Source organism: Dermacoccus sp. BD5 (assembly GCF_044878485.1).
In the GTDB taxonomy this organism is placed as follows: domain Bacteria; phylum Actinomycetota; class Actinomycetes; order Actinomycetales; family Dermatophilaceae; genus Dermacoccus; species Dermacoccus nishinomiyaensis.
Genome location: NZ_JANJER010000007.1, coordinates 1 through 115343, shown reverse-complemented (window position 1 = coordinate 115343; position 115343 = coordinate 1). Strand labels below are relative to the sequence as shown.

Annotated in this window: 100 protein-coding genes, 5 tRNA genes, 1 pseudogene and 2 riboswitches (1 of these 108 running past the window's edge); of the genes and pseudogenes, 66 read left to right on the top strand and 40 right to left on the bottom strand. The window is 70.1% G+C overall.

What is annotated here, in order from left to right; genetic code table 11:
• Positions 1–294 carry the 3' portion of a sugar ABC transporter permease gene (locus NQ706_RS07320; protein WP_038569307.1) on the top strand. The gene continues 651 nt to the left of window position 1, outside the view, so 294 of the gene's 945 nt are visible here — the last part of the coding sequence; its start codon lies off the left edge, out of view; its stop codon occupies positions 292–294.
• A 34-nt stretch (positions 295–328) separates the two neighbouring features.
• Complete coding sequence (locus NQ706_RS07315; RefSeq protein WP_051806132.1) at positions 329–1384, top strand: LacI family DNA-binding transcriptional regulator; 1056 nt, start codon at positions 329–331, stop codon at positions 1382–1384.
• Here NQ706_RS07315 and otsB read toward each other — a convergent pair.
• Positions 1359–2249 (bottom strand): trehalose-phosphatase, encoded by an 891-nt coding sequence (gene otsB / locus NQ706_RS07310; protein WP_051806131.1) that lies wholly within the window; start codon positions 2247–2249, stop codon positions 1359–1361. The two genes, NQ706_RS07315 and otsB, sit on opposite strands and share 26 nt — an antisense overlap.
• Complete coding sequence (locus NQ706_RS07305; RefSeq protein WP_038569306.1) at positions 2246–3661, bottom strand: trehalose-6-phosphate synthase; 1416 nt, start codon at positions 3659–3661, stop codon at positions 2246–2248. Before NQ706_RS07305 ends, otsB begins: the two co-directional genes overlap by 4 nt.
• 174 nt (positions 3662–3835) lie before the next feature.
• Between NQ706_RS07305 and NQ706_RS07300 the strand changes: the two genes are divergently transcribed.
• The 3 genes from NQ706_RS07300 (at position 3836) to NQ706_RS07290 (ending at position 8409) form a co-directional block, all read left to right on the top strand.
• Positions 3836–5707, top strand: a complete 1872-nt coding sequence (locus NQ706_RS07300; RefSeq protein ID WP_288756713.1) for a serine/threonine-protein kinase — start codon at positions 3836–3838, stop codon at positions 5705–5707.
• Between the two features lie 70 nt (positions 5708–5777).
• Positions 5778–7325: a threonine/serine exporter ThrE family protein gene (locus NQ706_RS07295; RefSeq protein WP_038569302.1), complete on the top strand. Its 1548-nt coding sequence runs from the start codon at positions 5778–5780 to the stop codon at positions 7323–7325.
• A 177-nt stretch (positions 7326–7502) separates the two neighbouring features.
• Positions 7503–7656: riboswitch (cyclic di-AMP (ydaO/yuaA leader) on the top strand.
• A gap of 6 nt (positions 7657–7662) precedes the next feature.
• Positions 7663–8409, top strand: coding sequence for a transglycosylase family protein (locus tag NQ706_RS07290; protein ID WP_006943724.1), 747 nt, complete (start codon positions 7663–7665; stop codon positions 8407–8409).
• A 96-nt stretch (positions 8410–8505) separates the two neighbouring features.
• On the opposite strand, the gene NQ706_RS07285 is transcribed toward NQ706_RS07290, so the two are convergent.
• Positions 8506–8578 (bottom strand) — tRNA-Thr (locus NQ706_RS07285).
• 85 nt (positions 8579–8663) lie between these two features.
• Here NQ706_RS07285 and NQ706_RS07280 point away from each other — a divergent pair.
• Positions 8664–8978, top strand: a complete 315-nt coding sequence (locus NQ706_RS07280; protein WP_038569300.1) for a hypothetical protein — start codon at positions 8664–8666, stop codon at positions 8976–8978.
• Positions 8979–9068: 90 nt separating this feature from the next.
• Positions 9069–9950 carry a phosphatase PAP2 family protein gene (locus tag NQ706_RS07275; RefSeq protein WP_404360653.1) on the top strand — a complete coding sequence of 294 codons (882 nt, stop codon included), beginning with the start codon at positions 9069–9071 and terminating at the stop codon, positions 9948–9950.
• Here the strand turns inward: NQ706_RS07275 and NQ706_RS07270 are convergent.
• From NQ706_RS07270 to NQ706_RS07245, 6 genes are all read right to left on the bottom strand, one after another.
• Positions 9910–10701 (bottom strand): SDR family NAD(P)-dependent oxidoreductase, encoded by a 792-nt coding sequence (locus NQ706_RS07270; protein ID WP_038569298.1) that lies wholly within the window; start codon positions 10699–10701, stop codon positions 9910–9912. The two genes, NQ706_RS07275 and NQ706_RS07270, sit on opposite strands and share 41 nt — an antisense overlap.
• A gap of 221 nt (positions 10702–10922) precedes the next feature.
• Positions 10923–12032, bottom strand: coding sequence for an ABC transporter ATP-binding protein (locus NQ706_RS07265; protein WP_081873730.1), 1110 nt, complete (start codon positions 12030–12032; stop codon positions 10923–10925).
• The gene (modB, locus tag NQ706_RS07260) at positions 12029–12853 is read right to left on the bottom strand and encodes a molybdate ABC transporter permease subunit (protein WP_235181943.1); all 825 of its coding nucleotides are present in this window, start codon (positions 12851–12853) and stop codon (positions 12029–12031) included. Before modB ends, NQ706_RS07265 begins: the two co-directional genes overlap by 4 nt.
• A 1-nt stretch (position 12854) precedes the next feature.
• Positions 12855–13655, bottom strand: a complete 801-nt coding sequence (gene modA, locus NQ706_RS07255; protein ID WP_038569296.1) for a molybdate ABC transporter substrate-binding protein — start codon at positions 13653–13655, stop codon at positions 12855–12857.
• Between the two features lie 67 nt (positions 13656–13722).
• Positions 13723–14598: an SGNH/GDSL hydrolase family protein gene (locus NQ706_RS07250; protein ID WP_038569294.1), complete on the bottom strand. Its 876-nt coding sequence runs from the start codon at positions 14596–14598 to the stop codon at positions 13723–13725.
• Entirely contained in the window at positions 14595–15269 is a 675-nt protein-coding gene (locus tag NQ706_RS07245) for a uracil-DNA glycosylase (protein ID WP_038569292.1), read from the bottom strand. The genes NQ706_RS07250 and NQ706_RS07245 overlap by 4 nt, the downstream gene beginning before the upstream one ends.
• Positions 15270–15349: 80 nt before the next feature.
• Here NQ706_RS07245 and NQ706_RS07240 point away from each other — a divergent pair, with 80 nt between their 5' ends.
• The 4 genes from NQ706_RS07240 (at position 15350) to NQ706_RS07225 (ending at position 20735) form a co-directional block, all read left to right on the top strand.
• Complete coding sequence (locus NQ706_RS07240) at positions 15350–15628, top strand: DUF3263 domain-containing protein (protein WP_006943707.1); 279 nt, start codon at positions 15350–15352, stop codon at positions 15626–15628.
• Between the two features lie 312 nt (positions 15629–15940).
• Positions 15941–17578: a chaperonin GroEL gene (gene groL / locus NQ706_RS07235; protein WP_006943711.1), complete on the top strand. Its 1638-nt coding sequence runs from the start codon at positions 15941–15943 to the stop codon at positions 17576–17578.
• A gap of 285 nt (positions 17579–17863) precedes the next feature.
• Complete coding sequence (locus tag NQ706_RS07230; protein WP_081873729.1) at positions 17864–18541, top strand: PadR family transcriptional regulator; 678 nt, start codon at positions 17864–17866, stop codon at positions 18539–18541.
• A 49-nt stretch (positions 18542–18590) separates the two neighbouring features.
• Positions 18591–20735, top strand: a complete 2145-nt coding sequence (locus tag NQ706_RS07225) for an NADPH-dependent 2,4-dienoyl-CoA reductase (RefSeq protein ID WP_038569290.1) — start codon at positions 18591–18593, stop codon at positions 20733–20735.
• A gap of 53 nt (positions 20736–20788) precedes the next feature.
• Here NQ706_RS07225 and NQ706_RS07220 read toward each other — a convergent pair whose 3' ends face one another.
• Positions 20789–21085 carry a WXG100 family type VII secretion target gene (locus NQ706_RS07220; RefSeq protein ID WP_006943722.1) on the bottom strand — a complete coding sequence of 99 codons (297 nt, stop codon included), beginning with the start codon at positions 21083–21085 and terminating at the stop codon, positions 20789–20791.
• Positions 21086–21266: 181 nt separating this feature from the next.
• On the opposite strand from NQ706_RS07220, the gene NQ706_RS07215 reads away from it, so the two are divergent.
• Together NQ706_RS07215 and NQ706_RS07210 are read left to right on the top strand one after the other, a co-directional pair.
• Positions 21267–22013: an ABC transporter ATP-binding protein gene (locus NQ706_RS07215; RefSeq protein ID WP_200874216.1), complete on the top strand. Its 747-nt coding sequence runs from the start codon at positions 21267–21269 to the stop codon at positions 22011–22013.
• Between the two features lies 1 nt (position 22014).
• Positions 22015–24558 carry an ABC transporter permease gene (locus NQ706_RS07210; protein WP_038569289.1) on the top strand — a complete coding sequence of 848 codons (2544 nt, stop codon included), beginning with the start codon at positions 22015–22017 and terminating at the stop codon, positions 24556–24558.
• 11 nt (positions 24559–24569) lie between these two features.
• On the opposite strand, the gene NQ706_RS07205 is transcribed toward NQ706_RS07210, so the two are convergent.
• From NQ706_RS07205 to NQ706_RS07190, 4 genes are all read right to left on the bottom strand, one after another.
• Positions 24570–26684, bottom strand: a complete 2115-nt coding sequence (locus NQ706_RS07205) for a HelD family protein (RefSeq protein WP_404360647.1) — start codon at positions 26682–26684, stop codon at positions 24570–24572.
• Between the two features lie 69 nt (positions 26685–26753).
• A complete protein-coding gene (locus NQ706_RS07200) occupies positions 26754–28214 on the bottom strand; it encodes a trypsin-like peptidase domain-containing protein (RefSeq protein WP_235181942.1) in 1461 nt (486 codons plus the stop codon).
• Positions 28215–28308: 94 nt separating this feature from the next.
• The gene (locus NQ706_RS07195; protein ID WP_051806125.1) at positions 28309–29745 is read right to left on the bottom strand and encodes a HAMP domain-containing sensor histidine kinase; all 1437 of its coding nucleotides are present in this window, start codon (positions 29743–29745) and stop codon (positions 28309–28311) included.
• 134 nt (positions 29746–29879) lie between these two features.
• Positions 29880–30584: a response regulator transcription factor gene (locus tag NQ706_RS07190; RefSeq protein WP_038569284.1), complete on the bottom strand. Its 705-nt coding sequence runs from the start codon at positions 30582–30584 to the stop codon at positions 29880–29882.
• A 110-nt stretch (positions 30585–30694) separates the two neighbouring features.
• Between NQ706_RS07190 and NQ706_RS07185 the strand changes: the two genes are divergently transcribed.
• Together NQ706_RS07185 and NQ706_RS07180 are read left to right on the top strand one after the other, a co-directional pair.
• On the top strand, positions 30695–31372 hold the full coding sequence (locus NQ706_RS07185) for a hypothetical protein (RefSeq protein WP_038569281.1): 678 nt from the start codon (positions 30695–30697) through the stop codon (positions 31370–31372).
• A 52-nt stretch (positions 31373–31424) separates the two neighbouring features.
• The gene (locus NQ706_RS07180; protein ID WP_038569279.1) at positions 31425–32708 is read left to right on the top strand and encodes an MFS transporter; all 1284 of its coding nucleotides are present in this window, start codon (positions 31425–31427) and stop codon (positions 32706–32708) included.
• A 107-nt stretch (positions 32709–32815) separates the two neighbouring features.
• Here the strand turns inward: NQ706_RS07180 and pepN are convergent, their stop codons facing one another.
• Both pepN and serC read right to left on the bottom strand, forming a co-directional pair.
• Positions 32816–35389 (bottom strand): aminopeptidase N, encoded by a 2574-nt coding sequence (gene pepN, locus NQ706_RS07175; RefSeq protein WP_038569277.1) that lies wholly within the window; start codon positions 35387–35389, stop codon positions 32816–32818.
• Positions 35390–35431: 42 nt separating this feature from the next.
• Positions 35432–36571, bottom strand: coding sequence for a phosphoserine transaminase (gene serC, locus NQ706_RS07170; protein ID WP_038569270.1), 1140 nt, complete (start codon positions 36569–36571; stop codon positions 35432–35434).
• A 206-nt stretch (positions 36572–36777) separates the two neighbouring features.
• On the opposite strand from serC, the gene pdxH reads away from it, so the two are divergent.
• From pdxH to NQ706_RS07140, 6 genes are all read left to right on the top strand, one after another.
• Positions 36778–37455, top strand: a complete 678-nt coding sequence (gene pdxH / locus NQ706_RS07165; RefSeq protein WP_038571517.1) for a pyridoxamine 5'-phosphate oxidase — start codon at positions 36778–36780, stop codon at positions 37453–37455.
• A 244-nt stretch (positions 37456–37699) separates the two neighbouring features.
• Positions 37700–39301 (top strand): serine hydrolase, encoded by a 1602-nt coding sequence (locus tag NQ706_RS07160; RefSeq protein WP_081873727.1) that lies wholly within the window; start codon positions 37700–37702, stop codon positions 39299–39301.
• Positions 39302–39713: 412 nt separating this feature from the next.
• The gene (locus NQ706_RS07155; RefSeq protein WP_038569267.1) at positions 39714–40421 is read left to right on the top strand and encodes a metal-dependent transcriptional regulator; all 708 of its coding nucleotides are present in this window, start codon (positions 39714–39716) and stop codon (positions 40419–40421) included.
• A 185-nt stretch (positions 40422–40606) separates the two neighbouring features.
• A riboswitch (cyclic di-AMP (ydaO/yuaA leader) is annotated at positions 40607–40819 on the top strand.
• Between the two features lie 3 nt (positions 40820–40822).
• Positions 40823–42151 carry an NlpC/P60 family protein gene (locus tag NQ706_RS07150; RefSeq protein ID WP_404360643.1) on the top strand — a complete coding sequence of 443 codons (1329 nt, stop codon included), beginning with the start codon at positions 40823–40825 and terminating at the stop codon, positions 42149–42151.
• A 148-nt stretch (positions 42152–42299) separates the two neighbouring features.
• The gene (locus NQ706_RS07145; RefSeq protein ID WP_038569264.1) at positions 42300–42830 is read left to right on the top strand and encodes a hypothetical protein; all 531 of its coding nucleotides are present in this window, start codon (positions 42300–42302) and stop codon (positions 42828–42830) included.
• 632 nt (positions 42831–43462) lie between these two features.
• Entirely contained in the window at positions 43463–44038 is a 576-nt protein-coding gene (locus NQ706_RS07140; protein ID WP_038569261.1) for a hypothetical protein, read from the top strand.
• A gap of 30 nt (positions 44039–44068) precedes the next feature.
• Here the strand turns inward: NQ706_RS07140 and NQ706_RS07135 are convergent, their stop codons facing one another.
• Together NQ706_RS07135 and NQ706_RS07130 are read right to left on the bottom strand one after the other, a co-directional pair.
• Positions 44069–45310 carry an MFS transporter gene (locus tag NQ706_RS07135; RefSeq protein ID WP_200874215.1) on the bottom strand — a complete coding sequence of 414 codons (1242 nt, stop codon included), beginning with the start codon at positions 45308–45310 and terminating at the stop codon, positions 44069–44071.
• A gap of 138 nt (positions 45311–45448) precedes the next feature.
• Positions 45449–45724 (bottom strand): hypothetical protein, encoded by a 276-nt coding sequence (locus NQ706_RS07130; protein ID WP_404360672.1) that lies wholly within the window; start codon positions 45722–45724, stop codon positions 45449–45451.
• Between the two features lie 377 nt (positions 45725–46101).
• On the opposite strand from NQ706_RS07130, the gene ald reads away from it, so the two are divergent.
• Positions 46102–47220 carry an alanine dehydrogenase gene (ald, locus tag NQ706_RS07125; protein WP_038571509.1) on the top strand — a complete coding sequence of 373 codons (1119 nt, stop codon included), beginning with the start codon at positions 46102–46104 and terminating at the stop codon, positions 47218–47220.
• Between the two features lie 84 nt (positions 47221–47304).
• Here the strand turns inward: ald and NQ706_RS07120 are convergent, their stop codons facing one another.
• On the bottom strand, positions 47305–48474 hold the full coding sequence (locus NQ706_RS07120; protein ID WP_051806119.1) for a magnesium and cobalt transport protein CorA: 1170 nt from the start codon (positions 48472–48474) through the stop codon (positions 47305–47307).
• An 85-nt stretch (positions 48475–48559) separates the two neighbouring features.
• Here NQ706_RS07120 and NQ706_RS07115 point away from each other — a divergent pair.
• Both NQ706_RS07115 and NQ706_RS07110 read left to right on the top strand, forming a co-directional pair.
• A tRNA-Arg gene (locus NQ706_RS07115) sits at positions 48560–48635 on the top strand.
• A gap of 145 nt (positions 48636–48780) precedes the next feature.
• Entirely contained in the window at positions 48781–49632 is an 852-nt protein-coding gene (locus tag NQ706_RS07110; RefSeq protein ID WP_051806117.1) for a hypothetical protein, read from the top strand.
• Between the two features lie 391 nt (positions 49633–50023).
• Here the strand turns inward: NQ706_RS07110 and NQ706_RS07105 are convergent, their stop codons facing one another.
• Complete coding sequence (locus NQ706_RS07105) at positions 50024–50665, bottom strand: DsbA family protein (protein WP_038569243.1); 642 nt, start codon at positions 50663–50665, stop codon at positions 50024–50026.
• A gap of 269 nt (positions 50666–50934) precedes the next feature.
• Between NQ706_RS07105 and NQ706_RS07100 the strand changes: the two genes are divergently transcribed.
• The 9 genes from NQ706_RS07100 (at position 50935) to NQ706_RS07060 (ending at position 62816) form a co-directional block, all read left to right on the top strand.
• Complete coding sequence (locus NQ706_RS07100) at positions 50935–51957, top strand: glutathione S-transferase family protein (protein ID WP_038571506.1); 1023 nt, start codon at positions 50935–50937, stop codon at positions 51955–51957.
• 66 nt (positions 51958–52023) lie between these two features.
• Complete coding sequence (locus NQ706_RS07095; RefSeq protein WP_235181941.1) at positions 52024–52845, top strand: histidine phosphatase family protein; 822 nt, start codon at positions 52024–52026, stop codon at positions 52843–52845.
• Complete coding sequence (locus NQ706_RS07090; RefSeq protein WP_081873725.1) at positions 52842–53768, top strand: ADP/ATP-dependent (S)-NAD(P)H-hydrate dehydratase; 927 nt, start codon at positions 52842–52844, stop codon at positions 53766–53768. The genes NQ706_RS07095 and NQ706_RS07090 overlap by 4 nt, the downstream gene beginning before the upstream one ends.
• The gene (locus NQ706_RS07085) at positions 53761–54396 is read left to right on the top strand and encodes a hypothetical protein (RefSeq protein ID WP_038569240.1); all 636 of its coding nucleotides are present in this window, start codon (positions 53761–53763) and stop codon (positions 54394–54396) included. The genes NQ706_RS07090 and NQ706_RS07085 overlap by 8 nt, the downstream gene beginning before the upstream one ends.
• Positions 54397–54631: 235 nt before the next feature.
• A complete protein-coding gene (locus NQ706_RS07080; protein ID WP_038569237.1) occupies positions 54632–56194 on the top strand; it encodes a cytosine permease in 1563 nt (520 codons plus the stop codon).
• Positions 56191–56733 (top strand): isochorismatase family protein, encoded by a 543-nt coding sequence (locus NQ706_RS07075; protein ID WP_038569234.1) that lies wholly within the window; start codon positions 56191–56193, stop codon positions 56731–56733. The genes NQ706_RS07080 and NQ706_RS07075 overlap by 4 nt, the downstream gene beginning before the upstream one ends.
• A 34-nt stretch (positions 56734–56767) precedes the next feature.
• A complete protein-coding gene (locus tag NQ706_RS07070) occupies positions 56768–58561 on the top strand; it encodes a VWA domain-containing protein (RefSeq protein WP_150112785.1) in 1794 nt (597 codons plus the stop codon).
• 51 nt (positions 58562–58612) lie between these two features.
• The gene (locus tag NQ706_RS07065; RefSeq protein ID WP_150112784.1) at positions 58613–62578 is read left to right on the top strand and encodes an AAA domain-containing protein; all 3966 of its coding nucleotides are present in this window, start codon (positions 58613–58615) and stop codon (positions 62576–62578) included.
• Positions 62565–62816 (top strand): hypothetical protein, encoded by a 252-nt coding sequence (locus NQ706_RS07060; protein WP_147286955.1) that lies wholly within the window; start codon positions 62565–62567, stop codon positions 62814–62816. Before NQ706_RS07065 ends, NQ706_RS07060 begins: the two co-directional genes overlap by 14 nt.
• A 111-nt stretch (positions 62817–62927) precedes the next feature.
• On the opposite strand, the gene NQ706_RS07055 is transcribed toward NQ706_RS07060, so the two are convergent.
• The 5 genes from NQ706_RS07055 to NQ706_RS07035 all read right to left on the bottom strand — a co-directional run bounded on the left by NQ706_RS07055 (position 62928) and on the right by NQ706_RS07035 (position 66564).
• Positions 62928–63287, bottom strand: a complete 360-nt coding sequence (locus tag NQ706_RS07055) for an MscL family protein (RefSeq protein ID WP_038569229.1) — start codon at positions 63285–63287, stop codon at positions 62928–62930.
• Positions 63288–63409: 122 nt separating this feature from the next.
• Positions 63410–63895, bottom strand: coding sequence for a hypothetical protein (locus NQ706_RS07050; RefSeq protein ID WP_038569227.1), 486 nt, complete (start codon positions 63893–63895; stop codon positions 63410–63412).
• Positions 63896–63989: 94 nt separating this feature from the next.
• Entirely contained in the window at positions 63990–64232 is a 243-nt protein-coding gene (locus NQ706_RS07045; protein ID WP_038571495.1) for an FmdB family zinc ribbon protein, read from the bottom strand.
• An 87-nt stretch (positions 64233–64319) separates the two neighbouring features.
• Entirely contained in the window at positions 64320–65855 is a 1536-nt protein-coding gene (locus NQ706_RS07040) for a potassium/proton antiporter (protein ID WP_038569220.1), read from the bottom strand.
• 70 nt (positions 65856–65925) lie between these two features.
• A complete protein-coding gene (locus NQ706_RS07035; protein ID WP_051806113.1) occupies positions 65926–66564 on the bottom strand; it encodes a 5-formyltetrahydrofolate cyclo-ligase in 639 nt (212 codons plus the stop codon).
• Between the two features lie 18 nt (positions 66565–66582).
• Between NQ706_RS07035 and galU the strand changes: the two genes are divergently transcribed.
• The 7 genes from galU (at position 66583) to NQ706_RS07000 (ending at position 72278) form a co-directional block, all read left to right on the top strand.
• Positions 66583–67539, top strand: coding sequence for a UTP--glucose-1-phosphate uridylyltransferase GalU (gene galU / locus NQ706_RS07030; RefSeq protein WP_038569218.1), 957 nt, complete (start codon positions 66583–66585; stop codon positions 67537–67539).
• Positions 67540–67627: 88 nt separating this feature from the next.
• Positions 67628–68917 carry a gephyrin-like molybdotransferase Glp gene (gene glp, locus NQ706_RS07025; RefSeq protein WP_051806111.1) on the top strand — a complete coding sequence of 430 codons (1290 nt, stop codon included), beginning with the start codon at positions 67628–67630 and terminating at the stop codon, positions 68915–68917.
• A 1-nt stretch (position 68918) separates the two neighbouring features.
• Positions 68919–69386, top strand: coding sequence for a cyclic pyranopterin monophosphate synthase MoaC (gene moaC / locus NQ706_RS07020; RefSeq protein ID WP_006943919.1), 468 nt, complete (start codon positions 68919–68921; stop codon positions 69384–69386).
• A complete protein-coding gene (locus tag NQ706_RS07015) occupies positions 69379–69867 on the top strand; it encodes a molybdenum cofactor biosynthesis protein B (protein WP_038569216.1) in 489 nt (162 codons plus the stop codon). The genes moaC and NQ706_RS07015 overlap by 8 nt, the downstream gene beginning before the upstream one ends.
• Complete coding sequence (locus NQ706_RS07010; protein WP_038569215.1) at positions 69867–70472, top strand: GNAT family N-acetyltransferase; 606 nt, start codon at positions 69867–69869, stop codon at positions 70470–70472. Before NQ706_RS07015 ends, NQ706_RS07010 begins: the two co-directional genes overlap by 1 nt.
• 462 nt (positions 70473–70934) lie before the next feature.
• A complete protein-coding gene (locus NQ706_RS07005; RefSeq protein ID WP_038569214.1) occupies positions 70935–71942 on the top strand; it encodes a hypothetical protein in 1008 nt (335 codons plus the stop codon).
• A 263-nt stretch (positions 71943–72205) separates the two neighbouring features.
• A tRNA-Ala gene (locus NQ706_RS07000) sits at positions 72206–72278 on the top strand.
• 208 nt (positions 72279–72486) lie between these two features.
• On the opposite strand, the gene NQ706_RS06995 is transcribed toward NQ706_RS07000, so the two are convergent.
• The 4 genes from NQ706_RS06995 to NQ706_RS06980 all read right to left on the bottom strand — a co-directional run bounded on the left by NQ706_RS06995 (position 72487) and on the right by NQ706_RS06980 (position 77624).
• Positions 72487–72858, bottom strand: a complete 372-nt coding sequence (locus NQ706_RS06995) for a hypothetical protein (RefSeq protein ID WP_038569213.1) — start codon at positions 72856–72858, stop codon at positions 72487–72489.
• Between the two features lie 250 nt (positions 72859–73108).
• A complete protein-coding gene (locus NQ706_RS06990) occupies positions 73109–74203 on the bottom strand; it encodes an SPFH domain-containing protein (RefSeq protein WP_051806109.1) in 1095 nt (364 codons plus the stop codon).
• 95 nt (positions 74204–74298) lie between these two features.
• Positions 74299–75753: an amino acid permease gene (locus NQ706_RS06985; RefSeq protein ID WP_038569212.1), complete on the bottom strand. Its 1455-nt coding sequence runs from the start codon at positions 75751–75753 to the stop codon at positions 74299–74301.
• 194 nt (positions 75754–75947) lie between these two features.
• Positions 75948–77624 (bottom strand): dolichyl-phosphate-mannose--protein mannosyltransferase, encoded by a 1677-nt coding sequence (locus tag NQ706_RS06980; protein WP_038569208.1) that lies wholly within the window; start codon positions 77622–77624, stop codon positions 75948–75950.
• A gap of 169 nt (positions 77625–77793) precedes the next feature.
• Between NQ706_RS06980 and rsmI the strand changes: the two genes are divergently transcribed.
• On the top strand, positions 77794–78636 hold the full coding sequence (rsmI, locus tag NQ706_RS06975; protein WP_288756697.1) for a 16S rRNA (cytidine(1402)-2'-O)-methyltransferase: 843 nt from the start codon (positions 77794–77796) through the stop codon (positions 78634–78636).
• 35 nt (positions 78637–78671) lie between these two features.
• On the opposite strand, the gene NQ706_RS06970 is transcribed toward rsmI, so the two are convergent.
• Both NQ706_RS06970 and NQ706_RS06965 read right to left on the bottom strand, forming a co-directional pair.
• On the bottom strand, positions 78672–79076 hold the full coding sequence (locus NQ706_RS06970; protein WP_144708431.1) for a hypothetical protein: 405 nt from the start codon (positions 79074–79076) through the stop codon (positions 78672–78674).
• Positions 79077–79089: 13 nt separating this feature from the next.
• The gene (locus NQ706_RS06965; RefSeq protein WP_006946758.1) at positions 79090–79686 is read right to left on the bottom strand and encodes a DUF4126 domain-containing protein; all 597 of its coding nucleotides are present in this window, start codon (positions 79684–79686) and stop codon (positions 79090–79092) included.
• Positions 79687–79898: 212 nt separating this feature from the next.
• On the opposite strand from NQ706_RS06965, the gene NQ706_RS06960 reads away from it, so the two are divergent.
• The 8 genes from NQ706_RS06960 to NQ706_RS06925 all read left to right on the top strand — a co-directional run bounded on the left by NQ706_RS06960 (position 79899) and on the right by NQ706_RS06925 (position 90032).
• Positions 79899–80882, top strand: coding sequence for a cation diffusion facilitator family transporter (locus NQ706_RS06960; RefSeq protein ID WP_038569204.1), 984 nt, complete (start codon positions 79899–79901; stop codon positions 80880–80882).
• A gap of 103 nt (positions 80883–80985) precedes the next feature.
• A complete protein-coding gene (gene metG / locus NQ706_RS06955; RefSeq protein ID WP_038569200.1) occupies positions 80986–82947 on the top strand; it encodes a methionine--tRNA ligase in 1962 nt (653 codons plus the stop codon).
• Entirely contained in the window at positions 82944–83795 is an 852-nt protein-coding gene (locus tag NQ706_RS06950) for a TatD family hydrolase (RefSeq protein ID WP_038569197.1), read from the top strand. The genes metG and NQ706_RS06950 overlap by 4 nt, the downstream gene beginning before the upstream one ends.
• Before the next feature lie 323 nt (positions 83796–84118).
• The gene (locus tag NQ706_RS06945; protein WP_051806106.1) at positions 84119–85090 is read left to right on the top strand and encodes a resuscitation-promoting factor; all 972 of its coding nucleotides are present in this window, start codon (positions 84119–84121) and stop codon (positions 85088–85090) included.
• 98 nt (positions 85091–85188) lie between these two features.
• On the top strand, positions 85189–86082 hold the full coding sequence (gene rsmA, locus NQ706_RS06940; RefSeq protein ID WP_038569195.1) for a 16S rRNA (adenine(1518)-N(6)/adenine(1519)-N(6))-dimethyltransferase RsmA: 894 nt from the start codon (positions 85189–85191) through the stop codon (positions 86080–86082).
• A 98-nt stretch (positions 86083–86180) separates the two neighbouring features.
• Positions 86181–87107: a 4-(cytidine 5'-diphospho)-2-C-methyl-D-erythritol kinase gene (locus NQ706_RS06935; protein ID WP_038569193.1), complete on the top strand. Its 927-nt coding sequence runs from the start codon at positions 86181–86183 to the stop codon at positions 87105–87107.
• 221 nt (positions 87108–87328) lie between these two features.
• Positions 87329–89164, top strand: coding sequence for an ABC-F family ATP-binding cassette domain-containing protein (locus NQ706_RS06930; RefSeq protein ID WP_038569186.1), 1836 nt, complete (start codon positions 87329–87331; stop codon positions 89162–89164).
• Positions 89165–89303: 139 nt separating this feature from the next.
• Positions 89304–90032 carry a TetR/AcrR family transcriptional regulator gene (locus NQ706_RS06925; RefSeq protein ID WP_038569184.1) on the top strand — a complete coding sequence of 243 codons (729 nt, stop codon included), beginning with the start codon at positions 89304–89306 and terminating at the stop codon, positions 90030–90032.
• Positions 90033–90044: 12 nt separating this feature from the next.
• Here NQ706_RS06925 and NQ706_RS06920 read toward each other — a convergent pair whose 3' ends face one another.
• Both NQ706_RS06920 and NQ706_RS06915 read right to left on the bottom strand, forming a co-directional pair.
• Entirely contained in the window at positions 90045–90641 is a 597-nt protein-coding gene (locus tag NQ706_RS06920) for a MarR family winged helix-turn-helix transcriptional regulator (RefSeq protein WP_081873724.1), read from the bottom strand.
• A 72-nt stretch (positions 90642–90713) separates the two neighbouring features.
• Complete coding sequence (locus tag NQ706_RS06915; protein WP_038569182.1) at positions 90714–91433, bottom strand: TetR/AcrR family transcriptional regulator; 720 nt, start codon at positions 91431–91433, stop codon at positions 90714–90716.
• Between the two features lie 168 nt (positions 91434–91601).
• Between NQ706_RS06915 and NQ706_RS06910 the strand changes: the two genes are divergently transcribed.
• Positions 91602–91680: transfer RNA gene (locus NQ706_RS06910), tRNA-Gln, on the top strand.
• An 83-nt stretch (positions 91681–91763) separates the two neighbouring features.
• On the opposite strand, the gene NQ706_RS06905 is transcribed toward NQ706_RS06910, so the two are convergent.
• Together NQ706_RS06905 and NQ706_RS06900 are read right to left on the bottom strand one after the other, a co-directional pair.
• Positions 91764–92201 carry a hypothetical protein gene (locus tag NQ706_RS06905; protein ID WP_038569180.1) on the bottom strand — a complete coding sequence of 146 codons (438 nt, stop codon included), beginning with the start codon at positions 92199–92201 and terminating at the stop codon, positions 91764–91766.
• A gap of 18 nt (positions 92202–92219) precedes the next feature.
• Entirely contained in the window at positions 92220–92408 is a 189-nt protein-coding gene (locus tag NQ706_RS06900) for a hypothetical protein (RefSeq protein ID WP_038569178.1), read from the bottom strand.
• 222 nt (positions 92409–92630) lie between these two features.
• Here NQ706_RS06900 and NQ706_RS06895 point away from each other — a divergent pair, with 222 nt between their 5' ends.
• Positions 92631–93239, top strand: coding sequence for a hypothetical protein (locus tag NQ706_RS06895; RefSeq protein WP_051806104.1), 609 nt, complete (start codon positions 92631–92633; stop codon positions 93237–93239).
• Positions 93240–93407: 168 nt separating this feature from the next.
• On the opposite strand, the gene NQ706_RS06890 is transcribed toward NQ706_RS06895, so the two are convergent.
• Complete coding sequence (locus NQ706_RS06890; RefSeq protein WP_167539857.1) at positions 93408–93578, bottom strand: hypothetical protein; 171 nt, start codon at positions 93576–93578, stop codon at positions 93408–93410.
• 109 nt (positions 93579–93687) lie between these two features.
• On the opposite strand from NQ706_RS06890, the gene NQ706_RS06885 reads away from it, so the two are divergent.
• The gene (locus tag NQ706_RS06885; protein WP_081873723.1) at positions 93688–94923 is read left to right on the top strand and encodes a helix-turn-helix transcriptional regulator; all 1236 of its coding nucleotides are present in this window, start codon (positions 93688–93690) and stop codon (positions 94921–94923) included.
• A 2-nt stretch (positions 94924–94925) separates the two neighbouring features.
• Here the strand turns inward: NQ706_RS06885 and NQ706_RS06880 are convergent, their stop codons facing one another.
• The 3 genes and pseudogenes from NQ706_RS06880 to NQ706_RS06870 all read right to left on the bottom strand — a co-directional run bounded on the left by NQ706_RS06880 (position 94926) and on the right by NQ706_RS06870 (position 97088).
• Complete coding sequence (locus tag NQ706_RS06880) at positions 94926–95963, bottom strand: alpha/beta fold hydrolase (RefSeq protein ID WP_167539856.1); 1038 nt, start codon at positions 95961–95963, stop codon at positions 94926–94928.
• A gap of 7 nt (positions 95964–95970) precedes the next feature.
• Complete coding sequence (locus NQ706_RS06875) at positions 95971–96444, bottom strand: hypothetical protein (protein ID WP_051806102.1); 474 nt, start codon at positions 96442–96444, stop codon at positions 95971–95973.
• A gap of 17 nt (positions 96445–96461) precedes the next feature.
• A pseudogene (locus NQ706_RS06870) lies at positions 96462–97088 on the bottom strand (low temperature requirement protein A).
• 160 nt (positions 97089–97248) lie between these two features.
• Here NQ706_RS06870 and glmU point away from each other — a divergent pair.
• The 14 genes from glmU (at position 97249) to NQ706_RS06800 (ending at position 113384) form a co-directional block, all read left to right on the top strand.
• Complete coding sequence (gene glmU / locus NQ706_RS06865; RefSeq protein WP_038569170.1) at positions 97249–98787, top strand: bifunctional UDP-N-acetylglucosamine diphosphorylase/glucosamine-1-phosphate N-acetyltransferase GlmU; 1539 nt, start codon at positions 97249–97251, stop codon at positions 98785–98787.
• An 8-nt stretch (positions 98788–98795) separates the two neighbouring features.
• A complete protein-coding gene (locus tag NQ706_RS06860) occupies positions 98796–99767 on the top strand; it encodes a ribose-phosphate diphosphokinase (RefSeq protein ID WP_038569168.1) in 972 nt (323 codons plus the stop codon).
• A 318-nt stretch (positions 99768–100085) separates the two neighbouring features.
• Entirely contained in the window at positions 100086–100763 is a 678-nt protein-coding gene (locus NQ706_RS06855) for a 50S ribosomal protein L25/general stress protein Ctc (protein ID WP_038571472.1), read from the top strand.
• Between the two features lie 175 nt (positions 100764–100938).
• Positions 100939–101571, top strand: a complete 633-nt coding sequence (gene pth, locus NQ706_RS06850) for an aminoacyl-tRNA hydrolase (RefSeq protein ID WP_051806098.1) — start codon at positions 100939–100941, stop codon at positions 101569–101571.
• Positions 101561–103129, top strand: coding sequence for a hypothetical protein (locus tag NQ706_RS06845; RefSeq protein ID WP_038569167.1), 1569 nt, complete (start codon positions 101561–101563; stop codon positions 103127–103129). Before pth ends, NQ706_RS06845 begins: the two co-directional genes overlap by 11 nt.
• Positions 103130–103313: 184 nt before the next feature.
• Positions 103314–106943, top strand: a complete 3630-nt coding sequence (gene mfd, locus NQ706_RS06840) for a transcription-repair coupling factor (protein WP_051806096.1) — start codon at positions 103314–103316, stop codon at positions 106941–106943.
• The gene (locus NQ706_RS06835; RefSeq protein ID WP_038569165.1) at positions 106940–107992 is read left to right on the top strand and encodes a MazG family protein; all 1053 of its coding nucleotides are present in this window, start codon (positions 106940–106942) and stop codon (positions 107990–107992) included. Before mfd ends, NQ706_RS06835 begins: the two co-directional genes overlap by 4 nt.
• A 126-nt stretch (positions 107993–108118) precedes the next feature.
• Positions 108119–109402 (top strand): phosphopyruvate hydratase, encoded by a 1284-nt coding sequence (gene eno / locus NQ706_RS06830; protein WP_038569163.1) that lies wholly within the window; start codon positions 108119–108121, stop codon positions 109400–109402.
• A gap of 8 nt (positions 109403–109410) precedes the next feature.
• A complete protein-coding gene (locus NQ706_RS06825; RefSeq protein ID WP_150112783.1) occupies positions 109411–109989 on the top strand; it encodes a septum formation initiator family protein in 579 nt (192 codons plus the stop codon).
• Positions 109990–109994: 5 nt separating this feature from the next.
• Positions 109995–110528 carry a DUF501 domain-containing protein gene (locus NQ706_RS06820; RefSeq protein WP_051806453.1) on the top strand — a complete coding sequence of 178 codons (534 nt, stop codon included), beginning with the start codon at positions 109995–109997 and terminating at the stop codon, positions 110526–110528.
• The gene (locus NQ706_RS06815) at positions 110521–111468 is read left to right on the top strand and encodes an exopolyphosphatase (RefSeq protein WP_038569161.1); all 948 of its coding nucleotides are present in this window, start codon (positions 110521–110523) and stop codon (positions 111466–111468) included. The genes NQ706_RS06820 and NQ706_RS06815 overlap by 8 nt, the downstream gene beginning before the upstream one ends.
• A gap of 118 nt (positions 111469–111586) precedes the next feature.
• Positions 111587–111662, top strand: a tRNA-Leu gene (locus NQ706_RS06810).
• Positions 111663–111687: 25 nt separating this feature from the next.
• Positions 111688–112533 (top strand): Bax inhibitor-1/YccA family protein, encoded by an 846-nt coding sequence (locus NQ706_RS06805; protein ID WP_038569159.1) that lies wholly within the window; start codon positions 111688–111690, stop codon positions 112531–112533.
• 428 nt (positions 112534–112961) lie between these two features.
• Positions 112962–113384, top strand: coding sequence for a VOC family protein (locus NQ706_RS06800; RefSeq protein ID WP_038569155.1), 423 nt, complete (start codon positions 112962–112964; stop codon positions 113382–113384).
• A gap of 253 nt (positions 113385–113637) precedes the next feature.
• Here the strand turns inward: NQ706_RS06800 and NQ706_RS06795 are convergent, their stop codons facing one another.
• Positions 113638–114861: an acetyl-CoA C-acetyltransferase gene (locus NQ706_RS06795; RefSeq protein WP_038569154.1), complete on the bottom strand. Its 1224-nt coding sequence runs from the start codon at positions 114859–114861 to the stop codon at positions 113638–113640.
• Positions 114862–115343 lie beyond the last annotated feature (482 nt).

Here is a 115343-nt window from a genome sequence, read left to right as displayed (position 1 = left end):
CGCGTGTTCTTCAGCCTGACGCTGCCGCTCGTGCGCCCGATCCTCGTCACGGTGTTCATGGTGTCGTTCGTCAGCCTGTTCGGCGAGTTCATGCTCGCGAGCATCTTCCTCACCGACGTCGACAAGCAGACCCTCGGCGTCGGCCTCTACGGCATGACGGTCGGCAACGACCGCAACGCCCTGTTCGGCCAGTTCTCGGCTGGTGCGCTGCTCAGCTCGATCCCGATCATGGCGCTGTACCTGGCCTTCCAGAAGCAGCTCATCGGTGGTCTCACCACCGGCTCGGTGAAGTGAACTCGGACCGCGGCGGCGCGACGGGAGCGGGCGCGTGAGCGCCACCGAGGACGCGGCGCTCAGGCGTGGCGGCGACGAATCGCCGCCGCGCCTGCAGCAGATCGCTGCTGCTGCGGGGGTCTCGCAGGCGACCGTCTCGCGCGTGCTCAACAACAAGGCCGGCGTCGCCGAGGCCACGCGCCGCAGTGTCCTCACCGCCGTCGACGTCCTCGGCTACGAACGCCCCGTGAGCCTGCGCCGCGCGGGGGCTGGCGCCATCGGCCTCGTCGTGCCCGAACTCGACAACCCGATCTTCCCCGCGCTCGCACAGGCCGTCACGACGCGGCTCGCGGCAGCGGGGTACACCGCCGTCCTGTGCCCGACGAGCGCCGGCGGGGTGCAGGAGGATGAGTACCTGTCGATGCTGCTGGAACGCGGCATCGCCGGGCTCATCCACGTCTCGGGGCGCCACGCCGACACGACGGCGTCGATCGCGCGCCATCAGGAACTCGTCGCGCAGGGCCTGCCCGTCGTCCTCGTCAACGGCCACCGCGACGACCTCGCCGTCACGTCGTTGTCGACGGACGACCGCGTCGCGGTGCGCCTCGCCGTCAGCCACCTGCTGAGTCTGGGGCACCGCCGGCTCGGTCTGGCCGTCGGGCCGGCACGCTACACCCCGTCGATCCGCAAGCTGACGGCGTTCCGCGACGCCGCGGCCGAGTTCGGGTTCGAGGCGCTCGTCGAACACACGTGGTTCAGCGTCGAGGGCGGCGAACTCGCGGGAACGCAGCTCACCACGCGGGGCGCGAGCGGCATCATCTGCGGCTCTGACCTCATGGCGCTCGGCGTCATCCGCGGAGCGCGCCACGCGGGCTTGGACGTGCCGAGGGATCTCTCCGTCGTCGGATTCGACGGCTCGGCGATGACGGAGCACACCTCGCCGCCGCTGACGACGGTGCGCCAGAACGTCCCCGCGCTCGCCGACGGCGCCGTCGACACGCTGCTCGACCAGATCCGTGGGCTCGCAGCGGCCGCGCCGTGCGCCCGTGAGCTGGTGCTCGCGCCCGACCTCGTCGTGCGCGCCTCTACCGGCCCGCCTCCGGTGCGCTGACGGCGCCCTCCCCGGCGTCGGCGTCGGCGTCGTCTCGGACGTCGGCGTCGTCTCGTGGCGCGTTGCGCCGCGCCTTCGTCAGCGCGCCGAGCAGAGCGTCGAGCAGCGGTGGGACGTCGGTGCAGCCGGGGACGCGGTGCGCTGCGGCGGTGTCGCCGTCGCCGACCTTGACGCCGATGTCGCTTCCCGCGCGCAGCGTCGTGAACACCGTCTCGTCGGTGACGTCGTCGCCCAGGTAAACCGTCGCACGCAGGTTGCGCTCGGCGGCGAGGGCCGCGAGTGCCGCGCCCTTCGACACGTCGAGCACCGACAGTTCGACGACGGCCTTGCCGCGCATCGCGTGGACGCCCGGGACATCCTTCGGGACGGCGAGCGCCGCGCAGGTCGCGCGCTCAGCCTCGTCCTCGTCCATGCCGCGGGTGTGCAGGACGACGCCGGCCGGCTTGTACTCGACGCGTGTCGCGGGCAGTCGTTCGGCGATCGTCTCGAGCGCGTGGGTGGCGCCGTCGAGGGCGGCGCGCTCGACGTCGCTCAGCGCGCTGGCGCCCGAGGCGGCGGAGCCGAGGGGGGGCGAGATCTCTGCGCCGTGGCTGCCGATGAGGACAATGGGGGAGGACTCGTCGATCCCCGTCAGCGCGCGCAGGGTGGCGAGGTCCCGACCCGATGCGAGCGCGACGCTCACGCCCGGTAGCGCCGCCATCGCACTGAGTGCCTCGATCGTGCCCGGTTGCGGGCGGGCGCTCGCGGGGTCGAGGACGATCGGGGCGAGCACCCCGTCGAAGTCGGAGGCGACAAGCACGTCACCGCGGCGCGCGAAAGCACCCAGCTCCTCGCGTGACGGCGGCCGCAGCGGCGTCGCGGTCACGATGCGGCCTGCGTCGACGGCGCCTTCGGGGCGGCCTCGAGGCTCGCGAGGTAGTTCTTCGCCCACTGCTGCACCGAGTTCTCGCTCACGAGGGCACGCATCGAGTCCATCCGCTGACGACGCTGGGGCGCCGGCGCGTCGACGGCCTTCATGATCTGCTGCTTGAGACCCGCGATGTCGTGCGGGTTGCACAGGTAGGCGTCGCTCAGCTCCGTCGCGGCGCCGGTGAACTCGGACAGCACGAGCGCCCCGTCGTCGGCGCAGCACGTCACGTACTCCTTCGCGACGAGGTTCATGCCGTCGCGCAGCGGCGTGACGAGCATGATGTCGGCGGCCGCGAACATCGCCGCCATCTCCTCGCGGTCGAACGAGCGGTGCAGGTACGTGAGCGCCGTCGCGCCTATGCTCGAGAAGTCACCGTTGATACGCCCGACCGTCAGCTCGATCTGGTCGCGCAGATCCATGTACGCCTTGACGCGCTCGCGGCTCGGCGTCGCGACCTGGATGAGTTTGTGCTTGCTCGGGTCGAGCCGCTCGTCGGCGAGCAGTTCGCCGAACGCCTTGAGGCGGTGACGGATGCCCTTCGTGTAGTCGAGGCGATCGACGCCCAGCAGGATCTTCTCCGGGTTGCCGAGCTGCTCGCGGATCTCACGCGCCCGCGCCTGCACCGAATCCGACTCGACGATCTCGCGCAGCCCCTCGACGTCGATCGAGATCGGCACCGCGGCTGCGCGCACCTGACGTTCGCCGAGGTCGACGACGTCGCCCGTCACGTCGAGGTCGAGGTACTGACGCACCGCGCGCAGGAAGTTGCCCGCGTCCTCGGTGCGCTGGAAACCCAGGAAGTCGGCGCCGAGCAGCCCCTCGAGGATCTCCTCGCGCCCGGGCAGCTGCGCGAACAGCTCGACGGCGGGGAAGGGGATGTGGTTGAACCAGCCGATGCGCAGGTCGGGGCGCATCTCGCGCAGCATCTCCGGCACGAGCTGCAGCTGATAGTCGTGCACCCACACCGTCGCGCCCTGCGCGGCGACCTCGGCGCAGGCGTTCGCGAAGCGACGGTTGACGCGGCGATACACCGAACGCCAGCTGCGACGGAACGTCGGCGTGATGATGACGTCGTGGTAGACGGGCCACAATGTGTCGTTGCTGTGGCCCTCGTAATAGTCGGCGACCTCCTGCTCCGACAGCGCGACCGGGTGCAGGTGCATGCCGCCGTCGTCGAACGGCTCGGGCGCCTCACCTGGGTCGCCCGCCCAGCCGACCCAGGCGCCGTCACGCCCACGCATGACGGCGTCCATCGCGGTGACGAGGCCGCCGGGGGAGCGGCGCCACTGCGACTCGCCGTCCGGCGTCGTCACGCGGTCGACGGGCAGCCGGTTGGCCGCGACGACGAAGTCGTAGGTCTCGCTCATCGGAAAGTTCCTTCGCTCATCGGTGCGCGGGACGAACAGGTGCGGCGTGCGCTCGAATTCGGCGGGGCGCCGGGGCCGTTCGCGTCTTCGTCACGAGCCTATCGCGGGGCGGCGGGGGCGTGCCGGGCCGCGTCGATCCAGCACTTTGTCATGTGCGCGGCCTACCGTGGAGCCATGACGTCACCGGAGCCTCCCGAGCCGACACGCGCCGGACACCGTCTGCCGCGGCGCACCCACCCGACGCCGTCGCCGGCAACCGAGCGTCACGACGACGCGACACAGGTGGCGCCGCAAGGCACGCGGACGCGGCAGGGCTCGGGCGCTCACGCGGCCACCCCGGCCGACGGTGGGGACATCGTCGGCCACTTTCGCATCCTCGACAAGATCGGCGAGGGCGGCATGGGCGTCGTCTACCGCGCGCTCGACACCCGACGCTCGGACGGGCGGGAGGTCGCCGTCAAGGTGCTGCGCCCGCACATCGCCTACGACCCCGACGCGCGCACCCGCCTCGCGCGGGAGGTCGCGACGCTGGAACGCGTCCACACACCCGGCGTCGCCGCCGTCATCGCCGCGGAACCGTACGGCGAGCGCCCGTACATCGCCACCGAGTACGTGCCCGGCATCCCCCTCGACGAGGTCGTCAAGCGCCGCGGGCCGTTCGAGCCCGACGCGCTGGCGCGCCTCGGGCGCGACCTGGCCGTCGCCATCCAGGCCATCCATGACGCCGGCGTCGTCCACCGCGACCTCAAGCCGGGCAACGTGCTCATGGTCGACGGGCGCCCCGTCGTCATCGACTTCGGCATCGCCCACATCGCCGACGATGCGCGCCTGACGTCGACCGGTCTCGTCATGGGCACCCCCGGCTACCTCTCGCCCGAGCTCGTCGAGGGTGCGCCCGTGTCGACGTCGACCGACTGGTGGGGCTGGGCCGCGACGCTCGCCTTCGCCGCGCAGGGCGAGCCGCCGTTCGGGCGCGGCCCGATGCCGGCGGTGCTCGACCGCGTGACGCGTGGTCAGGCGAACCTCGACGGCGTCGACGCGCGGCTGCGGCCCCTGCTCGCCGCCGCGCTCAGCCCGGTGCCGGAGGAGCGACCGTCGGCCCAGCAGGTCATCGAACAGATGGAGCGGTACGCGCGCGGCGAACCGACGACGTACGTGCCGGTGCGACGCACGGCCGATGCGCGCGCCGCTCGCCCCGAACGGCAGCGACCCCGCCCCGACGCGACGGCCGTGCTCGGCCGTCCGGACGCCACGCGCGTCGCGCCGGTGACGCCGCCACCGGTGAGTGCGGGGCCGACGGACGCCGAGCGTGCCCAGCAGGGCGCGCCGGTGCGTCAGGGCGCCCAGGGGTATGCCAACCCGAGCCCGTACGGCTCCGCGCCCGTTCCGCCCGCGCCGAAACCGCAGTCGCGCCCGGGCGAACACGACCCGCGCATCAACCTGCCGCATCGATCGGGAACGCTGCAGGCGATCTTCGTCCTGTGGTTGGGCGTGACGGCGCTCGTGCCCGTCGTCGGGCTCGTGCTGCTCGTCGTGTGGAACCTCGCCGCGCGCTTCAGCGACTCCACGATCACCCAGACCGTCCTGCGACGCTACGAGGCCGGACGACGACGCAGCGACGGCGCGGTCGCCGTCGCGAGTGCGCCGTGGCACGCGTTGCGCGCGACGCTGTCGACGCTGTTCGCCCTCATCCTGCCGACCGTCGTCTTCGCCTGCGTCGCGGCGCTCGTCGGCATCGGCTGGGTGGCCGTGCGCGGCGGCGTGCCGCGCGTGTGGTGGGCGCTGCCGCTCGTGCTCGGCGCAGGCGCCGCGCAGCTCTCGCTGTGGCGAGGCGCCGGTTCGGTCGGCTACCGGCGCGGTTCGCGCTCGCTCGTGCGCGGCCTCGTGCCGCAGAACGCGACGCGCATCGTCGCGGGCATCGCCGTCGGCCTCGGCCTGTTCATGCTGGTCGGCTCGTTCCTGCAGCAGGGCGACATCTCGTGGTTCCCGTTGACGGGCGGCATCGACGACCCGCTGGCGCGGTACGCGCCGAGCGTGCATCGCTGAGTCGATGCACCACAGCGCGTCCACAGCGCGCGCCGAGGGATCGTCACGTTCGGCGTCCTAGGATCACAGAATGGGTCAGTACGGACGAGAGCACGGCACGACGGGGCCCAACCCGATCTCCGAGAACACGCAGCCGGTCCTGGCGCCGCGGATGCGGTTCCTGCGCAGCGAACCGGTCACCGAGCCGCTGCCCATCGCCGATGCGCTGAAGAACACTCCCTACCGCGACCCGAACGTCCTCGCGGGAGTCAGCGACGACTCGGCCCAGTACAAGGCGCTCGACATCGCCGTGCGCGTGGGGGAGTTGTTGCTGCGCTGCGGGGCGAGCACGCGTGACGTCGAGTCGAGCGTCGTCGCCGTCGCCGCATCGGCGGGGCTGCGCCGTCTCGAGGTCGACATCACGAACCAGGCGCTGCTGCTGCAGACGCCGTCACCGCATCCGGGCCATCCGCCGCTGACGATGCTGCGCGTCGCCCGTTCGTCGACGCGTGACTTCTCCCGGCTGACGGCCGTGCACCAGTTCGTCGAGCGCCTCGTCGCGGGCGGCATGGATCTCGACGAGGCGACGAAGCAGTTGCGGCGCATCCAGCGGATGCCGCGGCTGTACCCGCGATGGCTCGTCTCGGTCGCGTTCGGTGGTCTCGCCGCGTCGGTCGCGACGATCCTCGGTGGTAGCTGGATGGCCGTCGCCGTCGCGTTCGTGTCGGCGATCATCGTCGACCGCATCGGGCGCGTGCTGAGCAACCTGGGGGTGCCGAGCTTCTACTCGGCGGCCGCCGGCGGACTCGCCTCGACGATGCTCGCGTGGCTCGCGTACATGTCGCACCAGAGTCATCTCGTCGGCGAGTACGTCGCCACCCACCTGCCCGGCTCGATGACGATGGCCGACTTCGCGTACGCGATCTCGGGCGGCATCGTCGCGCTGCTGCCCGGTCGTCAGATGGCGTCCGCGGTCGAGGACGCCGTCACCGGTTATCCCGTTACCGCCTCCGGGCGCGTGCTGACGGTGATCCTCGCCTGCGCGGGCATCACGGTCGGCGTCGGTGCGGGGTTGTCCTTGACGCTGAGTCTCGACAACGCCCTCGACCTCGGGCTCCAGTCGCCCGGGGTGCTGCGTTACGACTCGCCGTCGACGACCTTTCTGCTCCAGGTTGCCTGCGGCGCGCTCGGCGCGGTCTGCTCGGCCGTGACGATGCGTTCGCGTGTCCGGATGCTCGTGCCGACGGCCGTCATGGGCGCCCTGGGCGTGGGCGGCGTGACGTTCCTCGTCAGCTCCATCGGCCTCGGCGCGACGACGGCGACCGCGATGGCCGCGACGGCCGTCGGGTTCTGCGCGCGACTGCTCGCGCTGCGCCTCGGCGCCCCCGCGCTCGTGCTCGTCATGCCCGCGGTCTCGCCGATGCTGCCCGGCCTGCGCATCTTCCGCGGCATGTACGAGTCCGTGTCGGGTTCACTGCTCGGAGCGACGCGCGTGGCGCAGTCCGGGGTCGGGGTGACGACGATGCTCGGCGCCGTCGGGATCGCCCTCGCGCTGAGCACGGGGGCGCTTCTCGGGGACGTGCTGTCGGCGCCTTTCGACCGCCCGATCGTGCAGCGCCGCAGGGCTCGTCGCCGCTGACGGGCGGGGGGTTCTCGCGCGCGGCGACGGCGGGGGCCGCGGTGATTCACATTTTGTGACGTAGGTCGCGTAACGTTCTCCTCGCTGTGGCGATGTCGTGAGTGTCGCCCAAGCGGCTCATAACTCAACACACCAAGAATTCGCGGGCAGCGCCAACGCCAAACCTCGTCGGGCGCCGCTTCATTCGCACCGTGCGAACCGCAGACGAGGGTGGGGGACCCACTCGTGGCACTTGTTGAGTGCCTTGGGGTGAAGCCGGTCCCGAACCGGCCGAGCACCTGACCGCTCGAACCCGACAGCTCACCTCACCGGCGTCGTCAGGAAAGGAAACACCTCCATGGGTTACACCCCGAAGCACTCCGCTCCCTCCGACTCGACCATGGGTCGCAAGGCTGCGGGCGTCGCCCTCGTCGGTGCCGCCACCGTCGGCGCCGGCGTCACGAGCGCCACCACCGCCTCGGCCGCACCGGCCGGTTCGGTCTGGGACCGCGTCGCCGCCTGTGAAGCGGGCGGCAACTGGCACATCAACACGGGCAACGGCTTCTACGGCGGCCTGCAGTTCACGCAGCAGACGTGGGCCGGCTTCGGTGGCACGCAGTACGCCGCTCGCGCCGACCTCGCCACGCGCGAGCAGCAGATCGCGATCGCCCAGAAGACCCTCGCCGTCCAGGGCCCCGGCGCCTGGCCCGTGTGCTCCGTGCGCGGTGGCCTGACCCGCGCCAACGGTGGCAGCACCGCCGCGGCTCCTGCCGCTGCGGCCGCGAACACGCAGGTGTCGCGTTCCACCGCTCGTTCTGCCGTCAAGGCTCCCGCCGCGACGTCCGGCAAGCTCGCCGTCGACGGCATCCTCGGTCGCCAGACCGCTCGCTCGCTGCAGGCCTGGGTCGGCACGTACCGTGACGGCATCGTCGGCCCGCAGACGAAGATGGCCCTCCAGCGCACGGTCGGCACGACGCCCGACGGCATCATCGGCCCCCGCACGGTCGCCGCGCTGCAGTCGAAGCTCGGCATCTCCCAGGACGGCGCGACGTACCTCAACGCCCGCACCGTCCGCGCCCTGCAGGCGCACCTGAACAACCACTGATCGCGCGTCTGATCGCCTGATCGACGACGAGGGCCCCACCGCTTCGAAGCGGTGGGGCCCTCGTCGTGTGCCCTGGCCGGGCAGGCGGGCGGTGAGAGCTGGAGATGGGACTCGAACCCACAACCACCTGTTTACAAGACAGGTGCGCTACCGATTGCGCCACTCCAGCACACTGCCGGCGTCGGCAGCCCTGTGATCTTATACGAGGCGGGTCGCGATGCCCGTCCCGTCGGGCGACGACCTACGATGAGGGCATGAATCTCAAGCCTGCAGCAGACGTCGAAACCGCACCCGTCGCCGCCCTCGGTCTCCTCGGCGGTTACCTCACCGCCCGTGAGACGGGCATCCGTCCGCTCGGGGGTGTCGTGCTCGCGCTCGCCGGCGGGTACGCGGGCCGCACGTGGCTCGCCAAGGGCGGCGCGGCCGAGACGGCGGCGCTGACCGCCGTGTACGTCGGCGGGTTCGGCGCCTCGCACCCGCTCGCGAAGAAGATCGGCGCGTGGCCGTCCGTCGTCGGGGTGGCGGCGCTGTCGGCGGCGGCGTCGTACGTCCTGATCGACCGCCACTGAGCGGGCCCGCCCCCGAGGCTCGAACTGCGCGAGTGCGCGGGGATACACTGACGTGTTTTGTTCGACGGCCGCGACGAGGTGAGGAGTGGCATGCGCGACTCCCTCACGCCTGCGGAGCGTTCGATGCGCGACCTGACGCCGTCGCGTGACGACTTCTCGCTGAGCACCACCGAGCCGCCGCCCCGCTTCGTCAGGGCGCTCGTGCGCCCGCTCGGTGGCCGCCCGGCGCTGCTCATCGAGTTGTTCCTGTTCTGGATGTTCTTCCAGTACTTCACGTTCGCGCAGGAGCACATCCGCGGAGAGCACGACGAGTCGGTCCGGCATGCGCACCGCCTGTTCGACCTGGAGCAGTGGCTGCACATCGACATCGAACGATGGCTCAACTCATCGCTCGCCGAGGTGCCCGTCCTCGCGCAGGGCGCCGGGTACTACTACGGCATGGTGCTCGCGACGGTGCCCATCGCGCTCGCGTGGGCCTGGTGGATGAACCCGGACGGGTTCCGGCGCCTCAGACGGTTGCTCATCGCGATGACGCTGCCCAGCCTGCTCGTGTTCTGGTTGCTGCCGATGGCCCCGCCCCGGTTTGCCGTCGACGGCATGATCGACATCAACGCCGTCTACAACATCATGGGCGGCCGCCTCGCGCGTGACCCGTCGCAATCGGCCAACCTGTACGCCGCGATGCCGAGCCTGCACTGCGCCTGGTCCACCTGGGTCGCCTACGTCGTGTACGACACGTGGAAGCGGCGCCGGCCCGTGGGGGCCCGCGCCGCCTGGCTCTACCCGCTCGTCACGTACTGGGACGTCATGGCGACGGGCAACCACTTCGTCCTCGACGTCGTCGGTGGCATCGCACTCTTCGGTTTCGGCCTGCTGTACGTCAACCTGCTGCGCGGGGCCGAGGTGAAGATCTGGGACGAGGACCCGGGGTTCACTTCGGCGGCATACGCAGCGCACCGTCGAGACGAATGACCTCACCGTTGAGCAGCGGGTTCGCGACGATGTGCTCGACGAGTGCCGCGTACTCGCTCGGGCGGCCGAGGCGCGAGGGGTGCGGCACGACCCTGCCGAGCGATTCGCGCGCCGCTTCCGGCAGCCCCGCGAGCATCGGCGTCTCCATCGTGCCGGGCGCGATCGTCATGACGCGGATGTGGCTGTCGGCGAGGTCGCGGGCGGCGGGGAGCGTCAGCCCGACGATGCCGCCCTTGCTCGAGGCGTAGGCCGCCTGACCGATCTGGCCGTCGTAAGCGGCGGCGCTGGCCGTCATGACGATGACGCCGCGGTCACCGTGCGCGTCCGGTGCGCCGTCGTCGGTGGGGGAGGGCTCGTTCGCGACCATCGCCTCGGCGGCCAGACGCAGCAGGTTGAAGGTGCCGACGAGGTTGATGTCGATGACGGTGCGGTACTTCTCAAGTGCGTGGACGCCGTGCTTGCCGAGCACGCGCCCCGGGGTGCCGACCCCGGCGCAGGCGACGGCGATGCGCAGCTCACCGAGTTCGGCGGCGGCGTTGACGCCCTGGCGCACCTGCTCCTCGTCGCGCACGTCGGTGGGGACGAACAGGGCGCGCTCGCCCAGGTCGTCGGCGACGGCCTGGCCGTTCGAATTCGGTAGGTCGGCGATGACGACGGCCGCGCCGTCGGCGTGCAGGCGGCGGGCGGTGGCCTCGCCGAGGCCCGAGCCGGCACCGGAGATGAGAGCGACGGTGTGCTGCGTGATCTTCATGTGACGCACTCTAACGAGCGGTGCGAATGAAATGTGAAGTGGGTCACCCTCGTTTCCCGTGGCGCCTGGCTCGTCATGCCGCTCCGACGACATGGCGGCCCCGCCTCCGTGCGCCCAGATGCACCTGCGTGCAAAGTACCCGGGTGCGTCTGAGCGCAAGAGGGTCGGGCGAGGCCGTCGCGATGGTGCAGGAGGGCAGGAGGAGCTCGGGCGCTCAGGGCTCAGCGGTACAGCGTGACGTCGGTGGCCTTGACGCTCGCTGCGACGTGCGAGCCGTGGTGCAGGCCGAGTTCGGTGACGGCCTCGAGCGTCACGTCGGCCACGAGATCGGCCGCGACGCCTGCGTCACCCCGCAGGTGCACGCGGGCCAACGTCCCGGTGTGCTCGATCTGCTGCACGACGAGCGGCCAGGTGTTGCGAGGCGACCCGGCGGGCACCTCGCGCCACAGCGAGACCGCGGTCGGCGCGAAGGCCGCGAACGCCCGCTCGCCCGACGGCGGCACGTCGGCGGCCATGATGCGGGCGCCACCCGGTGTCGTGATGGCGCGACCGTCGCTCGTCCCTCGCCACAGGTTGAGGCCGACGACGCGGGCGGCGAACGCCGTGCGCGGATAGCGCACGACGTCCTGCGGCGGCGCGAGCTGCGTCACGCGCCCGGCTTCGAGGAACAGCAGCCGGTCGGCGAGCGTCAGTGCCTCGAGCGGGTTGTGAGTGACGAGCAGGGTGACGGCGTCGGTGCGCGCGAGGCGCTCGCCGAGCAGCGCGCGCAACTCGTCGCGGCCGCTCTGGTCGATGGCCGACAGCGGCTCGTCGAGCAGCAGCACCCGAGGGTCGAGAGCCAGCGCGCGAGCGAGCGCGACGCGTTGTGCCTGGCCTGACGACAACTCGTGCGGACGGCGGCTCGCGAGGTCGGCGATGCCCACCTGCTCGAGCTCCTGCCGGGCACGACGGCGCGCGGCGGAGCGCGATACGCCCCGCGCCCGCAGCCCGAACGCGACGTTCTCGAGGGCGTCGAGATGGCCGAAGATGTCTCCCGCCGCGGTCATGAGACCCACCTGACGGTGGCCGGGGGGCACGGCGTGACCGCGCCCGTCGTCCCAACAGGCTTCCCCGACGCGCAGCTCACCGCTCGTGAGATGTTCGAGGCCGCTGATGCCGGCCACGAGCGTCGACTTGCCGCTGCCGTTGGGGCCGAGCACCCCGAGCACCTCGCCGGGGGCGCACGTGAACGCGGCCTCGAGCTCGAACGAGCCGCGCCGCATCGTGCCGGCGAAGCTCAGCCCCTCCGGTTCGGGCGTCTCAGGCGGTTCGGGCGAGAAAGGCGGGTTCATCGCGCACCGCTCCAGCGTCCGCGCAGCAGGGCGAGCACGACGAGGCAGATGCCGAGCATGAGGGCCGCGAGGGCGGTGGCGGCGTCCTGACTGATGTCGAGCGCCTGATACACCGCGAGGGGGCCTGTTTGGGTCGTGCCGGGGAAGCTGCCGGCGAAGGTCATCGTCGCCCCGAACTCACCGAGAGCGCGTGCCCAGGAGAGCGTCAACCCCGCGAGCAGGCCCGGCGCCGCCATCGGGATGAGGACGCGGCGCAGCGTGTACCAGCGGCTCGCGCCGAGCGCGGTGGCGGTGCGCGCCCACCGCGCGTCGATGCCGCGGAACGCGCCTTCGGCGGCGACGACGAAGAACGGCATCGCGACGAACGTCTCGGCGAGCACGACGCGCACCCACGAGTAGGGCAGCGACGTGCCGAAGGTGTCTTGCAGTACCGTGCCGATGAGGCCGCCGCGCCCCCACGCGTCGAGCAGGGCGACACCGGCGACGACGGGCGGCAGCACGAGGGGGACCGTGACGAACGCCCGCAGCCACGCGGCGGCACGCCCCCGCAGGCGTGAGAGCCACCAGGCGAGAGGGGTGCCGAACAGTGCGGACAGGGCTGCCGTCGTCGTCGTGGTGCGAAGCGACAGCAGGAGAGCGTCGCGTGTGCCGGCGGTCTGCAGGTCGGCGGCGAAGTGCGACCAGCGCACCTCCAGCAGGAGCGCAACGAGCGGGACGACGACGAACGCGACCGCGACCGCTGCGAACACCCCGAGCACCACACCGCCGGCATCGGGGGCGCGGCGGGTGGGGCTCGTTCTGCTGGCGCTGGGGGCGCTCACGTCAGCTCGGCGAGCCGAACCCGGCGTCGCTCAGCACCTTGCGGCCCTCGGCGCCGGTGATGAGCTGCACGAACTGCTTGGCGTACTCGTTGTCGCTCCACGTCGCGATCGGCAGCGTCGTCTTGACGTTCGAGCCGGACGCGATATCGACGCCCGTCACCTTGTCACCGGCGGCCTTGACGTCCGTGCGGTACACGACGGCGGCGTCCGCGTCACCGGAGGAGACCTTCGCGAGCGTCGACTTCACGTTCTGCTCGTAACTGACGACGTGCGCGTGGACGTTCGCCTTCGTCAGCGCTTTGCCGGCGGCGCGACCGCACGGCACGGTCTTGGCACACAGCACGGTGTTGACCTTCGCGAGGCTCGCGAGGTCGGAGACGTGGCCCGGGTTGCCCTTGGGCGTCGCGATCTCGAGTTCGTTCGTCGCGAAGTCGGTCCAGGTCTTGCCCTGCGTGATGTCGATCGGCATCGTCTTCGGCGTCGTCGTGTCGGCCATGGCGACGACGTCCGCCGGTGCACCACCCTTGAGCTGGCGCGCGATGTCCTGGCTGCCTGCGAAGCTCATCTTGATCTCGACGCCGGGGTGGTTCTTCTCGAAGTCCTCGGCGAGCTTGGTGAAGCTCTCGGTGAGCGAGGCCGCGGCGAGGACGGTGATGGTCTTGCTCGAGCTCGCCGTGGCCGAGGAGCTGCCGGCGGCGTTCGAGCCCGACGAGTTCGTGCTGCTCGACCCGCCGCAGCCGGACAGACCCAGCACGGCGGCGGATGCGGTGGCGGCGGTCGCCGTCGTGAGGGAACGATTCATCCTCGTGGCCTTCTGTCTCTCGGTGGGCTGATCGGATCGGTTCTCGGGGCGAGGACGCCGGGGGTGGTCAGGCCCGTCGGAACAGCTCGGCGGCGACGCTCGGGTCGATCGGCATGGGGTGGGGGCGTTTCGCCTCACGCCCGTCACCCGAGCTCGTGCCGCGCAGGCGGCGTTCGATCCACGGGCCGAAGTATTCCTTCGACCACTCGGCGTTCTCTGCCAGGCGCTGTCGGGCGGGCTTCGGTTCGAGCGGCGGGAGCAGGTCGAGCCAGTCGCCCTCGGTCGGCAGGCCCAGCGTCCACGCCGCCTGCTGCGCGACACGGCGGTGGCCCTCGGGGGACAGGTGCAGGCGGTCGGCACCCCACATGCGCATGTCCCGCAGTGCACGCATGCCCCACACGTCGAGCACGTAGCAGTCGTGCCGCTGCGCGATGCCCCACAGGTTCGCGATGTGCCAGCTGATGCGCGGTCGCAAGCGGGCCATGATCTTCGAACCCGTGGGGTTGACCATCGTCGCGAGCATGACGTCGGCCCCGGCGTCCTTGAGGCGGACGACGGCGGCCTCGAGCTGATCGGCGACGTCGTCGAGGTCGACGTTCGGGCGCATGATGTCGTTGCCGCCGCCGACCATGCTGACGAGGTTGGGCTGCATCGCGAGCGCGGCGTCGAGCTGCGGGCCGACGACGTCGGCGAGCAGCTTGCCCCGGATCGCTAGGTTCGCGTACTCGAATCCGTGCCCCGCGCCGTCGGCGACCTGAGCGAGGTCGACGGCGAGCCGGTCGGCCCAGCCGAGGTAGGCGTCGTCCTGACGCGGGTCGGGGTCGCTCATGCCCTCGGTGAAGGAGTCACCGATGGCGACATAGCGTCGCCACGTCCGCTCGTGGCCGCTGCGGGCCGCGGGCGCCTCGTCGGAGGAATGGGTGTCGGGGGTCGTGTCTGTCACGGGATGCGCCAATCGATCGTGTGCGTGCCGAGTTCTTCGAGCAGGGCGTTAGTGCGGCTGAACGGCTTGCTGCCGAAGAAGCCGCTGCGGGCCGACAACGGTGAGGGGTGGGCCGACTCGACGGTCGGCGTGTCGCCGAGATGCGGCGCGAGTGAGCGCGCGTCGCGCCCCCACAGGATGGCAACGAGGGGCTGATCGCGCGCGACGAGCGCGTTGATCGCCGTCGCGGTGACGTGCTCCCAGCCCTTGCCGCGATGGCTCGCCGGCTTGCCGGGCTGCACCGTCAGGACGCGGTTGAGCAGCAGCACCCCCTGATCGGTCCACGCCGACAGGTCACCGTGCTCGGGCGGGGTGAGACCGAGGTCGTCGTGCAGTTCGGTGTAGATGTTCGCGAGGCTGCGGGGGATGGGCCGCACGTCGGGTGCGACGGCGAAGCTCAGGCCGATCGGGTGCCCGGGCGTGGGGTACGGATCCTGGCCGACGACGAGGACGCGCACCTCGTCGAACGGCTGCGTGAACGCGCGCAGCACGGCGTCGCCCGCAGGCAGGTAGCCGCGCCCCGCGGCCACCTCGTCACGCAGGAACGCCCCCGCGGCGGCGATGTGCTCGGCGGCGGGCGCGAGGGGTTCGACCCAGCTCGGGTGGACGAGTTCGTCGTACGGACGAGGCATGCGTCCAACCTATCGCGCGGGTCTGACAACCCGCCCCGAGCGCGGTTTGAACGGGCCGGGCGGCCCCGTATCCTGAGCGGATGGCCATGATCGAGACCCCCGCGGGTGCCCACGTGCCCGGTGACGCCGACGCGCCCGGGCTGAGCGAGCGCGACCGTGCGATGCTCGCCTTCGAACGCGAGTGGTGGAAGCTGCCCGGCGCCAAGGAAGCGGCGATCAAGGAGCGCTTCGGGCTGACGAGCACGCAGTACTACCAGCAGCTCAACAAGCTCGCCGACACCGAGGCGGCGCTCGCCGCGGATCCGTTGCTCGTCAAGCGGATCCAGCGACGCCGCGCGGGGCGTCGACGCACCGTCTGAACCGCGGCTCAGCGCGCCGCCACGTCCCCGCATGTCGCCGCTCTCGTGGCGCCGCAGCCCATCTTGGCAGCCGCACGACAGACGTCGGGGTGCCGCTATGAGCGAACAACACGCGGGTGCGTGCGCGGAGGGTTTGCACTCGGTGGGGGCGAGTGCTAATCATGGGGTTAGCACTCTGATCGTGAGAGTGACAAAAGCCTGACTGCAGCAGTGAGGGTTCGGGGCGCGCCGACATGACCGGCGCGTGATCGGGCCCGTCCGTCGCGGGCGCTGATGTGGTCGATCCGAACGTCACGTGGAGGAACCACAGCCATGGCCAAGACCATTGCTTTCGACGAGGAGGCCCGTCGCGGCCTCGAGCGCGGCATGAACACGCTCGCCGACGCCGTGAAGGTGACCCTCGGCCCCAAGGGCCGCAACGTCGTGCTGGAGAAGAAGTGGGGCGCCCCCACGATCACCAACGACGGTGTCTCGATCGCCAAGGAGATCGAGCTCGAGGACCCGTACGAGAAGATCGGCGCCGAGCTCGTCAAGGAAGTTGCGAAGAAGACCGACGACGTCGCCGGTGACGGCACGACGACGGCCACCGTCCTCGCCCAGGCGATGGTGCGCGAGGGTCTGCGCAACGTCGCGGCCGGCGCGAACCCGATGGCGCTGAAGCGCGGCATCCAGACGGCCGTCGACGCCGTCAGCAAGCAGCTGCTCGAGCACGCCCAGGAGATCGAGACCAAGGAGCAGATCGCTGCGACCGCGTCCATCTCCGCCGCTGACCCGCAGATCGGTGAGCTCATCGCCGAGGCGATGGACAAGGTCGGCAAGGAAGGCGTCATCACGGTCGAGGAGTCGAACACGTTCGGCCTCGACCTCGAGCTGACCGAGGGCATGCGCTTCGACAAGGGCTACATCTCGGGCTACTTCGTCACCGACACCGAGCGCATGGAGGCCGTCCTCGACGACCCGTACATCCTCATCGTCAACTCGAAGATCTCGAACATCAAGGACCTGCTGCCCGTCCTGGAGAAGGTCATGCAGTCCGGCAAGCCCCTCGCGATCATCGCCGAGGACGTCGAGGGCGAGGCCCTGTCGACGCTCGTCGTCAACAAGATCCGCGGCACGTTCAAGGCCGTCGCCGTCAAGGCTCCCGGCTTCGGCGACCGCCGCAAGGCGATGCTCGGTGACATCGCTATCCTCACGGGCGGCCAGGTCGTCTCCGAGGAGGTCGGCCTCAAGCTCGAGTCGACCGAGCTCGACATGCTCGGCCGCGCCCGCAAGATCGTCGTGACGAAGGATGAGACGACGATCGTCGAAGGTGCTGGCGACGACGAGCAGATCAAGGGCCGCGTGGCGCAGATCCGCGCCGAGATCGAGAACTCCGACTCCGACTACGACCGCGAGAAGCTGCAGGAGCGCCTCGCGAAGCTCGCCGGCGGCGTCGCCGTCATCAAGGCGGGTGCCGCGACGGAGGTCGAGCTCAAGGAGCGCAAGCACCGCATCGAGGACGCTGTGCGCAACGCGAAGGCAGCCGTCGAGGAGGGCATCGTTGCCGGTGGTGGCGTCGCGCTCATCCAGGCGACGAAGGACGCCGAGTCGGCCTTCTCCGCTCTCGAGGGCGACGAGGCGACGGGTGCGAACATCGTTCGCGTCGCTGCCGAGGCTCCGCTCAAGCAGATCTCGACGAACGCGGGCCTCGAGCCGGGCGTCATCGTCGAGAAGGTGCGCTCGCTTCCCGCCGGTCAGGGTCTGAACGCTGCGAGCGGTGAGTACGTCGACATGATCGCCTCGGGCATCATCGACCCGGCGAAGGTGACGCGTTCGGCGCTGGAGAACGCTGCGTCCATCGCGGCGCTGTTCCTCACGACCGAGGCCGTCATCGCTGACAAGCCGGAGAAGAACGCCGGCGCTGACGCTGCGGCGGGCATGGACGGTGGCATGGGCGGTATGGGCTTCTGACAAAAGCACGTACGCCACGGCTGGCGCCCCCCGAGCGAATGCGAGGACGGGGGCCGGCCGGAGCGGAGTGTGAGGAAGAAGCCCGAGAGAGCATGGGCTTCTGAGAAAGCGCGCCTCCACGGGCTGACGCCCGCCTGAGTGAATGCTCGGGCGGGCGTCAGCCTTTTGTCGTCCAGGGAGCACTTCCTCTCGCGATGTTGCCCGGGTATCGGGCGTGACGCGCCTCGAATCGCGGGCAACATCGAGGCGGTTGACATGCGCATCTGCGCATATGAAACTAAGTGCATGTCGTTGCAGCATGCGTTGCTCGTGTCCCTCGCCGAGCGCGAGGCGAGCGGGTATGACCTGACGCGGCGCTTCGACCGTTCGCTCGGGTTCTTCTGGAGCGCGACGCACCAGCAGATCTACCGCGTCCTCGCCAAGATGGCGGACGCAGGCCTCGTCGAGGTCCGCACCGAGGCGGGCGAGGGGCGCCCCGACCGTCGCGTCTACACGATCGCCCCGGCCGGTCGTGCGGAACTACTCGCGTGGACGCGCACACCCACCCCGAGCGAGACGCTGCGCTCCGAGTTCGCCGTCAAGGTGCGCGGCATGCGCTTCGGCGACGCGGACGCCGTCGTCGCCGACATCCGCCGTCATCGCGACGAGCACGCCGCCCAGCTCGCCTACTTCGAGGCCAACTGCGCGAGGCACTACCCCGATCCGTCATCCCTCAGCGACGAGGAGCGTCCGACCTACGCCGTCCTGCGCGGGGGAATCCGCACCGAACGCGCCATGCTCGAGTGGTGCGACGAGATCGTGGCGCTGCTGAGCGGCGAGACGCTGCCCACCTCCTGCGTGCAGGTGCACCCGGGTGCACCTGCACGCAGGGGTGAAGACGGTGATGAGGCCGAAAACCTGAATGTGGACGCCGACGGGAACCTCGCGGCGAGCGTCGCCGTGGACGACAGACCGCAGACGTGAACGACAGACAGCCCGACAACGAACGCACCCCAGCACCCGGGAGAACACGATGAGTTACGAGCACCTGCTCAGCCCCCTCGACGTCGGCGGCATCACGCTGAAGAACCGCGTCATGATGGGCTCGATGCACACCGGTTTCGAGGACAAGGCGAAGGACTTCCCGCAGCTCGCGCGCTACTTCGCGGCACGTGCGGAGGGTGGCGTCGCGCTCATGGTGACGGGCGGTTTCGCGCCGAACATCACCGGCCAGCTCGGCCCGATGGGTTCGATGCTGACGGCGAAGCGGCAGCTCGGGCGGCACAAGCTCGTCACCGACGCCGTCCACGAGCACGACGGGCGCATCGTCATGCAGATCCTGCACGCGGGCCGCTACGGCTATACGCCCTGGAGCAAGAGCGCGTCGAACAAGAAGTCGCCGATCACGCCGTTCGGCACGCGCGCGATGAGCACGAAGGACGTCGAGAAGACGATCCGCGACTACGCGAACTCGGCGCGCCTCGCGAAGGACGCCGGCTACGACGGCGTCGAGATCATGGGCTCCGAGGGCTACCTCATCAACCAATTCCTCGCCGCCCGCACGAACGACCGCACCGACCGTTTCGGTGGCTCCGCCGAGAAGCGCATGACGCTGCCGCGCGAGATCGCGCGCGCCGTCCGCGATGCCGCCGGCGACGACTTCCTCGTCCTGTACCGCATCTCCGTGGCCGACCTCGTCGACAACTCCCAGACGTTCGAGGAGATCGCGACGCTCGCGCAGCACCTGCAGGGTGACGTGTCGATGTTCAACTCCGGCATCGGCTGGCACGAGGCGCGCATCCCGACGATCGTGACGTCGGTGCCGCGCGCCGCGTTCGCGTGGGCGACGGGCAAGCTGCGCGCCGCGGTCGACATCCCCGTCATCGCGAGCAACCGCATCAACACCCCCGAGGTGGGCGAGCAGATCATCGCGGACGGTCTCGCGGACATGGTCTCGATGGCGCGTCCGCTGCTCGCGGACCCCGACTTCGTCAAGAAGGCGCAGGCGGGCCGCGCCGACCTGATCAACACGTGCATCGCGTGCAACCAGGCGTGCCTCGACCACACGTTCAGCGGCAAGAAGGTGAGCTGCCTCGTCAACCCGCAGGCCGGACGCGAGGGCGAGCTCGTCCTGCTGCCCGTGCCGAAGCCGCGCGCCAAGCGCGTCGCCGTCGTCGGCGCGGGCCCCGCCGGGCTCGCCGCCGCGACGAACCTCGCCGAGCGCGGCCACGACGTCACCCTCTTCGAGGCACGCGACCACCTCGGCGGCCAGTTCCGTCTCGCGATGAACATCCCCGGCAAGGAGGAGTTCGCCGAGACGCTGCGCTACTTCATGACGCGGCTGGACGAGTTGAAGGTCGACGTCCGCCTCTCGACACGTGCCGACGCCGAAACGCTCGACGGTTACGACCACGTCGTCCTCGCCACGGGCGTGACGCCGCGTCGCCCCGCCATCGAGGGCATTGACCACGCGAAGGTCGTCATGTACGACGAGTTGCTGCGCGGTGAGAAGGTCGCCGGTGAGCGCGTCGCCGTCGTCGGTGCCGGTGGCATCGGCTTCGACGTCAGCGAGTACCTGCTGCACGAGCCGCACGAGAACCTCAAGCACTGGATGGAGCGCTGGGGCGTCACCGAGTCGGAGAACGTGCCCGGCAACATCGTCGAGAAGGTCACGGAGAAGCCGCGCCGCCAGGTCTACCTCGTGCAGCGCAAGCACGCCGCGCTCGGCAAGGGCCTGGGCAAGACGAGCGGCTGGGTGCACCGCCAGACGCTCAAGGACTCGAAGGTCGAGTTCATCGGCGGCGCCACCTACGACAAGGTCGACGACGCCGGCCTGCACCTGACGATCACGCCCACGCCGCCGCGCGCCGTCGGGCCGCTGACGAAGGCGTCGAAGAAGACGGGCCTGCCCCTGACGATGGTGCCGCAGCTCAAGGCCCTCGACGCGAAGTACGCGAGCGTCCCCGCCGAGGCGAAGGCGAAGTTCGAGGGCCAGGAGCCGACCAAGCGCGTGCTCGACGTCGACACCGTCGTCATCTGCGCGGGTCAGGAGTCGGTGGCCGACACGTTCGGTCTCGACCCGGCGAAGGTCACCGTCATCGGCGGTGCCGACGTCGCCGCAGAGCTCGACGCGAAGCGCGCCATCAAGCAGGCCACGGAGCTCGCCGCGGCGCTGTGACGAACCGTCGGGCCCGACACGTCGTCGGGCCCGACGGCCGGCAGGTGCCGCGCTCAGGCGGTGACCCAGCGGCGCACGTTGTTGTCCTCCGCCGTCGAGTACTCGCTGCTCGTGAGGTGCAGCGTCGAGCTGATCGTGTCGAGCGTCGACTTCAGCTTGTTCATGTCGGTGTTCCACGTCGTCATGAGCGAGGTGAAGTTCGTCTGCGCCGAACCCTTCCACTGCGTCTGCAGCGTCGTCAGCTTCGTGTTGAGGTTCGTCAGAGACGTCTCGAGGTCGGTGACGAGCGTCGCGGTGTCGGTGCCGTGAGCGGAGATCGCGTCGGAGTCGACGGTGTACTGCGATGCCATGATGTGCCTTTCGTGGGGCGCGCGGGCTGCTCCCGTGGCGCTTGCCTCCGACGGTAGGCCGACGGCGCCCACCCGTGCTTCGGGCCGTCCACAGAGCCACGCAGCCGTCACAGCTGTGGATGAACGAGCCTGTCTCGCGGCCCGGGGGACGGTTGTCGGAGTGGACAGCTACCTTGGCATCATGACGAAGCGTGTGGTGGCAGCCGAGGCCGACGGCCTGACGATGGCCTACGGCGAGGATGACGCCCGGGTGCTCGCCCTCGACGGGGTGAGCCTCGAGCTGTTCGAAGGGGAGTTCACCGCCGTCATGGGCCCGAGCGGCTCGGGCAAGTCGACGCTCATGCACTGCCTCGCGGCGCTGGAGACACCGACGTCGGGGCGGGTTTTCATCGGTGACATCGAGGTCAGCTCCCTCGACGACAAGCGCCTCACGCGGCTGCGGCGCGACCACATCGGCTTCATCTTCCAATCGTTCAACCTCGTGCCGACGCTGACGGCGCGCGAGAACATCATGCTGCCCGCCTCGATCGCGGGCAGAAAGGTCGATCAAGAGCTGTTCGACGACGTCATCGACGCCGTCGGCCTGCGCGAACGGCTCGGGCACCGCCCGAGCCAGCTGTCCGGCGGCCAGCAGCAGCGCGTCGCGTGCGCGCGGGCGCTCGTCACGCAGCCCGACATCATCTTCGCGGACGAACCGACCGGCAACCTCGACTCCCGCTCAGGCGAAGAGGTGCTGTCGTTCCTGCGCCGCAGCGTCGACCGACTCGGCCAGACCATCGTCATGGTGACGCACGACCCCGTCGCCGCGGGCTTCACCGACCGCGTCGTCTTCCTCGCGGACGGACGCGTCGTCGACGAGATGCGTGAGCCGACGTCCGAGCGCGTCCTCGATCGCATGAAGGCGTTCGACGCCGCCGCGAGGCGCTGACGTGCTCACCACCTCGCTCAAGGCCGTCTGGGCGCGCAAGCTGCGCCTGCTCATGAGCACGTTCGCGATCGTGCTCGGCGTCGCGTTCGTCGCCGGCTCGCTCATGTTCACCGACTCCCTCAACCGCGCGTTCAGCGGCATCATGAACGGCACCGTCGGCGACGCCACCGTGCGTGCCACCCAGGACGCCTCGCAGCACTCGCGCGGCGGCGACACGCGCACGATCGGCCCCGACGTCCTCGCCAAGGCGCGCTCGGCCAAGGGCGTCGCGCAGGTCGACGGCGTCGTCTCGTCGATGAGCGCCACCGTCCTCGCGAAGAACGGCAAGGTCATCGGCGGCCAGGGGGCGCCCGCGTTCGGGGTGAACTACCACGACGCACGCGCCGCCGACGGCGTGCCCGGGCTGCACATCACGCAGGGGCGGGCACCGACGTCGGCGGGGGAGATCGCGCTCGATGCGAAGACAGCCGAACGCGGCGGCTACCACCTGGGCGACACCGTCAGCATCCTGACTTCGGGCCAGACGCCGCGCTGGTCCGGCCGGCTCGTCGGGTACGCGAGCTACCCGAACGGCTCGATGGTGGGCTCGACGCTCGCGGTCGTCGACACGAAGACTGCGCAGCAGTTGTTCCTCGACGGCAAGGACGCCTACACCTCGTTGTGGGTCCAGGCGCGCCCCGGGGTGTCGCAGAGCACCGTCGTCGAGCAGATCAAACCGTTCGTGCCGAAGGGTTTCGAGGCGGTCACCGGCAAGCAGGCCTCCGACGAGGCCGCGAGCGGCATCAAGAAGGCGCTGTCGTTCATCACGACGTTCCTGCTCGTGTTCGCGGGCGTCGCGCTGCTCGTCGGCTCGTTCCTCATCGTCAACACCTTCGGCATCCTCGTCGCGCAACGCAGCCGCGAACTCGCGCTCCTGCGGGCACTCGGCGCGTCGTCACGCCAGGTCCTCGCCAGCGTGCTCGTCGAAGCGCTCGTCGTCGGCCTCGTGGGTTCACTCGTCGGCATCGGGGTCGGCGTGCTGCTCGCGAAGGGCATCTCAGCGCTGCTCTCAGCGCTGGGCGCCGACATCGACACCGGTGGGCTCGTCCTCGAACCGCGCACAGTGGCGGTGTCGCTGCTCGTCGGGCTCGGCGTGACGGCGCTCGCCGCCTGGCTGCCGGCGCGGCGAGCCTCGCGCATCTCGCCGATCGCGGCGATGCGCGACGACCAGGTCGAACCCGAGCAGACGGTGCGCCGCCGCGCCGTCGTCGGGGCAGTCGTCTTCGTCGTCGGTGCAGCCCTGGCCGCCTGGAAGCTCGCGGCCGACACCTCGATCTGGGTGTTCGTCGCGGGCATGGTGCTCATGCTGTTCGGCACGATCTCGGCGACGCCGGTGCTCGCGCGTCCCGTCGTGCGCGCGATCGCCGCCGTGGCGCGCCCGCGCTCGGGCATCGTCGCACAGCTCGCGGCCGAGAACAGCCTGCGCAACCCGCGCCGCACCGCGGCGACCGCGTCGGCCCTCATGATCGGCATGGCGCTCGTGTCGATGATGACGGTGTTCGGCGCGTCCGCCTCGGGCAGCGTGGATGCCCTCATCGCGAAGAACTTCCGCGGCGACTACGTCGTCAGTGGGCAGTTCTCCGAGCCGATCTCCGCCTCCATCGCGACGCGGATGCGCAGCGTCGACGGCGTACAGACCGTCTCGCGCCTGCGTCTGGGTGACGGCACGTTCAACGATGCGCCCGCGACGATCGAAGGCGTCGACGCCGCCACGTTCCGTCAGGTCGCACCCGTCGAACTCAACTCCGGCAAGGACGCCCTCGATGATCGCTCCGTGCTCATCTCGTCGGAGAAGGCGAAGGCGTACGGCATCTCGGTCGGAGACGTGACGCGCCTGACGATCGGCAGAGCGAACGTCAAGCGCCTCACCGTCATCGGCATCTTCGACCGTGACGCGAGCCCGCGCGCGGCGGACTACGTCATCAGCATGCCGACGTTCGAGACGGTGGGCGGCTCGACGAAGGACAACACCCTCTACGTGCTGCGCCGACCCGGCGCGGATGCGGCGAACGTCAAGAAGGGGCTCGACTCGGTCGTCGTCGATCTGCCGACCGTCACGGTCAAGGATCAGGCCGGCTACGCCGCCGAGCAGCGAGCCCCGATCGACACGATGCTCGTGCTCATCTACGGCCTGCTCGGTCTCGCCATCGTCATCGCGGTGCTCGGCATCATCAACACGCTCGCGCTGTCCGTCATCGAACGCACCCGCGAGATCGGCCTGTTGCGCGCCGTCGGCCTGGCCCGCTCGCAGTTGCGCTCCATGGTGCGCCTCGAGGCGGTGACGATCTCGCTCGTCGGCGCCGTCATCGGTGTCGTGCTCGGCACGATCTTCGGGGTGTTGTTCCAGCGCACGCAGGCGAACTCGGGCGTCGACGTGCTCGTCATTCCGTGGCTGCGGCTCGCGCTCTTCCTCCTGCTCGCCGCCCTCGTCGGCGTCCTCGCCGCCTGGTGGCCGGCACGGCGCGCCGCGAAACTCAACGTTCTCGCCGCGATCAGCGCGCCGTGATCGGTGCGCTCTCACGACGTCAGCGGCGCCGGGATCGGGCGCGCGTGGACGACACTCAGGGCGCTGACGGCGCGCGTCAGCACGACATAGAGACGCCGCAGGCCGGTCGCCTCATCGGGTTCGGCGTCCGCGATGTCGGCGGGTTCGACGACGATGACGCGGTCGAACTCGAGGCCCTTCGCGACCTGCGCGGGCACGAGCTCGACCTGATGGTCGGCGTCGTCACCGTGATCCGCGCCGAGGCGCCCGAAGCCGATGCCGGCGTGCGTCAGCGCCTCCGCGATGTCGTCGAGCGCGCCGGGGACGGCGATGACGCCGACCGACCCGGGCGTCGTCGTCGCATGGCGCACCGCATTCGTGACGGCGGCCGCGAGCGTGTCGGGGCCAGTCTCGACGAGGTCGAGTTCGCCGCGGTTGCTGCGCACCGACTGCGGTGCGGCGAGGCCGGGCGCGATGACGGGCAGCAGCTGCGAGGCGTACTCGACGACGGCAGCGGGCACGCGGAAGCCCTGCAGCAGCTCCTCGAGGTGGAAGTCGCTCTTGCCGAGGTGTGTCATCGTCGCAGTCCATGACCCCGGTGCCCACGGCGTCGTCGCCTGCGCGACGTCACCGAGCACCGTCGCCGAGCCCGTCGAGCAGCGGCGCCCGACGCCGCGCAGCTGCATCGCCGACAGATCCTGCGCCTCGTCGACGATGACGTGCCCAAGGCTGGTCGTGCGTTCGATGCAGTCGGCCGCCTCGTCGAGCAGCGCGAGGTCGGCCGGTGACCACTTCGCGGACCCCTTGGTGCGCGGCGGCTTCTCCCACACCGCGCTCACCTCCTCGTGCGGGTCGAGGTCGCCGTCGGCGCACTCGTGCAGGAAGTCGGCGTCCGCCAGGAGGCGGTGGACGACGCCGGCGGCGTCGAGCTGCGGCCACAGGGCCTTGACGTACGCCTTCACCGGCGCGCTGCGGGCGATGGAATCCTGGACGCGATCGTCGGGGGAATCGCCCGCGGCCTCGAGCTGCAGCATGACGCTGTGCGCGAGGCGCTGCGCCATCATCGCCCGCGCGGCCTCGTATCGCACGCCGCGCGAACGGAGTTCGGCGACGATCTCGGCCACCTCGTACGCGGGCACCCGCCAGCGTCGCGCGCCACGGGGGACGACGAGCGCCTCGTCGGGCTGCCCGACGTGGGCCCACACCGCGCGGTGGATGATGCCGGCCCACCGCGCATCGCCCTTGAGGACCGCGACCTGCGCCTCGTCCGCGCCGCGCACGAGCCAGCGTCGGTTCTTCGGGGTGTCGTCGCGGTAGCTGCCGTCGAGGAGCGTCTCGATCGTCGCGTGCGCGACGCGCGCTTCGCCGAGCGACGGCAGCACCGCGGAGATGTGGTCGAGGAACGCCGTGTTCGGGCCGACGACGAGGACGCCGGCGCGATCGAGGCGGGCGCGGAACGAGTACAGCAGCCACGCCGCGCGGTGCAGGCCGACAGCGGTCTTGCCGGTGCCGGGCGCGCCCTGGATGCAGACGGTGGTCGCGACGTCGGCGCGCACGAGCGCGTCCTGCTCGGGCTGGATCGTCGAGACGATGTCGCGCATCGGGCCCGAGCGGGGGCGTTCGATCTCGGCGGCGAGGATGTCGCTGCCCGCCCGATCGTCGGCGCCCGCCTCGTCGCTGCCCCCAGGAGCATCGAGACGCTCGTCCTCGTACGCCGTCAGCTCGCCGCGTTCGACGCCGAAGCGCCGGCGCAGCGACACGCCCATCGGTTCGGCAGGGGAGGCTCGGTAGAACGCCGTCGACACGGGCGCCCGCCAGTCGATGACGAGCGGGTCGCCGGCCTCGTCGGAGACGTGGCGGCGCCCGACGTAGAGCTCCTCGACGCGCGCGGCGTCACCCGCGGCCGGGTCGCGCCAGTCGATGCGGCCGAAGAAGAGCGTCGTCGACGGGTCGTCGGTCAGCGCCGCGACGCGGCGGGCGAGCGTGGCCCCGAGCGCCTCGCCGCTGACGGCGTCGCTGGCCCGCGACGCGTCGAGCGAGGCGGCCGAATCGCGCATGCGCGCGAGTTGGGCGCGTGCGGCGGCCAGGTGGGCGCGTTCGTGGTCGAGGACGGGGTCGAGCGCAGGCTCGAGCACGGGAGCGGGCATGGCGAACCACCTTCGGGCAGTGGAGGCAGAATCCCTCACTCTACGCGTGGCACCCGTTGCGCGGAGCGCTCACTTCTGGACGTCGGACTGAGCTCCCAGCGTCACCGAGACCTCCTGCTGGCGACCGTCGCGGATGATCGTCAGCTTGACGGCGCTGCCGACGGTACGCGAGCGCACCTGACCGACGAGCGCGTTGGGCGAGGTGACGGGTTCGCCGTCGATCGCGGTGATCGCGTCGTCCTTGCGCAGCCCCGCCTTGGCGGCGCCGCTGCCGGGGGCGACGGACGCGACCTTCGCCGCCGTCAGCGTCGCGTTGCCGCTCTTGACCTCCGTCGGCGACGTGCCGATGCCGAGCAGCGCGTGCTCGGCCTTGCCCTTGGCGATGAGCTGGCCCGAGATGTTCTTCACGACGTTGCTCGGGATGGCGAAGCCGATGCCGATGTTGCCGCTCTGGCCGCCCGAGGCGCCGTTCGACAGCGACGCGATCGAGGAGTTGATGCCGATCAGCTTGCCGCTGCCGTTGACGAGCGCGCCACCCGAGTTGCCCGGGTTGATCGCGGCGCTCGTCTGGATCGCGTTCGTCACGACGGTCGAGGTCGACGTCGAGGAGCTGTCGGATTCGCTCTCGCTCGTCGTCACCGGCCGGTCGAGGGCGGAGACGATGCCCGTCGTCACGGTGCCTGCGAGGCCGAGGGGGTTGCCGACAGCCATGACGGGCTGACCGACGACGAGCTTGCTGTCGTCGGCCATCTCGACGGGGTGCAGGTCCGGGACGTCCTTGATGCGGATGACGGCGAGGTCGGTGGACGGGTCGGTGCCGACGACGCTCGCCGGGTAGGTGCGGTTGTTGTTGAGCGTGACGGTGACGGTCGCGTTCGACCCGGCGCCGCTGACGACGTGGTTGTTCGTCACGATGTTGCCGCTCTTGTCGAGCACGACGCCGGAGCCCTCGCCGCCGCTGGAGCCGGAGCTGACGTCGATCGAGACGACGCTCGGGTTGACCTTCGCGGCCGTCGCCGACCAGTTGATCGCGCCGGCGTCGGCGAAGTCGGCCGGGTCGGCCTTGATGACCGTCGAGTTACCGCCGCCCGAGACGGCGCCGGTGTCGTCGTGCTGGACGACGGCATACGTCCCGGCTGATGCGAGGGCCGCCGCGAGGAGCGAGGCCGCACCGATCTGCGCGAGGCCGCGCCCGCCGCGTCCCGAACGGCCGCCACCGGCAGGCTGCGAGCCGACGCCGTAGGCCGCGCCCGGCTGCCCGTATCTCGGCTGTTGCTGGCCAGGCTGCGCGTGGCTCGGCTGCCCGTACCCCGGCTGTGCCCAGGGCTGTTGATAACCGGGCTGAGGCCCGGACATCGGCGCGGGGGCGGACGCCGGCATCGCACCGTCGGGCGGGGCGTCGAGGCGGGCCGGTTCGGAGCGGATCACCTGCGTGTCGTCAGGGCGTGGAGCCTGGCCCGGCAGCTGGTGACGGCGGGCGCCGTCCGGTCGCTCGTCGGGGTTCGGGGCGCTGTCGGGCGTCTCGGTCATGGCACTGCTCCTGGTCTCGGATCGGCGCTGACGCGGGCTGCGTCGGCCGATGCGCTGAGGGGGCCTCTCGGGTCACGAGAGTAGTCAGTCGAGGCTATTCCACGTCATCAGTCTCGTCGGCAACGTGATGCGAGCTGTGCTGCGCCTGTGAATCCGGCGCGGCGAGCGGCAGACTGACGACGAACGTCGCGCCCCCGCCGGGGGTTTCGCGCATGCTCACCTCACCGTCGTGGGCGGCGACGATCGCGGCGACGATCGACAGGCCGAGGCCGGTGCTGCCGCTCGCGCGGTTGCGGGCGACGTCGGCACGGTAGAAGCGTTCGAAGATGCGGCCACGCATGTCGGCGGGGATGCCGGGGCCGTGGTCGGCGACCTCGACGACGGCGCGCCCGTCGACCGCACCGACGCCGACCTCGATGGGTTCGGTGCCCGGAGCGTAGCGTTCGGCGTTGCTCACGAGGTTCGTCATCACCTGGCGCAGGCGCTGCTCGTCTGCGCTGATGATGACGGGGCCCAGGCCGCCGCCGAGCCCGTGCAGTGCGAAGCGGCGCTCGCCGTCCCCGCGGGCCTCTGCGTCGCTCACGGCGTCCGCGGCGATGACGGTGAGGTCGACGTCGTGATGGCGTCGCGGCGTGCCGGGCGCGGTGGCCCCGATCGTCGCGGCGCGCTGCTCCGTCTCGAGGCGAGAGAGCAGGAGCAGGTCGTCGACCATTGCGCTCATGCGTTTCGCCTCGTCCTCGATGCGGCGGAAGCCGGCGGCGACGTCGTCGGGGTCGCTCACCGCGCCCTGACGGTACAGCTCGGCGTAGCCGCGGACGGTGGCGAGGGGAGTGCGCAGCTCGTGCGAGGCGTCTGCGACGAAGGAGCGCATGCTCTCCTCGCTGCGATCCTTGATCTCCATCGAGCGTTCGACCTGGCTGAGCATGACGTTGAGCGAGCGCGCGAGGCTCTCCATCTCGTCGGCGGAGTCGGGGTTGGGGACGCGGCGTGTCAGGTCGCCCGCGGCGATGGCGGCGGCGGTGTCCTCGATGGCTCGCAGTGGCCGCATCGCCCGCCGCACCGCCCACAGCGCCGCAAGCGTCGCGAACAGCAGCGCGATCGCGCTGACGCCGATGGTGAGCACCTGCATGCGTCGCACGACGGTGTCGACGTTCGCCATGCTGACGGCGACGGCGTACGGCTCGCCGGTGGTCTCGTCGATGCCTTCGACGACGCGCCACGACACGGTGCTCTCGCCCTGCGAGTGGACGGTGTAGGGGTGCCCGCCGTGCGCGATGGCGCTGGCCTTCGTCACGTCGGGGAAGTCGGGGCGGGGCCCCGTGGCGGGGACGAAGTCGTTCGTCTCCTGCGCGCCGACGATGCGGACGGCGTACACGTTGACGGGCACGGCGCTCGTCACGCGCGCGTGCTCGGCCTGTTGCTGGATCGTCGAGGCGACGAGGGTGGGCGCGGCGGCGACGAGGTCGGCGTCCTCGCGTTGGACGAGGTAGCTCTGCAGCTGCCAGGACCCGGCAGTGCCGACGACGAACATCGCTGCGCCGAGCAGGCCGGCGAGGACGGCGACGATGCGGGCGCGCAGCGGCCAGCGGTGGACGCCGCGCCGCAGTCGCAGGTACTGCTGGCGCAGCGTGTAGCCGTCGGGGGAGACCAGGGGGATCGCCTGCGTCAGCGCGGTTCGCGCAACACGTATCCGACGCCGCGCTTGGTGTGGATGAGCGGTTCGAGACCGTCGACGTCGATCTTGCGGCGCAGGTAGGAGATGTACGACTCGACGATGCCGGCCTCACCGCGGAAGTCGTAGTCCCACACGTGGTCGAGGATCTGGGCCTTGCTCACGACGCGACCGGCGTTGAGCATGAGGTAGCGCAGCAGCTTGAACTCGGTGGGGGAGACGTCGATGACGCGGCCCGCGCGGCGCACCTCGTGGCTGTCGTCGTCGAGCTCGAGGTCGCCGACGGTGACGGTGGGGCCGTCCGAGTCGTCGGCCTTCGTGCGGCGAAGGACCGCGCGGATGCGCGCGACGACCTCTTCGAGGCTGAACGGTTTCGTGATGTAGTCGTCGCCGCCGACGGTGAGGCCCTTGACGGTGTCGTCGACGGAGTCGCGGGCGGTGAGGAAGACGATCGGCAGTTCGCGTCCGCCCTCGCGCAGGCGGCTCGTGACGGCGAAGCCGTCCATGTCGGGAAGCATGACGTCGAGCACGGCGAGGTCGAACTCCCGCGTCGCGGCGAGGGCCAGCCCTTCGCTGCCGGTGCCGGCGACGGAGACGTCGAAACCGGCGAACTTCATGCTCGTGGCGAGCAGTTCGCGGATGTTGGTGTCGTCCTCGACGATGAGGATGCGTGCTTCGGGCGTGCTCATGCCTGTCATTCTCGCCCGCCCGACTGGACGTTCGCTGGAAGTCGGCTGGAGAAGGTGGCCCCTACGATGGGACGGCATGCAGCGGCACGCACCCGATCCTGATGGAGAGAAGGCACGTCATGGGGCTCAAGTTCTACGCCGATCGCGGTTCGCGCCGCACCCGTCAGATCGTGGCCGACGTGGCCCTCGCGCTGTGGTGCGTCCTCGCGATCTGGGCGGGTACCGTCGTTCACGACCGGGCGCTCGTGGCGCAGAGCGGCGCGCAGAAGCTCGAGCACGGCAGCTCCAGCCTGGCGCTCGACATGACGGACGCGGCGAATGCCGTCGCGAAGGTCCCGTTCGTCGGTTCCGAGGTGCGCACCCCGTTCGACAAGGCCGCCGGCACGGCGACGGACATGGCCGGCTCGGGGCACGACCTCGCGACGGGGCTGGGCCGCTTCGCCGTCCTGCTCGGGGTCCTGACGGCGGCGCTGCCGATCGTCCTCGCGCTCGTGCCGTGGCTGCTGACGCGCCTGCGCTACGCCGTCACCGCGGGGCGCCTCGCCCGCCTGCGTTCCATGCCGGGCGGACGCCGGTTGCTCGCGCTCGAAGCGCTGACGAGCGCCTCGCCCCGTGCGCTCGCCGCCATCGACGACGACGTCGCCCGCGCCTGGCAGGACGACGACCCCGAGGCGACGCGCAAGCTCGCCGACCTCTCGCTCGCGACGTACGGGCTGCGGCTCAGGGACGACGTGCTCGAGAACGGCGTGCGCGAGGAGGACGTGCTCGACGGCGGCGCGACCGACGCCGAAGAATGATCGAAAAGGAATATTCCGGGCGGGGCAGGTGTTGACGAGACTGCCGTCAGCCATGTCGTCCCGAGGAGTCACCACGAGCCCCACCTTCGCCTCGTTGTCCATCCGCAACTATCGCCTCTACGCGAGCGGCGCGCTCGTGTCGAACGTCGGCACGTGGATCGGGCGCGTGACGCAGGACTGGGTCGTCCTCACCGAACTGACGCACCACGACGCCGCCGCGCTCGGCGCGATCACCGCGACGCAGTTCGCGCCCGTCGTCCTTCTCGCCCCGTTCGCCGGATCCCTCGCGGACGCCTACCCCAAGCGGCGTCTGCTCATGCTGAGCCAGAGCGCGCTCGCGGTGACGTCGCTCGTGCTCGCGGGACTGCTGCTGACGGGCTCGGCGACGCTCGCGAGCGTCTTCGGCATCGCCCTCGTGCAGGGCATCGCGACGGCCCTCGACAACCCGACGCGTCAGGCGTTCGTCTCCGAACTCGTGCCCGAGGGGCACCTGACGAACGCCGTCGGTCTCAACTCGGCGTCGTTCAACGCGGCGCGCCTCATCGGCCCCGGCGTCGCGGGTCTGCTCATCGCGGGCATCGGCACAGGCTGGGCGATGGTGCTCAACGCGGCGTCGTTCGTCGCCGTCCTCGCCGCGCTGCTCGCGATGAATCCGCGCGAACTACGGCCGGCGCCCCGACGGCGTGGCCGCGGCGGGGTGCGCGAAGGTTTCGCCTACGTGAGTCGGCGGCGCGACCTGCAGCTCATCATGGGTCTCGTGTTCGTGCTCGGCACGTTCGGCATGAACTTCCAGATCACGACGGCGCTCATGGCGACGAGCGTCTTCCACGCCGACGCGCGCGCCTACGGCATCATCTCGTCGGTGATGGCGGTGGGGTCGCTGGCCGCGGCGCTGCTCGCGGCCCGGCGCAAGTCGCCGTCACTGCGGCTGCTGCTCGCGGCGCTCGCCGGGTTCACGGTGTTCTCCGCACTCGCCGCGATGGCGCCGAACGTGTGGCTGTTCGGCGCGTTCCTCGTGCCCGTCGGGTTGTGTGCGCTGACGGCGTTGACGACGGCGAACGCGAGCGTCCAGCTCTCCGTCGACCCGCAGCTGCGCGGGCGCGTCATGGCGCTCTACATGGCGATCCTCATGGGCGGCACGCCGGTCGGCGCGCCGCTCATCGGGTGGATCGGCAACACCTTCGGCGCCCGCGCGACGATCGCCGTCGGCAGCGTCGCGGTCGGCGTCGCGACGCTCGTCGCCGGCCTCGCCCTGATGCGGGTGCGGCACTACGCCGCGAGCGACGTCATCGCGATGCGGCCCACCCATCTCGCGGTGAGAGAATCGGCGACATGACCCCGAAGACCCGCCGACTCATCGTCATCATCGCCCTCGCCGCGTTCGTGCTCGTGCCGCTCGTGGCGCAGCTCGCGAACTGAGGCCCGGCCCTTCGGGTATGTGGCTCAGGGGCGCGAGCCGTCGCTGACGGCCTGCGCGCGGCGGCGACGCTGCAGCTGGTCGACCTCCTCGACGACGATCCGACGCAGTGCCCCCGGCGCGTCGGGATGCGAGGCGAGCCAGGCTTCTGCGGCTTCGGTGTTCGGCTGGGTGTCGAACAGGCCGCGCACGAGGCGTGAGGCGATGACCTGGCTGCGCTCGCGCCACCACGTCTCGAGGTGATCGAGGTAGCTGTCGGCGTACGCGCCGGCCAGCTCGACGCTCGCGGGGTGGGTGAACCCGGCGACGAGCGCGGCGACCTGCTCGTTCGTCAGCGACGCGTCGTCGACGCGCTGCCACGCGGCCTGCTTGGTGTCGTCGAGGCCGAGAGCTGCCGTCGCGCCGAGCGCCTGGGCTGCACCGCGCTGCGTCGTGTCGCGCGTGCGTTCATCTGCGAGGCGGGCGTCGACGTCGCGACGGGCGTCGTCGTCACGGGTGTGCGCCGCGAGTGAGGTGAGGACGCTCCAACGCTCGTCCTGGCCGGGCTCGAACGGGGTGTGCGCGTCGAGCAGGGCGCGCAGTTCATCGTCGACGCTCGGGGCGAGGGCCGCGACGAGGAGGGCCAGTCGGCGCCACACGCCCGGAAGATCGGTGCCCGTCGACGCGTCGGCCCGGTCGATCGCGACACGCCAGAACGCCTGCGCCCAGTCGGCGCGCGAGGCGGCGTCGGGCAGGTAGGACGTGATCGCGGCGATCGCGAACCGTCCCGCGCCGTCGACGATCGTCGCCGACGGTTCGTCCGCGAGCTGGGTCAGCGCGGCGCGCACGAACGTCTCGGCGGGCAGGCGCGCATCACGCGTGGCCTGCCACAGCTGCCCCCACGCCGTGGCGCGATGCGTCGCCGAGGCGAGGTGGCAGAGCTGCGTCGCGAACAGCTCGAGCATCTCGGTGCTCGGCGCGATCTTCGCGTACGTCCAGTCCTCGTCGTCGACGAGGACGACCGCGCCGCGCAGTTCGCCCGGCAGCTCGAGCGTGTCGCTCTCGCCTTCGAGGTCGAGCCACGCGTGGCCGGTGGCGTGCCAGGCGGCGGCTTCGGAGGCGTCGGGCGCCTCGACGTCGAATGCGGTGGCGTGGAAGCGGTGCGGGCGCGTGCGGTCGCCGCGGCGCGTGATGACGCCGCCGGCCACCTCGAGCGTGTCGGGGCCCGACGTCTGCAGCCAGGCCTGCGCCCACGCCGTCATGTCGCGTCCGCTCGCCTCGCCGAGGGCGTCGAGGAAGTCGTCGAGGGTCGCGTTCGTGAAGGCGTGACGTTCGAAGTACAGCGCCGCGCCCTCGTAGAACGCGTCCTCACCGGCGTACGCGACGAGCTGGCGCAGCACGGAGGCGCCCTTCGCGTAGGTGATGCCGTCGAAGTTGGCGCGCGCGGCTTCGACGTCGGGGATGTCGGCGACGATGGGGTGCGTCGTCGGCAGCTGGTCGGCGGAGTACGCCCACGCCTTGCGGCCCAGCCCGAACGTGGCCCACGCGTCGTCGAACTCGGTGACTTCGGACGCGGCCTGCGCGCCGATGAAGTCGGCGAACGATTCCTTGAGCCACAGGTCGTCCCACCACGGCATCGTGACGAGGTCGCCGAACCACATGTGCGCCATCTCGTGCAGCAGCGTCGTGGCGAGCGCTTCGCGTTCGCTGCGGGTCGCGTCGCCGCGCTTGAGGTAGTTCTCGTTGAACGTGACGAGTCCCGGGTTCTCCATCGCGCCGATGTTGTACTCGGGCACGAAGATCTGGTCGTAGGTGCCCCAGGGGTAGCTGCAGCCGAACTTGCGCTCGCACCACGGCAGCCCGGCCTTCGTCCAGCGCAGCATGTCCGCGCTGGGCAGGCTCGCGCGCATCGCCGGGCGGCACATGATCGACAGCGGCACGCGGCGTCCGTCGCTCAGCACCGCCTCGTCCTCGACCAGCGCGTATGGGCCCGCGATGACGCAGACGATGTACGTCGACTGCGGCATCGTCGGTGTGAACGTCGTGAGGGTGAGGTCGGTGGTGGTGTTGCCGTGCGTCTCGTCGCTCGCGGCGGCCGGTTCGGCGCTCTCGGGTGCGCCGTTGCTGCGCACAAGCCAGTGCGACGGGGCGGTGACGCTGATCGCGAAGTGCGTCTTGAGGTCGGGCTGGTCGAAGCAGGCGAAGACGCGGCGGGCGTCGGCCGGTTCGAAGTGGGTGAACAGGTACGTCTCGCCGTCCTGCGGGTCGCGGAAGCGGTGCAGGCCTTCGCCGGTGTGGCTGTAGTGGCACTCGGCGATGACGGTGACGACGTGCTCGCGCCCCGGCGTCAGGCCGCGGACGGTGACGAGAGAATCCTCGAAGCTCGTGGCGTTCGCGTCGAGTTCGACGCCGTCGAGCAGAACGCATGGGGCGGCATCGGCGACGAGGTCGATCGAAACCGCACCTTCGGTGCAGGTGAGGCGCAGTGTCGACGTCGAGGTGAACGTCGCGGCCTCCGTCGGCGCGCCCGTCAGATCCAGGTGAATGGATTGGTCGCTCAATGTCACTGTGCGAGAACGGTGCTGGGCGGTTTCGCGAGTGAGGTTGTGAGCGAGGGGCACGCGGTGGGCCTTTCGTTGGAGCGGCCCGAGGTGACGGTGGCGTCAGAGCCGTTCGATGACGTGGTCGATGCAGTGGGTGAGCGCCGCCACATCGGTGGGTTCCACGGCAGGGTACATGCCGACGCGCAGCTGATTGCGTCCCAGCTTCCGGTAGGGCTCGACGTCGACGATGCCGTTGGCGCGCAGCGTCGCCGCGATCGCCGCCGCGTCGATGGCGTCGTCGAAGTCGATCGTGCCGACGACGAGGGAGCGGTGCGCCGGGTCCGTGACGAACGGTGTCGCGTGGGGGTGCGCGTCCGCCCACGTGTAGAGGGCCTTCGATGAGGCGCGGGTGCGTTCGACGGCGAAGTCGAGGCCGCCGTTCGCGTTGAACCAGTCGAGTTGCGCCTTCATGAGGACGTACGTCGCGAGCGCCGGCGTGTTGTACGTCTGCGCCTGACGGCTGTTCGTGATGGCGGCGTCGAGGTCGAGGAACGGTGGGATCCAGCGGCCCGACGCCTTGATGCGCGCGACCCGCTCGATCGCGGCGGGGGACATGAACGCGAACCACAGGCCCCCGTCGCTCGCGAACGATTTCTGCGGCGCGAAGTAGTAGACGTCGCACTCGGTCAGGTCGACGGGCAGGCCGCCCGCGGCGGACGTGCCGTCGATGAGGACGAGCGCGTCGTCGTCGGTGTTTTCCGGGCGCGTGACGGGCGCCATCGCGCCTGTCGACGTCTCGTTGTGCGCCCACGCGTAGGTGTCGATGCCGGGCTTCGGCTGCGCCTCGGCGACGCTGCCCGCCGGGGCTTCGATGACGTCGGGGGCTTCGAGGAACGGCGCCGTCGCGGACGTCGCGAACTTGGCGGTGAACTCGCCGAAGACGAGGTTCTGCTGACGGTGTTCGATCAGGCTGAACGCGGCCACGTCCCAGAATGCGTTCGACCCGCCGAGACCCATCACCGTCTCGTAGCCGTCGGGCAGGTCGTACATCTGCGCGAGGCCCTCTTGCACCTCGCGTACGAGGTTCTTCACCGGCGCCTGACGGTGTGACGTGCCGAGCAGCGGAGTTGCACCCTCACCTGCAGCCGCGAGCGCTGCGAGTGCGTCGGGGCGGATCTTGCTCGGGCCGGCACCGAAGCGTCCGTCGCTCGGCTTGAGGGCGTCGGGGATGACGATGGCGGGGCTCTTCGCGTCAGTCACGTTGTCGACTCTAGGACGGGCGCTGCAGCCCGCGCCGCCCGTTTCGCATGCCAACCAAGCGCCAAGCCGGGCAGCCGCGAGAACCGTCACGGCGGAGGCGGCGAGAATCGTCGCTGAGTGCCTCCGGAACCGGGCCTGTCCGCTCGTCCCGACGCAGAGTGCGCCCCGGCGCCCTGCGCAGCGGCCCGGGCGGGCAAGATGGGGGCATGACCGAGGTGCGCATGGATTACGACGGTGAAGGTCTCGACGAGTCGCAGTTGCCCGCGGCGCCGCTCGAGCTGATCGAGGCGTGGGTGCGCGAAGCACGCGAACGCCAGAATGCCCAAGGCGACGTGCCCGAGCCAGAGGCCATCAGCATCGCGACGGCCGACGCCGCCGGCGCGCCGCACGTGCGGACCGTCCTCATGCGCTACCTCGGGGCCGACGGCCCCGGTTTCTACACGAACCTCGAATCGGCCAAGGGCCGTGACATCGCCGAGAACGACCAGATCGCCGGGGCGCTCACGTGGCCGCTGATGTTTCGCGCGATCCGCTTCACCGGTAGCGCCGTCGAGCTGCCTCGTGACGTCGTGCGCGCCTACTTCGACTCGCGCCCGTATGGTTCGCGCGTCGGGGCGTGGGTGTCGAAGCAGTCGCGGCCGCTGACGAGCCGCGCCGAGCTCGAGACCGCCAACGCCGAGATGACGGCCCGTTACCCCGACACGGGCGGCGCCGACGACGTCCCCTTGCCCGACTTCTGGGGCGGCTACCGCATCAACTGCGACGAGATCGAGTTCTGGGCGGGGCGCCGTTCCCGTCTGCACGACCGCCTCGTCTACGTGCGCGTCGGCGACGGCGACCTCGACGACCCGTCAGCCTGGCGTATCGAACGTCGCTGGCCCTGAGCCGTCGCCGTGTGAAAATCGCAGATGGGGACGCGATTCGCCGGGGTGGACGCCGTTCGCAGATGGGGACGCGATTCGCGAATGTGGACGAAAATCGCCGATGGATACGGGTGGGGCGTCGCCGGCATGGCGAGGCGCGGCGGCGACACGTGGCAACGATGCGTCCCGCGCCCGCGAATCTCCTGTCGTTATTTCGCCGGCCCGCAAATCCGGAGCGGACGACGTCACCACCTAGCGTGGAGGTATGACTGACTCGTCCACGCCGACACCCCACGACCCGTCGACCGATCGTGCCCTAGCAGCACTCGACGCGCAGGACGAAGGGGCTACCGCGACGCTCGACTCCCAGGCTGACGCTGCCGCGATGACGTCGGCCGCGCGGGACGTGCAGGCTGATCGTGCTGCCACGCCCGGCGTCTCTCAGGTCGACGGGCACGTCGAACCCTCGACGGCGACGCGGTTGTCGCGCGAGACGACGACGGCTCTCGACCGCATCGCCCTCGACGCTCAGCGCTCGGGTCGCGTGCCGGGCCTCGCCGCCGGGGTGGCGCGACGCGGGACGCTGCTGTGGCACAACGGTTTCGGGGCGGCGCACCTCGGCCAGAACGTCGGCGCGGAGCGCGTCGGGCAGACTGCGCCCGACGAGAACACGCGCTTCCAGATCGCGTCGAACACGAAGACGTTCGTGGCGGTGACGATCATGGCCCTGCGCGACGAGGGCAAGCTCGACATCGACGCTCCGGCCCGCGACATCATTGACACCATTACCGCCGATTCGCCGCTAGCGCGCATGACGCCGCGTCAGTTCATGTCGCACAGCTCCGGCATCCAGCGCGAGGCCGTCGGCGACGTGTTCGACACGCTCGTCATGCCGGGTCGCGACGAGTTCCTCGCGAGCCTCGCCCACAGCGAACGCGTCCTGCCCGCTCACACGCGTTTCCACTACTCGAACCTCGGGTACGCGCTGCTCGGCGAGATGATCAATCGTCTCGACGGTGGCGACTGGTTCGCCAGCGTGCAGCGTCGGCTCCTCGACCCACTCGGCATGACGTCGACAACTCTCGGCTACCCGGGCGGCGTCGACACCGACCCGCATGCTGCGGGCACCTATTTCGTGCCGCCGTACAGCGACGTCCCCGTCGACGAACCCGTCTTCGACTCGCGCGCCATCGCGCCGGCCGCGGGCATGGTCTCGAGTGTGCGCGACATGGCGCGTTGGGGCGGTTTCGTCGCGAACCCCGACCCCGCGATCCTCTCCGCCGACACGCTCGAGGAGATGTGTCAGCCGCAGATCGTCGCCGACGTCGATCGCTGGGGCGCCGCATGGGGTCTCGGGTTCATGCTGCTGCGCCGTGACGATCGCATCTGGGTCGGCCACACCGGCGGCTGGCCGGGCGCGATCACCGGCGTCTTCACGCACCGCGAGAGCGCGACGACGGGCGTCGCTCTCATGAACGCGACGCACACCCCCGATCCCGCGGCCCTCGCCACGGACCTCGCGAGCGCCGTCGAGGAGCGCGAACCCGAGCTGCCCGCAACCTGGACGCCCGGGATCACCGTGCCCCCGGAACTCGTCCCGCTGCTCGGGGTGTGGTTCTCGGAGGGGACGCAGTTCACGTTCGTCGTCGAGGGCGGCACGCTCAAGGCTCGCGTCGAGGGGATGCCCGAGTGGAAGGCGCCGGCCGTCTTCGAGCGCGTCGACGAGAACCGCTACCGCACCGTCGCGGGTCGCGAGCGCGGCGAATGGCTCGTCATCACCCGCGACGCCGACGGCTCCGTCACCCAACTCAACTGGGCCACATACCGCTTCACGCGCGAGCCGGCCGCGTTCGGCGAATGGCTCTGACAGCGCGTTGCGAAGCTCACAGCATCTTCACAGCCCTGACTCCCCGATTTAACTTTCAATGATGGGGGGAGCGGGTGTAGCGTCTCGTCACGAAGCGCGCCGCACTCCCTCCCCCCTGGCGGCTGCGCTTCACCCCGAGGCCGCAGCGCTCTTCGTGAGCGCGCGCCTCGGGTTCTTCTCTTTCGGCCCCCTTGCCCTCGCGGCTCGCCCGGCCTCACCCCTGCCGACGTCGCTCTCTTGACGAACATCGCTCTGACGAACACCTCCGAGGCACTGCCCGTCGCGCCTGCTCATTCCGGCGGTCCGCTTGAGGCGATCCGTTCGCGCGACTGATGCTCCGAGCCTCGCCCCACCGACGCCGGTATCGCGAGCACCCGTGCGCGGCGGCGCCGGAGGTGGCACTCTTGTCGTCGTGACTGACCTGATCGACACCACCGAGATGTATCTGCGTACCATCTATGACCTCGAAGAAGAGGGCATCCCCCCGTTGCGCGCCCGCATCGCGGAGCGCCTCGGCCACTCCGGGCCCACGGTGTCGCAGACGGTCGCGCGCATGGAGCGCGACGGTCTGCTCCACGTCGCGAACTCCCGGCGCATCGAACTGACACCCGAGGGGCGCCTGCTCGCGACTCGCGTCATGCGCAAGCATCGCCTCGCGGAGCGGTTGCTCGTCGACGTCATCGGCCTCGAGCTCGAGTACGTCCACGACGAGGCGTGCCGGTGGGAGCACGTCATGAGCGAGCGCGTCGAGCGCAAGATCCTCGAGCTCATCGTCGACAAGGGCCTGTCCCCGTACGGCAACCCGATTCCCGGGCTCGACGAGCTCGGCTGGGGCGAGGCGCCGGAGGGTTTCCGTGACGGCGTGCAGTCGCTCGTCGAGGTGGCCGCCAACGAGTCGCTGCGCGTGGTGGTGCGCCGCATCGGCGAGCCCGCGCAGGCGGACGCCGAGTCTCTCGCGGTGCTGACGAGCGTAGGGCTGAGCCCAGGGGTGGCCCTCGACGTGCGTGCTGACGGCGACCGCGTCCACGCGGCCGTCGCCGATCGGCCTGACGACGCCGTGTCGCTGCCCGAGGACATCGCCTCGCACGTCTTCGTGTCCGTGACGGGTCAGCAGGCCTGAGGTTGCATGTGATGTTCATCACGAGCACACTCTGTAACGGATTCTGAACCTCCGCTGGTGGCGCGACGAACGGGGCCTGAGACGGGTGCTCGACGCCGGAATGACGCCTATCTCGCCGGTTCCTGATTCACCGTCGTCGTGACTGATTCGTTACCGTCTTACCTGGTTCGACAACGAACACTCGCGTGCCGGACACGCCGAGCCCTGCCTGCGGCGCGCGAGTCATGTCAGCTACACCACCTGGCAGGGGTGGGGGACCCACTTCTTCGTTCCTGATCCGCGAAGCGCAGATCAAGAACTCGGGGTGAAGCTCGCGTCGCACGCACGAAGCGCCGAGAGCCGGGCCGAGCAACAGGTCCGAACCCGACAGCTCACCTCACAGGCGTTCGAGAGGTTGCACATTGTCCATCAAGAACACGCCGGGCCCGCTGCGTCCTGTGAAGCAGACGCGCACCCTGGCCATGCTCACCACGACCGTCGCCGTCTCCGGTGGTCTGGTCGCTGGTCTCGGCATCACGCAGAGCGCCGGTGCGGCCCCTGAGTCGGGCGCCGTTCACGAGGCCGCCGCTGCCGCCACGACACCCCTCGAGCTCAAGACCGTCACGCCGGCCAAGAAGCTCGTCGTCGCCCCGAAGGCCGCCGCCAAGGCCGCCGCGAAGCCCGCCGCTGCGAAGAAGTCGACGCGCGCGACGTCGCAGGCGCTGAAGCAGGTGTCGCGCTCGCAGGCCCGCAGTGCGCTGACGTCGGCCTCCGTGAAGCCCGTCAAGGCCGAGCGCAAGGCGAAGATCGCCGAGCCGGCGCAGCGTCGCTCGATCGTCGTCAAGAAGCGCACCGCGCCCGCCGCGTCGCAGTCGACGAACACCCACCGCGCCGCGTCGCAGTCGACGAACACCCACCGCGCCGCGTCGCAGTCGACGAACACCCACCGCGCCGCGTCGCAGTCGACGAACACCCACCGCGCCGCGTCGCAGTCGACGAACACCCAGCGCGCCGCGTCGCAGTCGACGAACACCCAGCGCGCCGCGTCGCAGTCGACGAACACCCAGCGCGCCGCGTCGCAGTCGACGAACACCCAGCGCGCCGCGTCGCAGTCGACGAACACCCACCGCGCCGCGTCGCAGTCGACGAACACCCACCGCGCCGCGTCGCAGTCGACGAACACCCACCGCGCCGCGTCGCAGTCGACGAACACCCACCGCGCTACCGCGACGCACCAGCGCGTGCATCGCACGCACGCTCGCCAGGCGGTTTCGCAGCACACCCAGGCTCGCCCGGTCGCCCAGACGCCGCGTCACCAGCAGGCACCCGTGCACCGCGCGACGGTGCGTCACGCCACCACGACGCACTCGGCCACGCCGACCTACGCCTCGAGCGCGCGGAAGGCCACGAACACGGCTTCCGCCTCGCGTTCGAACTCCGGTGTCGTCTCCATCGCCGCGGGCCTGACGGGTATCCCCTACGTCTACGGCGGATCGTCGACCTCCGGTGCCGACTGCTCCGGTTACGTCGCGATGGTCTTCGCGAAGGCCGGCATCCAGCTGCCGCACCAGTCGGGCGCCATCAAGGCGATGACGACGCCCGTGAGCGACCCGCGCCCCGGCGATCTCGTCTTCCTGCCGGGCCACGTCGCGATCTATGCCGGCAACGGCATGGTCTACGAGGCGCGCCACCCGGGCACCGTCACCGGCCTGTACCCGGTGCTGTCGGGTTCGACCTACGGTCGCCTCTGATCGATTTGATCGGTCGGCCCGCGCGGCCACCTGAGAAGCGCCCTCCCCGTCATCGTGACGGGGAGGGCGCTTCTTCGTGTGGCGCGTGCTTCGAGCGGGGTCGTGGTGGTCTGCCGTGACGATCCTGCGTCAGTGGTAGTCGCGGCGAATGACGGTGACGGCGAGCGCCAGGCCGAGCAGTGCGAGGCCGACGCCGCCGGCGACGAGCAGGGGGCTCGTCGAACTCGAGTCGGATTCGTCGGCTGATGCCGCGTCCGAGGAGGCGAGCGACGGGCTGGAGGTGCTGGTCGACGACGCCGAACTGGAACGACTCGACGACGAAGACGAAGACGACCCGGACGAAGACGAAGACGATTCGGGCGACGAGGTGGCGCTCGTCGAACTGCTGCGCGGTGTCGTCGGTGCCATCGGCGTCGTGGGGGCCAGGGGGGATGCGGGGCTCGATGCGCCCGTAGATGAGATCGTGGGCGCGAGCATCGGCTCGTCGCTCGTCGGGACGGGCGAGGTGCTCTGGCGCGGTGTCCGTGTCGGCTCAGCGGTCGCGGACAACGTCGAAGATGTGGACGGTGCGTCACCGCAGCCGCTGAGGGGCAGCGAGCCGGCGGAGCCGCCGGAGGCCGTCGTCACGAAGATGGCACGGGCCCGCGAGGGTGCGCTGACGCGCACGGTGAGGCTCTGACCGGCGCCGACACTCGTCGCTGCCGGTGTCGCGCCGCCTCCGGCGCCGGTCGTGAATGAGAACGTCTGGGCTTCAGGGGCGGCGTTCGTCAGGGTGACGAGGGCCGAGTATCCGCCCGATGCGCTGCACGTGGCGCTCTGGAACACGGCGCTGCTCACGCCCGCGCCGGTGCTCGGCGAGCCCAACGGTGCGGTGGGGTCGGCGGTTGCCGCTGGCGCGCCGAGCACGATGGCTCCCGCGGCGAGCAGGGCGGCTGCGCCGGCACGAGAGCCGGCACGAAGGCAAGCGTGGGTGCTGGGGGTGAGGCGGTGCATCGTCGGATGGCTCCCTGGTTCGCTCGTCGCAGGGTGCCTCCCCGCGTCATTGGGATTGTCTCCCATGGCGGGCGCTCGCGCGAGCGTCCTGGGCCCGAGCAGGAGCTCCGGGTCGAAAAAATGTCTGCGGTGGGGTGCAACCGGCTCAGGATGTCGGGCGTCTGTATGAATGAACGGCGGTCAGCCGTGCGTCGCGCTCGATGCTCAGGGGTGTGCAGGCTGGGCGATGCATGGGCGGGGTCGGTGGAGTCTTGGGGGCTCGACCGGCCCCCCGCGCCCGCTTCGTCGCCGCGGGCGCGGTCTGGTTGACTAGGCCCCGTGGTCATCGAGGCGAGCCCGTGGGCGTTCTGGCGCCATCACGCCTGTGAGGTCGTGCTGTTCGCCGTCCTGGCGGCGCCCGTGCTCGCCATTCGCCCGTCGGTCGGCAACATCGTCGCGGTCGTCGTCTTCTTCGTCGCCTATTTCGGTTTCTCGTTCCTCAGTGACATGCGCACGCGGCTGCGCGTCGACGAGGACGGCGTCGAGTATCTCGCCGGTGGGCGTGATCAGGTCTTCATCGCGTGGAACGAGACCGCGCGCATCGTGCCGCGCCGCTTCCGGTGGTGGACGGCCGAGGACGCCATCGTCTTCCTCGACGGGGGCGATCGTCCGTTGCTCGTCGCCGGCATCTCGATGTTCGCGCCCGCCGACCTCGACGCGTTGGAGGGCGCCGCGCGGGCCTATGTTCCAGTCGATTCGCCCGTCATCCTGTCGCCGTTCACGGGCCGGGCCGACGGCGAGCGTCACCCCGAACTCGTGCCGCAGCGCACGTCGGAGCGGTTGCTCGCCTCGTCGATCAGCAGCTTCCTCATCGCCGCCGTCGTCGCGATCGTGCTCCTCACGGTCTTCGAGTGAATCGTCGTGTGAGCTGCGCCCGCAAGCCGTTCAGCCGTTCGCAGGCATCCGACGGTCGGCGAGGACGACGACGGCGAGGCACAGCGCGGCCATGATCGCGCCGAACTCGAACATCGCGGGGTAGCTGAACCCGGCGTCCTGCGCGAGCGTCGCCATGATCGCGGGGACGGCGAAGCCGAGATAGGTGACGCCGTAGAACACGGCCGTCAGCCCGGCGAGGTCGCGGGGCCCGGCGATACGTTGGATCTCGAGCAGGCCGCTCACCATCGCGAGGCCGTAGCCGGCGCCCAGGCAGAAGCTGCCGAGGATCGCGGTGGCGATGTTGAGCTCGCGGCTTGCGAGCGCGCCGGCGAGCATGCCGACGACGAGGACGACGAGCCCCACGCGCACCGCTCGGGTGGTGCCGGGGGAGTCGATGCGGCGCCCGACAGACTGGACGAGGAAGCCGCACGTCAGGCCGACGACGCACAGCAGCGCCGAGAACGCGATCGGCGCCGACGAGACGTGCGACGACATGAGCGCGGGCAGGACGGCGTACGCACACGCGGCGGCGCCGAAGACCCACGGGGCGATCGGCAGCACGACGAACAGGAACCGACGGTGGCCGATGGCGGGGATGCGCAGATCGTCACGCAACGACGATGTCGAGCGCGACGCCGCGTCGACCGTCTCCGGCGTGCGCAGGACGAGCACGGCCGCGATCGCCGTCACGACGATGTTGACGAGGTACGACAGCTCGTCGGGGTAGGGCGCCCACTGCGCGAGAGGGCCGGCGAACGCGGCGCCGAGGCCGAAGCCGGCCGTCAGCGACATCGACGCACGCTTGGCGCCGGTGCCGTCGGGCGCGTCGTCGTGCGGCGGGCTCGACAGCTCCTTGATCCACGAGGAGCCGACGGCCATGACGAGACCCAGCGCGATGCCCGACAGCACGCGCCCGAGGAACAGTACGGTGACGTTGGCGTGGGCGAACGCGAGGACGGCGCTCGCGAGCATCGCAATGTACGGCGCGGGGACGAGCAGGCGCCGCCGGCCGTAGCGGTCAGAGAGCGGCCCACCGATGAGCAGCGCGGGGATGATGCCGAGGACGTACGCGAAGAGCAGCACGTTGACCGTCACCTGCGGCAGGTGATGCTGCGTGCGGTACATGACGAGCAGGGGCGTGAACTCGTTGCCGCCCCAGGCGACGGCGAGCATCGCGAGGGCGGGGCGCATCCAGTGCTTCATGCGGTCCTCTTCGTTGTTACCGGTGAGTACCCATGCAATCACGAGCATGCCTGGACGCGCCCGTCAGGGCGTCGCACGGCTCAGGTGTTGATCTTCGCGAGCAGTTCGGGCAGCGTCTGCTCGAGCTGCCGCGCGCCCAGACGCGCGGGGCGTGGATGAGCGCGCAGGCGAGGCCGATCTTCTTCGTCATGCCTGCGGAATAGTCGGCGACGATCTTGTCGGCGGCCTCGTCGAGGCCGAGCGCGTCGAGCAGTTGGTCGCTGCGGCGGGCGACGTCGATGACGTCGACGCCGTGCAGCAGGCCGGTGTGACGCAGCAGTCCGCGGCCGCTGAGGCGGTCGAGGTGCGCAGGCCGTCGGGCAGGACACCGATGAGCGACTTCGCGCGTGCCGGGTCGCGCCATGCGTCGTGGCCGAGGATCTCGACGCGGCCACCGTCGGGGCGCAGCAGCCCGGTCGCCATCGACAGGGTCGTCGTCTTGCAGGCGCCGTTCGGGCCGACGACGCCGAACATCGAGTCGCGCGCACGGTGAGTCTCAGGTCGTCGACGGCGCGGTGGCTGCCGAAGTTCTTCGTCAGCTCGCTCAGCTGCATGGCCGGTGCCTGCATGGCGGGCGTGCTCGCCGGGCCGGATGGGGGCGTGGGTGGCTGCTCGAACGGGGACGGGCGGCTGCCGATCCATGCCCTCGATGCTTTCATCCGAGCCCCCGCACGCGTGGGATCGCGGGCAGATGTGGCGGGTACGTCGGCGCTCGGCCCGGCCCTACTCGCTCGTAGCGCGGTGAACTCCTAGCGTGGCAAGTGATCACGGTCACGTCGAAGGAGCCGGAGGAGAAGATCATGCGGGTCGGTGTTCCGAGCGAGGTCAAGAACAACGAGTTCCGGGTGGCGTGCACGCCGGCGGGCGTCAACGAGTTCGTGCTGCACGGGCACGAGGTGCGGGTGCAGCGCGGCGCCGGGGACGGTTCGAGCCTCACCGACGACGACTACCGCGCGGCGGGCGCCGTCATCGTCGACGACGCGGACGAGGTGTGGGCCGACAGTGATCTCATCCTCAAGGTGAAGGAGCCGGTCGCCGAGGAATATCACTGCATGCGCGAGGGCCAGGTGCTGTTCACCTACCTGCACCTCGCGGCCGACCCGACGCTGACGGGGGAGCTTCTCGAGCGCGGCGTCACCTCGATCGCCTACGAAACCGTACGTCTCGACGACGGGTCGCTGCCGCTGCTCGCACCGATGTCGGAGGTCGCCGGGCGCCTCGCCCCGCAGGTCGGCGCGCAGGCGCTCATGAAGCCGTACGGCGGGCGCGGCGTGCTCATGGGCGGCGTGCCGGGGGTGCGCCCCGCGGATGTCGTCGTGCTCGGCGGCGGCGTGTCGGGGTTCAACGCGGCTCGTGTCGCGCTCGGAATGGGCGCCGACGTCACCGTCCTCGATCTCGATGCCGCACGGCTGCGGGCGATCGACACGGCAACCGGTGGGCGGATGCGGGCGGTGATGAGCAACGCGCACGAGGTCGAGCAGGCCTGTCTGCGAGCGGATCTCGTCATCGGCGCGGTGCTCGTGCCCGGTGCGAAGGCGCCGACCCTCGTGAGCAATGAGCTCGTCTCGCGGATGCGGCCGGGCTCAGTGCTCGTCGACATCGCCATCGACCAGGGCGGGTGCTTCGAGGATTCGCACCCGACGACGCACGCCGACCCGACGTTCCGGGTGCACGACAGCATCTTCTACTGCGTCGCGAACATGCCGGGCGCCGTCGCGCACACGTCGACCCATGCGCTCGCGGGCGTCACGCTGCGCCACGCGCTGCAGATCGCCGACGACGGATGGCGCGCCGCGTGCCAGGGCGACGCTGCTCTCGGGCGCGGGCTGACGACGCACGCCGGGCAGCTGACGAACGCCGCCGTCGCCGAGGCGACCGACCGGCCGGTCGTCCGTGTCGAGGAGGCGCTCGCGGGGTGAGGCTGCTCTGGCGTGGGCGTGAGCGTGAGCGGGGTCACCGCGTCGCGGGCGAGTGGCGTTCGAGCGGGCCGTGCCGCGTCGCCGTCAGAGCCAGTTCTTGCGTTTGAACACGAGCCACATGCAGAACGACACGGCGACCATGAGAAACAGCGCGAACGGGTAGCCGTACGCCCAGTGCAGTTCGGGCATGCGGTCGAAGTTCATGCCGTAGGCGCCGGCGACGACGGTCGGGGCGAAGAGGATGGCGGCCCATGAGGACGCGCGTTTGACCTCGTCGGCTTGGTTGTTGGCGACCTCGGCGAGGCGCTTCATCTCTTCGTTCTGCGTCTGCGCGACGAGGATGGCGTTGAGCTGCAGGATCTCCGACAGTGACTGGCGGAAGTTGTCGTTTCGTTCGACGATCGAGGTGACGTGGTCGCGCACGTCGCGCAGGGCGGTGATGATCTCGTCGTCGGTTCCGTACTTGGCGGCGCCGGCTTCGAGGCCACGCAGCATCGTCTGCAGCGGCTTGACGGCGCGCTGGAGTTCCATGACCTCCTGGGAGAGTTCGTAGATGCGGCGCGACACGGTCGGGTCGGATTCGAAGACCTGCGTCTCGATCTCGTCGATGTCGTTCTCGAGGCCGGCGGCGACGGGCGCGTACCCGTCGACGATGAAGTCGAGCAGGCCGTAGAGGACGGCCTGCGGCCCACGCGCGAGCAGGTCGGGGTCGTTCTCGAAGCGGCTCCGCACGGGCGTGAGGACTGGCTGCGCCGTGTGGCGCACCGTGAGGACGAAGTCGGGGCCGATGAAGGCGTGGATCTCACCGAACCTCACCGTCTCAGTCGCGTCGTCGTACGTCGCGGGGCGCAGCACGACGAAGAGGGTCTCGTTGTAACGCTCGAGCTTGGGGCGCTGGTGCGCGACGATCGCGTCCTCGATAGCGAGGGGGTGCAGGTCGAAGATCTGCGCGACCTGCTGGAGCTGCCGCGGCGTCGGTTGCGTCATGCCGATCCACGCCATGCGCGGGCCGTGGTCGTGGTGTGACGGGTGGTGCAGTTCGCGCCACGCCTCGGCGATCGACCCGGCGTCGCTGACCTTCTGCTCGCCCGCGTAGATCGCCGAGTTGACGATCGTCGCCTCGGGTGGCGGCTGGTCGTCCTCGTCGCGAAGCGGCTCGAACGACGTCTCCTCGGGCGGCGTCGACGCGGGAGGCGGGGTCGCGCGGATGACCCCGAGCGGGGTGGGCACGTAACGGCTTCGCCAGGTGGGCATGGGGTGATCTTAGGACGGGCGCCAGGGAGAGGCCTGCCAGCGCGCCCGCATTATCGGCTAGGCTGACGGGCGCGCTTCGGCGCACGCTCTCGTAGCTCAGGGGATAGAGCACCGCTCTCCTAAAGCGGGTGTCGCAGGTTCGAATCCTGCCGGGAGCACCACGCCTCGCCTCGACGGTGAATGCGAGCGAAATGGCTGGAAGTGAGCGGCAGATCGCTCGTAGCCAGCCATTTCGCTCGCATTCGGCAGAATGCTCGGGCCCGCGAATTCGCCGCGGCGCCCCTCTGCGTCACCTATCCTCCGAACATGATCACCACATCGGCCGCGCTCGTATCGCTCATCAAGGCCCACGGCGACGTCGCCACGGATGCGAAGGTCGAGGCCCAGGAGGAATACTTCTATCCCGGCACCTGGCGGAAGTCCTGGCCACAAGGGCTCGACATGCCGGCCATACTCGCCGATGCGGTGCCTGGTGATGGTAAGAAACACCCCGTCACCCGCAGCGACATCTTCAAACGAGCCGAGAACGTGGACACCGAGGCTGACGCCCTCGATCTGTACGTGCTCATGTGCGGCTGGGGAGCCGGCTGGCAGGGCATCACCGGCTATCGGTGCCGTCGTCCTCTGCACTCTCCCGACGTGGCCGCCAAGCTTTTGGCCGCGCATCGGGCCATTCGCGCGGGCGAAGACCCGAAGGCCGTTTACGCCAGCCTGCAGCCGGGCGGTACGAACCACATCAAGTACTTCGGCCCGGCCTTCTTCACGAAGTGGCTCTACTTCTCCGGCTACGGGCGCGAGGGCGTCGGCGGCAAGCGACCCCTGATCCTGGATGCCCGTGTTGCCCGCAGCCTCGGCTGGGACTCCTGGGGTTGGACGAGCACGCAGTATGACCAGTACCTCGAACTTGCCGCTGCCGCAGCCAAAGAACTCGGTGTAGGGCCACAGGTCGTCGAATATGTCCTGTATTCGATGAACGGAACCCAGACGGGGACCAAGACCGACCCCGACGCGCAGAGCCTGATCATCGAGGACGTTCCCGACGCTCTGTACCGCGCGCTGATCGCCACCGCCAGCGCCCAGCAGGAGCCCATTCAAGACGTAGCGCTCACCTTGCTGGCCCGAGCGCTCGACGTCACGCTTGAGGGCAGCGGTGTCTGAGAGCGCATAAGTCCTTTCACAGTGGGCCGTGGACGCCGGAGTGGCGGCCGCGACGCGAAGACCGGCCCTGACCTGCAATGCAGGCGGGCCGGCCGTGGTGTGTCCAGGTCATCTCTGACGCGCGGCCGAGATGGGCGGACGTCTCCAGGGCGCGCCCATCTAGTCGGGACCCGCACAGAGGAGAATGACCGCACTTTCCGGTGACTGCAGAATGGCCAAGCGTCCCGCAATCGGCCAGACAGCACCTCGCCCGGGCGGTGAGGCGTGCACGCGAGGAAACACACACCTTGCGCCCAAATGCACCCGGGTGCATTTGGGCGCAAAGGGTGCTGTCGCCTCCCCGCTTGCGCGACGTGACGCGCAAGTGGGGCGGGCCGCAGGGCTCAGGCCGTCAGAGACCCTTCGTGCTCGCCGTGTTGGGCATGCCCTCCGGGCGGGTGCGCTTGAGTTCGTAGAACGCCGGGACGCTGACGAGGCCGACGAGCGAATCCCACAGGCGCAGCGCGTCTTCCTTGCTCGGCAGCTCCTGCAGCACGGGGCCGTAGAAGCCGCGGCGCTGACCGTCATCGGAGACGAAGACGATCGTCGGCACGCCCGTGTCATAACCGACCGCCTCGACAGCGGAGTCGATCGACGCCTTCAGACCCTCGTCGAGCGACGTGTCGTCAGCAGCCTTCGCCAGCCCCGCCGGCAGCCCGGCGGCGGCGAGAACGTCGGCGATCATCGCGTCGTCGTACTTCTCGTGGTCGAGGTGGAAACGACGCCCGAAGGCCGAGTACAGGTCGATGACACTCGCACCGTGCTGCTCCGCGGCCTTCGTGATGACGCGCAACACGCGATGCGACGAACGGTGCATCTCGCCGTGCTCGTTGACGGCATCATCGTCTCCGGCGAGCTCGTTGTTCTTCATCGCCAAGCTGAACGGACGCCACGTGACGTCGACGTCACGCTCCGCGCTCACCTCGAGAAGGAACCGGCTCGTGATCCAGCAGAACGGGCAACACGGGTCATAGAAGAATTCGATGCGCTCCATGACACGACGGTAGCAAGGCCTGTCATCGTCAGCCGAGCGTCACGAAGCGTCGCGTTCACGCGAGCAGAGGTATGAGGATGGCTCCGCCTGCGCGTCGAGGCTGGGTGCGACCTCGACGCGCGCGTGAACGCCACGACGCGCCCCGGCGTGCCTGGTGTGACGCCCGCACCTGCGTGCCCCGGCGCATACTGGACGAGGCGTCGCGCCATTCGGCGCCATGACCGCCCGGGTTGACGGCGGTTCGAGATTTGACGACCTGGGAGATCGACATGGCTGGCGAGGGCAAGGCGTACACCCGCGACACGCAGTACATCGAGGACCGCATCCTCGACGATCCCGACGCGCGGTGGCCCGTGGAGCCGGGGCGCTACCGTCTCGTCGCCGCCCGCGCGTGCCCGTGGGCGAACCGCGCCATCATCGTCCGGCGCCTGCTCGGGCTCGAGGACGTCATCTCGATGGGGTTGTGCGGCCCGACGCACGACGAGAACTCGTGGACGTTCGACCTCGACCCCGGCGGGCTCGACCCCGTCCTGCGCATCCCGCGCCTCAAGGACGCCTATGAGGCGCGCTTACCCGGCTATCCGAGGGGCATCACGGTGCCGGCGATCGTCGACGAGCGCAGCGGCGAGGTCGTGACCAACGACTTCGCACAGATCACCGAGGACTTCGCGACGCAGTGGACGCGCCACCACCGCGCCGGCGCCCCCGACCTGTGGCCGCAGGAACTGCGCGAGGAGATGGACGCCGTCAACAAGCGCGTCTACACCGAGGTGAACAACGGCGTCTATCGTTGCGGCTTCGCGGGGGATCAGCAGGCCTACGACGCCGCCTACGAGCGGCTGTTCACCGCCCTCGACTGGCTCGAGGAGCGTCTCGCCACGCGCCGCTACCTCGTCGGCGACGCGATCACCGAATCCGACGTGCGCCTGTTCACGACGCTCGCGCGATTCGACGCCGTCTACCACGGTCACTTCAAGTGCAATCGCCGCAAGCTCACCGAGATGCCGAACCTGTGGGGTTACGCGCGCGACCTGTTCACGACGCCCGGATTCGGCGACACGATCGACTTCACCCAGATCAAGCAGCACTACTACCTCGTGCACCGCGACCTCAACCCCAAGGGCATCATCCCCGACGGTCCCGACCTGAGCGTCTGGGCCGAACCGCACGATCGAGCGCGTCTCGGCGGCACCCCGTTCGGTGACGGCACCGCGCCCGGCGCGATCCCGGAGGCCGAACGCGTGCCGACGAGCGCCAACCCCCTCGTCGGGACCGACGGTCTCGTGCACTGACGATCGTGCCGACGGGTGGCGCGGGGGAGTGGCGCGTTGTCGGTGGCGGGGCATAGCGTCAACGGTGTGGATCAGGTAACTCTCGTTCTCGTGCGTCATGGCCAGTCGGAGGGCAACGTCGCAGCGGAGGCGGCGCTGCGCGATGACCTCGAGCGCATCGACGTGCCCGTGCGCGACCCCGACATCGAACTGAGCGAACTCGGCCGCCGACAAGCCGCCGCCGTCGGCACGTGGCTCGCGAAACAGCCCGCCGACGATCAGCCGGACATCACGTGGACGAGCCCGTATCGACGCGCGCGTCAGACGGGCCAGATCGCGCTCGACGAGGCGTCGCTCGAACTGCCCGTCCTCGTCGACGAGCGTCTGCGCGACCGCGACATGGGTGTCACCGACATGCTCACCGGGCGCGGCATCCGCGACGCCTACCCCGAGGAGGCGAAGCGCCGCGAATGGATCGGCAAGTTCTACTACCGCCCCTCCGGCGGCGAATCCTGGGCCGACGTCGCCGGCCGCGTCCGCGCCGTCATGGCCGATCTGCGCCTGCGCGCCGCGGGCAAGACGGTGCTCGTCACGGCGCACGACGTCGTCAACCTCATGTTCTGCTACGTCGCCGAGGGCATGGACGAGGGCGCCGTCATGGAGCGCGCCCGCACGAACGGAATGCGCAATGCCGCGATCTGCCGCCTCGTCAGCGACGACGAATCGCCGACCGGCTGGCGCCTGCTCGACTACAACCTCGACGAACACCTGCGCGACTCTGGCATCGCCGTCACCGATCAACCGGGCGCGGCCGACGACATCGACGCACATGGTTCGGCGCAGCGCGACGAGAAGCGCGAGTCCGACGACAGCGCGTCGAACGCCGGCGAGAATGAGACGTCCGCATGAGCATCGAGCGCCCCGAGATCCCCGATGTCGCACGCGGCGGTGACGCCACGTCGCCGACGACGGTGACGCCCAATCTGCTGCGCAGCTGGCCGCTGCCCGAGCCGACCGGCACGAAGTACAGCCGCGGCCAGTGCCTCGTCATCGGTGGCGATCGCTCGACGCCTGGCGCGGCGATGCTGGCCGGGCAGGCGGCACTGCGCGTCGGATCCGGGCGTCTGACGCTCGCCGTCGCAGCGTCCATCGCGCCGCACGTCGCCGTCGCCGTGCCCGAGAGCGGCACGATCGACCTGCCCGATGACGACGCCGGCGCCGTCACCGGTGACGGCGCGGGGGCGGTGCTCGAGCACGACCTCGGCCGTTCCGACGCCGTCCTGCTCGGACCGGGCATCAGCTCGCCCGAGGGCGCCGAACGGCTGCTCGCCGAGACGATCGACGCGCTCGGCGACGACGTGCCCCTCGTCCTCGACGCCTTCGGCGCGACGGTGCTCACGCAGATGAGCAAGACGCGCCTCGACGCGCTGCGCGGACGTCTCGTCCTCACGCCCAACCAGGGTGAGCTCGCCTACCTCGTCGAGGCCGACGAGTTGGGCGACGACGACGTGCTCGACGCGACCGCGGACGCCGCCGCGCGCTACGACGCGGCCGTCGGCTGCGCGAACTGGGTGGTCTCCGATGGTGCCGTGTGGCAGATGACGACCGGCGACACGGGGCTCGGCACCTCGGGCAGTGGCGACGTCATGGCCGGCGCCGTCGCGGGCTTGCTCAGCCGCGGCGCTGGGCTCGCGCAGGGCCTCGTGTGGGGCAAGCACGTTCATGCTGCGGCCGGGGATGTGCTCGCGGCCGAACACGGGCGCGTCGGCTTCCTCGCCGGTGAGATCCCGCCCCGCCTGCCGATGGCACTCGCCACCCTGCGCGGTGACTGACGCCCGGGCCCTGGCCGCGAAACTCGTTGCCGCGCACGGTGAGACGTTCGCCGAACGCGCCGGTGTGAGACTCGTCGACGAATCCGCGGCGCTGTGGCAGCTGCTCGTCGTCGCACAGTTGCTGTCGGCTCGCATCCGCGCCGAGGCGGCCCTTGCGAGCGCGCGCGAGCTGTTCGCGATCGGTTGCACGACACCGTCGGGCACCCGTGCGACGTCGTGGCAGCAACGCGTCGACGCCCTCGGCCGCGGCGGCTATCGGCGCTACGACTTCTCGACGTCGACGCGTCTCGGCAAGAACGCCGGGACGATCCGCGAGCGATGGGACGACGACCTGCGGCGTCTGCGCGACGAAGCGGGCGCCGACCCGAAACGGATCGTGAAGCTGCTGCAGGAGTTCGACGGCATCGGCCCGACGGGCGCGGGCATCGTCGTGCGCGAGGTGCAATCGACGTGGCACCTACGAGAACCCTTCGCCGACACGCTGACGGTCAAGGGCGCCCGGCTGGCGGGGTTACCCATTGACGCCGCAGCCCTGGCCGACCTCGTCGCACCTGACGAGCGCGCCGCTCTCGCCGCGGCACTCGTCGTCGTCGCTCGACAGCCGGGTGTGCTCGACGAGCTCGGCTGAGGGCGCGGGCTCGGCCGACTCGTCGCTTTCGATCGCCTCAGCGAGGTCGGCGCAAGCGCCCGCCACAACCACGATCGTCCTCGCCCGTCAGCAGTCGCAGCGTCGGCGGCCTTGCGACCAGACCATCCCGTCGACCCGCCGCGCGAGCGCCAGGCCGAGCACCCGTCATGTCATGGTGACCAAAAGGGCTGGTCGAAACGCCCCACGTGCGTCGTCCGCCTGCCACGATGAGCGCATGAGTACACCAGCTGACGCCGCAGCGTCGCGGCAGGCCACCACCGCGGCCGCATCCCGTCGCCTCTCCGTCGAGACCACGGGCATCGAGATCATCGACGAATCGGAGCGTACGGCGCGCCCGCGCGACCTGTTCTGGCCATGGTTCGCGGCCAACGTCAGCGTCTTCGGCATGGCGACCGCCTCGTTCGTCCTCGGCTTCGGTATCTCTTTCGCGCAGGCGCTCGCGGTGTGCGTCGTCGGCGTCGTCCTGTCGTTCCTGCTGTGCGGGCTCATCGCCGTCGCCGGCAAGCGGGGCAGCGCGCCGACGATGGTGCTGTCGCGCGCCGCGTTCGGGGTCCGCGGCCAGAAGGTGCCGGGCGTCATCTCGTGGCTGACGTCGATCGGGTGGGAGACGTTCCTGTCGATCATGGCGGTGCTCGCGACGTCCACGATCTTCGACCGGCTCGGCTGGGGCGGTGGCACGGCCACGAAGATCATCGCCGCCGTCGTCGTCGCCGCGATGATCGTGCTCGCCTCCGTCGCCGGCTACCACATCATCATGAAGCTGCAGTCGATCCTCACCTGGCTGACGGGGCTCGCCACCCTCGCCTACGTCGCCCTCACCCTCGACGAGGTGCACTGGAGCGCGGTGACGGCCGTCCCCGCCGGTTCATGGCAGGCGGTGACGGGCGCGCTCGTCATGGTGATGACGGGGTTCGGGCTCGGCTGGATCAACATCGCCGCCGACTGGTCGCGCTACCAGCGCCGTGACGCCTCGGGCGGCGCGATCGTCTTCTGGAACACGTTCGGCGGCGCCGTCGCGCCCGCTCTGCTGCTGACGTACGGTCTGCTGCTCGCCGCATCGAATCCGAAGCTCGAGGAAGGCATCGCCGCCGACCCCGTCGGCACGCTCGCGACGATCCTGCCGACGTGGTTCCTCGTCCCGTTCCTCGTCGCGGCCGTACTCGCGCTCGTGTCGGGCGCGGTGCTCGGCATCTACTCCTCGGGCCTGACGCTGCTCAGCCTCGGCGTGCGCATCCCACGGCCGGCGGCGGCGCTCGTCGACGGTGCGATCCTGACGCTCGGCACGATCTGGGTCGTGTTCTTCGCGCAGGACTTCCTCGGCCCGTTCCAGTCGTTCCTCATCACCCTCGGCGTGCCGCTCGCGTCGTGGGCGGGCATCATGATCGCCGACATCGCGCTGCGGCGCCGCGACTACGACGAGGCCGCGCTGTTCGACGCCCGCGGGCGCTACGGCGCGTTCGACTGGACGTCACTGGCCGTCCTCGCCGTCGCCTCCGTCATCGGGTGGGGGCTCGTCGTCAACAGCTTCGCCGCGGACGCGTCGTGGAACAACTGGCAGGGCTACCTGCTCGACCCGCTCGGCCTCGGCCACGAGACGACGGACGGTTGGAGCGGCGACTGGGCCTACTCCAACATCGGCGTGCTCCTCGCGCTCGTGCTGTCATTCGTCGCGACGCTGCTGCTGCGACGTGGGCGGGTGCGTCGTCAGGAACTCGACGATGACGCCGAACGCGGCGTTGTGGGCTCGGACGACCGGCGCGGGAAGGTGACGTCATGATCGCCGACGGGCTTCCCGACGACGCGTGGTTCGTCATCATCGACCCGCAGGTGGTGTTCGCCTCGTCCTCGAGCGAGTGGGGTTCGCCGATGTTCTCCGCCGCGCTCACGCCGATGCATGCATTGGCTGAGCGGTACACCGGCCGCACGATCGTCACGCGCTTCGTGCCGCAGCTGCCGCCGCAAGGATCGTGGGCGGATTACTACGCCGTGTGGCCGTTCGCGGCCCGCCCGGGCGACGACGAGATGTATGCCCTCGTGCCCGAGGTCGCCGACATAGCGGCGGGCGCCCACCATGTCGACGAACCGACGTTCGGCAAGTGGGGCGAGCAGGTGCGCGCACTCACAGGCGACACCCCGACGCTCGTGCTCGCGGGTGTCTCCACCGACTGCTGCGTCGTCGCGACAGCACTCGCTGCCGCTGACGCCGGGGCGCGCGTCCACGTCGTCGCCTCGGCCTGCGCCGGCTCGGACGTCACGAACCACGAGCGCGCCCTCGACCTCATGCGACTGTTCGCGCCGCAGATCACGGTGCACTGAAGCGTGTGCTGACGACGCGTCTCGACCTGACGTCGTGTCGTCAACAGGGTGCGTACTGCTCGACGGATGGGAGCAGCAGCCCCGCGCGGCGGCCTTCGAGCTCGAAGGCAACGACGCGCGCCCAGCAGGCGTCGAACTGCTGAAGAAGGCAGCCTGGGCCACCACCTCCCCGGTACATTGGGGCGTCATGGCCGAACATCACACGCCCACGCCCAGCGTCCCCACCCGTCGACGGGTGATGGCGCTCGCCGGGCTGGCCGGCGTCGTCGCCGTCACGGGAGCGGGGGCGACGAAGGTGGTCGCCGCGCACGGCGAGGGGCGTACGAACTGCTCGGCGCAGTCGGTCGTGCAGGTCGCGGCTCCCGCGGCGATCGCCGACGCCGTTCGTCACGCGGCGGATCAGGTCGAGGCGCGCGGTCACGTATGCGCGTCGTACAGCGTCAGCTCGCAGAACCCGGGCGACACGTACCAGTCGATTATCACGAGTTCGCCGAGCGAACCGCAGGTGTGGATCAGCGACTCGCCCGCGTGGACGCAGCTCATCGAGAAGAAGCTCGGCAGCGGCTGGGTGACGACGGGCGACACGATCGCGACGAGCCCCGTCGTCATGGGCGTGCCCGCGAGCCTGCGCAGCGCGGCGAAGAAGCCGAACAGCTGGTTGAGCGTGCTCGACAACAAGCTGCCCGTCAGTTTCATCGACACCGATGTCGCGACGGAGAGCCTGCTCGCCGTCGTCGCCGCAGATCAGCAGGCCAACACCAACGACGCGCGCTCCGACCTCATGCGCGCGGTGCTGCGCCTGTCGCGGTCGCTGACGACGGCCGCGACGATGGACGGCAACGCGCTGCAGGGCGCCGACCGCGCGCGCATCTACCCGGTGAGCGAGCAGCAGATGCTCGCGTTCAACAAGGCCCACCCCGACAAGCCGCTGACGCCGATGGTGCCGACGGGCGGCGCGAAACAACTCGAGTATCAGTGGGTGACGCCGGTGCGCGGCACCCAGGCCGACAGCGCTGCCCTCGATGCGCTGAAGCAGCAGTTGCTCAGCCCCGCGGAGAAGACCTACCGCAGCGAGCAGGGCTTCCGCAACGGCGGCAGTGACGCTCCGGCGGGCGGCAGCGTCCTACCGGCCTCGCTGCCGATGATGGCGCCTGCGTCGCAGGCGACGACCGTCAGCGCCGACACGGCCTGGACGAACCTCAAGAAGGACGCGCGGATGCTCGTCCTCATCGACGTCTCCGGGTCGATGCAGACGAAGATCGACGGCGGCCAGAGCCGCATCGAGTTGATGGAGAGCACCGCCACCGCGGCGCTCGACGTGCTGCCGAAGACCACGCGCCTCGGGGCCTGGGCGTTCAGCTCCGACCTGCAGAAGAACCACGTCGACTACCTGCCGCTGACGAACGGTGAGCAGCCGATCCTCGACGACACCTACCGAAACGGCCTCATCGCGAAGGCGCACACGCTGCCGGGCCTCGCAGCGAAGAACGGCGACACGGCGCTGTACGACACGATCGCGGCGGCGTACAAGAGCGTCACCGACACCTACGACCCGAACTACGTCAACTCCGTCGTCGTCCTCACCGACGGCACGAACGACGACCCCAACGGCGGCCTCTCGCTCGATCAGCTCCTCGCGCGCCTCAAGTCGCAGTACTCGGCCGACAAGCCCGTCAAGATCGTGACGATCTCGCTCGGCACGGGTACCGACCCCGACGCGCTCAAGCGCATCGCGAAGGCCACCGACGGCCTCAGCTACCAGACGAAGACACCCGAGCAGATCTCCGGAGTGTTCGTCGACGCGTTCCTGCGCCGCTCCGACTACTGAGCGCCGGGGAGCCTGGCGACGAACGCCAGGTTTCACCGATAACCTGCCGTGGTGACGAACGAACACGTGAACGCTGCGCACGAGACGATGAACGCGGCGGACGAGGACCGTCGTCAGGCCGTGCGTGACGCCGCCGCGGTGTGGCAGCGTCACCTCGTCGACCTCGGCGGGCGCAACTCGCTGCTGTGGCAGCGCACCGACGACTCCGTCGAGCTCGACCTCACGACGGCGCACCCGGCGGGCGTCGCGAAGCTGCTGTCGGGACGTAGCGTGCTGCTGTCGCAGATCGTGCGTTCGGAGCACGCGTACGCCGAAGCGTACGAGAAGGCGCTCGCGATCCGTGACCTGTCACGCGAACTGCTCGAGGAGCGCGGCATCCTCAGCTGTTTCCTCGCCCTCGGCCGCGCGACGTGGCAGATGAGCGGTGACGCGGTGCCGGCCGCGCCGATCCTGTTGCGCCAGTGCGACATCCACTTCGGTGGCCGCGGCGGTGACGATCTCGTCCTCGAGGTCTCGCGCACCGTCGAACTCAACTCGGCGCTGTCCACCTACTTCGCCTCACGCGGCATCAACATCGACCACGAGTACGTGACGGCGTCGTCGGCCGGCCCGCACGGGTTCGACCCGGCCCCGACGTACGCGATGATGCGCCGCGCGGGCGCGTCGATCCCGGGGTTCCGCATCGACGAGCGCCTCGTCGTCTCGACGTTCAGCTACGCGAAGCTTTCGATGGTGCGCGACGTCGCAGAGCAGGCGCCGCGCCTGCACACGCATCCCGTCGTCGCCGCGATGGCCGGTGACGAGGCGTCGATCTTCGACGTCGGCGCCGAGGCGCCCGCCGCTGGGCTCGACGCCGATCCGCGCGAGGAGTTCCTCGTCCTCGACGCCGACTCGGCGCAGCAGGCGGCGATCGACGCCGTCATGGGTGGCCAGCACCTCGTCCTCATGGGCCCACCCGGCACCGGCAAGAGCCAGACGATCGCAAATCTCGTCGCCACGCTGACCGCGCACGGCAAGAGCGCGCTGTTCGTCGCGGAGAAGCGCGCCGCGATCGACGCCGTCATCGGACGGTTGTCGGCGCTTGGCCTCGGCGACCTCATGCTCGACGCGCACGCCGGTTCCGGCACGCCCGCCGACCTCGTCGACACCCTCGCGCGACGCCTCGTCACCGCGCCCGCAGCGGGTGCCCCGCACGTCGGTGACGCCCTGCGCTCACCGCACGGCGACGGTCCGAGCGCGGACGGGCCGGACCCGCGCGTCATCGACGAACTCGAATCCGAGCGCGTCACCCTGATCGAGCACGTGCGCGCCCTGCACCGCGTGCGCGACCCGTTCGGCGTCAGCGCGCACGACGCGCAGAGCCGCATCGCCGAACTCAACGCCCTGCCGCACCCGCCACGCTCACGCGTGCGTCTCGAGGGCGAGCCGCTCAACCGTCTCGACACCGAGGCGCGCGACGAGACCGGACGCACGCTGCTCGGACTCGCGCAGGATCGCGCATGGAAGGGCGAGGGCGAACCCGACGCCTGGTTCGGCGCGCGCGTGCGCGGTAGCGAGCACAGCGAACGCGCTCGAGACCTCGTGCTGCGACTGGCCGGCGATGACGGCTCGGTTGACGACGGCTCGGTTGGCGGAGGCTCGGGCGACGACGGCTCGGCCGATGAGGCCGGCGGCGAACTGGCCCGCCACCGTGCGTCGCTCGCGGCCCTCGCGGACGCGGCCGGGTTGCCCGTGCCGACGACGATGACGCAGGCCTCGGACGTGCTCGAGCTGATGAGCCACGTGACGAAGACCCTCGACGTGTTCACCTCCGACGTGTTCGCGCTCGACCTCGACGCGGGCGTCGTCGCGAGCGCGCCGCGTACCGAGCGCAAGGGCGCCGAGCACCAGGTGGGCGCGATGGAGCGTCGCCGGCTGCTCAAGGAGGCCCGCGCGACGCTGCGTCCCGGGCGTCCGCCCGAGGATCTGCACGCCATGCTGCAGCGCGCCGCCGACGAGCAGGCGCGCTGGCGTGAGTTCGGCGGGCAGGGGCGCCCCTGCGTGCCGCCGATGACGGAGCAGGTGCGCGCCGCGCACACGCGCCTGACCGACGAACTCGACTGGCTCGGGCAGCGTCTCGAGGGCACGCGCGGTGCGACGAACCTCGTGACGCTCGACCTCGACGAGCTCGCCGCACGCCTCGAGACCCTCGCCGCCGACGCCGACCGTATCGAGGTCGCGGCGCGCTCCGGCTCGCAGATCGACCGACTGCGCGCTCTCGGCCTCGGACCGGTCGTCGACGACTTCGCGGCGCGGGGCGTGAACGAGGACGCCGTGCCCGCCGAGTGGGAGTTCATCTGGTGGACGAGCGTGCTCGAGCGCGTGCGCCGTCAGGATCCGGCGTACGAGGAGCACCGCGGCAACGACCTGCGCGCCGCCGCGCAGCGCTACGCAGCAGCCGATCGCCGTCATCTCGACGAGACACCGCACCGCGTGCGTCAGCGCGCCTACCGGCGCATCGACGCCGTCGCGCAGCACCTGCCCGAGCAGGTCGAGGCGATGGAGGCGGCTCTCGTCTTCGGTCACCACGCGGGCAGCGCCGACGCGCTGCGTCAGGCCTTCGCCGGTGCGCCGGATCTCATGACGGCGCTCGCGCCGTGCTGGGCGATGAGCCCGCTCGTCGTCGCGCAGACGCTGCCGCCGGGGCGCTGGTTCGACGTCGTCATCTTCGACGAGGCGAGCCAGATCCCGCCCGCCGAGGCGATCTCGGCGATCTCGCGTGGCGTGCAGGTCGTCGTCGCCGGTGACACACAGCAGCTCGCGCCGACGAGCTTCTTCCAGCGCACCTCGGCGGGGGAGGACACCGCGCACACGGGCGAATCCGTGCTCGACGTGCTCGCCGGCCTGCTGCCCGTGCGCCACCTGCGCTGGCACTACCGCTCTCTCGACGAGCGTCTCATCGCCTTCTCCAACGAAGCGGTCTACGAGGGTGAACTCATCACCTTCCCGCGCGCCGACGTCGAGAACGTGCTGCGCCTTCACCGCGTCGAGGTGCGCGAACCGTACCCCGACGAGGCGGCGCCGGATCAGGGCAAGGCCGAGGTCGAGGCCGTCCTCGACCTCGTGCGCCAGCACGCCGCGCAGCGCCCGCACGAGTCGCTGGGCGTCATCACCCTCGGCCTCACGCATGCTCGCCGCCTCGAACGCGCCGTCACCGCGCAGGCACGTGTCGACAGCGAGCTCGCCGCGTTCCTCGCCGCCCACCCGGAGGCGCCGTTCTTCGTCAAGAACCTCGAACGCGTCCAGGGCGACGAGCGGGACGCCGTCATCCTCTCCCTCGGCATCGCGCCGTACCCCACGGGCGCTCTCGTGCGCCGGTTCGGGGCGCTCAACCACGTCGGCGGTGAGCGTCGCCTCAACGTCGCCATCTCCCGCGCGCGCCGACGCATGGACGTCGTCTCCGCATTCACCGGCGACGAGGTCGACCCGGCCGCGCTGCGCTCGCGTGGCGCGGTGCTCCTGCGCGACTTCCTGCTCTACGTCGCCGAGTGCGATGAACGCCTCGACACCGGCGCGGGCGAGCCGGAGCTCGACGGTGACGAACTCGTCACCGTCGTCGCCGGGCGACGGCGCCGCACGTCGTCGTCGGGGTCGGTGGCGCTGCGCCGCGTCGGCGCGGACGCCGTCATCGTGCCCGTGCCATACGTCGTCGAGGACCTCGCGCGGCGCCTGCGCGCCGAGGGCCTCGTCGTGCACACCGGGTACGGGCACTCGCGGATGCGCGTCGACCTGGCCGTCGAGCATCCCAAGGAGCCCGGCCGCATGCTGCTCGCCGTCGAGAGCGACGGTGATGCCTACGCCGCGATGGGCAGTGTCCGCGAACGCGATCGGCTGCGCCCCGAGGCGCTGGAGCGGCTCGGCTGGCATCATGATCGCGTGTGGACCGTCGACCTGTTCCGCGATCCGGCCCGCGATAGCTCCCGCATCGTCGCGCTCGTGGGTCGCCTCCTCGCGGAGGAGAACGATGAGCGATTCTGAGCCTCGTCGTCGCCGTCCGCGCCGGGCGTCGGCGCCTGCGACGCGGACGGTGGACGGACAGACGAGGGTTGCCACGAGCCGCGACGGTGAGGTCGCCGCTGACGGCGCCGCGGCGCCCGCGTCGGCCACGCCTGACGCCGACTGGTCGCGCTGGTGGAGCCGTGACGACGACGCGCCGGGGCCGCGCAGCGCTCAGGATCAGTGGTACCTCGATCAGCGTCCGCCGCACTGGGGTTGAGCCTGGGCTCCGGGGGAGTGGCGGAGCGGACATGACGAAGGGCGTGAACACCATGGTGTTCACGCCCTTCGTGCGCTCAGAGACCGAGAGGCCTCATGCGCTCGGTGAGCCTCAGAGGCGGCGGCCGGCGCGCAGCTCGTCGCGGATCTCGGCCAGCAGCGACAGCTCGGTGTCCTCGGCGTCAGCCGGCTTGGCGAAGCGGGCCTTGGCAGCCTCGTAGGGCTTGACCATCGCGAAGTACACGACGAACGCGAGGACGAGGAAGCTGACGAGAACCGTGAGGAACGCGCCGACGTGGACGCCGCCCGGCTTGTAGGACGAGAAGTCCGGCGTGCCGCCGAGCTTGCCCAGCAGGTCCATGACGATCGTGATGAAGGCCTCGACGACCTTCGCGAACGCGCCGGCCATGATGAAGGCGACGGCAAGCTCGATGAGGTTGCCGCGCATGATGAAGTCCTTGAAGCCCTTCATGGCTTCTCCTAACTGCTCGGAATGCTGTGTGAAAGGTGCAGTGATGACAGTACCCAGATGGGTGGAAAGTCGGGAAATCAAAACGGCCCGGCGTGTCGTCGTGCGTGATATAAGGCCATCGCTCACAGGCAGCCGGTGACGAGGAGGCCGCTTCCCGAATCCGCGGCGTCTCCCAGATGTTTGGCCACGCGAACGGTCTCGGCATCGGTCATCGCGATCGAGACCGTGCTCGTCGATGTGTTCGACATCACATCGCGAGCGGGAACTCGAGTCGAGCCCGGGTAGGTCGGAGCGCAGCTGACGAGCCGCGTCCCGGAGGCGTCCCACACGTCGACGCGGGCGGCATCCTGTGGGTTCGGCCCCACCGGCGTGATGCGCACGATGTGGCGTCCCCGCAGGGCGGCCGGTGCGGGGCCGTCGGCTGAGGCGCCCGACGTGGCCGCGGACGCCGCCGGATCGGGGGCGCCGCCCGACGGTGTCGCGAGCGCCGCGCCGACGAGCAGGCAGGTGATGGCCCCTGCCTTGCGCAGCCGGCGGCGACGCGTCGCGGCCGCGCGCGTCGGGGCGTTGAGGCGGTGGACGACGTCGAGGGTGCGCAGTGAGGGCATGGCTCGACGCTAGGGCGAACCGCGCCGATGGTGGGCGCCGTCATGCCGCAGGCTGTGGATCAGGGTGCCCGGCCGTCACACCTGGGGATGGCCGTCAGGCGTCGGAGCTGCTCGAACCGCTCGAGCTCGAACCGGAACTCGAGCTGGAGCTCGTGCCGGAGGAACGGCTGTCGGTGCGGTAGAAACCCGCCCCCTTGAACGTCACGCCGACGCTGTTGAACACCTTGCGCAGCGGGCCGCCGCACTCGGGGCACGTCGTGAGAGCGGGGTCGTCGAACGACTGGCGCGCCTCGAAACCGTGGCCGCATTCCTTGCACGCGTAGGCGTAGGTGGGCATCGTCATTCCTTCTCTCGTGCCGGCGGGCGGCGCTGGTTCGACTGCGACATGGTAAGGCAGCGTCAGGGTCAGGCAGGCGCACGTCGCTCATGTGCGGGGCGCGGTGGGCATGCGCCAACCTGCGAGGCGTCCGCCCTCGCTCACCTCGCGGAAGCGGGCGAGGGTACGAGCGCGCACCGCCTCCTTCGTCACGACGAGCAGTTGATCGCCGGCGCGCAGCACGCTGCGCTCACCGGGCACGTAGCTGCGCTCGCCGTTGACGACGAGGGTGACGTTCGCGCCGACCGGTAGGCGCAGCTCGTACAGCATGACGCCCACGAGCTGCGAGTGCTCGCCGACCTTGACGTGCAGCATGTCGGCGCGCAGGTCCGTCAGCGGCGTGTTCTCGACCTCGAGCTCGACGGCGTGCGCGTCGTTGCCGATGCCGAGCACGCGGGCGACGAGCGGCAGCGTCGGGGCCTGCAGGAACGTGAAGACGACGACGAGGACGAAGACGAGGTCGAAGATCCAGCGCATCTGCTCGGCGCCCGCGGTGAGCGGCACCGTCGCGAGGACGACTGGCACCGCGCCGCGAAGACCTGCCCATGACAGGAACACCTGCTCGCGCCAGGAGAAGCCGAACGGCGTCATCGACGCGATGATCGAGGCGGGGCGGGCGAGCAGGAGCAGGACGAAGCCGACGACCATGGCGGGCACGAACTGGTCCATGAGGCGGCTGGGGGAGGCGAGCAGGCCGAGCAGGACGAACAGGCCGATCTGCGCGAGCCACCCCATCGCCTGCCCGAAGCCGCGCACGGCCTGACGGTGGGGGATCGGCATGTTGCCGAGGACGAGCGCCGCGAGGTAGGTCGCCATGAAGCCGCTCGTGTGGACGACGGACGCCGCGGCATAGGCGAGGACACCCCCGGCGACGACGCCGATGGCGAACAGACCTGACGAGCCGGGCGCGATGCGCTGCGAGAGGGCGCCGAGCACCCAGCCGACAGCGAGGCCGACGAGCGCGCCACCGGCGAGTTCGAACACCGCCATCCCGGCGAGGGAGAGGACGCCGTGGTGCTCGCCGCCGGGCACCACCTCGTCCGCGAGGGCGACGACGAGCAGCACGACGGGCGCGTCGTTGAAGCCCGACTCGGCCTCGAGCACGCCAGCGAGGCGATGCGGCAGCGGCACCTTGCGCAGCACCGAGAACACGGCCGCGGCGTCCGTCGAGGAGACGATGGCGCCGAGCAGCAGCGACGTCTTCCAGTCGAAGTCGAGCAGGAGGTGCGTCGCCGAACCGACGACCGCGACGGAGACGAGCACGCCGAGTGTCGACAGCAGCAGGGCCGGGGCGACGGACGCGCGGATGCTGCTCCACTGCGTCGTCAGACCGCCCTCGATGAGGATGAGGATGAGCGCGCAATAGCCGAGCACCTGCGTGAGGTTCGTGTTCTCGAAGCCGATGCCGAGCCCACCCTCACCGAGAGCGACGCCGATCGCGAGGTAGATGAGCAGCGTCGGCAGCCCCGAGCGGTTGGCGAGGCGGACGGCGGCGACGGCGACGAGCAGGACGAGCGAGCCGACGAGCAGCGTCAGCGGCAGGTCGGCGGTGTCGAACCCGGTGGCGGCGGCGGCTTCGATCATCGGGCCCCCTCCTCAGGTCGGCGTCAGCGGGTGCGTCGGCGTCGGCTCGGCCTCGTCGCGGGCCGGTGCCTCAGTATCCCAGGGCGTCGCCGAAGCGGACGAGGCCGTCCACGGTGAGGGCCGCGTCGACGCGTTCGTCATGCGCCTCGACCGGGATGCTGGGCGCATCGGGGCCGGTCAGCAGCTCGTCGGGAAAGACGACGGCGACGACGGGTGTGCCCGGCCGTCGGCGCGGCAGGGCGCGGTCGTAGCAGCCGCCGCCCTGGCCGAGGCGTTCGCCGTTCGGGCCGATCGCGAGCGCGGGCGCGATGACGAGGTCGGCGGCCGCGATGCCACCCGTGCCCAGGTCGTCGCCCGTGGCGGCGTCACGCCAGGACAGGTCCAGATCGGCGAGCGTGATCGGCACGAGCAGGCGCCCGCGCGCCCTGCCGGCGGCGTTGATCGGTTCGAGGTTCGACTCGCTCGCCAGCGGCTCGAACGAGGTGACGCAGGTGGCGCGTGCCAGCAGCGGTTCGAGGTGATGCAGCAGCGCGAGTCCGTCGGTGTGACGTTGCTCGGGGCTCGTCGCATCACGACGCTCTCGACGCGCGGCGCGAAGTCGTGTGCGCAACTCGCGCTTGGCGACGCGCTCGCGCTCGTCGGGCGTCGGCTCGACGTCGCGCGGAGGTGTCGCGCCGGTCGGTGCATCCGGGGCCCCGTTGTCGGTCATGAGGGCTAGCCTAGGCTCATGACTGAAACGCCGTCCTCCGCTCCTCGCCGTCGCGCGCGCAAGGCCGTCATCCCGGCCGCCGGGCTCGGCACGCGCTTCCTGCCTGCCACGAAGGCCATCCCCAAGGAGATGCTGCCGGTCGTCGACAAGCCGGCCATCCAGTACGTCGTCGAAGAGGCGGTGCGCGCAGGGGTTCCCGACATCCTCACGATCACCGGTCGTTCCAAGGCTGCTCTCGAGGATCACTTCGACCGCCACTGGGAGCTCGAGCGGGCCCTCGAGAAGAAGGGCGACGAGAAGCGCCTCAAGCGTGTGCAGAAGTCGGCCGACCTCGGTGAGGTCCACTTCATCCGCCAGGGCGAGCCGCGCGGCCTCGGCCACGCCGTGCTCGTCGGGCGCAACCACGTCGGCGACGAGCCGTTCGCCGTGCTGCTCGGCGACGACCTCATCGACGAGGACGACCACCTGCTCGAGCAGATGATCGACGTGCAGGCCAAGCACGGCGGGTCCGTCATCGCGCTCATGGAGGTGCCGGACGACCAAATCCACCTCTACGGCTGCGCGGCCGTCGAACCGATCGAGGGCGAGGGCGAAGACGTCGTGCGCGTCACCGGTCTCGTCGAGAAGCCGGCCGCGGGGGAGGCGCCGAGCAACCTTGCGATCATCGGCCGCTACGTGCTCGACCCGTCGATCTTCGCGGTGCTCGAGAAGACGGAGCCGGGACGCGGCGGCGAGATCCAGCTGACGGACGCGCTCGCCGAGCGTGCGAGCGCGACGGGTGAGGGAGCCGGCGTCATCGGTGTCGTCTTCCGCGGCAGCCGTTACGACACGGGCGACCGTCTCGACTACCTCAAGGCCGTCGTGCGTCTCGGCACGCGTCACAACGAGTTCGGTTCCGACTTCCGCTCCTGGCTGCAGGGCTGGGTCGAGACCGACGAGGGCAAGGGGCGCACTCGCACCGAGCGCGGCGCCTGACGCCATCCAGCATGGGGATGACGCCCCGTTCGCAACCGAATCCGGTTGCGAACGGGGCGTTGTCGGTGGTGGGTTGCACAATGGGGGCATGTCGCACGCCCCCGAACTCATCACCGATGCCGAGCACCTCGCGCGCATCCTCGCGGCCGTTCCACGGCTGCCTGCGCGGCGGGTGGCGCTGGCCGACGGCGGCTGGGTCGGTGACGTCCTCGGGCGGGCGCTCGCCGCTGACGTGTGCAGCGGCGTCGACCTGCCGGGGTTCACGAATTCCGCGATGGACGGGTACGCCCTGCGAGCCGAGGACGCTGCGGACGGCGAGCTACCCGTCGTCGGCGACATCCCGGCCGGTGACACACGTGAGCTGACATGCGCGCCGGGTGAGGCCTGGCGCATCATGACGGGCGCGCCGGTGCCGTCGGGGACGACGACGGTGGTGCCGGTCGAGCAGAGCGACGGTGGGCTGGAGCGCGTGCGGTTCACGGGCGAGGTGGAGGACGGGCGCCACATCCGCCGACGCGGCGAGGACGTGCGCATCGGCGACGTGCTGCTGCGCGCCGGGACGATCATCGCACCGCAACACGTCGCCGTCATCGCCTCGGCGGGGGTGGACCACATCGAGGTGGCACCGCGCCCGCGCGTCGTCGTGCTGTCGACGGGGGACGAGCTGCGTCCGGCCGGAGAAGCGCTGCAGCATGGGCAGATCCACGATTCGAACGGGCCGATGCTCGCTGCGCTCGTCGCTGCGGTGGGAGCCGAACTCGTCGAGGTCGCGCACGTGCGTGACGATGCCGGCGAGGTGGCGCGGGTGCTGGAGCGTGCCGTCGCGACGGCTGACGCCGTCATCACGACGGGTGGGGTGAGCGCGGGGGCCTATGACGTCGTCAAGGCCGCGCTGATCGAGGCGGGAGAGGTGACGTTCGACAAGGTCGCGATGCAGCCCGGCAAGCCGCAGGGTTTCGGGCTGCTCGGCGAGCGGGGAGTGCCGGTGTTCACGCTGCCCGGCAACCCGATGAGCACGCTCGTGTCGTTCTGGGTGTTCGTCGCGCCCGCGCTCGCGCACATGAGCGGGCGCCCGGCGCCCGTGTGGCGACGCGGCGTCGTGCGTGGCCCGGGGTGGACGTGCCCGCGTGGACGCGCCCAGTACGCGCGCGTCCACGCGGTGCGCGGCGCTGACGGTGAGCTGGCGATCCGTGCCAATGCGCGCCAGGGATCGCATCACCTCGGTGAGTTGGGCGAGGCCAACGCGCTCGCGCGCGTGCCGCGAGAGGCCCGCCAGGTCGAGACGGGTGAGATGCTCGACGTGCTCGTGCTCGACGGGCCGATCGACGCGCCCCTGGCGGGCGCCTACGACGAGAACGTGGCGGACGAGAAGGAGTGACATGAGCGACCTCACCCACGTGCGTGGTGACGGCAGCGCGCACATGGTCGACGTCGCGGCGAAGGCCGTGACGCGACGTTCGGCGTCGGCGGCGGGGCGCGTGCTGCTGAGCGAGCGCGCCGTGGCGGCGCTGCGTGACGGTGACGTGCCCAAGGGCGACGCCCTCGCCGTCGCACGCATCGCGGGGTTGCAGGCGGCCAAGCGCACCCCTGACCTCATTCCGCTCGCCCACCCGATCGCGGTGCACGGTGTCGAGGTCGACCTCGACGTCACCGACGACGGCGTCGACATCCGCGCCACCGTCGTCACCGCCGATCGCACCGGCATCGAGATGGAAGCGCTGACCTGTGTGAGCGTCGCGGCGCTCGCGCTCATCGACATGGTCAAGGCCGTCGACAAGCATGCGCGCATCACCGACGTGCGCGTCACGGCGAAGTCGGGTGGGCGCAGCGGTGACTGGCATGAGTGAACGGCGCGCCGCCGTCGTCACGTGCTCGACGCGGGCCGCGCAGGGGATCTACACCGACGCGACCGGGCCCGTCATCGCGGCATGGCTACGTGAGCGGGGGTGGACGGTCGACGCGCGACTCGTCGCCGACGGGCCGGCGGTGGGCGACGCGATCGGTGACGCGCTCGCGCTCGGGTGCCGCGTCGTCGTCACGACCGGCGGGACGGGCGTCTCGCCGAGCGACGCGACGCCGGAGCAGACGCGGCCGTACCTCACGACGCAGCTCAGCGGCGTCGAGGAGGCGCTGCGTGCGAAGGGTGTGGCCGCAGGGGTGGCGACGGCTGTCCTTTCGCGTGGGCTCGCCGGCATCGCGGACGGCGCCGCGGGGCGCGCGTTCGTCGTCAACCTGCCTGGCTCGCGTGGGGGAGTGGCCGACGGTCTCGACGTGCTCGACGGCATCCTCGAGCACGTCATGGCGCAGCTCGACGGAGGCTCGCACTGATGGGTCCGGGCACGTGGCCCGTCACGCTGCGGCGGCGTTATCGCGGCGGTGAGCTGGGGTTGCGTCCGTTGCATCCCCGTCGGGATCTGCAGGAGTGGAGTGCGCTGCGCGCCGCGAACCGCCGGTGGACGGGCCCCTGGGATTCGACGAACCCCTTCCCCGAGCCGGCGCTGGGCTTCAAGGCGGCCGTCAAGGAGCAGAACGCGGAGGCACGCGCGGGTCGGTTGTTGCCGTGGGCGATGACGTGGAACGGTGCCCTGGCCGGGCAGGTGCACATCTTCACGATCGTGCGTGGGGCGCAGCAGGGCGGCACGATCGGCTACTGGATCGGTGAACGCTTCGCCGGGCACGGCCTGACGCCCATGGCCGTCGCGATGGCCGCCGACCACGCGTTCGGTGTGGAGCGCTTGCACCGCCTCGAGATCAACGTGCGCCCCGACAACGCCAACTCGCTGCGCGTCGTCGAAAAACTCGGCTGGCGTGACGAAGGCGTGCGCCGCGAGTTCCTCCACATCGACGGCGCGTGGCGCGACCACCGCTCGTTCGCACTGCTGCGCCACGAGGTCGACGGCACGCTCGTGCAGCGTGTGCAGAATCTCGAGTGATCGGGCTCCGTCGACACTGTTGACACTGTCGACTCGCCACAGCGCCTCGCGCGCATCGACCCCGTCTGACCCGCCTTGAGCCTGCCTGACTCCTCGGACCCCCGACCCCCTCTGGCCCCCGAACCCGTCTGCCCCCCCCTCGAACCGCTGAACAGCGCCGTCGAAACCCACCTCGACGTGGCCCGTACCCAACTGCGATTCACGTTCACATCGGCGAACGGCATCCACATCGGCGATTCATGTCCACAACTGCGATTCTCGTCCACGTTCGCCGACGCTCCGCCATCCGCGCGCCGGAGCCGACCGCGCCGTGCACACCGACGATCGGTGCCGACGTCGGTCTGTGCCCTCCGTCGTCCGCCGGCGGCGGGGCATTGTTACCCCACGCAGTGAAGATTTTTTGCGCGACACGCGCGGCGTGGCTCACTCGTTGTCATGCCGCCGCGCCCTAGCCTGGTGTGCGTGAGTGCCAGCAGCCTGATCTTCTTCGTCATCATTGCCGTGTGGGCTGCCTACATGCTCAAGCACTGGGTGCGCCGCCGCGAGGATCTCGCGACCGCGCGCACCGTCGATCGATTCTCGGAGGCGATGAGGATGCTCGAACGCCGTACCCCGATCCAGGCTGACGTCTCGGCGCGCGCCGACGAGCCGTCGCGCACGATCCTGCGTCCTCAGGTCAGCGTCAAGGGTGCTTCGCGCGTGACGCCCGGCGCCCCCGAGGGTGACGCGCACGCGTCGACCGCTGAGCGCGCCGAGGTGACGACGACGCGGGTGCCCGCTCGTCTTCAGGGCGCGGCGCAGGGCCTTGCCCGCGTGCCGGCGGCGCTCGAGTCGCCGAAGGTCAAGCTGTTTGCCCTGCTCGGATCGTTCGGTTTCTTCGTCGTGACGGCGCTGCTCGCCCTGCTGACGCTCGTGCCGGCGTGGCTGCCGTTGCTCGGCCTGCTGGCGACGGCCGGTGTCGTCGTGTGGCTGCGCCGCTCGGCGATCGCAGCGCGGACGGCCAAGGCTGCGTCGACCACGGTGCGCCCGGTGGGCGTCTCAGCTCCGGCGCGTGCCGCGTCGCCCGCGCGTTCGAGCGCCACTGTGGGCGTCACCCGCGTCGAGGTCGAGGGGGCTGAGACCGCGGTGCCGATGACGAAGCGTTCGCCGCTCGTCGCGCAGCTGCCGGAGCGCGACGTCGACGCCGAGCCGGCCGTCGACGTCGAGCCTGACGAGGACGCCGTGGCGCGTGCGCAGGCCGAGGTGTTCGACGCTGCGGCATGGGCGCCCGTCGACGTGCCGCGCCCGACGTACACGATGAAGGCGAAGGCCGAGCGTGAACCTGTCGAGCCGGCGGCGACCGTCGACGAGGTCGATACGCGCCCGCTCGCCGCGCGGTACGAGAACACGCCCGTCGAGGATCTGCCGTTCGACGGCATGGCGCTCGACGAGGACTACGAAGAGCTGCCGCAGGTCTACCGCGCCGGCTGAGGCCGCACGCGAGGCTTTGACGACGGACGGCGGGTGCCACGGGGCGCCCGCCGTCTTCGTGTGTCTGAGGGTGCGTTTCCGGTGTGACGGGTTGCACGTGTGCTTTCGGTGGCACGAAGGAGCGCTTCTGCTGGTGGGGTAGTGGAGGGAGCAGGGAGCCGTGCGTGGGTCGCCAGGCCCGGTGAGCAGGGTGGGTGACGGCCGATTGGGGCGCCTCGTGTTGGTCTGTGCGCCGCTTGGTGGTAATGTGTCTCTCGCTTCACGGGGCTATGGCGCAGTTGGTAGCGCGTCTCGTTCGCAATGAGAAGGTCTGGGGTTCGAATCCCCATAGCTCCACCGAGATGAATACAGACAGCCACCCGGACAAGATTTTTGTCCGGGTGGCTGTCTGTATGCGCATCTGTCGAACACTGTGCTTCGAGGAGCCGCCGCAGCGGAGCGAGGATGGCGAAGTCCCCATGGCTCCGACGCGCGAAGCGCGTGCCGAGCCCCGCCTTTGGCGCCGACGCGCAAAGCGCGTCTCAAGTCCGGGTTCAGCCGCCGCCTACTTGCTCTTGATGTCTCCTCCGATGGAGTCCTTGATGCCGTCGAGGGCTGAGGTGCTGCTCATGACGTACCAGTTGGGGCCGGCGAGGACGGCGTCGTCGCCCGTCAGTTTGCCGGTCGCGTCGGTGATGGCTTTCTTGGCTGCGTTCTCGCCGTCGTAGACGACGAAGACGGCGTGGGTGCCGCCGACGCATTCGCCTGAGCTGGAGGCGCCCGCGGGCGGCGTCGTCGGGTTGTACCCGGTACAGTGCAGGCCTGCGTTGACGGCTGCGCTGCGCAGTTCCGTCGCGCTGTCGAAGCGGTGGGTCTGGGCGGAGCACGCGGTCAGAACGAGCAGGGGTGTGACGGTGGCGATGGCCCAGGTACGCATGGTGTCAGGCTACTCGCCCGCCCCGGCGCGCTGCGTGCTTCCCCCGTCCTCATCGATGCTGGCGTGGTCGGTGCAGTATGGGTCGAGACCGCCGTCAAGGGTGACGCTTCGCGCTGTGACGACGAATCCGCCCGACGCGTTGAAACGCCGCTCACCGACCGCAACGCCACAATGTCCGTTGAATGTGGCCGAAAATCGCCGATGTGGACGAGATTCGCGAAGGGGGACGAGCATCGCAGGGGGGCGGGGGTTACTTCGACGAGGAGCCGGTGGCGGGGACGACGACGGCGGAGCCCGAGGACGGCCAGCACGAGAAGCCGGCGGGCAGCGTCACCTTGCCGCCCTCGACCATGTCGAGGCACTTGGAGACGAGGACGTTCGGGTCCTTGCTCACCGACTTCGCGATCGCTTCGTTGGCCTTCGCCTGCTGTTCGGCCGTCTTGACGCCCTGCTCGGCGATGCGCGTCTGCGCGACCTGGGCGAGCAGCGCGTTGGCCTTCGACTGCGTGTTGTCGTCGAGCTTGATGACCGGGATGATCACCGACAGCACCTCGATCTGGTCGCCGATCTGGTCGCGCATGTCCTTCGTCGCGTCGTCTGAGAGCTTTGCGAGCGTCGGGGTCGTCGGGTTGCCCTTCTCGTCGACGGCGAGGGCGTCGTAGGACGCGAACTCCTTGTTGAGGCTCGAGGACAGCTGCCGGTCGACGAGGCTCGAGCGGATGCTCGAGAACTCGCGGTAGTTCTGGAACAGCGCGTCGGAGGCGTCGGGGCGGATGCGCCAGCGGATGGACGCGTCGACGCACGCCGTCGCTTGGTGGGCGATGCGCACGTTGATGCAGCTCTTGTCGTCGGCGGTGTGGCTGTCGGTCTGGATCGCGGCGTCCATGTACGTCACCTTCTGCCACGGCGCCTTGAGGTGGAAGCCATTGCTGAGGCTGCCCGTCGGCTTGCCGAACGTCGTCACGACACCGATCTCCTTCGTCGGCACGACGACGGAACTCGCGACCGCGAGGACGATGACGGCGAGCGTCGCGCAGGCCGCAGAGACGAGGTAGGCCAGACGCGCGCGAGCCCGCGTGCTCGGCGCCTCGGGACGCGCGGCGTGCAGGAACACGCGGGCGGGGGAGGCGCCGGCGTCGAGATCATCGCTGTCATCGGCGTCGACATCTTCTACACCGTCATCCGATGCGTCGAGATCACCCGCGCGGGCACGACCGGTCGTGCCCGCCTCGCCCCGTGAGTACGAGAGGGCGTGCTCCCGCCCCGCGTGGCGCAGGTGGCGCCCGTAGAGGAAGGCCGCGAGGGCGAGCAGAAGCAGGATCACGCTGAAGATCGTCGAGGCCATGGCGTGAGTGTAGAGCCGCGATGACGCCCGAATGGCGACGCGCCGCCCACATCGTCGTGGGCGGCGCGTCGCGCGAGCTTCGGGTCAGACGCGCGTCACGGGTGACGTTCGTGGCGTGCGAGGTCGCTCGTCTCGGTGTCGACGTGCGGCGATGCTTCGACCGCTTCGAGGATCGCTTTCTCGCTGCCGCCCTTCGCGCCGTAGCGAGCGATGCCGATGCCGACGACGACGGCGGTGAGGCCGAGCGTCAACCACAGGTTGAGGCGCTGGTCGGCGCGCAGCGCCATCGCGACGATCGTGAAGACGATGAACGCCATCGTCACGTAGGTGAGGACGGGGAAGGCCCACATGCGTACGGCCGGGCGGGCGCCGACGCGGTTCATCGCGGCGCGCGAGCGCAGCTGCGTCGCGGCGATGACGAGGTAGACGATGAGCGCGATGGCGCCCGACGTCGACAGCAGGTACGTGAAGATCTTCTCCGGCAGCAGGTAGTTGCCGAACACGGCGACGAAGCCGACGACGACGGAGACGAGGATCGCGACCTGCGGCACGCCGCGTCGGTTGATGCGCGCGAACGCCTTGGGTGCGTCGCCGCGCTGGCCGAGGCTGAACGCCATGCGACTCGCGGTGTAGAGCGCGGAGTTGAGGCAGCTCGCGACGGCGGTCAGGATGACGAAGTCGAGCACGTTCGACAGGTTCTTCAGGCCCATGTTGTTGAGCGCCTCCTGGTAGGAGCCGTTCTCCTGCAACGAGGGGGAGTTCCACGTCGTCAATGCGATGACCACGAAGATCGAGCCGAGGTAGAACAGCGAGATGCGCCAGATGACGCTGTTGACGGCCTTGCGGATGCCCTCGACCGGGTTCTTCGACTCGGCCGCGGCGATCGTCACGATCTCGGTGCCCATGAACGTGAACATCGTCGTCAGCATGGCAGCGAGGACGCCGCTCCAGCCGTCGGCGAAGAAGCCGTGGTCGGTGAATCCGTGCAGCCCCGAGGCGTGCGAGCCGGGAAGGATGCCGAGGATCGCGAGCACACCGAGGACGATGAACCCGACGATGGCAATGACCTTGATGAGCGCGAACCAGAACTCGAACTCGCCGTAGTTGGCGACGGAGAACAGGTTCGTCACCGTCAGCAACGCGGTGATGATGAGAGCGAACACCCATTGGGGCCAGTCGATCCAGTCCGAGAGGATCTTCGCGCCGGCCGTCGCCTCCACGGGGATGACGAGCACCCAGAACCACCAGTACAACCACCCGATGGAGAAGCCCGCCCACTTGCCGAGCGCGCGGTCGGCGTAGACGGAGAACGAGCCGGAGTCGGGGTTGGCCGTCGCCATCTCGCCGAGCATGCGCATGACGAGGACGACGAGCGTCCCGGCCAGCGCGTAGGCGATGAGGACCGACGGGCCGGCGAGCTTGATCGCCGAGGCCGAGCCGACGAAGAGGCCGGCGCCGATGACGCCGGCGATCGAGATCATCGTGACGTGGCGCGGTTTGAGGCCGCTGCTGAGAGCTTCGCCGTCAGCGGGCGGATGGGGTGCGTTCATGTGGAGCACTCTGACGGCTCGTATCGCATCCGACAACCGCCCCGCCGCGCGTCACCCGATTCGTACCCAGATCGTGACCTGGGTCATAGCACGATGAGAGGTCGCGCATTGCTGATCGGCGAAGCCGCGGGCTCCTCAGCAGGCATCGCAGGCTCGACCGCCGGTCGGTACGCGACCCGCGCCGGAAGCCCCCGTCAGATCCAGGACGGCAGCCACATCCGCCAGCTCCAGTGATCGTGGGGGATGACCTGCGCGGTGTAGATGGGCCAGAAGAAGACGAACGTCGCGACGGCGAGCACGACGTACGCGCCGACGACGCCGGCGCCGATGCGTCGCCGTCGCAGGCTCGCGGTGGCGGGTCCGAGGATCAAGCCCAGGCAGTACGTGACGGCGAGGATGACGTAGGGCGCGAACACGACCGCGTAGAAGGTGAAGACGGTGCGCTCCTGGTAGCTGAACCAGGGCAGCCATCCGGCGAGCACGAGTGCGATGAGCGTCCCGGCACGCCAGTCGCGGCGCAGCGCCCACATGAAGACGCACACGAGCAGGGCGGCGATGCCGAACCACCAGATGCTGACGTTGCCGAGCGAGGTGATCGCCTTCGAGCATTCCGTGACCGAGCACCCCTGATCGCCCTTCGCAGGCGCCTCGTAGAAGAACGAGGTGGGGCGTGTCTGCGCCATCCACGACCACGGGTTCGACTGATACGTGTGTGGCGACGTGATGCTCTCCGCCGAGTCGTACATCTGGATGTGGTACTGCCACAGACTGCGCAGGCTGTCGGGCAGCCACGAGAACAGGCTCGAATCGGGTGCGAACCCGGTGTTCTTGGTCGCCGGGTTGCTCGCGGCCCAGTTGCGTCCCCAGGCGTCGTTCGAGTGGAACCATCCGGCCCAGGTGAGCAGATATGTCAGGCATGCCGTGGGGACGATGATGAGCGCCCCGGTGACGGCGTCCTTGATGACGGTCGCCGAGAGCCAGCGGCGGACGCCGACGGCGCGGCGCGCTCCGAGATCCCAGAACACGGTGAGCAGACCGATCGCGGCGAGATAGAACCCGTCGGACCACTTCGTCGCCATGCCGAGGCCGAGGCACACGGCGGCGACCCAGCGCCACGGGCGCAGGCCGAGCGACGGGCCGGCGAGGCGCTGCTTCGCATCGAACGACCAGTCGCCGTCACGACGCAGCTGCGCGACCTTGCGCGCGAGGATCCGACGGCTGCGGTCGCGGTCGGCGAGGATCGCGACGAACCCGGCGAGAGCCCAGAAGCTGACGAGCCCGTCGAGGATCGACGTGCGCGACATGACGAATTCCATGCCCTCGAACGCGGTCAGCAGCGCCGCGATCGTCGCGAGCGTCGCCGAGCGGAACAGGTGCCAGGCGGCGCGCCCGACGAGCAGGATCGCGAGCGTGCCGGTGAGTGCCACCGCGATGCGCCAGCCGAACGAGGAGGTGATGCCGAACAGGTGCTCGCCGGCGCCGATCATCCACTTGCCGAGCGGCGGATGGACGATGAAGTCGGGTTCGGTGCCGTACACGGTCGGCACCTGGCCGTGCGTGAAGAACGCGTCCGGCTCCGGCATGTTCGCGGGCGTCTTGCGTTCGTGGCCGTACAGGATCATCGACCAGCCCTGCTTGACGTAGTACGTCTCGTCGAAGATCAACTGGTGGGGGCGACCCAGATCCCACAGCCGCAGCAAACCGCCGATCAGCATGACCATCAGGGGGCCGAACCAGCTCCACAGCTTTTGCTGCGCACTCGCCGGGGCGCCGAGCAGGCGCTCACGCAGCATCAACTCGTCGCGGTCGGGACGGCCGTCGGTGTCGACGCGGGTGGCGGACGACGGGGCGTCGGTCAGTGTGGCGTTCACCGGTGGCGTCCTCGATCCTCGCGGGCGGGCGGTGGGACGGTCTGCCCCGATTGGTCAGCGTAGTCGGTGGCACTGACAGGAGGGGCCCGCTCCGACGTCAGGCCTCGAGACCCAGGTCGACCCGCGGCGGGCACGAGGCGCGTCCGCGCCGGCGTGACACCATGGCCGCGTGAGTACCGAAGCCCCCGTCCCCGCCCTCGTTCTCGCCGCGACGCCGATCGGCGACCCGGCGGACGCGGCACCGCGTCTCACGCACGAACTCGCGAGCGCGCCGCTGATCCTCGCGGAGGACACGCGGCGGACGAAGCGGCTCTGCGACGCGCTGGGGGTCACCCCGAGCGGGTCGATGATGAGCTACCACGAGCACAACGAGGCCCAGCGCACGGGCGAGATCGTCGAGCGCATCGCCGCAGGCGAACGCGTCCTGCTCGTCACCGACGCCGGGATGCCGAGCGTCAGCGACCCGGGGTACCGCCTCGTCGCCGCGTGCGTCGAACGCGACCTGACGGTGACGTGCGTGCCCGGTCCGTCGGCCGTCCTCATGGCGCTCGCGGTGTCAGGGCTGCCCGTCGACCGGTTCTGCTTCGAGGGGTTCCTGCCGCGCAAGGCCGGCGAACGCGCCCGCACGCTCGCGGCGCTCGCCGACGAGGCACGCACGATGGTGTTCTTCGAGGCGCCGCACCGTTTGGCGGTGACGCTCGAGGCGATGGCCGACGCGTTCGGCGACGAGCGGCGCGGCGCGGTCTGTCGTGAACTGACGAAGACGTACGAGGAGGTCCGCCGCGGCGGTCTGCGCGAACTCGCGGTGTGGGCCCTCGACGGGGCACGCGGCGAGATCACCGTCGTCGTCGAGGGTGCCGAACCTCGTGAGGCGTCGCTCGAGGATGCGGTCGCGACGGTGCTCGATCTCGTCGCCGGGGGAGTGCGGCTCAAGGACGCGTGCGGCCAGGTCGCCCAGGCGAGCGGCCTGTCCAAGAAGACCCTGTACGACGCTGCTCTCGCGGCGCGCTGACGGTTAGCGCCCCCGAGCAACCGCAGGCCGGGTCGTCAGTCCTGGGCGTCGACGAAGTACACGCAACCGGGGTCGAGGGGCGTGCGCAGGCTGCCGCGTGCCGGGTCGTTCGGGGGGTAGCAGGCCCACAGCGCATGGGTGAGGTTCCACGTCGCGGTCGGGATGACGGCTTCGAGTTCGTGTGAGGTCGCATCGACCGACGGCGCGTCGAGTCGCGCCCGCACGTGGACGCCGTCGTCACGCGGTTCGGCGGCGATGAGCGTCACCGTCTTCGTCGCGACGTGCGGGTTCTGACCCGGGGCGGTGACAGCGTGCCACGTCCGCATCACCCCGAACACGACGAGCGCCATGACGAGCGCCGCGACGATGTTGCGCACGAGACGACGGCGCCGAAGGCGGTGTTCGGTCGCGGAGTCGGCGGCGAGGGCGGAAAACGACATGGGCCGGGCGCTCTCAGACCGCGGCGCGCGCGGCGCGGCGCTCACGCATTGCGACGACCCGGCGCCACAGCCGCCACATCACCCACGCGACGACGGCGAGCAGCACGAGCGCGAGGATCGGCGCGAAGACGGCCGCGAGGCTGAGCAGGATCGACGTCGCGTCCTCCGCCGTCGACAGGACGGGCGCGGCGAAACCACCCGTCCCGACGTTCGCGACGGGGCGTGCGGCGGCCTTTCCCGTGTGGAAGATGCCCGCGACGATGGCGCCGCCGATGAGGCCGACCCACGGATGCTGCGTCATCCACGGCGAGTTGTCGAGGTTCGCGGCGGCCGCCGTCCCCGCGAAGACGACGGCGCCCGAGGCGGGGCGCACGATCGTGCCGAGCGCATCGTTGACGCTGTCGAGGGCCGGGATCTTGTCGACGATGATCTCGCCGACGAGCAGGATCGACGCGATGACGATCGACGGCGTGCTCTCGACCCACGAGAACCCGGAGGGCAGCGTGATCACGTCGGTGAAGCGCGCGAGCAGAGCGACGACGAGATACGGGATGTAGGCGTTGAGACCGGCGGCGGCCGACAGGCCCGCCCCGGTGAGCGCTGCGAACATGGCACGTCCTTCGGGTCAACGACCGCCGGCGCCTCCGGCCCCGGCGAAACACTGCGTCAACTCTGGCACAGCCGCGGGCATTCCCCCGAACGACGCCGGTGCAACTGAGTCACATGATGCGCGTCGAGTCAGTCAGGACTGACGCAGCGCGCATCACGTGACTCAGCCGTCGATGAGGGCCGTTAGAATGGTGCCGACCGAGGAGGTGGCGCGTGGGCACACGACACGAATCGCATGACGGGCGCGAGGCCCATGAGCAGCAGACTGCGCATGACGGCCACGGACATGGCGGCCACGCCCACAGCCACGCTCCGAGTGCTGACGCCGACCGGCGCTACCTGAGCGCAGCCCTCGCGCTGCTCGTGCTCTACATGCTCGCCGAGGTCGTCGTGGCCTTCGCGACGGGTTCGCTCGCGCTGCTGTCGGACGCGGCGCACATGCTGACGGACGCCGCCGCCATCGCGTTGGCCCTGTGGGCGATCCACCTCGCCGCGAAGCCCGCCAACGCGCGGTTGACGTTCGGGTTCAAGCGCGCCGAGATCCTCTCCGGCCTCGGCAACGGCATCACGTTGTTGCTGCTCGGGGCGGTGCTGCTCGTCGAGGCAGTGCGGCGCCTCGTCGACCCGCCGCAGGTCGAGCCGAAACCCGTCCTCGCGGTCGCCCTGGCGGGCGTCGTCGTCAACGTCGCCGCGGGCATGCTGCTCGCCCGCGCGAACCGGACGTCGCTCAACGTCGAGGGCGCGTACCGTCACATCATCACCGACCTGTACGGGTTCATCGGTACGGCCGTGGCCGCCGCCGTCATCTGGGCGACGGGGTGGATGCGCGCCGACGCCGTCGCGACACTCATCGTCGTCGCTCTCATGTTCCACGCGGGGGCAGGGCTCGTCGCGCAGGCCGGGCGCGTGCTGCTCGAGGGCGCGCCAGACGGCACGGACGTCGAGGCGATCCGCGCGCACATGCTCGAGGTCGATCACGTACGCGACGTGCACGACCTGCACGTGTGGAGCGTGACGAGCGACCTGCCGGCATTGTCGGCGCACCTCGTCATCGACGACGAGTGCTTTCACGACGGGCACGCCCCGCGGCTGCTCGACGAGGTGCTCGAGTGCCTGGTCGGCCACTTCGACGTCGACCACTCGACGCTGCAGTTCGAGCCCGCGAGCCACGCGGCGCACGAGAGCGGACTGCACTGAGTCGACCTCGTCGGCGTGCGCTCCTCGCCGGGGCCACCTCGGGGCGCGGCAGGGGAGATGACACGAGAGAGCGGTTGTCGGCGGCGGCTCCTAGGATGGGCCCATGACCAAGGTTCTCTCCGCTGTTGCCTGGCCGTACGCCAACGGCCCCCGCCACATCGGGCACGTCGCCGGTTTCGGTGTGCCCTCCGACGTCTACAGCCGGTACATGCGCATGGCGGGTCATGACGTGCTCATGGTCTCGGGCACCGACGAGCACGGCACGCCGATCGTCATCATGGCGGAGAAGGCGGGCAAGACGCCGCAGGAGTTCGCGGACGAGAACGCGAGCATCATCGTCGACGACCTCGTCGGCCTCGGCCTCAGCTACGACCTGTTCACGCGCACGACGACGGCGAACCACTACGAGGTGGTGCAGAAGCTGTTCCTCGCGCTGCACGAGAACGGGTACATGGTCGAGCAGACGACGTCGGGCGCCATCAGCCCGTCGACGGGGCGAACCCTGCCGGATCGGTACATCGAGGGCACGTGCCCGATCTGCAAGTACGCGGAGGCGCGCGGCGATCAGTGCGACAACTGCGGCAACCAGCTCGACCCGACGGATCTCATCGATCCGCGGTCCAAGATCAACGGTGAGACGCCGGAGTTCATCGAGACGCAGCACTTCTTCCTCGACCTGCCGGCGCTCGCGGACGCGTTGTCGTCGTGGCTCGACGGGCGTGAGGCGACGGGCACGTGGCGCCCGAACGTCATCAAGTTCAGCCAGAACATCCTCGAGGAGATCCGTCCGCGCGCGATGACGCGCGACATCGACTGGGGCATTCCCGTGCCGCTCGACGGGTGGCGCGAGCAGCCGACGAAGCGTCTGTACGTGTGGTTCGACGCCGTCGTCGGCTACTTGTCGGCCTCGATCGAGTGGGCACGTCGCCTCGGCGAGCCCGACAAGTGGCGCGAGTGGTGGAACGCGCCTGCGAGCACGGGCGACGCGACGAGCGCAGCGAGCACGGGCGACGCGACGAGCGCAGCGAGCACGGGTGGAGATGCGGAGCTCGCTCGGGCGGAGCGTGCGACGTCCGACGAGGGCAGCGTCGGAGCCCAGAAGGCATCGGAAGCACTTGGAAACAGCGACGGAGTCGCGGTTTCCAAGTACTTCATGGGGAAGGACAACATCGTCTTTCATTCGCAGATCTGGCCCGCTGAGCTTCTTGCTGCGAATGGCGAGGGCGCGAAGGGCGGGGTGGAGAGTCCTTTCGGGCATCTCAACCTGCCGTCGGAGGTCGTCTCGTCCGAGTTCATGACGATGGAGGGCAAGCAGTTCTCGACGAGTCGGGGGCATGTCATCTACGTCAAGGACGTGCTGGAGCGCTACGGGCCCGATCCGTTGCGGTACTTCATCGTCGCGGCCGGCCCCGAGAGTCAGGACGCGGACTTCACGTGGGCCGAGTTCGTGCAGCGGAACAACTCGGAACTCGTCGCGGGCTGGGGCAATCTCGTCAATCGTGCGGCGAGCATGATCCACAAGAACTTCGGTGAGATCCCGGCGCCGTCCGAGTTGGCCGATGTCGACCGCGAGGTGCTCGACGCGGTGCGCGGCGGGTTCGCGACGGTGGGTGCGCTCATCGAGCGCAACCGTCTCAAGGCGGCCCTCACGGAGACGATGCGTCTCGTCGGCGAGGTCAACCGGTACGTCGCGGTGACGGAGCCGTTCAAGCTCAAGGGTGAGGACGAGCGCGCGCGTCTCGCGACGGTGCTGCACACGCTCGCGCAGTGCGTCGTCGACCTCAACACGATGATGGCGCCGTTCGTGCCGTTCTCCGCGAATCTCGTGCACGAGGTCATGGGCGGTGAGGGGGAGTTTATGCCGATGCCGGTCGCGAAGGAGGTCACCGACCTCGACGACGGACGTCCGTACCGCATCATCACGGGCGAGTACTCGGCCACGCCACGCTGGCAGCCGAGCGACGTCGCGCCGGGCACACCGATCGTGAAGCCGAAGCCGGCGTTCAAGAAGTTCGACCCTGCGGTGGTCGAGGAGGAACTCGAGCGAATGAACATCTCGGCGTGAGCGACCCCAACCTGCGCCGCAGCGACAAGCCGGCGCCGCCGCAGCCGCTGCCGTCACCGGTCGTCGACAATCACACTCACCTCGACATCTCCCGTGACGGCGGCGCGCCACCCGACGTGCGCGCCGTCATCGACGAGGCCGTCGCGGTCGGCGTCGATCGGATGGTGCAGGTGGGGTGTGATCTTGCGGGCGCGCGCTTCACCGAGCGCGTCATCGACGCCCACCCCGAATTGCTCGGCGGCGTCGCGCTGCACCCCAACGAGGCGCCCAAGCTGTACGCCGCGGGCGAGCTCGACGCCGCATACGCCGAAATCGAGCGCATCGCGGCCCACCCGCGGGTGCGTGTCGTCGGTGAGAGCGGGCTCGACTACTTCCGCACCGGTCCCGACGGCATCGCGGTGCAGCAGGAGAGTTTCCGGTGGCACATCGAGCTCGCCAAGCGCCTCGGCAAGGCGCTGCAGATCCACGACCGTGAGGCGCACGAGGACGTCATGCGCATCCTCGCCGAGCAGGGCGCGCCGGAGAAGACCGTCCTGCACTGCTTCAGCGGTGATGTCGCGATGGCGCGCGAGTGCGTCGAGCGCGGCTATTACGTCAGCGTCGCCGGCGTCGTGACGTTCAAGAACGCCCGCGAACTGAGGGCGGCACTCGCACAGGTGCCGCTCGAGCAGCTCCTCGTCGAGACGGATGCGCCGTACCTGACGCCGTCGCCGCACCGCGGAGCGACCAATGCGCCGTACCTCGTGCCGCTGACGGTGCGAGCGCTTGCCGAGGTCAAGAACGTCGACGTCCCGACGTTGTGTGCGGCGTTGTCGGAGAACTCCGAGCGCGTCTACGGGCCGTGGTGAGCGTCACGCGCGTGATTCCATAGCGCAGCGATCGACGCAAGGGGCTGGCACCGCGTGTGACGAATCCCACTGCAGCGGCGGATTTCCCGGGATGCCGCGCCTGACGCCCCATCGCGTCGCAGTATCCGTTACGTTTCCGTTATCTGAATTTGACCCTCGCGGGTTGCCTCGGCAGTGTTGTCCGGGTTAACCCGAGTCTGGATCACACGGACGTGCCCTCGACCTCATGGTCGACGGGCTGGAGCGCAGGCCTGAGCCGAGCGCTTCGCACCGAGCCTTCGGTGCTCTGCGCGCCGCCAGTGAGGGACCTTCGACATCGGAGCATGATGACGTTCTCGACCACCCGCACCACTTCTCGTACGATCGCCGCGGCCGCTGCCGTGGCAGCCGCTTCGACGCTGGCCGCTTGCGGTTCGAGCGACTCGAAGACCGCGTCCGACGTTCCCTCGATCTCCTCGAGCTCGACGCCGACGAAGTCCGCGACCTCGACGCCGTCCACGACGAAGGCTGCGCCGAAGCCGTCCACGACGAAGGCTGCGCCGAAGCCGTCCGCTTCAAAGCCTGCGCCGAAGCAGACGCAGGCCGAGCGCGCCTCGCGTTCGCAGGCCCGTCAGGCTCTGCCGGCCAAGCCCGCCAAGCCCGCCACGCCCGCCAAGGCCGCTGCTCCCGCCGTCACGTACGTCAACTGGAGCCAGGTCCAGACGATCCCGGCGAAGACGAAGTACGTCTACAGCGCCGACATGCTCAAGGGCACGTCCAAGGTGACGCAGGAAGGCCGTTCGGGCGCTGAGACGGTGACGTACCGCAGCGCCAAGAAGGGCGAGAAGGTCGTCTCCTCCAAGGTGATCGACACGACCGTCACGCGCAATGCCGTGCGCCGCGTCGTCACGATCGGTACGAAGCAGGCCGTTCAGCAGGCGCCGCAGCAGTCGCAGCAGACCCAGGTGTCGCGTTCGACCGCCCGCAAGGCCGTGACGCAGCAGAGCGCGCCGAAGCAGCGCACCTACGCCTCGTCGGCCCAGCGCACGCAGAAGAGCGCTGCCGCTCCGGCCGCCGCCAACTCGGGCATGTGGGACCGCATCGCTCGTTGCGAGTCGACGAACAACTGGCACATCAACACGGGCAACGGCTACTACGGCGGCCTGCAGTTCGACAACCAGACGTGGCTCGGCTCCGGCGGCGGCGCCTACGCCCCGCGCGCCGACCTCGCGACCCGTGAGCAGCAGATCGCCATCGCGAACAAGGTCTACGCCCAGCGCGGCCTGCAGCCGTGGGCCTGCGGCCACGCAGCCTGATCGACACCTGACGCGCACCGCGCGCCCGGTCATGGAGACCCGGCTCGTCCCCTCGTGGGGCGGGCCGGGTCTTCGCATGTGCCGATAGGGTTGGCGTCATGCATGACGACGACGCGACGCCCGCAGGCCGTGACGACACGACGGGCCTGTTGAGTGCCGCCGACATCCGCGAGCTCGCCGAGCGTCACGGGGTGCGTCCGACGAAGACGTGGGGGCAGAACTTCGTCATCGACCCGAACACGGTGCGCAAGATCGTCCGCCTGGCAGGGGTCGGGGCCGACGACACCGTCGTCGAGGTGGGCCCGGGGCTCGGGTCGTTGACGCTCGCGCTGCTGCCGGCCGTCGCGCATCTCAGCGTCGTCGAGGTCGACCCGAACCTGGTGGCGCAGCTGCCCGCGACGGTGGAGCGGTTCGCGCCGCAGCACGCATCGAAGCTGAACGTCGTCCAAGCGGATGCGATGACGGTCGACTCGCTCGAGCCGGCACCGACCGCGCTCGTCGCGAACCTGCCGTACAACGTGTCGGTGCCCGTGGTCCTCAACTTCCTCGAGCATTTCCCGTCGCTGCAGCGCGTGCTCGTCATGGTGCAGCTCGAGGTCGCGCAGCGCCTCGCTGCGGAGCCGGGCAGCAAGGTCTACGGCGTGCCGAGCGTCAAGGCCGCCTGGTACGCCGACGTGCGTCTCGCCGACCGCGTCGGACGCAACGTCTTCTGGCCGGCCCCGAACGTCGATTCGGGTCTCGTCTCGCTCGTGCGTCGTGACCCGCCGACGACGGAGGCGACGCGCGCGCAGGTCTTCGCGTGCATCGACGCCGCGTTCGCGCAGCGCCGCAAGACGCTGCGGGCTGCCCTCGCCGGCTGGGCGGGCGGCGCCGACCGGGCCGAGGCGGCACTCGTGGCGGCGGGCATCGACCCGCGGACGCGAGGCGAGCGCCTCGGTATCGACGAGTTCGCCGCCATCGCCTCCGCCCACGCGCCGGCGACGCAGGACTGAGTCGTCCTCCGGCCGCAATGCCCACCCAACACTGTGGCGGACGGCGCCTGTTGGCTCGGGTGGCTGCCCGGAGAGCGGTCCATGCATAGGGTGGGGGCATGACGGCTTCGAGCGCACAGATCACCCGCGTCAGCGTGAGGGTGCCTGCGAAGGTCAACCTCGAGCTGTGCGTGGGGCCACGCCGAGCCGACGGGTTTCACGACCTCGCGACGACGTTCCACGCCGTCGACCTGTTCGACGAGGTCGACGTCACGTCGGCCGACGAGTTCTCGCTCACGGTGACGGGGCTCGGCGCGGACGTCGTGCCGTGCGACGAGTCGAACCTGGCCTGGCGAGCGGCGCAGCTCATGGCCACCTCGTACGGCGTCGACGGCCGCTGCGCCATCGCGATTCGCAAGGCCATCCCGGTGGCTGGTGGCATGGCGGGCGGATCGGCCGACGCCGCCGCGACGCTCGTCGCCTGCGACGCGCTCTGGGGGCTCGGCCTGTCGCGCGCGACGCTCGAGGAGCTCGCCGCGCAGCTCGGCTCAGACGTCCCGTTCGCCCTCACCGGAGGCACCGCGCTCGGCACCGGGCGCGGGGAGAAGATCGTGCCGGTGCTCGCGACGGGCACCTACCACTGGTTGTTCGCGCTGACGCACGAGGGGCTGTCCACGCCCGCCGTCTACGCCGAGTGCGACCGGCTGCGGGAGGGCCACCGCGTGCCTGAGCCCTCTCCGTCGGACGGCCTGCTCGCGAGCGTCCGCTCCGGTGACGTCCACGGCGTCGCCGTCGCCATGCACAACGACCTGGAGCCTGCGGCGCTGTCGCTCATGCCGAGGCTGCGCGCCCTGATGGAGTTCGGCCTGGAGATGGGTGCCCTCAACGCGATGGTCTCGGGTTCGGGCCCGACGGTGGCGTTCCTCATGGCGAGCCGCAAGGACGCCGTCGCGCTGCGCAACGTGCTCGCTGCCGGTGACCTCGCGGACGACTACGTCCTCGCCGCCTCCACTCCCCACGGCGCCCAGATCACCTCCGCCTCCTGACGCCCCGACCGAACCCCCGCCCCGCCCCGCCTTGCCACCCTGCGATTTTCGTCCACCCTCGCGATTGCCATCCACATCGGCGATCTACGTTCCCATCTGCGAACTACGTCCACATCTGACGGACGGCGTGGCGAGCGCTCGTCTCGGTCCGGCACCTGCTCTGACGGGCGCCGCATCATCAGCTTTGGGCGACGTGCCACGGCGGTGAGACAATCGCGGGCATGGCCAACCTCCTGTCCGCTGAGAAGATCTCGCTCGCCCTCGGCACCCAGCAGTTGCTCGATTCGGTGTCGCTCGGCATCGGCGGCGGTGAGCGCATCGGCATCGTCGGCCGCAACGGTGGAGGCAAGTCGACGCTGCTCAAGGTGCTCGCGGGTGTGCACGAGGTCGATTCGGGGCGTCTGACGATGGCGAACGGCGTCACCGTCGGCATGTTGACGCAGGCGGACACGATTCCTGCGGAGTGGACGGTGCTGCAGGCCGTCGTCGGTGATCGCGCCGAGCACGAGTGGGCGGGGGAGGCGCGCATCCGCGAGGTCATCAACGGGTTGTTGCCGGGCATGGATCTGCACGACGTCGTCGGCCCCAAGTCCGGTGGCGAGCGCCGTCGCATCGCGCTCGCGAAGCTGCTCGTCGACGACCCTGATCTGCTGCTGCTCGACGAGCCCACCAACCATCTCGATGTCGAGGGCGTGCAATGGCTCGCCGACTTCCTCAACGCACGCCGCATACGCAGCGACTCGGCGCTCGTCACGATCACCCACGACCGGTGGTTCCTCGACGCGACGAGCACCAACACGTGGGAGGTCATCGACGGACGCGTCGAGCAGTACGAAGGCGGTTACGCCGCGTTCGTGCTCGCGAAGGCCGAACGGGCACGCATCGCGGCCGCGACGGAGGAGCGTCGCCAGAACCTGCTGCGCAAGGAGCTCGCGTGGCTGCAGCGCGGTGCCCCGGCCCGCACGAGCAAGCCGAAGTTCCGCATCGACGCGGCCAACGCGCTCATCGCGAACGAACCGGATCCGCGCGATGACGTCGAACTCGTCCGGTTCGCGACGACGCGGCTCGGCAAGGATGTCATCGACCTCGTCGACGCGTCCGTCACGCTCGGCGGGCGCGAACTGCTGACGAAGCAGACGTGGCGGCTCGCGCCGGGCGAGCGCACCGGCATCGTCGGCGTCAACGGCGCGGGCAAGTCGACGCTGCTGCGCGCCATCGCGGGAACCCAGGAGCTGTCGGCGGGCAAACGCAAGCAGGGCAAGACCGTCAAGATCGCGTACCTGACGCAGGAGGTGCGCGAGCTCGACGACGTCGAGGGCTGGCGCGTCATCGAGGCGATCGAGGACGTGGCGAGCTACATCATGCTCGACGGCAAGGAGACGTCCGCCTCGCAGCTCGCGAAGCGGCTCGGCTTCTCCGGGGGACGTCAGCAGGCGCGGGTGTCGGAGCTGTCGGGTGGCGAACGTCGACGACTGCAGTTCCTCCGCCTGCTCATGAGCGAGCCGAACGTGCTGCTGCTCGACGAGCCGACCAATGACCTCGACATCGAGACGCTGCAGTCGATGGAGGACGTCCTCGACGGCTGGGCCGGCACACTCGTCGTCGTCAGCCACGACCGGTACCTGCTCGAGCGCATGTGCGATCGCCAGGTCGCCTTGCTCGGCGACGGCAAGATCCTCGACCTCATCGGCGGGGTCGAGCAGTACCTCGAGCTGCGTGCGCACCACCTGCAGGCGCAGGCGGCGTTCGAGCGCCAGGGCGCGGCGGCAAAGGGGGTCGATGCGACCTCGCTCGCGGCTGACGACGCAGCAGGCGCTGGCGCCGGCGGACGCGTGGTGAGCGCCGCCGAGGAGCGCGAGGCGCGCAAGACGGTGGCGCGCATCGAACGTCAGCTCGCGAAGCTGGCCGAGCGCGAGACCAAGCTGCACGACGAGCTCGCCGCTGCCGCAAGCGATTACGGCAAGGCCGCGGAGATCGACGTCAAGCTGCGTGCCGTGCTCGCCGAGAAGGACGAACTCGAGATGGAATGGCTCGAGGCCGCCGAGATGCTCGCCTGAACTGAGCGCGTGTTACCGTCGCGCGCGGCGCCTGGCCGCGCTGCGCCGTTTGCCACCAGGCGCCGTGAACGACTGTCTAGGAGGGCTCTACGACCCCGCGCGCCGTTGAACGTGTTCAACAGCGTGGTTGACTGAGCGCATGACCACGAAGTCGGAGCAGACGCGTGAAGCCCTCGTCGAGACGGCGTTGGCGATGTTCCGCGAGCACGGATACGAGAAGACGACGATGCGCGCGATCGCCGCGGAAGCCGGCGTCTCGCAAGGAAATGCGTACTACTACTTCGACGGCAAGGACGCGCTCGTCCAGCAGTTGTACCTGCGCCTCCAGGCCGAGCATCGCGACGCCGCGCTGGCCGCCATCCGCGACGGAGCGCCGCTAGCCGACAACCTATGCGCGCTGTGGCGGGCGGGCATCGACGTCATGGAGCCGTACCACGGCTTCGGTTCGACGCTGCTGACGACGGCGCTGCAGGCGTCGTCGGGCACGAGCCCGCTGTCGGGAGCGTCGGCGCAGGCGCGCGACGATGCGATCGGCCTCGTCGCCGACGTGCTCGGACGCTCGAAGGGCGTGCCGGGTGGCGCACTGCGACGCCAGTTGCCGATGTTGCTGTGGCTCGTCTATCTCGGCGTCACGCTGCACTGGGTGTGCGATGACAGCGAGCAGCGGGCGCGCACGATGACGCTCATCGACGGCGTCGCCCCCATCCTCGCGCGCATGCTGATGCTCGCACGGCTACCGGTGGGATGCGGGCTCGTCGCGGACATCACCGCCCTCGTCGAGAAGCTGGCGCCGACCGGATCTCTTCCGACGGCGCTGTCGGAGCCTGCATCCAGGACGTCGAGCACCGTCCGCACCGAAGACGACTGAGGTGCCTCGCGGTCAGCTCTCGACGGCCGTGAGCAGCGTCCGCAGCGACGCGGCGAGGTGAGCGCGAGCGTCGTCGTCCATGCCGGCGAGCAGGCGGCGCTCGTGGTGCAGCAGCGCGTCGAACGCGGCGTCGACGGCCCGCAGTCCCGCGGGGGTCAGCCGGACGAGGACGCCGCGGCGGTCGCTCGGCGATGGTTGACGGGAGACGAAGCCGCGTCGTTCGAGTCCGTCGACGCGATTCGTCATCGTGCCGGAGGTGACGAGTGTCTTCTGCACGAGGGCGCCGGGGGAGAGCTCGAACGGTTCGCCTGCGCGGCGCAGGGCGGACATCACGTCGAACTCCCAGCCGTCGAGTTCATGCTCGGTGAAGACGGCGTTGCGCGCCTGGTCGAGGCGCCGCGCGATACGGCTGATGCGCGAGAGCACTTCGAGCGGCGTCGTGTCGAGCCCCGGGCGGACGCTGGCCCAGGCATCGACGATGACGTCGACCTCGTCATGGTGCGGCTTGCCGTCGGGAGCGGTCGACGCCGTAGACGCGATGTCGTCGGCGCCTTTTGGGCCGAAGGCACGGTTCGAGTCGGCGGGGCGCGGCGAACCGGTGAGTGACATGCGGTCATTCTATCGCTCGTCAAGAAACTTGATGTCGAGAGACTTGCCCGCGGCAGACGGCGTCTGCCCTCGTCACGCGATGTCGTCGTCCGTCTCGTCGTCGCCCAGGTCCATCGGTGCCACCATGTTGTCGACGTCGGGCTCGCCGTCGGCCACCGGCGCGGCCGCGACGAGCGTGGGCGTGGCGTCGAGGCCGGTGAGTCCGTTCCAGCCGAGGTTGACCATGTGGGCGGCCATCTCCGTGGCGTCGAATTCCTGGCCGTGCTCGATCCACCAGTCGCCGGTGAGGGCGGCCATGCCGATGAGCATCTGCGCGTAGATCGGCGCGAAACGGGGGTCGATCTCGCGGCGCGACATGACGCGGGAGAGTTCGTTCTCGATCTTTGTGGCGATGTCCGACATGAGGCTCGCGAGGGAGCCCGTCGAGTGCCAGGACGGCGCGTCACGGATGAGCACACGGAAACCGTCGGGGTTGGCGCTGATGTAGTTGAGTTGGGCGGTCACGGCGCGTTCGAAGAGTTCGCGGGGTGTGCCGTCGTCGGTCAGGGCGCTCGCGATGTGGTCGAGGAAGCTGCGCGTCTCGCGGTCGACGATGACGGCGTACAAGCCTTCCTTGCCACCGAAGTGCTCGTAGACGACGGGTTTCGTCACGCCCGCCGCGGCCGCGATCTCCTCGACGGTGGCCGCCGCGACGCCTTGTTCCGCGAACGCGCGGCGCCCCACGTCGATGAGCTGTTCGCGACGCTGGGTGCCCGACATGCGCGTGCGGCGAGGAGTTGTCATGCCCTCCATTGTGCCGGGTGGGCGCGAGGTCGCAGCCGAGACCTGGGGCGCCTGGGCGGGCTGACGCGGCCTGAGGCGCGGTCCGCGCCGTCGATCGCGGGGACGCGTCGGTGCGTCGACGGAGTGCAGCGCGGCCCGGCGTGAACTACTCTTGTGCGGTCCGCGCTTCGCGGACGTTCCCCGGTTGCTCTGCTGGCAGGGGCCGCCTGACTTTGAATCAGGACTAGCGACGTTGGTTCGATTCCAACCCGGGGAGCCTGAACGCCCGACGATCATCGCCCGAGAGCGCGTCATCGTCGGCGCGTTTCCGGGCGGAGAACACGCGGGGCGTGACGCCAATCAGCGACGACGAGACGTCACGACACCACCGGCGGCAATGGCCGCGAACGCGAGTCCGGCGAGGCCGATCTCACCGGACGTCGAGGAGCCCTGCGCCGCGACGAGGTGCGTCTGCACCTGCGGGCCGATCGGCTTCGGGGCGGGCTTCGTCGGAGTGGGCGTGCCCGGCATCGGCTTCGTCGGCTGGGCAGGGGGAGTGACGGTGCCGTTCGGCTGAACCGTCGGCAGACCCTTGCACGTCGCCGGAATCGTGCCGGTGACGCTGAACGCCGACCTGCTCGTGTTGCCCTTGACGGTGATCGTCGCCGTCTTCCCGGCCTGGTTGATCTTCGAGAAGATGACGAGCGGCTTGTCGTGCGTCACCGGGCCCATCGTGTGCGTCTCGTGCAGCTGCGGCTCGCTCTCGCTCACCGTCACCGTCGCCTCTGGCGTCTTCACCGTGCGGACGGCGATGACTTAGGTCGGCATCCCCTTCGAGCACCAGAACTCCATCGGCGTGTGCTGCAGGTTGCCGACGGTCGTCGACTTGCCGTGGTGCCCGGTCGTGCTGGGCGTCGCAGGCGAGTCGGCCGCCACCGACGGCGCGGCCGCGGCCAGTTTCAGGGCACCCAGGCCGGCAGCGGCGAGAGCGGGGAACGTCTCCATGGGGAACTTCTCAAGACGAATGCGTGACGATGGCGCTTCCCTCCGCGCGACATCGGCCGCGAGAACCGCAGCTCAGTGCGGCAACGACCCACTTCTGCGCGGAACCCGGTTGGGTGATCCATACTTTCCCAATGCGACAAATGCATGTCGCCGATACAGTCACGTACAAAACAAGCGGTCGGCCATCAGGCCGGCGCACCTGGCACCGACGGTGACACGTCGATGAACGTCCACTTCCCCAACTCCACCTCGAACCGCGGCACGCCTATCGCCGTCGACGACATGCAGCACTCGTCCAGCGGCGACGTCGCGCTCGCGCACCTCAACGAGCCGGCCCCCGTCAACCAGTACATGCCACTCGCGGACTCCTACGACGCGACGGCGGGCGACTCGGGCGTCATCGACGACTACGGCCTGCGCGCCACCCTCGTCCCGACGTCGGGGCTCTACAAGGCCGACGTCTCCATCCTCGGTGAGAGCACCGACGCCTACGGTGGTCGCGCTATCCACCTCGAGGGCGCCGACGGCCCGCGTCGTCGTGCGAACGGAGGTCGCGGTCAGCGGCCTACCGGAGGTTGCTCAGACCGCACAGTACAGAACGCGAGGTGGCAGGGTCTGCAGATGCTGACGCGCTACGACGCCGCGCTCGAGCAGCACCGTGAGCGCATCGTCGAGCGCGGCCCGCTGTGCCGGCGGCCACGCGGCCTCGAGCGTCTCGCGATCTGCTGGGCCGCTCCGAAGAGCCGCCAGGACGTGACGCGCGGTCGTCGATTCAGTCGGGGTCTGAGGGCTCTCTCGCGTGGGCCACGGTGCTCGTGCATCGCGAGCTGACGGCAATGGTGGTCCGCCTGTGGCAATGGCGCTCAGGGTGCAGCGGGCAGGGATGGGCCCTGGCGGCGCCGAGTAACGCCCTCGTGGACAGCGAGTGGTCGACGAACGACGCGTGCCCCGCAGCCTTTGGGGCTACGGGGCACGCTTCGTTACGCAGTTGGCGGATGATCAGGCCGGCCAGGTGTCCGACATGCGGTGCTCGCCGGTCTCCACCACGAGGTGGTGAGCGGAGCTCGCCTGCGCTGCGTCAGCCGAGTTGGCGGCGACGATGGCCACCGTCGGGGCCGCGGCGGCAGCCACGAGCGCAACGGATGCGGAAAGCTTCTTGAAGATGGCCATGGTCACTCCTGGATAGGATGCGTAATGTAGAGGGTTCAACAACTCGGCCGTTGATGGGTCAAGTTGTAGGTCAAGTATGCCTCGTCCTGGGGGCTGGAAGTAGTTACCGATGAGTTTTGGTGAACGCCTGAAGGCGGCGCGCAAACAGGCGGGCCTTTCGCAGACAGAACTGGCGGGCAACAGGTGCAGCGTCAGCTACGTCTCTCACCTCGAATCGGGCCGTCGGACCCCGACTCCGGACATGCTTCGCTACTTCGAGACCAAGCTGAATCTCGAGCCCGGCACGCTCGGGAGTGCCTCAGATCTGTCCGGGTTCGGGCGCCGCAAGGCGGGAGAGGCCGAGGCGGTTGCTCTTTACTCCGAGGCCGTTCTCTCGTGGCGCCAGGGTTCATTCGGCCTTGCCTTCGAACAGGCGCAGGACGCCCGCCGCCAGCTGTCGACGGTCGGACGTTCCGACATCACACTTCTCATCGGTGCCTTGCTCGTCGAGATCAACATCGACCTCGGGCACTACCGCGAGGCAGTCGCTGAGGCCACGGCTCACTTGACAGCTGCGCGCGCGGTCGGCTCCAGCTTGCTCGAAGCGCGGGCCGGCATCCTCACCTCCAAGGCGGCGCGTCTCGACGGGGACGCGCGGCTTGCCGCGTCGAGTGCTGCCGACGCCGTGCGACTCTGCCAGTCCGCGCACCTCCCCATGATCGTGTCGGCGCAGGCACTCATGGCCGCCATCTCAGCCGGGCATGACGATGCCGGCGCCTACGCCCACGAGCTCGAAGAGTCAGCCGCAGCGCTCGAGGAGACCCCGACTCGCGGCCTGGCCGAGTGGGTTCTCGGCAACGTGGCGTGGCACAGCGGTGACGTCGAGGCCGGCAAGGCTGCGCACGATCGAGCGAACCAACTCCTGTCGCCCACCGCCGACTTCCGCAACTGGGCTCGTTTCCCGCGCGTTGCGGCGGAAGAGCGACTCCAGGCCGGCTGCGAGGACGGGGTCGCGGAACTGTTACGCGAAGCGAAGAGCCGCCTCGACCTGCTCGAGAGCGCGGACGAGTTGGCGACCCTCGCCATCGTGCGTGCACGGTTCGCGCGGGCGCAGGGGCACGTGGATGAGGCGCTCGACGACATCCGCGCCGCCCTCGAGGATGCCGACCTGCCGCCGAGCACGCAGGGGCGCCTGTACCTCGCCGCCGCCCACGCCTACGGTGAACAGGGCGACATGACGCAGGCGACGGCCGTCGCACTGCAGGCAGCACGCCGCTTCACCGAGGCCGGCGACGTCAACCAAGCCCGTACTGCCTGGGAGTTCGTCGACGAGACCGCGCAGGCCGCAGAGCAGGCGAACGCCTGACGTCAGGGCGTTCGCAGCCGCGCCAGCAGTGATTCGATCGCGGCCGCGAAACCTGCCGGGTCGGCGACCACCGACAGGTGCCCGGCTCGGGGGATCGTCACCGTCGGCGCGCCCGTGAAGTTCTGTTGCGCGACCTGGAGCGAGCCGCCGGACGTCGCGTCCTCGGCGCCCCAGACGATGCCGCGCGGCACGCGGATGGCGCGCACTTGCTCGGGGCTCAGGTGCGTCATCGAGTGTGCGGCCATGACGCGCATGGCGTCCTCCGCGTCGCGCGAGCGCAGCGGCCGCATCCACGCGTCGATCAGTCGGTCGGCGTCGGGGCCCTGCAGGCCGCGGCACGTCGAACCGCACTGGTCGTCGAAGATCGGGCGCGCGAGCACGTTCGTCTGCGTGCCGGGTCGGTAGAGCGTCGTGACGTACGGCAGGCGCGAGACGACGCCCGTCCACGCACCAGGGTCGGCCGATCGTCCCTCGTAGGCCATGGCGTCGCCGTCGGCGAAGATGACACCGCCGATGGCGCCCGGGGCATCCAGCGCCGCGTGCCCGACGACGGCCGCGCCCAGCGAGTACCCGACGAGCACCGGCCGCTCGATGTGCAACGCCTCGATCAGACCCGTGACGGCGCGCGCCTGATCCTCGATCGAGTAGTGGCCCGTGTACTGGGAGTAGCCCGCCCCGGGCAGGTCGATGGCGTAGACGACGTGGTTCTTCGCGAGCTCCGGCGCCGTGAGTGACCACGCGACCGTCGACTCGGCGAAACCGTGGACGAGCACGATCGGCGTGCCGTGCGAACCCCACACGCGGTAGTGAACGCGCGCGCCGTCGACGACCACGTCGCGCCCCTCGGGCGCCTGCAGCGTCTGCGGCGGCCGCACGAGGGTGTTCAACGTCAGCGATGCGATCGTCACGACGAGAAACAGTTTGACGACGACGCGCGCCACCCGGCGCATCAGCCGGCGCACCAGCCGTCCACCACGCCCTGGAGCGGGCCGGCCTCCAGGGGAGGCGCCGCCGTCGGACGCACTGGCGGCGGTGCTCATGAGCGGCTCATTCGGCGCGGCCGTTCGTCGCGTCGTCTGCAGTGCTCGCGCCGGCAGCGCGCGCGACGTCCCCACCGACAGTGCCGGTACCACCGGCAACCCCGCCGGAGCGCATGGTCTCGACATAGGCCGTGATGCGGCGCTCGCCGTACCCCTGCACCCAGATCGCCGCGGAGATGCAGAGGAACAGCAACGTGATGACGATCCACGGCGCCCAGTGACCGCCGAGCCACCATATGACGACGGGGACGAGATACGTCGCGAGTTGCGTCAACCCGCCGAGGATCGCGTGCCAGGGGCCCTGCGGGTCGTGCGGCGCCCCCGTTGCATCGCGTGCCCGCTCTTCGCGGACCGCAGCCTGTTCGCGACGCATCTGTGCACGCTCAGCGGCCGTCTGCGGGCGGCGTCGCGGTTTCAAACCGAGGTTGGTCGCGAACGCCTGACGGGTCAACGACTGCGTGCCGACGTGCACGAGAATCATCCCGAGGCACAGGCACGTCAGCGATCCGGGGCGACGCTCTCGCCGAGCACGATCATGACGAACAGGCCGATGCGTTCGACCAGGTGCGGGCCGCTGAGGCGCGGCGCGTCCGACTCCTTGACGTCCGGGCGCCGCAGCGACAGGCTCATCTCGAGGAGGGCGAGGGCGGCGAGCGCCCAGCCGAGCAGGTGCTCGGGCACGAGCGGGGTGAGCAGCCACAGGGCGCTGACGCCCGGGCCCCACAGCAGCGGACGCAGAGCCCCGGCGCCGCGTCGTCCGCTCCACCACAGCGGCCACACGGCCGTGTGCGCGATGACGTAGCCGACGGCGAACAGCCACGGATGGCCGTCGATGAGGGGTTCGACGCCGAGTGCGAGCACGCCGACGCCGGCCATCGGTGAACATGAGCGGGCGTCCGCGTGGGCCGATGCCGCCGCGCACGTTCGTCAGCGCCGTCACGTTGACCACGCGAACCACACGAGCATCGTGAGCCCGATCGTCGCGGCGATGCGCCCGCGACCCGGGTCGCCGTGCAGCAGGTGGGTGAGGCGCTCGATGGCGACGACGAAGACAAGGTTGCAGAACAGCTCCACCCACCCGACGTGTTGGTGCCGCACGGTGGTCTCGCCGATCGCCTGTGACATGCACCCAGCATGAAGGCGTGCAGGTGTGCGCGACGAATGCACGCAGCGCCTCTGGCGGTGGTGGGCGGTAGAGTCACCCTTATATGCCCCGTCGCCCGCACCGGGTGGGCCGCCGGGGCGGGCCAGACCACCGATCGTCGATCCGCAGGGAGTCACTCGCGTGAGCGCACCCCGTCCCGCAGCCGTCATCGTCCTCGCCGCAGGCGAGGGCACTCGCATGAAGTCCGACATCCCGAAGGTGTTGCACACGATCGGTGGCCGCAGCCTGCTCGGCCACGCCATCGACGCGGCACGCGGCACGCAGCCGCAGCACCTAGCGGTCGTCGTGCGTCACCAGCGCGACGTCGTCGCCGCGAACATCGAGCAGTTCGAGCCGGGCGCGACGATCGCCGACCAGGACGAGATCAAGGGCACCGGCCGCGCCGCCGAGTGCGCTCTCGCCGCACTGCCGGGCGACCTGAGCGGCACCGTCCTCGTCACCTACGGCGACGTTCCGCTGCTCGCGACGCAGACCCTCGTCGACCTGACGAGCGCACATGAGGCGGGCGGCAACGCCGTCACCGTGCTGACCGCGGAGGTCGAGAACCCGACCGGCTATGGCCGCATCCTGCGCGACGAATCCGGCTCCGTCGCGGGCATCATCGAGCACAAGGACGCGCTCGCCGCCCGCGAGGCCGGTGACGCGAAGCTCGCGCACGCGCTCGACATCCGCGAGATCAACTCGGGCATCTACGCCTTCGACGCGATCGTGCTGCGCGAGAGCCTCGCGAAGGTGACGACGGACAACGCCCAGGGCGAGAAGTACCTCACCGACGTCCTCGCCCTGGCCCGCGCGGCCGGTGGGCGCGTCGAGGCGCACGCGATCACCGACCTGTGGCAGACCGAGGGTGTCAACGACAAGGTGCAGCTCGCCGCGATGGGCCGAGAGTTGAACCGTCGCGTCGTCGAGCAGGCCATGCGTGACGGCGCCATCGTCATCGACCCGGCGACGACGTTCGTCGACGTCGACGTCTCCATCGGCCGCGACACGGTCGTCCAGCCGAACACCCAGCTGCGCGGCGCGACGACGATCGGTGCGCGCTGCGAGATCGGCCCCGACACGACGCTGGTCGACACCGAGGTGGCCGACGACGCGTCCGTCGTGCGCACGCAGGCCAACCTCGCGACGATCGGCGCCGGCGCGAGCGTCGGCCCGTTCAGCTACCTGCGCCCGGGCACCGAGCTCGGCGCGAAGGGCAAGATCGGCGGGTTCGTCGAGACGAAGAACGCACAGATCGGTGACGGCGCCAAGGTGCCGCACCTCACGTACTGCGGCGACGCCGTCATCGGTGAGGGCGCCAACATCGGCGCGGGCACGATCTTCGCCAACTACGACGGCGTCAAGAAGCACACGACGCACGTCGGCGCCCACAGTTTCGTCGGCTCCGACTCGGTGCTCATCGCGCCTGTCACGATCGCTCCGGGCGCCTACGTCGCGGCCGGCAGCGCCGTCGACGGTGACGTCGAGGCCGGCCAGATGGCTGTCGCACGCGGCCGTCAGCGCAACATCGACGGCTGGGTCGAGCGCCGCCGTGCCGGGACGAAGACCGCGGACGCCGCGCGTGACGTCGCGCACGCCTCGCCCCGGGCCGCCGCCGGTGAAGCGGCGTCCACTAGTGTTGACGAGGAATCCTCCGCAGACGAAGGGATCACGAAGTGAGCCTGTCCATGAAGCGCACCACCGAGAAGAACCTCATGGTCTTCTCCGGGCGGGCCAACCCCGAGCTCGCGAAGGCGGTCGCCGAGGGCCTCGGCACGCAGCTCGTGCCGATGCAGGCGTACGACTTCGCGAACTCCGAGACGTACGTGCGTTACGACGAGTCCGTGCGCGGCTGCGACGCGTTCGTCATCCAGAGCCACACCGCTCCCGTGAACCAGTGGATCATGGAGCAGCTCATCATGGTCGACGCGCTCAAGCGCGCCTCCGCGAAGCGCATCACCGTCGTCGCGCCGTTCTACGGGTACGCGCGTCAGGACAAGAAGTCGCGCGGTCGCGAGCCGATCTCGGCGCGCCTGGTCGCGGACATGTTCAAGACGGCCGGCGCGAACCGCCTCATGGCCGTCGACCTGCACACCGACCAGATCCAGGGCTTCTTCGACGGCCCCGTCGACCACCTGCAGGCGCTGCCCGTCATCACCGACTACGTCGCCAAGAAGTACGGCGACGAGAACCTCGCCGTCGTCTCGCCGGACGCGGGCCGCATCAAGGTCGCCGAGGCGTGGAGCAAACGCCTCAACGGCGCGCCGCTGGCGTTCATCCACAAGACGCGTGACGTCACGCGCCCCAACCAGTCGGTCGCGAACCGCGTCGTCGGCTCCGTCGAGGGCCGCACGTGCCTGCTCGTCGACGACATGATCGACTCCGGCGGCACGATCTGCCACGCCGCCGACGCGTTGATGAACGCGGGCGCGGAGTCCGTCGTCATCGCCTCGACGCACGCGATCTTCTCCGACCCGGCGCTCGAGCGGCTCGCGAACTCGGTGGCGCGTGAGGTCATCGTCACCGACACGCTGCCGATCACGGACGAGAAGAAGTTCGACAAGCTGACGGTGCTGTCGATCGCACCGCTGCTGTCGCAGGCGATCCGCGAGGTCTTCGAGGACGGCTCCGTGACGAGCATGTTCGACGAGATGGAGTGATCTCACCCTGACGAACGCGGCGCCGCGCATCCCACCCGGGGTGCGCGGCGCTGCGCGTTTACGCCGTTTCGTGTTCGCGCTCCGCCCCGCTAGACTGTTCCGGTTGCCTCGGCGAGGGACGAGACGGGCGCGCGCAGCGAGCCCCGAGCGTCCGTGATCGACGCGGTGGCGCTCGTCTGCGAGATCCCGCGGCCCCAGGCCGCCCGCGCCGACCTGCGTCGACGCGCCCGCATCGTGTCCGCACGTCACGTCCTGATGAGGCCACCGACCATTCCGGCGGCACGTGTCGTCGGTCCTGACGCACCGAAGGGCACCACCATGGCTGCTGACCAGATCGTTCTCGAAGCTCAGCTTCGCACCGAGTTCGGCAAGGGCGCCGCGCGCCGCATCCGCCGCAACGACATGATCCCCGCCGTCCTCTACGGGCACGGCGAGACGCCGGTTCACCTCGAACTGCCCGGCCACGACACGATGATGGCCGTCAAGAACCCGAACGCGCTGCTCACGATCCGTTTCGACGGCAGGGAGGAGCTCGCGCTCGCCCGCGACGTCCAGCGCGAGGTCATCCGTCGCTTCATCGAGCACGTCGACCTCGTCATCGTCAAGAAGGGCGAGAAGGTCGAGGTCGACGTTCCGGTCCACGCCGAGGGTGAGGCCGCTGCCGAGACCGTCGTCACGACCGAGAACGGCATGCTGACGGTCCTCACGCCCGCCACGGACATCCCCGAGGCGTTCACCGTCTCCGTCGAGGGCGCCGAGGCCGGCACGCAGATCCTCGCCAAGGACGTCACGCTGCCGTCCGGTGTCGAGCTCGTCTCCGACGAGGAGATGCTCGTCATCAACGTCACCGAGCAGATCTCCGCCGAGGCCCTCGATGCCGAGCTCGCCGAGGCCGGCATCGAGCACGAGGAGTCCGGCGAGGAGACCGAGGGCGACGACGCTGCCGAGGCTCCCGCCGAGGGCGACGCCGCGGAGGGCTCCGAAGACTCCGAGTGATCCGCCGCCCGCCTCCACGCGGGCATCGGATCTTCACGACGACGGGCCGTCGCTCACCGATCCTGGTGAGCGGCAGCCCGTCGTTCGCGTTCCGTCGCGGCGCGGTCGTCGGCTCGATCGCTGGCCCGATCGCGGATGAGGGCGCGAGTCTCGTCGACGTGCCCAGCGTGCGCCCATGCGCGATCCGGCATACTTGGGCCTCGTGGATAAGGCGCGCACGCAACCCTGGCTGGTGGTCGGGCTCGGCAACCCCGGGCCCCGGTACGCCGGCAACCGGCACAACGTGGGCGCGATGGTCGTCGAGCGCATGGCCGCTGACTCCGGCGTCGCCCTGCGCGCGCACAAGGCGCGCGCTGCCGCAGCAGAGATTCGGTTGGGGACGCTGCCGGGCGAGCTGCCCGGCCCGAAGGTCGTCCTCGCCGTGCCGAGCACGTACATGAACGAATCGGGCGGGCCCGTCAGCGCGCTCATGAAGTTCTTCAAGATCCCCGCCGAGCGCCTCGTCGTCATCCACGACGAACTCGACATCGACTTCGGCGCGGTGCGCCTGAAGTTCGGTGGCGGCGAGGGCGGCCACAACGGGCTGCGCTCGATCAGCAAGAGCATCGGCACGAAGGACTACCTGCGCGTCCGCCTCGGCATCGGGCGCCCGCCCGGACGCATGGACGTGAGCGACTTCGTACTCAAGGACTTCTCCGCGACCGAGCGACGCGAACTCGACTTCCTCATCCCCTCGGGCGCGGAGGCGGTCGAACTGCTCGTCCACCGCGGTCTCGACGACGCGCAGAACCTCGTGCATGCTCGCTGAGGGCGTGAGCCGCCGGCTCGCGTTGCACACCTGGCTCGCGACCGCGGTGGTCGCGCTCGCCGGCGTGCTCTTCGTCGTCGTCGCCCCCGGTGTGGGCGACATGTGGGCGGCGCTCGCGCGCGCTCAGGCGGCGCGGGACGGCGTGGGCCTCGGCTACTGGTTCAGCTGGTACAGCGGCGCCCACCCGCCGGGCGGATACTCCGTCCTCGTGCCCTGGCTGTCGGCCGCCCTCGGTGCCCACGCCGTCGTCGCGCTCGCGGCCACGGCCATTCCATGGGCTGTGGCACTCACCGTCACGCAGGTGCGGCGCCCGATCGTGGCCGTGTGGGTCGCGACGCTGAGCGCCGTCATGACGCTCGGCGCCGGTCGCACGACGTTCCTCGTCGGTGCCGTCATCGCCCTCGGGGCGCTTGATGCCGCCATCCGCGACCGTCGCTGGACGGCGTCGCTGCTCGTCATCCTCAGCGGCCTCGCCTCACCCGTTGCGGTGGCGTTCGTGCTCGTCGGATTCGGGGCGGGGCTGCTCGCCCGTCGGATCTCGCTCGTTCCCATCCTGGTCGGCATCGCCTTCATGGGCGTCTCGTCGCTCGTGTGGGGTAGCAGTGGGCCAGAGGGGTATGGCTGGGGCAGAGCACTCACCTCGCTCGTCCTTCTCGGCTTGTTCCTGCTCGCCAAGCCTGCGAAACCGGTCGTCCTCGCCATCGCCATCACCGCCGCCGCGGTGCTCGTGTTCTCCGCCGTCCCCAACGCGCTCGGCTCCAACCTCGCGCGCCTCGTCTTCGCGGTGCTGCCCGTCGCCGTCGCCGCGACGGCCCGCCGCAGCAACCGGATGACGGCGTGCGCCGTGCTGCCGGCCCTGGTCTGGTCGGGGTACTTCACCGCTCACGATCTCGCGGACGCCCGCGCATCGGCGTCGTCGGTGACGGTGTACAGGCCCCTGTCGGACGCTCTCCAGGCGTTGCCCGGCATCGAGAACAGCCGCATCGAGGTCGTCGCCGACGGCACGCACACCTCGGCGTTCGTCATGGCAGAGGATTTCTGGTTGGCGCGCGGGTACGAGACGCAGGCCGACCGCAGCCTCTCCGACGCGTTCGTCGACCGCGAGGCGCACATCTCCGACGCGGAACTCACCGGGTGGCTGCAGGATTCGGCGGTGCGCTACGTCGCTCTCAACCGCCATCCGGTGAAGAAGACGGGGCAGTGGCGTACCGTCGCCGCGACGCCCCCGGGCTGGCACGAGGTGTGGTCGAACGACCAGTGGCGCGTGTTCGAGGTGCCGGACGCCAAGCCGCTCGTCACCGACGGCGCCACGATCACGGACAAGACCTCCTCCCACCTCATCCTGCGGGTCGAACCCTCACGCGACGTCATCGTGCGAACGCGCTGGTCGTCGTTCCTGCACGCCCGGGTCATCGAGGAGCGCGGCCCCAGCGACCAACGAGCCGGGTGGGATGACGCGCCGCGCGTCGTCCTCGAACCGACGCCCGACGGGTGGACGCGCGTGCGTCTTGACGGCTCGTCGACGGCGCGTGACGTGGAATTGTTCGGACGGCCGTGACTGCCCCCGGCGTATCCCTCCATCGTTCGTGCCCCGCGGGGTGATGAGGGGGTGAATGCCCGGAATTCCGGGGTTGTCGCCGCTCCGTTCTAGACTTCACGCGTCGCCCGCCGACGAAGCCGTCGCCCTTCCGGGCGCGCGCGGCGTTTACGTGCGTCGTCACCGATTCGACGAAGGAGCCCGCATGCCCGAGGCCGCCCACCTGCCGCTCGCGCCCCTGCTGACGCGCGTGTGCGCCGACGAGTCCGTCAAGCGGCTGCTCGCGCTGGCCGCGGACGAGTCGCTCGTCGACATCGCGGCCGCGGCCGGTCTGCGCGCTCCTCTCGTGGCGGCTCTGCTGCAGACTGGCGGCGACGCGGCGGGGCCGATGCTCGTCGTCACCGCGACGGGGCGCGAGGCCGACGACATGGCGACGGCCCTGCGCAACTTCGTCGACTACGACGACGTCGCCGAGTTCCCGTCGTGGGAGACGCTGCCGCACGAGCGCATGTCGCCGCGTTCCGACACGGTCGGGCGGCGTCTCGCCGTGCTGCGCCGCCTCAGGCACCCGGAAGCGGGCGGGACGTACGGGCCCGTCCGCGTCGTCGTCGCGTCGGTGCGCGCCCTCATGCAGCCCATGGCGAAGGGCCTCGGCGACCTCGAACCCGTGAGCCTCGCCGCCGGTGACGAGCGCCCGCTCGAGGACATCGTGGAAGCCCTCGTGGCCGCGGCCTACACGCGCGTCGACATGGTCGAGCGCCGCGGCGAGTTCGCCGTGCGCGGTGGCATCCTCGACGTGTTCCCGCCCACCGAGGATCACCCGGTGCGCCTGGAGTTCTGGGGCGACACCGTCGAGGAGATCCGCTGGTTCAAGGTGGCCGACCAGCGTTCGCTCGAGGTCAACCCGCACGGGCTGTGGGCCCCGCCGTGCCGCGAACTGCTGCTCACCCCCGAGGTCCGTGAGCGCGCGGCTGAGCTCGCGCCGAGCCTGCTGGGCGTCGCCGACATGTTGACGAAGGTCAGCGAGGGCATCGCCGTCGAGGGCATGGAGTCGCTCATGCCGGCGCTGCTGCCGGCCGGCATGGAGACGCTCATCGACGTGCTGCCGGATGCTGCGCGCGTCGTTCTCGTCGACCCCGAGCGCGTCCGCACCCGCGCGCACGACCTCGTCTCGACGTCGCAGGAGTTCCTCGAGGCGAGCTGGACCAATGCGGCCGCCGGCAACGCCGTCCCCGTCGACCTACGAGGCGTGCTCGACGGCGCGTCGTACCGCAGCCTTCTCGAACTGCGTGAGCATGCGCTCGCGACCGCTCACCCCTGGTGGTCGTTCAGCTCGTTCGCGGCCGACGACGAGTTGCACGAGTTCCTCGAGGACGACCTGCCGGGTACCCGCGTCACGATCGACTCGCAGGACGTGCCGAACTACCGCGGCGACACCGAGCGCGCGTCCGCCGAGGTCGCGGCTCACGTCGCGGCCGGGCGCAGCGTCGCCGTCGTGACGGACGGCCCGGGCTTCGCCAAGCGCGTCACCCAGGTGTTCGCCGAGCACGACCTCGCCGCGCGCCCGATGACGCAGGTCGCCCCCGGTGTCGAGGTCGCGACGGGTTCGCTCGGCCGCGGCTTCGAGATGCCCGCTGCGGGGCTCGTCGTCCTCACCGAGGCCGACCTCACCGGCTCGGCGGGAACGGCGAGCACGAAGGACATGCGACGCATGCCGTCGCGCCGCCGCAACGTCGTCGACCCGCTGCAGCTCAAGCCGGGCGATCACGTCGTCCACGAACAGCACGGTGTCGGCCGGTTCGTCGAGATGATGCAGCGTACCGTCGGCGGCGCGACGCGCGAATATCTCGTCCTCGAGTACGCGGCGAGCAAGCGCGGTCAGCCCGGCGACCGGCTGTTCGTGCCCACCGACCAGCTCGACCAGGTGACGCGCTACGTCGGCGGCGAGATGCCGACGCTGTCGAAGATGGGCGGCTCGGACTGGGCGGCGACCAAGTCGAAAGCCCGCCGTCACGTCAAGCAGATCGCCGGCGAGCTCATCCGCCTGTACTCGGCTCGACAGGCGACGCCGGGTCACGCGTTCGCGCCCGACACGCCGTGGCAGCGCGAGCTGGAGGACGCCTTCGCGTACGTCGAGACGCCCGATCAGCTCTCGAGCATCGAAGAGGTCAAGGCCGACATGGAGAAGACGGTGCCCATGGACCGTCTCGTCTGTGGTGACGTGGGCTACGGCAAGACCGAGATCGCGGTGCGCGCGGCGTTCAAGGCGGTGCAGGATTCCAAGCAGGTCGCGGTCCTCGTGCCGACGACGCTGCTCGTCAAGCAGCACTATCAGACGTTCGCCGAGCGTTACGCGGGCTTCCCCGTCAAGCTCGCGTCGCTGTCGCGTTTTCAGAGCGACAAGGAGGCGCGCGAGGTCCTCGCGGGGCTCAAGGACGGCTCGATCGACCTCGTCATCGGAACGCACCGGTTGCTGAGCAAGGAGATCGAGTTCAAGGATCTCGGGCTCGTCATCGTCGACGAGGAGCAGCGCTTCGGCGTCGAGCACAAGGAGCAGCTCAAGCAGATGCGCACGGCCGTCGACGTGCTTGCGATGTCGGCGACGCCGATCCCGCGCACGCTCGAGATGGCTGTCACCGGTATCCGCGAGATGTCGACGCTCGCGACGCCGCCGGAGGAGCGTCACCCCGTCCTGACGTTCGTCGGGGCGTACGACGAGAAGCAGCTGACGGCGGCCATCCGACGCGAGCTGATGCGTGAAGGTCAGGTGTTCTACGTCCACAACAAGGTCGGCAGCATCGAGAAGCAGGCTGCGCGAATCCGCGTACTCGTGCCCGAGGCCCGGGTCGCGACGGCGCACGGCAAGATGGAGGAGGCGCGCCTGGAGGAGGTGGTCGTCGACTTCTGGGAGCGCAAGTTCGACGTGCTCGTCTCGACGACGATCGTCGAGACGGGTCTCGACATCGCGAACGCCAACAGCCTCATCGTCGAGCGCGCCGACCAGCTCGGCCTCAGCCAGCTGCACCAGCTGCGCGGACGCGTGGGGCGCGGTCGCGAGCGCGCGTACGCCTACTTCATGTTCCCGGCCGAGAAGCCGCTGACCGAGACGGCGCACGACCGGTTGCAGACGATCGCGAGCAACACCGACCTCGGCGCGGGCATGCAGATCGCGATGAAGGATCTGGAGATCCGCGGCGCCGGCAACCTGCTCGGCGGCGAGCAGTCCGGCCACATCGCGGGGGTTGGATTCGACCTGTACGTCCGCATGGTCGGTGAGGCCGTCGCCGACTACCGCGGCGACGACACCTCGTCGATGCCGGTCGAGATCAAGATCGAACTGCCCGTCGACGCCCACCTGCCGCACGAGTACGTGCCGGGGGAGCGGCTGCGCCTCGAGGCGTACAAGAAGCTCGCGAGCGTGGAGAACGAGGCAGCCCTCGACGAGATCATCGCCGAGCTGAAGGACCGCTACGGCGAGCCGCCCGCACCTGTGCTCAACCTGTTCGACGTGGCCCGGCTGCGCACCATCGCGCGGCAAGCGGGCATCAGCGACATCGGGGTGCAGGGCAAGTACGTCCGTTTCGGCCCGGTCACCGAGCTGCGCGAGTCGCAGCAGATGCGCCTCGAGCGCCTCTTCCCGGGCACGCTCATCAAGACCAACCAGGAGCGGTTGCTCGTGCCTATGCCGATGACGAAGCCCGTCGCCGGCAAGCCGCTTCGCGACCAGGCGATCCTGCAGTGGGCGGCGCAGCTCGTCCAGGCCGTGCTGCTCGACGACATCGCCGCCGCCGCGGCGGCGCAGGAGATGGCGCGCGCGGGCGGAGCGCGACGATGAGCGGCAGCATCGCCCTGCTTGTCGTCAGCCCGCGGGTGCCCGCCGGGCTGATGACGCGCGACGCCTGGCGGCGTGTCGAAAGCGCTGACGCCGTCCTGGGCCGCGCGGGTGACGAACCGCTCGTCGAGGTCGCGCGCGACGAGGGCTTCGATGTCGAGATCCGTGACGAGCCCCCGGCCGCCACGGCACATGCCCTCGTCGCGGCGGGGGTCGCCGGGCGTCACGTCGTCTGGCTGGGTTCGGCGGACGCCGATCCCGGCCTCACCGACGCGCTCGCCGGCGAGCTGACGCGTCTCGACGACCCGCCGCCCGTCGAGGTCGTCGTCGGGTCGTGGGACGCCCCCGGTTCGCGCCTGCTCGACGCCGTCGCCGTCATGGACACGTTGCGCTCGCCCGGCGGCTGCCCGTGGGATGCCCAGCAGACGCACGCGAGCCTCGCACCGTACCTCGTCGAGGAGGCGTTCGAGGTCACCGAGGCCATCGCCGAGGCGAGCGGCGAGCACCTGAGGGAGGAGCTCGGCGACGTGCTGCTCCAGGTGCTCTTCCACGCCCGTGTGGCCGCGGAGCGCGAGGAGGACGGCTTCGACGTCGACGACGTCGCGGCGACGCTCGTCGAGAAGCTGGTCAGGCGTCACCCGCACGTCTTCGCCGACGGTGCCGTCTCGAACCCCGAGGAGGTCGAGGCCGAGTGGGCGAGGATCAAGGCGGCCGAGAAGCCGGAGCGTGACGCGAACGACCCGCTGGCCGGCATCCCGGCCGGGCTGCCGCCGCTCGAGCGGGCCGTCAAGGTCGTCGGGCGGTTGACGAAGGCGGGGCAGGCCGAACGCGTGGAGGCCCTCGCCGCCGAGGATTCCATCGGGGCGGCGCTGCTCGACCTCGTCGTGCAGGCCCGTGGCCTCGGAGTCGACCCGAGCGTCGCGCTCTCCGCCACGCTGTCGCGCCTGCACGCCGCGCCCGTCGGTGATCACCTCGGGGGCATCGACCACGCTGAGCACGCCGACCCCCACCCCGCCCCGCCGGATGCCGACCTGCCGCGAGGCGGCGGGTGACGCGCGTCCCGTTCTCGACAGACCCCACGTTCCTACCCGGCAGTACCGCAGCGGTTCGTTAGGCTCGACACTGACGCGGGTGATCAGACCCGCTGCCCGAATCAACCACGTGTATCGGAGAGTTCTGTGGCAACCATTGAAGGCATCGGCGCTCGCGAGATCCTTGACTCGCGCGGCAACCCCACGGTCGAGGCCGTCGTGCTCCTCGACGACGGCACCAACGAGAGCGCGGCTGTCCCTTCGGGTGCCTCGACGGGCGCCTTCGAGGCGGTCGAGCGTCGTGACGGCGACAAGAAGCGCTACGGCGGCAAGGGTGTCGAGGACGCCGTCGACGCCGTCATCGAGCAGATCGCGCCGCACCTCGTCGGTTTCGACGCGGATGAGCAGCGCCTCATCGACGCCGAGATGATCGAGCTCGACGGCACGGACAACAAGGGCAAGCTCGGCGCGAACGCCATCCTCGGCGTGTCGCTGGCCGTGGCCAAGGCGGCCGCGAAGTCTGCGGGTCTCCCGTTGTACCGCTACGTTGGTGGCCCCAACGCGCACGTTCTGCCGGTGCCGATGATGAACATCCTCAACGGTGGTTCGCACGCGGACACGAACGTCGACATCCAGGAGTTCATGATCGCGCCGATCGGTGCGGAGAGCTTCAAGGAGGCCCTGCGCATCGGCACGGAGGTCTACCACGCGCTCAAGGCCGTCCTCAAGGACAAGGGTCTCGCGACGGGCCTCGGCGACGAGGGTGGCTTCGCCCCGAACCTCGAGTCGAACCGTGCGGCGCTCGACCTCATCCTCGAGGCCGTCGAGAAGGCCGGGTACAAGCCGGGTGAGCAGATCGCGCTGGCGCTCGATGTCGCAGCGTCCGAGTTCTACGACGGCGGCACGTACACGTTCGAGGGCCAGAAGCGCGACGCGGAGTGGATGACGAACTACTACGCCGAACTCGTCGAGGCGTACCCGCTCGTCTCCATCGAGGACCCGCTCAACGAGGACGACTGGGACGGCTGGGCGCACATCACCGACAAGCTCGGTGACGCCGTGCAGCTCGTCGGTGACGACCTGTTCGTCACCAACCCCGAGCGTCTGCAGAAGGGCATCGACAACGCGGCCGGCAACGCGCTGCTCGTCAAGGTCAACCAGATCGGTTCGCTGACGGAGACGCTCGACGCCGTCACCCTCGCCCAGACGAACGGTTACCGCTGCATGATGTCGCACCGTTCCGGTGAGACGGAGGACACGACGATCGCCGACCTCGCCGTCGCGACGAACTGCGGCCAGATCAAGACGGGTGCCCCGGCGCGCTCGGAGCGCGTGGCGAAGTACAACCAGCTGCTGCGCATCGAGGAGGACCTCGACGACGCGGCGGTCTACGCCGGTCGCAAGGCCTTCCCGCGCTTCTCGAACAACTGAGCGGCGTCTTGGCGAATCGCAATTTCCGTACCTCCCGCTCCGGTGATGACACCGGGGCGGGAGGTTCGCGCGCCCGCACCGGCTCGCGTCCCGCCGGCCGCGATCTTTCCCGCCCACGCGGCTCGAGTCCGCGTGGCTCGACACGTCCGACGCTGCGTCAGCAGCTCGACGAGGCGCCGGTGGCGCGTCGTCGAGCCGACCCGGGCACGGTTCGCCGTTTCATCACGATGAGCGCTCTGCTCGCCGTCATGCTCGTCGTCCTCACGCCCACGCTGCGTAGCTATCTGCAGCAGCGCAGCGAGATCGCGGAATTGAAGCGGGAGAAAGTCGCCGGTCAGCAGCGCGTCGACGCGCTGACCGCCGAGCGCAAACGCTGGGACGACCCGGCGTACGTGAAGCAGCAGGCGCAGGAGCGGCTCGGGTACGCGATGCCGGGCAAGTCGATCACGGTGTACGTGGACGATGCCGGCACGACGCACGCGACGACGCCGCGCAACGGCGTGGCAGATGCCACGGGTCTGTCATCGCACCCGTGGTACGGGCAGATCTGGGGTTCGATCTCGACCCCGGCGGAGGGCGAGAAGTGAGCACGATGGACATGAACGAACACTCGGGCGTCAGCCCGCAGGACGTTGCGGCGATCGAGAAGCAGCTCGGACGGGTGCCGCGCGGTGCGGTCGAGGTGTCGGCGCGTTGTGCGTGCGGGTGTCCGACGGTGGTGCGCACGCTGCCGCGCCTGCCGGACGGCACTCCGTTCCCGACGTCGTTCTACGCGACGTGCCCCCGCCTGACGGGTGCCATCTCGACGCTCGAGTCGCAGGGTGTCATGAAGGAGATGAGCGAGCGTCTCGAAGCCGACGCCGACCTTGCGGCCGCCTACCGCGCCGCCCACGAGGATTATCTGAGGCGCCGCGGCGAGCTCGGCGACGTGCCGGAGATCGACGGCATCTCCGCCGGCGGCATGCCGACGCGCGTCAAGTGCCTGCACGTGCTGGTCGCGCACTCGCTGTCGGTGGGCCCCGGCATCAACCCGCTCGGTGACGAAGCGCTGGCGTTGCTCGGCGATGCGTGGTGGAAGAACGGCTGTTGCGGTGCGGGAGACCAAGGAGACGATGACCATGAGTGAGCGTCGGGTCGCGGCGATCGACTGCGGGACCAACTCGATCAGGTTGCTCGTGGCGGCCGACGGCGGGTCGGGGCTCACCTACCTGGCGCGGCGCAGCGAGATCGTGCGCCTCGGCCAGGGCATCGACGTCTCGGGCCGCATCGCCGACGCCGCGATGCAGCGCACCCTGCTCGTCACGCGCGAGTACGCCCAGCTGTGTCGGGAGTACGACGTCGACACCGTCCGCTTCGTCGCGACGTCGGCCTCCCGCGACGCCGCCAACGCGGATGAATTCACCGACGGCGTGCGACGCGCGTTCGCCGCGTTCGGGGACGACGTCGTCCCCGAGGTCGTTTCCGGGCTGGAGGAGGCGGCGCTCAGTTTCGCCGGCGCGACGGCAGGCCTCGGTGCCGAGGCGCGCGCGCCGTATCTCGTCGTCGATCTCGGCGGCGGGTCGACGGAGCTGGTGCGCGGCTCGCAGGATGTCGAGCAGTCGATCTCCCTCGACATCGGCTCCGTGCGCCTGAGTGAGCGTCACCTGCGCAGCGATCCGCCGACGCAGGCCGAGATCGACGCTGCCCTCGTCGATATCGATGCCGCCCTCGACGAGGCGGAGGCCGCCGTCGACCTGTCACAGGTCGCGACGCTCGTCGGCCTCGCCGGTTCGATCACGACGGTGACGGCGCACGCGCTGGGGCTGTCTGCGTACGACTCGTCGCGCATCCACGGTGCGTGCCTCACGAGCGAGCAGGTGATCGGCTCGTGCGACGCCGTCCTGGGTGCGACGCGCGCCGAGCGCGGCGCGATGGGGTTCATGCATCCGGGTCGTGTCGACGTCATCGGCGCGGGTGCGCTGATCTGGCGCACGATCGTCGAACGCGTGCGCGAGCGCGCGGGCGTCACCACGTGCGTGACGAGCGAGTCGGACATTCTCGACGGCATCGCGATGAGCATGCTTTGAGGCAGAGCGCATGACTCGGAGGCGCCCCGGGGAACACCGCGTTCTGCCGGGGCGTTGTCATCGTGAACGAGGTCATGTCATCCGCAGGGGCGTCATGACCCTGTCGTTAGGATGAGGTGCCCTCGTAGCCCAACGGCAGAGGCAGGCGACTTAAAATCGCTTCAGTGCGGGTTCGAATCCCGTCGAGGGCACCACGTCACGTCCTTGAGGAGGGGCCCCATGGCCGGTAATCCGGTGTTCAGCAAGTTCGAGCGTGACATGCGTTCAGGTCAGGCCGCCAGCTTTCAGGCGGGTGGGCAGCAGCAGGGGTACGGCTTCCCGCAGCAGCCGGCGTCCGGGCCCATGTACAACCCGACGTTCGGTGCGCCACAGGTGCAGCCGGAGCGGATGACGCTCGATGACGTCGTGACGAAGTCACTCAACCTCTTCGGGCTGCTGCTCGTCGTGGCGGCGGGCACGTTCGTCTTCGCAGATCGGGCGATCGACTCGCAGACGAGTTCGACGGCCCTCGGCCTGTGGGCCGGCGGTGGCATCGTCGCCTTCGTGCTGTCGCTCGTCATCGCGTTCCGCAAGACGATCTCGGTTCCGCTGATCCTCGCCTACACGGTGTTCGAGGGGTTGTTCCTCGGCGCCGCCAGCGCGTTCTTCAACTCGGCCTACCCCGGGGTGGTCGGGCAGGCCATCCTCGCGACGCTGTGTGTCTTCGGCGGGATGTTGCTGGGGTACAAGACCGGCGTCATCCGCGTGACGGCGCGCTCCCGTCGCATCTTCGCGGGCATGCTCATCGGGTACCTGCTGTTCGCGCTCGTCAATTTCGTTCTCGTCCTGACGGGGCTGCAGAGCGGCTTCGGCATCGGCGGCAGTGGCGCCCTCGGCATCGGCATCTCGCTGTTCGCGGTGGCACTCGCCTCGTACTCGCTCGCGATCGACTTCGACTCGATCCAGCAGGGCGTCAACGCAGGCGTTCCGCGCCAGACGTCGTGGCTCATGGCGTACGGCCTGATGCTGAGCGTGGTGTGGCTCTACGTCGAGATGCTGCGTCTCATCGCCCGCTTCCGCGACTGACGATGACGGCGATTCTTCCTGGCGCCGGCGACCCGCTCGAGGATGAACTCGGGCGGGTCGTCCGCACGTTGCGGGCGCTGCCTCCGGGCGCGCCGGCCGACCATGCAGCCTGCGCGCTCGCACGGTTCGTCCGCATGGTCGCGGGGGAGGACGAGGAGTCGGAACGGCTGGCGGCGCGCACGGCGCAGTTCGACGGCGCGTGGGCTGCCGCGGTCATCGCGACGCTCGTCCACGACGTGGTGAACCCCGCGACAATGGCTGACGGCTCGTCCAGCGCATCCGACGGGCAGCGCCTGGCATTGGCAGATGAGCTCCGTCGGCTGAGACGCGAACTCGACGGCCGTGGGTGCTGCCCCGGGGGCGCTCGCAGGAGTCGCAGGGCGTCGCACGGGCGTGGCGCCCCGCCGCGTTGATCTCAGGAGCTCCGTATGACCTCGCGCATGAACCCCTACATACCGTTCCGCGACACCGCGAAGGACGTACTCGAGTTCTACGCCCGGGTCTTCGGCGGCGAACTGACGATCTCGACGTTCGGTGACATGGGAGTGGAGGGCGCCGGGGCGGACAAGGTCATGCACGGCATGTTGAAGACGCCGTCCGGTTTCACGCTCATGGGCTCGGACACGCCGGAGCAGATGGAGCACACGCCCGGTGGCAACATCACGATCTCGCTCTCCGGCGACGACGCCGACGACCTGCGCGGATGGTTCGCAGCGCTCTCTAAAGGCGCCGACGTGACGCTGCCGCTCGCCGTCCAGAGGTGGGGGGACGAGTTCGGAATGCTGACCGACAGCTTCGGCGCGAACTGGATGGTCAACATCGCGACGTCGCAGGCCCGTGCGCAGGCCTGAACCCGGGCTGGGCATGGCCGGCACACCCTACGAGATCGATCGCGGCGTTCATCCACCCCGCGGTACAGCCTGCACACGCGCATCCCATGGGCACGTGCGCATGACGACCACCCGCATGCGATGCCTCGGCCGAGCGTCACCACGGGACGAGTGCCACAGCATGACGAACGGCGGGCCCCAAAGGGCCCGCCGTTCGTGTCATGCGGTGTCTTGATCGCCAGCGCCGCTCGGCCGCGCCGAGCAGCGGGGTCGATCAGTTGAGGCGTTCGTAGATGATGGCCATGCCCTGGCCGCCGCCGACGCACATCGTCTCGAGGCCGAACTGGCCGTCGGTGGACTGGAGTCCGTTGAGCAGCGTCGTCGTGATGCGCGCGCCGGTCGAGCCGAAGGGGTGGCCGAGAGCGATGGCGCCGCCGTGAACGTTCAGCTTGTCGAGGTCCATGCCGAGGTCGTGGGCGCTCGGCAGCACCTGCGCGGCGAAGGCCTCGTTGATCTCGTACAGGTCGATGTCGCCGATGCTCATTCCGGCGCGAGCGAGGGCCTGCTTGCTGGCCTCGACGGGGCCCATGCCCATGATCTCGGGGGAGAGGCCGCTGACGCCGGTGGAGACGACGCGGGCGAGCGGCTTGAGGCCGAGCTGCTGGGCCTTGACGTCGCTCATGACGACGAGCGCCGCGGCGCCGTCGTTGAGCGGGCAGCAGTTACCGGCGGTGACGGTGCCCTCCTCGCGGAAGACGGGCTTGAGTCCGGCGACCGAGTCGTACGTGACGCCGGCGCGGGGGCCGTCATCGGTGGAGACGACAGTGCCGTCCGCGAGCGTGACGGGGGCGATCTCGCGGGCGAAGAACCCGTCGGCGATGGCCTTCTCCGCGAAGTTCTGCGAGCGGACGGCCCACTCGTCCTGCTCCTGACGGGAGACGCCGCGGTAGGTGGCGACGTTCTCGGCGGTCTGGCCCATCGCGATGTAGACGTCGGGAAGCTCGCCCGACTCACGGGGGTCGCTCCAGCGTGCGTTCGTCTTGGCCGTCTCGAGGGTTCGGGCCATGGCGTCGGCGAAGCGGGGGTTGAGGTCAGCGTCGTCCGAAGCACCCGCACCGGCAAAGTTCGTGTATTGGGAGACGCACTCGACGCCGGCGGAGATGAAGATGTCGCCCTCGCCGGCCTTGATGGCGTGAGCGGCCATGCGCGTCGTTTGCACGGAGCTGGCGCAGAAGCGGTTGACGGTGGCGCCCGGCACTGTGTCCATCCCGAGCAGGACCGAGACGACGCGAGCCATGTTGTTGCCGTGGCGCCCGGAGGGCTCGGCGCACCCCAGGTACAGGTCCTCGACGAGCGAGCGGTCGAGGCCGGGCACCTTGGCGAGGGCGGCGTCGACGACCTGGGCGGCGAGGTCGTCGGGTCGGACATCCTTGAGTGAACCCTTGAACGCGCGCCCGATGGGCGTGCGTGCGGCGGAGACGATGACGGCTTCAGGCATGGGGTGTTCCTTCCGGCTTTGGGCGCGGTCGCCCACGGTTTCCGATGCGAGTCTAGGTGCCACGCTCCCGCCGCGGAGGGGAACGGCCCAAGCGGCTCGGCCGGCCCGATTTGCACGCTCCGAAGAACCTGGGCTAATGTTTACGAAGTCAGCCCGACAGGGCGGGCACCGGAAGCGAAAACCCCGCTTCGATCCACGATCGAAGGTCCGGCAGGTACACGACGGTGCGGCCCGGCTGATGCTTCATCTGGAGCCAAGTGCGCGAGATGACGGTGAGAGCCGGAATTGACGCCCAAGAGCCGGATGGATTACGGTTAAGAAGTTGCCCCGAGCGGGTGGCGAGCGAAAGTTCGTCGCTTCGTGTGGTGTGCGATGGTGTTTTGAGAACTCAACAGCGTGCCGATGTGATCATCGCCAAACATTTTTGTGGCACTTATGGAGTGTCGCGTGTTGTGGCTGAGTGATTAATGATTGTACAGAAC

Coding starts and splice junctions, on each gene's coding strand:
- NQ706_RS07305 (WP_038569306.1), bottom strand. CDS start 3,661: ATGAGCGAGACCTACGACTTCGTCGTCGCGGCCAACCGGCTGCCCGTC.
- NQ706_RS07300 (WP_288756713.1), top strand. CDS start 3,836: ATGACGTCACCGGAGCCTCCCGAGCCGACACGCGCCGGACACCGTCTG.
- NQ706_RS07295 (WP_038569302.1), top strand. CDS start 5,778: ATGGGTCAGTACGGACGAGAGCACGGCACGACGGGGCCCAACCCGATC.
- NQ706_RS07290 (WP_006943724.1), top strand. CDS start 7,663: ATGGGTTACACCCCGAAGCACTCCGCTCCCTCCGACTCGACCATGGGT.
- NQ706_RS07280 (WP_038569300.1), top strand. CDS start 8,664: ATGAATCTCAAGCCTGCAGCAGACGTCGAAACCGCACCCGTCGCCGCC.
- NQ706_RS07275 (WP_404360653.1), top strand. CDS start 9,069: ATGCGCGACTCCCTCACGCCTGCGGAGCGTTCGATGCGCGACCTGACG.
- NQ706_RS07270 (WP_038569298.1), bottom strand. CDS start 10,701: ATGAAGATCACGCAGCACACCGTCGCTCTCATCTCCGGTGCCGGCTCG.
- NQ706_RS07265 (WP_081873730.1), bottom strand. CDS start 12,032: ATGAACCCGCCTTTCTCGCCCGAACCGCCTGAGACGCCCGAACCGGAG.
- modA (WP_038569296.1), bottom strand. CDS start 13,655: ATGAATCGTTCCCTCACGACGGCGACCGCCGCCACCGCATCCGCCGCC.
- NQ706_RS07245 (WP_038569292.1), bottom strand. CDS start 15,269: ATGCCTCGTCCGTACGACGAACTCGTCCACCCGAGCTGGGTCGAACCC.
- NQ706_RS07240 (WP_006943707.1), top strand. CDS start 15,350: ATGGCCATGATCGAGACCCCCGCGGGTGCCCACGTGCCCGGTGACGCC.
- groL (WP_006943711.1), top strand. CDS start 15,941: ATGGCCAAGACCATTGCTTTCGACGAGGAGGCCCGTCGCGGCCTCGAG.
- NQ706_RS07230 (WP_081873729.1), top strand. CDS start 17,864: ATGTCGTTGCAGCATGCGTTGCTCGTGTCCCTCGCCGAGCGCGAGGCG.
- NQ706_RS07225 (WP_038569290.1), top strand. CDS start 18,591: ATGAGTTACGAGCACCTGCTCAGCCCCCTCGACGTCGGCGGCATCACG.
- NQ706_RS07220 (WP_006943722.1), bottom strand. CDS start 21,085: ATGGCATCGCAGTACACCGTCGACTCCGACGCGATCTCCGCTCACGGC.
- NQ706_RS07215 (WP_200874216.1), top strand. CDS start 21,267: ATGACGAAGCGTGTGGTGGCAGCCGAGGCCGACGGCCTGACGATGGCC.
- NQ706_RS07205 (WP_404360647.1), bottom strand. CDS start 26,684: ATGCCCGCTCCCGTGCTCGAGCCTGCGCTCGACCCCGTCCTCGACCAC.
- NQ706_RS07200 (WP_235181942.1), bottom strand. CDS start 28,214: ATGACCGAGACGCCCGACAGCGCCCCGAACCCCGACGAGCGACCGGAC.
- NQ706_RS07195 (WP_051806125.1), bottom strand. CDS start 29,745: ATGTTCGTCGTCGGCACTGCCGGGTCCTGGCAGCTGCAGAGCTACCTC.
- NQ706_RS07190 (WP_038569284.1), bottom strand. CDS start 30,584: ATGACAGGCATGAGCACGCCCGAAGCACGCATCCTCATCGTCGAGGAC.
- NQ706_RS07185 (WP_038569281.1), top strand. CDS start 30,695: ATGGGGCTCAAGTTCTACGCCGATCGCGGTTCGCGCCGCACCCGTCAG.
- NQ706_RS07180 (WP_038569279.1), top strand. CDS start 31,425: ATGTCGTCCCGAGGAGTCACCACGAGCCCCACCTTCGCCTCGTTGTCC.
- pdxH (WP_038571517.1), top strand. CDS start 36,778: ATGACCGAGGTGCGCATGGATTACGACGGTGAAGGTCTCGACGAGTCG.
- NQ706_RS07160 (WP_081873727.1), top strand. CDS start 37,700: ATGACTGACTCGTCCACGCCGACACCCCACGACCCGTCGACCGATCGT.
- NQ706_RS07145 (WP_038569264.1), top strand. CDS start 42,300: ATGACGGTGACGGCGAGCGCCAGGCCGAGCAGTGCGAGGCCGACGCCG.
- NQ706_RS07135 (WP_200874215.1), bottom strand. CDS start 45,310: ATGCTCGTGATTGCATGGGTACTCACCGGTAACAACGAAGAGGACCGC.
- NQ706_RS07130 (WP_404360672.1), bottom strand. CDS start 45,724: ATGGCGACCGGGCTGCTGCGCCCCGACGGTGGCCGCGTCGAGATCCTC.
- ald (WP_038571509.1), top strand. CDS start 46,102: ATGCGGGTCGGTGTTCCGAGCGAGGTCAAGAACAACGAGTTCCGGGTG.
- NQ706_RS07120 (WP_051806119.1), bottom strand. CDS start 48,474: ATGCCCACCTGGCGAAGCCGTTACGTGCCCACCCCGCTCGGGGTCATC.
- NQ706_RS07110 (WP_051806117.1), top strand. CDS start 48,781: ATGATCACCACATCGGCCGCGCTCGTATCGCTCATCAAGGCCCACGGC.
- NQ706_RS07105 (WP_038569243.1), bottom strand. CDS start 50,665: ATGGAGCGCATCGAATTCTTCTATGACCCGTGTTGCCCGTTCTGCTGG.
- NQ706_RS07100 (WP_038571506.1), top strand. CDS start 50,935: ATGGCTGGCGAGGGCAAGGCGTACACCCGCGACACGCAGTACATCGAG.
- NQ706_RS07090 (WP_081873725.1), top strand. CDS start 52,842: ATGAGCATCGAGCGCCCCGAGATCCCCGATGTCGCACGCGGCGGTGAC.
- NQ706_RS07080 (WP_038569237.1), top strand. CDS start 54,632: ATGAGTACACCAGCTGACGCCGCAGCGTCGCGGCAGGCCACCACCGCG.
- NQ706_RS07075 (WP_038569234.1), top strand. CDS start 56,191: ATGATCGCCGACGGGCTTCCCGACGACGCGTGGTTCGTCATCATCGAC.
- NQ706_RS07060 (WP_147286955.1), top strand. CDS start 62,565: ATGAGCGATTCTGAGCCTCGTCGTCGCCGTCCGCGCCGGGCGTCGGCG.
- NQ706_RS07055 (WP_038569229.1), bottom strand. CDS start 63,287: ATGAAGGGCTTCAAGGACTTCATCATGCGCGGCAACCTCATCGAGCTT.
- NQ706_RS07050 (WP_038569227.1), bottom strand. CDS start 63,895: ATGCCCTCACTGCGCACCCTCGACGTCGTCCACCGCCTCAACGCCCCG.
- NQ706_RS07045 (WP_038571495.1), bottom strand. CDS start 64,232: ATGCCCACCTACGCCTACGCGTGCAAGGAATGCGGCCACGGTTTCGAG.
- NQ706_RS07040 (WP_038569220.1), bottom strand. CDS start 65,855: ATGATCGAAGCCGCCGCCGCCACCGGGTTCGACACCGCCGACCTGCCG.
- NQ706_RS07035 (WP_051806113.1), bottom strand. CDS start 66,564: ATGACCGACAACGGGGCCCCGGATGCACCGACCGGCGCGACACCTCCG.
- galU (WP_038569218.1), top strand. CDS start 66,583: ATGACTGAAACGCCGTCCTCCGCTCCTCGCCGTCGCGCGCGCAAGGCC.
- glp (WP_051806111.1), top strand. CDS start 67,628: ATGTCGCACGCCCCCGAACTCATCACCGATGCCGAGCACCTCGCGCGC.
- moaC (WP_006943919.1), top strand. CDS start 68,919: ATGAGCGACCTCACCCACGTGCGTGGTGACGGCAGCGCGCACATGGTC.
- NQ706_RS07015 (WP_038569216.1), top strand. CDS start 69,379: ATGAGTGAACGGCGCGCCGCCGTCGTCACGTGCTCGACGCGGGCCGCG.
- NQ706_RS07010 (WP_038569215.1), top strand. CDS start 69,867: ATGGGTCCGGGCACGTGGCCCGTCACGCTGCGGCGGCGTTATCGCGGC.
- NQ706_RS06995 (WP_038569213.1), bottom strand. CDS start 72,858: ATGCGTACCTGGGCCATCGCCACCGTCACACCCCTGCTCGTTCTGACC.
- NQ706_RS06990 (WP_051806109.1), bottom strand. CDS start 74,203: ATGGCCTCGACGATCTTCAGCGTGATCCTGCTTCTGCTCGCCCTCGCG.
- NQ706_RS06985 (WP_038569212.1), bottom strand. CDS start 75,753: ATGAACGCACCCCATCCGCCCGCTGACGGCGAAGCTCTCAGCAGCGGC.
- NQ706_RS06970 (WP_144708431.1), bottom strand. CDS start 79,076: ATGTCGTTTTCCGCCCTCGCCGCCGACTCCGCGACCGAACACCGCCTT.
- NQ706_RS06965 (WP_006946758.1), bottom strand. CDS start 79,686: ATGTTCGCAGCGCTCACCGGGGCGGGCCTGTCGGCCGCCGCCGGTCTC.
- metG (WP_038569200.1), top strand. CDS start 80,986: ATGACCAAGGTTCTCTCCGCTGTTGCCTGGCCGTACGCCAACGGCCCC.
- NQ706_RS06945 (WP_051806106.1), top strand. CDS start 84,119: ATGATGACGTTCTCGACCACCCGCACCACTTCTCGTACGATCGCCGCG.
- rsmA (WP_038569195.1), top strand. CDS start 85,189: ATGCATGACGACGACGCGACGCCCGCAGGCCGTGACGACACGACGGGC.
- NQ706_RS06935 (WP_038569193.1), top strand. CDS start 86,181: ATGACGGCTTCGAGCGCACAGATCACCCGCGTCAGCGTGAGGGTGCCT.
- NQ706_RS06930 (WP_038569186.1), top strand. CDS start 87,329: ATGGCCAACCTCCTGTCCGCTGAGAAGATCTCGCTCGCCCTCGGCACC.
- NQ706_RS06925 (WP_038569184.1), top strand. CDS start 89,304: ATGACCACGAAGTCGGAGCAGACGCGTGAAGCCCTCGTCGAGACGGCG.
- NQ706_RS06920 (WP_081873724.1), bottom strand. CDS start 90,641: ATGTCACTCACCGGTTCGCCGCGCCCCGCCGACTCGAACCGTGCCTTC.
- NQ706_RS06915 (WP_038569182.1), bottom strand. CDS start 91,433: ATGGAGGGCATGACAACTCCTCGCCGCACGCGCATGTCGGGCACCCAG.
- NQ706_RS06900 (WP_038569178.1), bottom strand. CDS start 92,408: ATGGAGACGTTCCCCGCTCTCGCCGCTGCCGGCCTGGGTGCCCTGAAA.
- NQ706_RS06895 (WP_051806104.1), top strand. CDS start 92,631: ATGAACGTCCACTTCCCCAACTCCACCTCGAACCGCGGCACGCCTATC.
- NQ706_RS06890 (WP_167539857.1), bottom strand. CDS start 93,578: ATGGCCATCTTCAAGAAGCTTTCCGCATCCGTTGCGCTCGTGGCTGCC.
- NQ706_RS06885 (WP_081873723.1), top strand. CDS start 93,688: ATGAGTTTTGGTGAACGCCTGAAGGCGGCGCGCAAACAGGCGGGCCTT.
- NQ706_RS06880 (WP_167539856.1), bottom strand. CDS start 95,963: ATGAGCACCGCCGCCAGTGCGTCCGACGGCGGCGCCTCCCCTGGAGGC.
- NQ706_RS06875 (WP_051806102.1), bottom strand. CDS start 96,444: ATGATTCTCGTGCACGTCGGCACGCAGTCGTTGACCCGTCAGGCGTTC.
- NQ706_RS06860 (WP_038569168.1), top strand. CDS start 98,796: ATGAAGCGCACCACCGAGAAGAACCTCATGGTCTTCTCCGGGCGGGCC.
- NQ706_RS06855 (WP_038571472.1), top strand. CDS start 100,086: ATGGCTGCTGACCAGATCGTTCTCGAAGCTCAGCTTCGCACCGAGTTC.
- pth (WP_051806098.1), top strand. CDS start 100,939: ATGCGCGATCCGGCATACTTGGGCCTCGTGGATAAGGCGCGCACGCAA.
- NQ706_RS06845 (WP_038569167.1), top strand. CDS start 101,561: ATGCTCGCTGAGGGCGTGAGCCGCCGGCTCGCGTTGCACACCTGGCTC.
- mfd (WP_051806096.1), top strand. CDS start 103,314: ATGCCCGAGGCCGCCCACCTGCCGCTCGCGCCCCTGCTGACGCGCGTG.
- NQ706_RS06835 (WP_038569165.1), top strand. CDS start 106,940: ATGAGCGGCAGCATCGCCCTGCTTGTCGTCAGCCCGCGGGTGCCCGCC.
- NQ706_RS06820 (WP_051806453.1), top strand. CDS start 109,995: ATGGACATGAACGAACACTCGGGCGTCAGCCCGCAGGACGTTGCGGCG.
- NQ706_RS06815 (WP_038569161.1), top strand. CDS start 110,521: ATGAGTGAGCGTCGGGTCGCGGCGATCGACTGCGGGACCAACTCGATC.
- NQ706_RS06805 (WP_038569159.1), top strand. CDS start 111,688: ATGGCCGGTAATCCGGTGTTCAGCAAGTTCGAGCGTGACATGCGTTCA.
- NQ706_RS06800 (WP_038569155.1), top strand. CDS start 112,962: ATGACCTCGCGCATGAACCCCTACATACCGTTCCGCGACACCGCGAAG.
- NQ706_RS06795 (WP_038569154.1), bottom strand. CDS start 114,861: ATGCCTGAAGCCGTCATCGTCTCCGCCGCACGCACGCCCATCGGGCGC.